This is a genomic window from uncultured Formosa sp. (assembly GCF_947500765.1).
Classification (GTDB): Bacteria; Bacteroidota; Bacteroidia; order Flavobacteriales; family Flavobacteriaceae; genus Formosa.
This window is the reverse complement of the sequence record NZ_CANMTH010000010.1, coordinates 1-115,343: the sequence shown is the minus strand read 5'-3', so window position 1 is coordinate 115,343 and position 115,343 is coordinate 1. Positions and strand designations below refer to the sequence as shown.

General features: G+C 32.5%; 93 protein-coding genes, 3 tRNA genes and 2 pseudogenes (1 of these 98 running past the window's edge). 61 read left to right on the top strand and 37 right to left on the bottom strand.

Annotated features, from left to right (window positions below):
* The 3 genes from Q1B05_RS15705 to Q1B05_RS15695 form a co-directional block, all read left to right on the top strand.
* Positions 1 to 1,109, top strand: the 3' portion of a protein-coding gene (locus tag Q1B05_RS15705) for a heavy metal translocating P-type ATPase (protein WP_299781906.1). Its footprint begins 1,852 nt before the window's first position; only the last 1,109 of its 2,961 coding nucleotides appear in the window; its start codon lies beyond the left edge, outside the window; its stop codon occupies positions 1,107 to 1,109.
* Between the two features lie 168 nt (positions 1,110 to 1,277).
* Positions 1,278 to 3,035 carry an efflux RND transporter periplasmic adaptor subunit gene (locus tag Q1B05_RS15700; protein WP_299781905.1) on the top strand — a complete coding sequence of 586 codons (1,758 nt, stop codon included), beginning with the start codon at positions 1,278 to 1,280 and terminating at the stop codon, positions 3,033 to 3,035.
* 158 nt (positions 3,036 to 3,193) lie between these two features.
* Positions 3,194 to 3,454 carry a heavy-metal-associated domain-containing protein gene (locus Q1B05_RS15695; RefSeq protein WP_299781904.1) on the top strand — a complete coding sequence of 87 codons (261 nt, stop codon included), beginning with the start codon at positions 3,194 to 3,196 and terminating at the stop codon, positions 3,452 to 3,454.
* Between the two features lie 64 nt (positions 3,455 to 3,518).
* Here the strand turns inward: Q1B05_RS15695 and Q1B05_RS15690 are convergent, their stop codons facing one another.
* The 3 genes from Q1B05_RS15690 to Q1B05_RS15680 all read right to left on the bottom strand — a co-directional run bounded on the left by Q1B05_RS15690 (position 3,519) and on the right by Q1B05_RS15680 (position 6,042).
* Complete coding sequence (locus tag Q1B05_RS15690) at positions 3,519 to 3,956, bottom strand: hypothetical protein (protein WP_299781903.1); 438 nt, start codon at positions 3,954 to 3,956, stop codon at positions 3,519 to 3,521.
* Between the two features lie 90 nt (positions 3,957 to 4,046).
* On the bottom strand, positions 4,047 to 4,796 hold the full coding sequence (locus tag Q1B05_RS15685; protein ID WP_299781902.1) for a C40 family peptidase: 750 nt from the start codon (positions 4,794 to 4,796) through the stop codon (positions 4,047 to 4,049).
* Positions 4,797 to 4,863: 67 nt separating this feature from the next.
* Positions 4,864 to 6,042, bottom strand: coding sequence for an acetyl-CoA C-acyltransferase (locus tag Q1B05_RS15680; RefSeq protein ID WP_299781901.1), 1,179 nt, complete (start codon positions 6,040 to 6,042; stop codon positions 4,864 to 4,866).
* Positions 6,043 to 6,168: 126 nt separating this feature from the next.
* Here Q1B05_RS15680 and Q1B05_RS15675 point away from each other — a divergent pair, with 126 nt between their 5' ends.
* The 15 genes from Q1B05_RS15675 (at position 6,169) to Q1B05_RS15605 (ending at position 24,227) form a co-directional block, all read left to right on the top strand.
* Positions 6,169 to 8,220 (top strand): HDIG domain-containing metalloprotein, encoded by a 2,052-nt coding sequence (locus Q1B05_RS15675; RefSeq protein ID WP_299781900.1) that lies wholly within the window; start codon positions 6,169 to 6,171, stop codon positions 8,218 to 8,220.
* 91 nt (positions 8,221 to 8,311) lie between these two features.
* Positions 8,312 to 8,395: transfer RNA gene (locus Q1B05_RS15670), tRNA-Ser, on the top strand.
* A 51-nt stretch (positions 8,396 to 8,446) separates the two neighbouring features.
* Positions 8,447 to 8,521, top strand: a tRNA-Pro gene (locus Q1B05_RS15665).
* A gap of 436 nt (positions 8,522 to 8,957) precedes the next feature.
* Positions 8,958 to 10,841, top strand: a complete 1,884-nt coding sequence (locus Q1B05_RS15660; protein ID WP_299781899.1) for a S8/S53 family peptidase — start codon at positions 8,958 to 8,960, stop codon at positions 10,839 to 10,841.
* A 386-nt stretch (positions 10,842 to 11,227) separates the two neighbouring features.
* On the top strand, positions 11,228 to 12,337 hold the full coding sequence (locus Q1B05_RS15655) for a sensor histidine kinase (RefSeq protein WP_299781898.1): 1,110 nt from the start codon (positions 11,228 to 11,230) through the stop codon (positions 12,335 to 12,337).
* On the top strand, positions 12,334 to 13,053 hold the full coding sequence (locus Q1B05_RS15650) for a LytTR family DNA-binding domain-containing protein (protein WP_299781897.1): 720 nt from the start codon (positions 12,334 to 12,336) through the stop codon (positions 13,051 to 13,053). The genes Q1B05_RS15655 and Q1B05_RS15650 overlap by 4 nt, the downstream gene beginning before the upstream one ends.
* 98 nt (positions 13,054 to 13,151) lie before the next feature.
* Entirely contained in the window at positions 13,152 to 14,339 is a 1,188-nt protein-coding gene (locus Q1B05_RS15645; protein WP_299781896.1) for a DUF1566 domain-containing protein, read from the top strand.
* Between the two features lie 180 nt (positions 14,340 to 14,519).
* Positions 14,520 to 15,758 (top strand): DUF1566 domain-containing protein, encoded by a 1,239-nt coding sequence (locus Q1B05_RS15640; RefSeq protein WP_299781895.1) that lies wholly within the window; start codon positions 14,520 to 14,522, stop codon positions 15,756 to 15,758.
* Between the two features lie 97 nt (positions 15,759 to 15,855).
* Positions 15,856 to 16,884: an arylsulfotransferase family protein gene (locus Q1B05_RS15635; RefSeq protein WP_299781894.1), complete on the top strand. Its 1,029-nt coding sequence runs from the start codon at positions 15,856 to 15,858 to the stop codon at positions 16,882 to 16,884.
* A gap of 1,181 nt (positions 16,885 to 18,065) precedes the next feature.
* Complete coding sequence (locus Q1B05_RS15630) at positions 18,066 to 19,070, top strand: hypothetical protein (protein ID WP_299781893.1); 1,005 nt, start codon at positions 18,066 to 18,068, stop codon at positions 19,068 to 19,070.
* Positions 19,071 to 19,108: 38 nt separating this feature from the next.
* A complete protein-coding gene (locus Q1B05_RS15625) occupies positions 19,109 to 19,711 on the top strand; it encodes a hypothetical protein (protein WP_299781892.1) in 603 nt (200 codons plus the stop codon).
* 10 nt (positions 19,712 to 19,721) lie between these two features.
* A complete protein-coding gene (locus tag Q1B05_RS15620) occupies positions 19,722 to 21,026 on the top strand; it encodes a YHYH protein (RefSeq protein WP_299781891.1) in 1,305 nt (434 codons plus the stop codon).
* Between the two features lie 241 nt (positions 21,027 to 21,267).
* Positions 21,268 to 21,639 (top strand): hypothetical protein, encoded by a 372-nt coding sequence (locus tag Q1B05_RS15615; RefSeq protein ID WP_299781890.1) that lies wholly within the window; start codon positions 21,268 to 21,270, stop codon positions 21,637 to 21,639.
* Between the two features lie 43 nt (positions 21,640 to 21,682).
* The gene (locus tag Q1B05_RS15610; RefSeq protein ID WP_299781889.1) at positions 21,683 to 22,336 is read left to right on the top strand and encodes a hypothetical protein; all 654 of its coding nucleotides are present in this window, start codon (positions 21,683 to 21,685) and stop codon (positions 22,334 to 22,336) included.
* 223 nt (positions 22,337 to 22,559) lie between these two features.
* Positions 22,560 to 24,227: an amidase family protein gene (locus tag Q1B05_RS15605; RefSeq protein ID WP_299781888.1), complete on the top strand. Its 1,668-nt coding sequence runs from the start codon at positions 22,560 to 22,562 to the stop codon at positions 24,225 to 24,227.
* A gap of 105 nt (positions 24,228 to 24,332) precedes the next feature.
* On the opposite strand, the gene Q1B05_RS15600 is transcribed toward Q1B05_RS15605, so the two are convergent.
* The 7 genes from Q1B05_RS15600 to Q1B05_RS15570 form a co-directional block, all read right to left on the bottom strand.
* Entirely contained in the window at positions 24,333 to 25,892 is a 1,560-nt protein-coding gene (locus tag Q1B05_RS15600) for a M28 family peptidase (protein ID WP_299781887.1), read from the bottom strand.
* Between the two features lie 109 nt (positions 25,893 to 26,001).
* Entirely contained in the window at positions 26,002 to 27,057 is a 1,056-nt protein-coding gene (locus tag Q1B05_RS15595) for a M28 family metallopeptidase (protein ID WP_299781886.1), read from the bottom strand.
* Positions 27,058 to 27,091: 34 nt separating this feature from the next.
* Positions 27,092 to 27,466: a hypothetical protein gene (locus Q1B05_RS15590; RefSeq protein WP_299781885.1), complete on the bottom strand. Its 375-nt coding sequence runs from the start codon at positions 27,464 to 27,466 to the stop codon at positions 27,092 to 27,094.
* Between the two features lie 158 nt (positions 27,467 to 27,624).
* Positions 27,625 to 29,040, bottom strand: a complete 1,416-nt coding sequence (locus tag Q1B05_RS15585) for an efflux transporter outer membrane subunit (protein ID WP_299781884.1) — start codon at positions 29,038 to 29,040, stop codon at positions 27,625 to 27,627.
* Positions 29,041 to 29,044: 4 nt separating this feature from the next.
* Positions 29,045 to 32,188 (bottom strand): efflux RND transporter permease subunit, encoded by a 3,144-nt coding sequence (locus tag Q1B05_RS15580; protein WP_299781883.1) that lies wholly within the window; start codon positions 32,186 to 32,188, stop codon positions 29,045 to 29,047.
* Positions 32,189 to 32,201: 13 nt separating this feature from the next.
* Positions 32,202 to 33,329 (bottom strand): efflux RND transporter periplasmic adaptor subunit, encoded by a 1,128-nt coding sequence (locus Q1B05_RS15575; protein WP_299781882.1) that lies wholly within the window; start codon positions 33,327 to 33,329, stop codon positions 32,202 to 32,204.
* Positions 33,330 to 33,362: 33 nt separating this feature from the next.
* Entirely contained in the window at positions 33,363 to 33,851 is a 489-nt protein-coding gene (locus Q1B05_RS15570) for a transcriptional regulator (RefSeq protein WP_299781881.1), read from the bottom strand.
* A 406-nt stretch (positions 33,852 to 34,257) separates the two neighbouring features.
* On the opposite strand from Q1B05_RS15570, the gene Q1B05_RS15565 reads away from it, so the two are divergent.
* The 10 genes from Q1B05_RS15565 (at position 34,258) to Q1B05_RS15520 (ending at position 44,196) form a co-directional block, all read left to right on the top strand.
* A complete protein-coding gene (locus Q1B05_RS15565) occupies positions 34,258 to 35,301 on the top strand; it encodes an aldose epimerase family protein (protein WP_299781880.1) in 1,044 nt (347 codons plus the stop codon).
* Between the two features lie 135 nt (positions 35,302 to 35,436).
* Positions 35,437 to 36,069, top strand: coding sequence for a Crp/Fnr family transcriptional regulator (locus Q1B05_RS15560; RefSeq protein ID WP_299781879.1), 633 nt, complete (start codon positions 35,437 to 35,439; stop codon positions 36,067 to 36,069).
* A gap of 112 nt (positions 36,070 to 36,181) precedes the next feature.
* Positions 36,182 to 36,982, top strand: coding sequence for a sulfite exporter TauE/SafE family protein (locus tag Q1B05_RS15555; RefSeq protein ID WP_299781878.1), 801 nt, complete (start codon positions 36,182 to 36,184; stop codon positions 36,980 to 36,982).
* Positions 36,983 to 37,043: 61 nt separating this feature from the next.
* Entirely contained in the window at positions 37,044 to 38,456 is a 1,413-nt protein-coding gene (locus Q1B05_RS15550) for an MBL fold metallo-hydrolase (RefSeq protein WP_299781877.1), read from the top strand.
* A gap of 87 nt (positions 38,457 to 38,543) precedes the next feature.
* Positions 38,544 to 38,840: a thioredoxin gene (gene trxA, locus Q1B05_RS15545; protein ID WP_299781876.1), complete on the top strand. Its 297-nt coding sequence runs from the start codon at positions 38,544 to 38,546 to the stop codon at positions 38,838 to 38,840.
* Positions 38,841 to 39,347: 507 nt separating this feature from the next.
* Positions 39,348 to 39,638: a riboflavin synthase subunit beta gene (locus Q1B05_RS15540; RefSeq protein WP_299781875.1), complete on the top strand. Its 291-nt coding sequence runs from the start codon at positions 39,348 to 39,350 to the stop codon at positions 39,636 to 39,638.
* The gene (mutL, locus tag Q1B05_RS15535) at positions 39,638 to 41,503 is read left to right on the top strand and encodes a DNA mismatch repair endonuclease MutL (RefSeq protein ID WP_299781874.1); all 1,866 of its coding nucleotides are present in this window, start codon (positions 39,638 to 39,640) and stop codon (positions 41,501 to 41,503) included. Before Q1B05_RS15540 ends, mutL begins: the two co-directional genes overlap by 1 nt.
* A gap of 21 nt (positions 41,504 to 41,524) precedes the next feature.
* Positions 41,525 to 42,283, top strand: a complete 759-nt coding sequence (locus tag Q1B05_RS15530; protein WP_299781917.1) for a rhomboid family intramembrane serine protease — start codon at positions 41,525 to 41,527, stop codon at positions 42,281 to 42,283.
* 3 nt (positions 42,284 to 42,286) lie between these two features.
* A complete protein-coding gene (locus tag Q1B05_RS15525; protein WP_299781873.1) occupies positions 42,287 to 43,165 on the top strand; it encodes a rhomboid family intramembrane serine protease in 879 nt (292 codons plus the stop codon).
* Between the two features lie 2 nt (positions 43,166 to 43,167).
* Positions 43,168 to 44,196, top strand: coding sequence for an endonuclease/exonuclease/phosphatase family protein (locus Q1B05_RS15520; protein ID WP_299781872.1), 1,029 nt, complete (start codon positions 43,168 to 43,170; stop codon positions 44,194 to 44,196).
* On the opposite strand, the gene Q1B05_RS15515 is transcribed toward Q1B05_RS15520, so the two are convergent.
* From Q1B05_RS15515 to Q1B05_RS15480, 8 genes are all read right to left on the bottom strand, one after another.
* Complete coding sequence (locus Q1B05_RS15515; protein ID WP_299781871.1) at positions 44,188 to 44,496, bottom strand: DUF6122 family protein; 309 nt, start codon at positions 44,494 to 44,496, stop codon at positions 44,188 to 44,190. The genes Q1B05_RS15520 and Q1B05_RS15515 overlap by 9 nt on opposite strands.
* On the bottom strand, positions 44,496 to 45,122 hold the full coding sequence (locus Q1B05_RS15510) for a WbqC family protein (RefSeq protein WP_299781870.1): 627 nt from the start codon (positions 45,120 to 45,122) through the stop codon (positions 44,496 to 44,498). Before Q1B05_RS15510 ends, Q1B05_RS15515 begins: the two co-directional genes overlap by 1 nt.
* Before the next feature lie 11 nt (positions 45,123 to 45,133).
* On the bottom strand, positions 45,134 to 46,717 hold the full coding sequence (gene lepB / locus Q1B05_RS15505; RefSeq protein WP_299781869.1) for a signal peptidase I: 1,584 nt from the start codon (positions 46,715 to 46,717) through the stop codon (positions 45,134 to 45,136).
* Positions 46,718 to 46,814: 97 nt separating this feature from the next.
* The gene (gene dapB, locus Q1B05_RS15500) at positions 46,815 to 47,519 is read right to left on the bottom strand and encodes a 4-hydroxy-tetrahydrodipicolinate reductase (RefSeq protein ID WP_299781868.1); all 705 of its coding nucleotides are present in this window, start codon (positions 47,517 to 47,519) and stop codon (positions 46,815 to 46,817) included.
* A 3-nt stretch (positions 47,520 to 47,522) separates the two neighbouring features.
* A complete protein-coding gene (locus Q1B05_RS15495) occupies positions 47,523 to 48,182 on the bottom strand; it encodes a DUF5683 domain-containing protein (protein WP_299781867.1) in 660 nt (219 codons plus the stop codon).
* The gene (locus Q1B05_RS15490; protein WP_299781866.1) at positions 48,172 to 49,086 is read right to left on the bottom strand and encodes a ParB/RepB/Spo0J family partition protein; all 915 of its coding nucleotides are present in this window, start codon (positions 49,084 to 49,086) and stop codon (positions 48,172 to 48,174) included. The genes Q1B05_RS15495 and Q1B05_RS15490 overlap by 11 nt, the downstream gene beginning before the upstream one ends.
* A gap of 9 nt (positions 49,087 to 49,095) precedes the next feature.
* The gene (locus Q1B05_RS15485) at positions 49,096 to 49,860 is read right to left on the bottom strand and encodes an AAA family ATPase (RefSeq protein ID WP_159024114.1); all 765 of its coding nucleotides are present in this window, start codon (positions 49,858 to 49,860) and stop codon (positions 49,096 to 49,098) included.
* 293 nt (positions 49,861 to 50,153) lie between these two features.
* Positions 50,154 to 50,588 (bottom strand): Rrf2 family transcriptional regulator, encoded by a 435-nt coding sequence (locus Q1B05_RS15480; protein ID WP_299781865.1) that lies wholly within the window; start codon positions 50,586 to 50,588, stop codon positions 50,154 to 50,156.
* 348 nt (positions 50,589 to 50,936) lie between these two features.
* Here Q1B05_RS15480 and nirK point away from each other — a divergent pair, with 348 nt between their 5' ends.
* Genes nirK through Q1B05_RS15465 form a run of 3 tightly spaced genes read left to right on the top strand, consistent with a single transcriptional unit; the run spans position 50,937 to position 53,823 of the window.
* The gene (nirK, locus tag Q1B05_RS15475) at positions 50,937 to 52,406 is read left to right on the top strand and encodes a copper-containing nitrite reductase (protein WP_299781864.1); all 1,470 of its coding nucleotides are present in this window, start codon (positions 50,937 to 50,939) and stop codon (positions 52,404 to 52,406) included.
* Positions 52,407 to 52,415: 9 nt separating this feature from the next.
* The gene (locus tag Q1B05_RS15470; protein WP_299781863.1) at positions 52,416 to 53,195 is read left to right on the top strand and encodes a formylglycine-generating enzyme family protein; all 780 of its coding nucleotides are present in this window, start codon (positions 52,416 to 52,418) and stop codon (positions 53,193 to 53,195) included.
* A 16-nt stretch (positions 53,196 to 53,211) separates the two neighbouring features.
* Entirely contained in the window at positions 53,212 to 53,823 is a 612-nt protein-coding gene (locus Q1B05_RS15465; RefSeq protein ID WP_299781862.1) for an SCO family protein, read from the top strand.
* 18 nt (positions 53,824 to 53,841) lie between these two features.
* Here the strand turns inward: Q1B05_RS15465 and Q1B05_RS15460 are convergent, their stop codons facing one another.
* The 12 genes from Q1B05_RS15460 to Q1B05_RS15405 all read right to left on the bottom strand — a co-directional run bounded on the left by Q1B05_RS15460 (position 53,842) and on the right by Q1B05_RS15405 (position 65,160).
* Positions 53,842 to 54,306, bottom strand: coding sequence for a hemerythrin domain-containing protein (locus Q1B05_RS15460; RefSeq protein ID WP_299781861.1), 465 nt, complete (start codon positions 54,304 to 54,306; stop codon positions 53,842 to 53,844).
* Positions 54,275 to 55,498: a hypothetical protein gene (locus Q1B05_RS15455; RefSeq protein WP_299781860.1), complete on the bottom strand. Its 1,224-nt coding sequence runs from the start codon at positions 55,496 to 55,498 to the stop codon at positions 54,275 to 54,277. Before Q1B05_RS15455 ends, Q1B05_RS15460 begins: the two co-directional genes overlap by 32 nt.
* Before the next feature lie 74 nt (positions 55,499 to 55,572).
* A complete protein-coding gene (gene ric / locus Q1B05_RS15450) occupies positions 55,573 to 56,295 on the bottom strand; it encodes an iron-sulfur cluster repair di-iron protein (protein WP_299781859.1) in 723 nt (240 codons plus the stop codon).
* Positions 56,296 to 56,308: 13 nt separating this feature from the next.
* Positions 56,309 to 58,558, bottom strand: coding sequence for a nitric-oxide reductase large subunit (locus tag Q1B05_RS15445; RefSeq protein WP_299781858.1), 2,250 nt, complete (start codon positions 58,556 to 58,558; stop codon positions 56,309 to 56,311).
* Between the two features lie 73 nt (positions 58,559 to 58,631).
* Positions 58,632 to 59,066, bottom strand: a complete 435-nt coding sequence (locus tag Q1B05_RS15440) for an Rrf2 family transcriptional regulator (RefSeq protein WP_299781857.1) — start codon at positions 59,064 to 59,066, stop codon at positions 58,632 to 58,634.
* A 228-nt stretch (positions 59,067 to 59,294) separates the two neighbouring features.
* A complete protein-coding gene (locus tag Q1B05_RS15435) occupies positions 59,295 to 59,720 on the bottom strand; it encodes a hypothetical protein (protein ID WP_299781856.1) in 426 nt (141 codons plus the stop codon).
* A 91-nt stretch (positions 59,721 to 59,811) separates the two neighbouring features.
* Positions 59,812 to 60,282, bottom strand: a complete 471-nt coding sequence (locus tag Q1B05_RS15430; protein ID WP_299781855.1) for a cobalamin-dependent protein — start codon at positions 60,280 to 60,282, stop codon at positions 59,812 to 59,814.
* 7 nt (positions 60,283 to 60,289) lie between these two features.
* Positions 60,290 to 61,699, bottom strand: a complete 1,410-nt coding sequence (locus tag Q1B05_RS15425; RefSeq protein WP_299781854.1) for a methylmalonyl-CoA mutase family protein — start codon at positions 61,697 to 61,699, stop codon at positions 60,290 to 60,292.
* A 17-nt stretch (positions 61,700 to 61,716) separates the two neighbouring features.
* Complete coding sequence (locus Q1B05_RS15420; protein WP_299781853.1) at positions 61,717 to 63,093, bottom strand: methylmalonyl-CoA mutase subunit beta; 1,377 nt, start codon at positions 63,091 to 63,093, stop codon at positions 61,717 to 61,719.
* Positions 63,086 to 63,415, bottom strand: a complete 330-nt coding sequence (locus Q1B05_RS15415) for a septum formation initiator (RefSeq protein WP_299781852.1) — start codon at positions 63,413 to 63,415, stop codon at positions 63,086 to 63,088. The genes Q1B05_RS15420 and Q1B05_RS15415 overlap by 8 nt, the downstream gene beginning before the upstream one ends.
* Positions 63,412 to 64,020 (bottom strand): uridine kinase, encoded by a 609-nt coding sequence (udk, locus tag Q1B05_RS15410; RefSeq protein ID WP_159024103.1) that lies wholly within the window; start codon positions 64,018 to 64,020, stop codon positions 63,412 to 63,414. The genes Q1B05_RS15415 and udk overlap by 4 nt, the downstream gene beginning before the upstream one ends.
* A 33-nt stretch (positions 64,021 to 64,053) precedes the next feature.
* On the bottom strand, positions 64,054 to 65,160 hold the full coding sequence (locus Q1B05_RS15405) for a PQQ-dependent sugar dehydrogenase (protein ID WP_299781851.1): 1,107 nt from the start codon (positions 65,158 to 65,160) through the stop codon (positions 64,054 to 64,056).
* A gap of 89 nt (positions 65,161 to 65,249) precedes the next feature.
* Here Q1B05_RS15405 and Q1B05_RS15400 point away from each other — a divergent pair.
* From Q1B05_RS15400 to Q1B05_RS15355, 10 genes and pseudogenes are all read left to right on the top strand, one after another.
* Positions 65,250 to 65,324 (top strand) — tRNA-Pro (locus Q1B05_RS15400).
* A gap of 218 nt (positions 65,325 to 65,542) precedes the next feature.
* Positions 65,543 to 66,826 (top strand): site-specific integrase, encoded by a 1,284-nt coding sequence (locus Q1B05_RS15395; protein WP_299781850.1) that lies wholly within the window; start codon positions 65,543 to 65,545, stop codon positions 66,824 to 66,826.
* 71 nt (positions 66,827 to 66,897) lie between these two features.
* Positions 66,898 to 67,074: a histone H1 gene (locus Q1B05_RS15390; RefSeq protein WP_299781849.1), complete on the top strand. Its 177-nt coding sequence runs from the start codon at positions 66,898 to 66,900 to the stop codon at positions 67,072 to 67,074.
* Between the two features lie 779 nt (positions 67,075 to 67,853).
* On the top strand, positions 67,854 to 68,777 hold the full coding sequence (locus tag Q1B05_RS15385) for a FecR family protein (protein ID WP_299781848.1): 924 nt from the start codon (positions 67,854 to 67,856) through the stop codon (positions 68,775 to 68,777).
* Positions 68,764 to 69,348 carry a sigma-70 family RNA polymerase sigma factor gene (locus tag Q1B05_RS15380; RefSeq protein WP_299781847.1) on the top strand — a complete coding sequence of 195 codons (585 nt, stop codon included), beginning with the start codon at positions 68,764 to 68,766 and terminating at the stop codon, positions 69,346 to 69,348. Before Q1B05_RS15385 ends, Q1B05_RS15380 begins: the two co-directional genes overlap by 14 nt.
* A gap of 94 nt (positions 69,349 to 69,442) precedes the next feature.
* The gene (locus Q1B05_RS15375; protein ID WP_299781846.1) at positions 69,443 to 72,808 is read left to right on the top strand and encodes a SusC/RagA family TonB-linked outer membrane protein; all 3,366 of its coding nucleotides are present in this window, start codon (positions 69,443 to 69,445) and stop codon (positions 72,806 to 72,808) included.
* A gap of 12 nt (positions 72,809 to 72,820) precedes the next feature.
* Positions 72,821 to 74,488: a RagB/SusD family nutrient uptake outer membrane protein gene (locus Q1B05_RS15370; protein ID WP_299781845.1), complete on the top strand. Its 1,668-nt coding sequence runs from the start codon at positions 72,821 to 72,823 to the stop codon at positions 74,486 to 74,488.
* A gap of 53 nt (positions 74,489 to 74,541) precedes the next feature.
* Positions 74,542 to 75,786 (top strand): YdcF family protein, encoded by a 1,245-nt coding sequence (locus tag Q1B05_RS15365; RefSeq protein ID WP_299781844.1) that lies wholly within the window; start codon positions 74,542 to 74,544, stop codon positions 75,784 to 75,786.
* Positions 75,787 to 75,791: 5 nt separating this feature from the next.
* Entirely contained in the window at positions 75,792 to 77,870 is a 2,079-nt protein-coding gene (locus Q1B05_RS15360) for a glycoside hydrolase domain-containing protein (protein WP_299781843.1), read from the top strand.
* Positions 77,871 to 78,199: 329 nt separating this feature from the next.
* A pseudogene (locus Q1B05_RS15355) lies at positions 78,200 to 78,316 on the top strand (IS110 family transposase); the annotation flags it as partial.
* Between the two features lie 88 nt (positions 78,317 to 78,404).
* Here Q1B05_RS15355 and Q1B05_RS15350 read toward each other — a convergent pair.
* The 5 genes from Q1B05_RS15350 to Q1B05_RS15330 form a co-directional block, all read right to left on the bottom strand.
* A complete protein-coding gene (locus tag Q1B05_RS15350; RefSeq protein ID WP_299781842.1) occupies positions 78,405 to 79,640 on the bottom strand; it encodes a Pycsar system effector family protein in 1,236 nt (411 codons plus the stop codon).
* A 26-nt stretch (positions 79,641 to 79,666) separates the two neighbouring features.
* A complete protein-coding gene (locus tag Q1B05_RS15345) occupies positions 79,667 to 80,941 on the bottom strand; it encodes a TolC family protein (protein WP_299781841.1) in 1,275 nt (424 codons plus the stop codon).
* A gap of 96 nt (positions 80,942 to 81,037) precedes the next feature.
* Positions 81,038 to 84,238, bottom strand: a complete 3,201-nt coding sequence (locus tag Q1B05_RS15340) for an efflux RND transporter permease subunit (protein WP_299781840.1) — start codon at positions 84,236 to 84,238, stop codon at positions 81,038 to 81,040.
* A 14-nt stretch (positions 84,239 to 84,252) separates the two neighbouring features.
* Positions 84,253 to 85,266, bottom strand: coding sequence for an efflux RND transporter periplasmic adaptor subunit (locus Q1B05_RS15335; protein ID WP_299781839.1), 1,014 nt, complete (start codon positions 85,264 to 85,266; stop codon positions 84,253 to 84,255).
* Between the two features lie 156 nt (positions 85,267 to 85,422).
* On the bottom strand, positions 85,423 to 86,331 hold the full coding sequence (locus Q1B05_RS15330; RefSeq protein ID WP_299781838.1) for an AraC family transcriptional regulator: 909 nt from the start codon (positions 86,329 to 86,331) through the stop codon (positions 85,423 to 85,425).
* Positions 86,332 to 86,590: 259 nt separating this feature from the next.
* Here Q1B05_RS15330 and Q1B05_RS15325 point away from each other — a divergent pair.
* The 3 genes and pseudogenes from Q1B05_RS15325 to fsa form a co-directional block, all read left to right on the top strand.
* A pseudogene (locus Q1B05_RS15325) lies at positions 86,591 to 86,738 on the top strand (IS3 family transposase); the annotation flags it as partial.
* A 507-nt stretch (positions 86,739 to 87,245) separates the two neighbouring features.
* On the top strand, positions 87,246 to 89,282 hold the full coding sequence (locus tag Q1B05_RS15320) for a transketolase (protein ID WP_299781837.1): 2,037 nt from the start codon (positions 87,246 to 87,248) through the stop codon (positions 89,280 to 89,282).
* Between the two features lie 10 nt (positions 89,283 to 89,292).
* Positions 89,293 to 89,946: a fructose-6-phosphate aldolase gene (gene fsa, locus Q1B05_RS15315; protein ID WP_299781836.1), complete on the top strand. Its 654-nt coding sequence runs from the start codon at positions 89,293 to 89,295 to the stop codon at positions 89,944 to 89,946.
* 12 nt (positions 89,947 to 89,958) lie between these two features.
* Here the strand turns inward: fsa and Q1B05_RS15310 are convergent, their stop codons facing one another.
* Positions 89,959 to 90,648 (bottom strand): NUDIX domain-containing protein, encoded by a 690-nt coding sequence (locus Q1B05_RS15310; protein WP_299781835.1) that lies wholly within the window; start codon positions 90,646 to 90,648, stop codon positions 89,959 to 89,961.
* Between the two features lie 254 nt (positions 90,649 to 90,902).
* On the opposite strand from Q1B05_RS15310, the gene Q1B05_RS15305 reads away from it, so the two are divergent.
* The 17 genes from Q1B05_RS15305 to Q1B05_RS15225 all read left to right on the top strand — a co-directional run bounded on the left by Q1B05_RS15305 (position 90,903) and on the right by Q1B05_RS15225 (position 114,947).
* Positions 90,903 to 93,953, top strand: coding sequence for a TonB-dependent receptor (locus Q1B05_RS15305; protein WP_299781834.1), 3,051 nt, complete (start codon positions 90,903 to 90,905; stop codon positions 93,951 to 93,953).
* A gap of 21 nt (positions 93,954 to 93,974) precedes the next feature.
* A complete protein-coding gene (locus Q1B05_RS15300; protein WP_299781833.1) occupies positions 93,975 to 95,540 on the top strand; it encodes a RagB/SusD family nutrient uptake outer membrane protein in 1,566 nt (521 codons plus the stop codon).
* A gap of 81 nt (positions 95,541 to 95,621) precedes the next feature.
* The gene (locus tag Q1B05_RS15295) at positions 95,622 to 97,172 is read left to right on the top strand and encodes an alpha-L-arabinofuranosidase C-terminal domain-containing protein (RefSeq protein ID WP_299781832.1); all 1,551 of its coding nucleotides are present in this window, start codon (positions 95,622 to 95,624) and stop codon (positions 97,170 to 97,172) included.
* 11 nt (positions 97,173 to 97,183) lie between these two features.
* The gene (locus Q1B05_RS15290; RefSeq protein WP_299781831.1) at positions 97,184 to 98,785 is read left to right on the top strand and encodes an arabinan endo-1,5-alpha-L-arabinosidase; all 1,602 of its coding nucleotides are present in this window, start codon (positions 97,184 to 97,186) and stop codon (positions 98,783 to 98,785) included.
* 2 nt (positions 98,786 to 98,787) lie between these two features.
* Positions 98,788 to 99,756: a glycoside hydrolase family 43 protein gene (locus Q1B05_RS15285; protein ID WP_299781830.1), complete on the top strand. Its 969-nt coding sequence runs from the start codon at positions 98,788 to 98,790 to the stop codon at positions 99,754 to 99,756.
* Positions 99,757 to 99,761: 5 nt separating this feature from the next.
* Positions 99,762 to 100,745 carry an arabinan endo-1,5-alpha-L-arabinosidase gene (locus Q1B05_RS15280; RefSeq protein ID WP_299781829.1) on the top strand — a complete coding sequence of 328 codons (984 nt, stop codon included), beginning with the start codon at positions 99,762 to 99,764 and terminating at the stop codon, positions 100,743 to 100,745.
* Positions 100,746 to 100,787: 42 nt separating this feature from the next.
* Positions 100,788 to 103,181, top strand: coding sequence for a glycoside hydrolase family 127 protein (locus Q1B05_RS15275; RefSeq protein ID WP_299781828.1), 2,394 nt, complete (start codon positions 100,788 to 100,790; stop codon positions 103,179 to 103,181).
* 70 nt (positions 103,182 to 103,251) lie between these two features.
* Positions 103,252 to 104,595 (top strand): MFS transporter, encoded by a 1,344-nt coding sequence (locus tag Q1B05_RS15270; protein WP_299781827.1) that lies wholly within the window; start codon positions 103,252 to 103,254, stop codon positions 104,593 to 104,595.
* Position 104,596: 1 nt separating this feature from the next.
* On the top strand, positions 104,597 to 105,544 hold the full coding sequence (locus Q1B05_RS15265; RefSeq protein WP_299781826.1) for a family 43 glycosylhydrolase: 948 nt from the start codon (positions 104,597 to 104,599) through the stop codon (positions 105,542 to 105,544).
* Between the two features lie 141 nt (positions 105,545 to 105,685).
* Positions 105,686 to 107,356 carry a ribulokinase gene (locus Q1B05_RS15260; RefSeq protein WP_299781825.1) on the top strand — a complete coding sequence of 557 codons (1,671 nt, stop codon included), beginning with the start codon at positions 105,686 to 105,688 and terminating at the stop codon, positions 107,354 to 107,356.
* 4 nt (positions 107,357 to 107,360) lie between these two features.
* Positions 107,361 to 108,062 carry an L-ribulose-5-phosphate 4-epimerase gene (locus Q1B05_RS15255; RefSeq protein WP_299781824.1) on the top strand — a complete coding sequence of 234 codons (702 nt, stop codon included), beginning with the start codon at positions 107,361 to 107,363 and terminating at the stop codon, positions 108,060 to 108,062.
* Between the two features lie 20 nt (positions 108,063 to 108,082).
* Complete coding sequence (gene araA / locus Q1B05_RS15250; RefSeq protein ID WP_299781823.1) at positions 108,083 to 109,573, top strand: L-arabinose isomerase; 1,491 nt, start codon at positions 108,083 to 108,085, stop codon at positions 109,571 to 109,573.
* Between the two features lie 34 nt (positions 109,574 to 109,607).
* Positions 109,608 to 110,792, top strand: a complete 1,185-nt coding sequence (locus Q1B05_RS15245) for an aldose epimerase family protein (RefSeq protein ID WP_299781822.1) — start codon at positions 109,608 to 109,610, stop codon at positions 110,790 to 110,792.
* 56 nt (positions 110,793 to 110,848) lie between these two features.
* A complete protein-coding gene (locus Q1B05_RS15240; RefSeq protein WP_299781821.1) occupies positions 110,849 to 112,414 on the top strand; it encodes a solute:sodium symporter family transporter in 1,566 nt (521 codons plus the stop codon).
* A 405-nt stretch (positions 112,415 to 112,819) separates the two neighbouring features.
* Positions 112,820 to 113,266: a translesion error-prone DNA polymerase V autoproteolytic subunit gene (gene umuD / locus Q1B05_RS15235; protein WP_299781820.1), complete on the top strand. Its 447-nt coding sequence runs from the start codon at positions 112,820 to 112,822 to the stop codon at positions 113,264 to 113,266.
* Positions 113,266 to 114,525, top strand: a complete 1,260-nt coding sequence (locus Q1B05_RS15230; RefSeq protein WP_299781819.1) for a Y-family DNA polymerase — start codon at positions 113,266 to 113,268, stop codon at positions 114,523 to 114,525. Before umuD ends, Q1B05_RS15230 begins: the two co-directional genes overlap by 1 nt.
* 164 nt (positions 114,526 to 114,689) lie before the next feature.
* Positions 114,690 to 114,947, top strand: coding sequence for a hypothetical protein (locus Q1B05_RS15225; protein ID WP_299781818.1), 258 nt, complete (start codon positions 114,690 to 114,692; stop codon positions 114,945 to 114,947).
* On the opposite strand, the gene Q1B05_RS15220 is transcribed toward Q1B05_RS15225, so the two are convergent.
* Positions 114,944 to 115,141 carry a hypothetical protein gene (locus Q1B05_RS15220; protein ID WP_299781817.1) on the bottom strand — a complete coding sequence of 66 codons (198 nt, stop codon included), beginning with the start codon at positions 115,139 to 115,141 and terminating at the stop codon, positions 114,944 to 114,946. The two genes, Q1B05_RS15225 and Q1B05_RS15220, sit on opposite strands and share 4 nt — an antisense overlap.
* Positions 115,142 to 115,343 lie beyond the last annotated feature (202 nt).

Genomic DNA, 115,343 nt, shown 5'->3' with positions numbered 1-115,343 from the left:
TAAATGCCATTGCGGTTTTAATTATAGCTTGTCCGTGTGCTCTTGGTTTAGCGACACCTATGTCGGTAATGGTTGGCGTTGGTAAAGGCGCTCAAAATGGTGTGCTTATTAAAAATGCTGAAGCTTTAGAACGCATGAATCAAGTTGATGTGTTAATAGTAGATAAAACAGGAACCATAACAGAAGGGAAACCTTCCGTGCAACAGGTTAAAAGTGTGTCTGAAGATTTTAGTGATGCGCAAGTCCTTCAATACATTGCATCTTTAAACACACAAAGTGAGCATCCGTTGGCGGAAGCTACTGTGGCCTATGGTAAAGACAAACAAATTGCGTTTTTAAAACCTTTAAAATTTAATTCAGTTTCAGGCCAAGGCGTAACAGGTGTACTTGAAGATAATACAGTTTTTTTAGGGAATATAGTGATGATGGAAAGTGTACAAGCACCATTATCTCCGGAAGTACAATCAGATATTTCGGTGTTGCAAAATCAAGGACAAACAGTATCGTTTTTAGCTGTAAATGGCGAATTAAAAGGCTATGTAACTATAGCCGATAAAATTAAATTTAGTAGTAAAAAAGCCATTCAAGAATTACAAGCTATAGGCATAGATGTGATGATGCTTTCTGGCGATAATGAAAATACGGCAAGTGCTGTAGCTAAGGAATTGGGGTTAACACATTATAAAGGAGGCATGTTACCACAAGATAAATTAAGTGAAGTTGAAGCCTTACAAAACTCAGGAAAAGTAGTAGCTATGGCAGGCGATGGTATAAACGATGCGCCAGCTTTAGCGAAAAGTGATGTAGGTATAGCTATGGGAACAGGAACCGATGTCGCTATAGAAAGTGCTGAAATTACCTTGGTAAAGGGCGATTTACACGGTATTGTAAAGGCTAAAAAGTTAAGTGATAACGTTATGAAAAATATTAAACAAAATCTGTTTTTCGCACTAATCTATAATTCGGTGGGTATTCCTATTGCTGCAGGTGTGTTGTATCCGGTGTTTGGTATTTTATTGTCACCCATGATTGCTGCTTTGGCTATGAGTTTTAGTTCGGTATCTGTTATTGCTAATGCTTTAAGGTTAAAATCCAGTAAGATTAATTAGTAGTATTTAATGTAAAATATTGAAATTCAATATGTAAGCCATGTGGGTATAGCGTTTTAGGGTTGGTTATTTTGTTTTTAGCTGATTTTAGGACATGAACGTGTAGTTAAATAATAAGAAATTGAGGCGGTGAAAACCATGATAAAACGATTAAACAGAGAGAAGTAAATGAAACGTAATATTATATATGTGGCTTTAGCATTAATTGTAGGCCTTTTTTTAGGGTATGTGCTTTTTGGAACCTCGGAAGTGACTGTGGAAACGCATGATGATCATGAGCACCTTTTTGAAGCTACATCTAATGAAATGTGGACTTGTGCTATGCATCCGCAAATTATGAAAACAGAATCTGGTGATTGTCCTATTTGTGGGATGGATTTAATTCCTGTGCAAACAGATGGTAGTGGATTAACGGCTCAGCAATTTAAATTAACCGAAAATGCAGAGGCTCTAGCGAATATTACAACTTCTGTTGTTGGTGAATCGGAAACAGATCAGCAACATTTAAAATTGTCAGGAACCATACAAGTAAATGCAGATAAACAATTCATTCTACCGGCTCATTATAATGGTCGGATAGAAAAGCTATATGTGACTTCGCTTGGTCAAAAAGTAAATAAAGGACAATTGGTTGCAGTTGTATATTCTCCAGAATTAATAAATGCGCAACAAGAGTTAATTACGGCTTATAAAATAAAAGAGTCGCAACCCGAATTGTATCGTGCTGTGCGTAATAAATTTAAGAATTGGATGATTCATGATGCACAATTGAATGCTATAGAACGTTCTGGAGCTGTAATGACTCCATTTAAAATTTACTCACATGTATCAGGAACAGTTTCCGAAATTTCAGTAAAAGAAGGGGATCATATTATGGACGGGAAAGCCATTTTTAAAGTCTCTAATTTAAGTACTGTTTGGGCAGAATTTGATGCTTACGAGCATCAGATTAATCGTTTAAAGGTTGGGCAGATTATTGATATTTCAGCAAATGCTTATCCTAATAAGACGATTCAGTCTAAAATCACATTTATAGATCCGATACTAAGTGGGACTACACGAACTGTTACTGTTAGAGCAGTGTTACAAAATAAGGACGACCTACTTAAGCCCGGGATGTTTATAGAAGGTTCTGTTTTTAGTGTATCAGAAAATAAAGAAAATACAATGCTAAATATTCCAGAAACAGCTGTAATGTGGACTGGAAAACGATCGGTAGTGTATTTAAAAGTAAACGCAAATGAATCTGTTTTTGAAATGCGTGAAATTGTGTTAGGAGATAAAACGGGCGATACTTATAATGTTGTAAATGGTTTAGCTGCTGGAGATGTTATTGTTACTCATGGTGCTTTTACGGTAGATGCTGCAGCGCAATTACAAGGAAAAGCGTCGATGATGAATCAAAATAAGTTATCTAATAGTGTTACAAATACTGTTGTTTCAGAGCAGATTTTAGAGGAAGGTTTTAAAGCTGTTCCAGAGGCTTTTCAGAATGAAATTGAGACTGTTTTTTATTCATACATCACGTTAAAAAACAGTTTGGTAGCTAGTAATTTAGAATCTGCTAGGGCACAATCGAATTTGCTTTTAAAATCATTACGTGAAGTTGATACAAAATCCATATCTAATGATGTGAAAATGAGTTCTGATTGGACTGTAATTTCAGATAAAATAAAAAAGGATGTTACAGAAATGCAGACCTTAAATACTATAGAATTGTTTAGATCTGTATTCTCTAGAGTGTCTTTAGATTTAAAGCAAGGCATCGAGAAATATGGCATACAACCGAAAGTATATGTTCAATTTTGTCCGATGGCAAATCAAAATCTAGGCGGATATTGGCTTAGTTTGAATGAGATTATCGAGAATCCTTATTTTGGTAATGTTATGTTAAGTTGTGGGGAAAATGACAAATTATTGCATTAAAAGGGTGTCGTATTTTTTATTATTATAACAAGTAGGTTGTTTTGGTGAGAATTCTATATTTTTTTAACAATTAAAAATCCTAGATTATCATCCTATATTTGATTTTTTAATGTTAATTTGCGCTTGTGTTAATAATTTAATTAATCAAAAAACCAAATATGGAAGTCTTATTAGATAATGTAATACCAGAGAACCACCCTCGAACGTTTACAACAAATGCTTCAGAACATAAGGATTTAATTAAAATTAAACAAGCTGTTTTGGCAATAGAAGGTGTAGAGTCTATTGAGTTTATGGATATTGTTTTTCCTAAACAATTTAAGGTTACTACCTCTAAAATGATTGAAGTAAGATTTGTTGAAGAAGCAGTTAATGATGTCGGATTTAATGCACTACCAAGGGAATTTTTATCCTTTTAAAATAGAAAAGCTAGTAGTTGTTTAATTACTAGCTTTTTTTGTACCATAGTATTACGGAATAAAATTATTTTAAACCGTAGAGTGTAACGTCTGCAGTGCCGTTTAAAATACCTTTAGTATCGTACCAAAATTCTATACTTTTTAATTTACGTTTACCACCTACTAAATCTATAATGCGGCTTTCTCCATTTTTAGGAATAGTGAAACGTGTTTCTACTTTTTGAGAGGTGCCAGCTTCATAATTTACAACTAAGCGGTGTATGTTTACAGGAGCATCTTTAACTTTAAATTTAATTTTTCGATAAGAATCAAACGGTCCAGGAATATTTATTTTATCATGATCGGCAGTATGTTTGGCATGTGTAGTTCCTAATTTAACCCAACCAACAGCTGCTGTTTTATATGTAGGTCTTACTTTTATGTTTCGTTGTGCAGAAACATAGTGAATACTAAATAAGCAAATAGCAAATGTTGCCAGTAGGGTTTTAATTGTTATTTTCATAATAGCGTTGTTTAAATAATGGTTAATTGGTTTAAATAAATATACATAGAACATATAAAAGTGTGCTTAATGCAATTTAGATGCGTCTTATTAGATGATTTTTTTAATAACCCGTAATTTATGTGTGTGTACATTTCTATCGACATTATAGATTCCAGAATGATCTAATCTGTCTATTCTCACTTTTCCGTGAGCGTGAATAATATAGTTGTCGTTCATAATAATACCAACATGAACAATTTTTCCTTCATTATTGTCAAAAAAAGCAAGGTCACCAGCTTCACTTTCTTCAATAAAGCTAAGCGCTTCACCTTGAGTAGCCTGTTCTGATGCGTCTCTGAAAATAGAATATCCATTTAACTTATAAACCATTTGTGTTAGTCCAGAGCAATCAATTCCAAAGGGTGTTTTTCCTCCCCACAAATAAGGCGCATTTAAATACATAAAGGCCGTGTTTATAAGGTTTGTTTTTGGAAGAATGTCTGTAGATACGCTACCATCGTGTTTATGGTTTAGAATGTCTAAACAGTTTAATGTCGCGCCTAAAGGAATAGGGTAAAGTTCCTCGTTTGCATCGTTAACAAATTCGACTAAATCTGTAGCTACTTTTGGCTGCTCGGTATTTAATTTGAGATAGATTTCTTCAGTGATTTCAAAATATTGCTTCGTGTCGATCCAGCCTTCGTACTTGTCGAAAGCCAATCGAATTTTACACCAGTTTTTTCGTTGTTCTAAAACTTTAAAATGTTCGCCATAGAGTACCTGTGAAATAAGTTCAGAAGCATCTGATGGTTCGATTCTTAAAGGGACAATGCTTAAATTACAAACGCCGTATTGCATTAATTAACTATTGGATTTGGGTCTAAATATAGAATTTAATGAGTTTTTAAAAAAAAAATATCGTGATTTAAAGTCGTTCTAAAATCATTGCAGAAGCACCACCACCACCATTACAAATAGCAGCAGCACCAATTTTAGCCTTATTTTGTTCTAAAACATTTAATAGTGTGATTACAATTCGTACTCCAGAACAACCTAAAGGATGGCCTAAAGACACAGCACCACCGTTAACATTTACATTCTTGTCTGTTAAACCAAGAATTTTCATATTTGCTAAGCCCACTACAGAAAAGGCCTCGTTAAATTCAAAGAAATCTACATCTTTTAATTTCAGTCCAGCTTTATCTAGTGCTTTAGGTAAAGCTTTAGCAGGTGTTGTTGTAAAGAGTTCAGGGGCTTGAGACGCATCAGCATAACTTTTTATAAGGGCTAAAGGTTTTAGACCTAAAGATTCTGCCTTGTCTTTACTCATTAAAATTACAGCACCTGCACCGTCGTTAATTGTTGAAGCATTTGCAGCTGTTACGGTGCCATTTTTAGAAAAAGCAGGACGTAACGAAGGTATTTTATCAAATTTTACGTTGGTGTATTCTTCATCTTTGTTAAAGATAACGGGTTCGCCACGTCGTTGAGGTATTTCTACAGGAATCACTTCATTATCGAATTTTCCAGTCTCCCAAGCATCAGCAGAACGCGAATAAGATTGTATGGCGTATGCATCTTGTTCTTCTCTAGAAAAGTTATATTCGGTTGCACAGGCATCTGCAAAAACGCCCATGGCTTTGTCGTTGTAAGGATCTGTTAAGCCGTCTTTTTGTAGTCCATCGATTAAATTTATAGAACCAAATTTGGTACCTGTTCTTGCTTCCATATAATGCGGAATAAGACTCATGTTTTCCATACCACCGGCAACTACAATTTCTGCATCACCTAAGGCAATGGCTTGGGCAGCATTCATAATTGCTTTCATACCAGAAGCACACACTTTATTAACCGTTGTACAAGGTACGGAGTTAGAAATTCCAGCATAAATAGCGGCTTGTTTTGCAGGTGCTTGTCCAGAATTTGCTTGAACGACTTGTCCCATAAAAACTTCATCAACAAGATTTGCATCTAAATTAATTTTGTCTAGAGCACCTTTAATCGCAATAGCCCCTAATTTGGGAGCAGGAATTGTTGACAATGCACCTAAAAAACTTCCGATAGGAGTTCTAGCGGCAGAAACTATAACGACTTCTTTACTCATAACAACGTTTTTAGGTTTAATAGTTGCGAAATTAATGAAATTAATAAGATTTAAGAAGTATTCGTCTCTTATAAACCTGTTAAAACGCTTTAATTTTTATTACTTTTGAAGGACTTAATTTCATACATGAAAGACTTTGTAAATACCTTATACAGGAATCATACCTTGTTATATAAAGCATTACTATTTATTTGTACTACTTTTTTAATTGTGTATTTGTTTCCTAAAAGCGGCCGGTTTAAATACGACTTTGAGAAAGGGAAACCGTGGCAGTCAGAAAATTTATATGCCCCTTTTAATTTTGCGATTAAAAAAAGCAATGAAGAAATAACGACAGAAAAGCAAGCGATTACCGCCACAGCGATTCGTTATTTTGATATTGATAGTGGTATAAAAGAGCAAGTATTCAAGGACTTTAAAGTTACATTTAAGGAAACCGTTCCAGATACAATTCCTAAAGCAGACTCTAATACTTTGTTTAATGAGGGCACAAAAATATTAAACGAGTTTTATCATTTTGGAGTGCTCCATGAAGATTATAATTTTAATGCAAAAACGACGGTTATTTTATTAGATAATCGTGTAGAGAAGCTGAATTCTGAATATTCGAATTTAGTGAAGCAAGAAAATATTAAACCTCAGTTAATTAAGACACTGGTAGATCATAAATTACAACGCTATGAGAAATTGTTTCTGTCTGTTTTTTATGATGTAATTCAGCCTAATTTAACGTATAATAAAGAATTTACGGAACGTGCTTTAGAGGAAGAATTAAGTAAAATATCGTACACCCGTGGTAGTATAGAAAAAGAAACGCTTCTTATCTCTAAAGGTGAAGTGGTTGAAGGTGATAAATTTCAGGTTTTAAAATCGTTAGAATCCGAATATGAATCTCAGGTGTGGAGTGCTTCAAATTACAACTGGATTGTCTTTGCTTATACCTTGCTAGTTTCTTTAGCCCTATTAATGTTATTATTGTTTTTAAGAAAGTACAGACGCGATGTTTTTGAAAATAACAACAAGGTAACTTTTATATTTTTCAATGTATTATTTATGGTATTTATAACCTCTTTGGTTGTAAATTATAATGCGCATTATATTTATGTTGTTCCTATTTGTGTGCTTCCTTTGGTTTTAAAAGCCTTTTTCGATGCTAGACTTGGGTTATTTACTCATGTGGTTACCATGCTCTTGTTAGGATCTATAGTGCCGAATAGTTACGAGTATATGTTCCTTCAAATTATAGCAGGAATTGTTACTATTTTAACAGTTTCAGAACTGTATAAACGGGCTAATTTATTTATTTCGGTTGGGCAGATTACGGTTATTTATATTATAGCCTATTTTGCATTTTTTGTGATTCACGAAGGAAGCATTGATAATTTACAATGGGAAACCTTTTTAATGTTTATTTTATGTGGTTTGGCAACGTTGTTTGTACAACCGTTAATTTATGTTTACGAAAAGATGTTTGGGTTAGTCTCAGACGTGTCTCTATTAGAGCTTACAGACACCAATACGAAGCTGTTAAAAGAATTAGCAGAAAAGGCACCCGGAACGTTTCACCACTCTTTAAACGTTGCCAATTTGGCTGAAGCCTGTGCAAATGAAATTGGGGCAAATAGTATGTTGATGCGAGTTGGCGCATTATATCACGATATTGGTAAGATGAAAAATCCAACGTATTTTACTGAAAATCAATCTACAGGTATCAATCCGCATGATGAATTAGCACCTAAAGAAAGTGCAAAAATTATAGTAGATCATGTACTTAATGGTATTGAAATAGGGAAGAAAAATAATTTACCAGATCGCGTGATAGATTTTATAAGAACACATCATGGAACCAGTGTGGTCTATTATTTTTATATGATGGAAAAAAAATCGCATCCAGACGATGTAAATATAGATGATTTTAGATATTTAGGTCCGAAGCCATTTAGTAAAGAAACCGCTATTTTAATGATGTGTGATAGTGTAGAGGCGGCGTCTAAAAGTTTGAAAGAACCAACATCTACAAAAATTGATGCTTTTGTTGAATCGATTATAGATAAGCAAATGGACGAGGGACAATTTTTAAATTCTAACATTACGTTTAAAGATATTCAATCCATAAAAAAGGTGCTAAAACTCAAGTTAGCAAACATTTACCATCTAAGGATAGAATACCCTGAATAATTTTTATAAAAAAAAGACAAAAAAAGGTTGGATATTTAATAACAAAGCTTAAATTTGCAACCGCAAAAATATTGAAACGTTCATTGTTTTAGGAGAGGTGCCAGAGTGGTAATGGAGCAGATTGCTAATCTGTCGACGGGTAACTGTCGCCAGGGTTCGAGTCCCTGTCTCTCCGCAATAAGTCTTTAAATATTAATATCGGGAATTTAAAGATAAACATACACCTCGGGGTGTAGCGTAGCCCGGTTATCGCGCCACGTTTGGGACGTGGAGGCCGCAGGTTCGAATCCTGCCACCCCGACAATAATCAATTTTAAATTGAATCAAAACCTTGTAAATCGTATGATTTACAAGGTTTTATTGTTTTTGGCCATTCATTTAAATGGATAGCATATCCATCTAATCGGTTCACAGTTTTTTAATCTTAAAAATGTGAACCGATTAACTTTAAAATACGTGTGTAGACATAGTTGATTTGACTGTCGTCTTAAAAATAAGGTGTTTTCATGTTTTATGAAAGCACATACTCTCTAATTAAAAAAAATAATCTAATTCACAGATTATTAGTTAGCCCCCATAAAATAAACAAACTAATATTTTTTCTGTTCGATATTTGTTATGTTCATAAAAAAGCGGAGGCGTAGTACATGTGTAACCTCTATTTTTTCTCTACTAGTACTTTAAGAAAGTATTTTCATTATTTACTTTTTATTACTTACCTAAATCTACAACCATTTATGAAAAAATTTAACACATTAGTTATTGCTTTCTTTTTAGTATCTGTAATGTTTTCTCAAAACGAAAAGGATAGGGCATTTATAATTAACCAAACAAATATTGAAAAACTTAATCAAATTTCAGAAGACTATTTAGCGATACAAAATCAGTTTAGGTATAAGAACGTACAAGAAATAATAACCACAAATAGAGGCGAAAAAAACTATTTTTCTCATTTCGACAAATCAGGAACTCCAGTATATTATTCTTTAGAAAATGAAAGTTCTGCAATATCCTCAAAAATCGATTTGATTAGAACAGGAGGTAGTTCGGGGTTAGATTTAAATGGTAGTGGTATTGAGTTTGGTTTATGGGACGGAGGGCCCCCAAGAATTACGCATCAAGAATTCAATAATAATATTACAATAATAGATAATACAACGACATCTTCGCACGCTACTCATATTGCAGGTATATTAATAGCTTCAGGTGTGGTTCCCGAAGCAAAAGGTATGGCCCCTTCAGCAACCATTAAATCATATACCTCATCGAATTGGATTTCAGAAGTGCCAGCTTGGGCAGCCTCAGGAGGTTTAATATCTAGTCATTCATACATTATAGCAAACCCTGGATCTGATTATGAGGAGTATGGTGTTTATAATCAATACTCACAATTGTGGGATAACATTTCTTACAATGCACCTTATTTAGTAATGTGCACAGGGGCTTCAAATAATGGTAATAATAACTATAATCCTGATGGTTCTAGATACGATTTACTTGCCAGTAATAAACTTGGTAAAAACTCAATTGTTGTTGGTGCATGTTCAGATGTTTTAAGTTATACAGGACCAGAATCTGTAAATCAAGCTGTATTTACAAGTTGGGGACCAACCGATGATTGGAGAATTAAACCCGACATTACAGCTGTAGGTACTTCTTCTTATTCTTCAAGAGATGCTAGTGATACAAACTATACTACGGGACAAGGCTGTTCTTTTGCTGCGCCTATAGTTTCTGGTGGTTTGGCATTGTTGCAACAACATTATTACAATACCAATGCTGTATATATGAAAGCTGTAACTGCTAAAGCTTTAATTTTAAGTACTACTGATGAAGCAGGAGATTATGATGGTCCAGATTTTGCTAATGGATGGGGGTTATTTAATGCTTTTAATGCCGCAGAGGTGATTACAAATAACGGAACATCGGCAATAATTTCGGAGTTAACATTAAATCAAAATGGAACATACTCGATAAACATAAGCGTAGATGGTACATCGCCTTTATCTGTGGCTATTTGTTGGAACGATCCGGAAGCAGCGCCTTTAGAAAGCGGACTTTATAATGACCATACGACAATGTTAATAAACGATCTTGACGTAAGAGTTGAATCTGATACAGAGGTTTATTACCCATGGATTATGGAGCCTAATGAGACTTATGATAATTATACAGTTGCAGCTTCTAAAGGAGATAATTTTAGAGATAATATAGAGATAATTAATGTTGAAACTATTAATTCTGGAACATATACTGTAAGCGTAACTCATAAAGGTACATTGCAAGATGGATTACAGGACTTTTCATTAGTTATTAATGGTGTTGTAGTATCAGACAACCTTTCGGTCTTAAATATTGAGGAAATAGAGGAAGAAGAGCATGTTCTGGTTTTTCCAAATCCTGTTAATGATGTCCTGAATATTAAATATAATGCTAACAAATTTCAGGATATAAAGGTTGCTGTTTATAATCTTATAGGCCAAAAACAAATAGTCGCTAAACAATATAATCAAGATAGTGTTGAAATAGATGTTAGTCATTTATCTAAAGGCGTTTATTTTTTAAGAATTCAAGATGATAACAATACTATTATGTCTACTAAAAAGATTGTTGTTAATTAAGATTTAGTCATAAATAAGTAACATATAAATATTTAATATGCTGTTTTTAAAAGTAGATAAGTACTATATATTATATCAATCTTGTATAGATATGTATAAAAAACAGCATATTAAATTTGTGCAATTAGATGAGCAATATCTTACTAAAATTGTTGTAAATTTAAGTGTATTTAAACCTTAAAAAGGATTTATTATAATTTCTTAGCTTAGAAATAAATTAAGCCGTATTGAAATTAATAACTAAATTAATCTCAAAGAGGTTTTGTGTCGGGGTTTTAACTTTTGGTTGATTAAAATTAATATTCTATTGAAATTGTTTGATAACTATTTATAGAAATAGCACTTTTGTTATAGCTAATTAGTTTTAATGTAAACGCAACTAAAAGATGAATAAAACAGTACTAAATAAACAAGTTTTTAGTTTTTTTGATTCTGTTTTTGCTTTTATATTTTGGATACTTCTATTTATTTTACCTCTAATCTATCAATGGATTAATAATGCTTCTATTCAATGGCGTTTAATTTTTAATATATGGATTGATTATTTACCGTTATTAATTATCTTCAGTATAAACAGATTCTTTTTGATTCCTTTTTTTTTATTCAGAAATAAGAAATTTATTTACCTTATATCTGTAATTGTTGTTATTGCATTTACTGTATTGGGGTCTGTCACTATTCGTAAAGAGTTGTTGTCTCAAAATGCAGCTTTAGAGCATAGACAAACATCACTTCAGTTTCCGGACTCAAGTAAAATTATTGCACAGCAAGGTGAATTGTCAAGGCCTTCACCAGTAGCAATTTATCCGCCTTATGTTAATTTAATTTTATTATCTATCTTATTAGTTGGTTTTGATACCGGAATGAAACTTTCTGTAAAATGGGCAGAAACCCAACAGCAAAAAGCAGAAGTTGAAAAAGAAAATATTAAAAATGAGTTGGCTTTTTTACGCAACCAAGTCAGTCCTCATTTTTTAATGAATACCCTTAATAACATTCATGCATTGATAGATTTTGATACTAAAGAAGCCAAACGTTCTATAGCAAAACTATCTACCTTAATGCGTCATTTATTGTATGAATCTAACGACAAGCCAATAGCATTAACAAAAGAAATTAAATTTATTGAAAGTTACGTAGAGCTTATGAAATTGCGGTTTTGCGAAGAAGTAACTATACAATTAAATTTGCCAGAAAATCTGCCTAATATTTCTATCCCAACACTATTATTTACCAATATACTTGAAAATGCTTTTAAGTATGGTGTTAGTTATGAGCATGAATCTTTTATCTATATTAATCTATTTATTCATAAAAATGAACTCGAATTTACGATTAAAAATAGTTTGCATAAAAAATTTAAAACAGAAGAAAGCTCGGGAATAGGAATAGAAAATACCAAGAAGCGTTTAAAATTACTTTACAATAACAACTATACATTTACTTGCGCAGAAAATGGAAATGTATTTAGTTCGACCATAAAAATACCAATATGATAACTTGTATAGCTGTAGATGATGAACCTTTAGCACTCAGACAAATTGTGTCTTATATAGAGCAAACCCCTTTTCTTAAACTTAAAGGCAAGTTTACTAATGCTTTAAGTGTTTCTAGTTTTCTTAAGGAACACGCTGTCGATTTGTTGTTTCTAGATATCCATATGGCAGATTTAAATGGGGTAGAATTAGCTAAAACCTTAGTAAATCCTCCTATAATTATTTTTACAACGGCGTATAGTGAATATGCAATAGAGGGGTATAAAGTAAATGCCATAGATTATTTATTAAAACCTATAGAATATGTAGATTTTTTGAAGGCGTCTAATAAAGCATCAGATTTTATTAGCAAAACACAACAGACGGAAACAGAGATTAAAAAGAAAGATGAATTTTTATTTATAAAATCGGGTCAGCAACATATTCGAATTAATTTTAAGGATATTAAATATATTGAATCACAAAAAGAGTATATCTGTATACATTTAATTACTGGAGGGGAGCCCGTAAAAACATTACTTAGACTTAAAAATATTGAAGATATTTTACCAAAAGCACACTTTATGCGTATTCATCGCTCTTTTATTGTTAACCTGAATCATATTGTAACTGTAGAGCGGAATAGAATTATTTATAGTAGAAAAGAATTTATAGTTGTAAGTGATACATATCAAGAGGAATTCAAGACCTTTTTGAATAATAATTTTTTTAATTAAAATTTCATTGATAGAAAGCCCGTTTCTATTGATTTCGTACTTCTTTTCATAGCTTATTTTAGACCTTAGACTTATGTTTAATTTTTAAGTTTAAAATAATGAAGTATTGTATAAAAAAAGAGATTATTACAGCAATCATCTGTATTGTTGTAACCAGCTCTGTAATTGGACAAGTAAAATATCCTATAGTAGATACAGGTGTTACTGAATTTTATAATAACGAGAGTCAGATTTCAGAACCAACTATAGGAGATGCTTTTTATGGGCAAGATGCTACATATAATGGAAACCAACCGTTGTATACAGATAATGGTGACGGCACAATTACAGACCAAGTCACGGGCTTAATGTGGGAAAAAGATATGGGTGAAAAAATGACCTTTGAAGCTTCCTTTTCTAAAGCTCAACATTCTAATTTAGGAGGGTACACCGATTGGCGCGTGCCTACAATTAAAGAATTATATTCTCTTATATTATTTACAGGTCAGGTTAAAGGTGCAAAATCTGGTAAATTGTTTATAGATACCAAATATTTTAACCAGCCTTTAGGAAATACTAAAATTGGTGAACGTGAAATTGATGCACAAACATGGTCGTCTACAAAATATGTAGGATTAACAATGGGAGGAGATAGTACTGTTTTTGGGGTTAATTTTATTGATGGACGTATAAAAGGTTATCCTACATTTAAAAAAAGTACACATGCAGAAAACACCATGTATTTTCGTATGGTTAGAGGAAATACAGACTACGGAAAAAACAATTTTGTAGATAATGGAGATGGTACAGTAAGCGATTATGCTACGGGATTAATGTGGCAAAAAACAGACGATGGTGTTGGACGTGATTGGGAAGCTGCTTTAGATTACTCAGAACATTTAGAACTTGCAAATCATACAGATTGGCGCTTGCCTAATGCTAAGGAATTACAAAGTATTGTAGATTATTCTAGATCGCCACAAACCACCAATTCTCCAGCAATAAACGCAATATTTTCAACAACAGAAATTAAAGATCCAGAAGGAACTCCTGGGCAATATCCGTTTTTTTGGACCAGTACAACACATTTAGATGGTGTAAACCCTAATTCTGGTGCGGTGTATATTGCGTTTGGAGAAGGGCAAGGTAAAATGCGAAATCAGCTTATGGATGTGCATGGTGCAGGATGCCAAAGAAGTGATCCTAAAAGTGGTAACAAAAATCAATATCCTACCTATTTCGGACCTCAAGGCGATGTCAGATATGTGTACAATTACGTAAGAAGCGTTCGTACAATAAAAATCTAAATTTCACTTATCAGGCTCTATTTTTATAAGGTTTATACCTAAGTATAACTATACTCTTTTTTTCTAAAAATAAACATTTCATTGACTGTAAAGTCAATTCTATTGATATAACTTTTAATACAGATATGTATTAAAGATCTTTAACTAATGTTTAATTCAAATAATATTAAAATATAAATTATGACTACCAAATTTTTAAAAAGATCAATAGGTTTACTCGTTGTTCTATCTGTTTTTTCTTGCGAAGATGACTCTGTGAATAGTACTGATGAAGGACAAGATACTGATAATGGAACTGTAGTAAGCGGATATACCTACGCCATTGTAGATTCTGGCGTTTCAGACTTCTATAGTGATGAAGCTATAATCTCAGAGCCTAGCGAGGGAGATGCTTTTTATGGTCAAGACGCTACCTATAATGGTAATCAACCCTCCTATACAGATAATGGAGACGGAACAGTTACCGATAATATAACAGGATTAATGTGGCAACAAGATATGGGAGAAAAAATGTCTTATGCAGATGCGGTGCAATTGGTAGAAACTTTTAATCTGGGAGAATATACAGATTGGAGAATACCAACAATTAAAGAATTGTATTCGTTAGCCAACTTTACAGGAAGATGTTTTGGAGACGATGCTGTGGATATGTTTATCGATGTAAATTATTTTAACCAACCTATAGGAGATGAGTCTATTGGAGAACGCGAAATTGATGGTCAAACGTGGTCTGTTACAGAATACGTAGGACTTGTAATGAGTGGAGATGAAGCTGTTTTTGGATACAATTTTGTGGATGGCCGATTAAAAGGTTATCCTAAATACAGTCCTGCAGATGGTTCGCCTAACACCATGTATTTTAGAATGGTAAGAGGAAACGAGTCTTATGGTGAAAATAATTTTATAGATAATGGAGATGGTACTATTACAGATAATGCCACCGGATTAATGTGGCAGCAAGCAGATAATGGCGAAAATTACGATTGGGAAGATGCTTTAGCTTATGCAGAATCACTTACTTTAGGAGATCATAGCGATTGGAGAATGCCTAATGCTAAAGAACTACAGAGTATTGTTGATTATACAAGATCTCCACAAACTACAAACTCACCAGCAATAGATCCTTTATTTTCTTGTACCCCAATTTTAGATTATAATGGTAATTCTGGTCAATATGGTTACTATTGGTCAAGTTCGCCTTTACAAGATGGTCCTACACCTTATACAGATGCTGTATATTTTTGTTTTGGAGAGGCTGAAGGTATAATGAATAACCAATTATTAGATGTACATGGTGCAGGAGCACAACGTAACGATCCTAAAGCAGGTAGTACAGATGATTTTCCTGATAGTTTTGGTCCACAAGGCGATATTCGTAAGGTGTATAATTTTGTGAGATGTGTAAGAGATGTTAACTAAAGTGTTTTTAAACATATAAGTAAAAATGTTTAGCCCTGTATTTGATTTCAGAATTAGAATGTAAAATGAGAATAAAATAATTAATAGCATATAAATAATGAAATATAAAAATTTTAATTTATGGTTTGTTTTTGCATTACTATGTGTAATTAGTGCCTGTGAAAAAGACACTGCTGTAGATGATAATATTGAATCAGAACATGAGACCAGTAATGGCTATGTGCTTTATTCTTTTATAGGAGATAATACAACCTATCTTATAGATTCTACTGGAGCAGAGATTAAAACATGGTGGTCTTCCAACTCGTCTTCTGGTGGTTATTATTTATCAGAAAATAATACTTTATTACGATTAGGAAAATCTTCAGAAGCTAATAACGGGACGTTTTCCTCTGGCGGATTGGTGTCTTCAGTTATAGAAGAACTTGACGATGATAGTGGTGTTATTTGGTCTATTAATAAAGATAGTGATGAGTCTACTTTTCATCATGATTTTAAAGAAGTAGATACTAATACAATTATTGCTTTGTCTTGGCAATTAAGAACGTATAACGATTCGGATTATTGGAACGAGGTCGTTATTTTAATCGATAAGACTGATAATTCAGTTATTTGGGAGTGGAGTGCTATGGACGATGGCGGAATTTTTCCAGAAGTTAACGACCAAGAAGATTATTTACATTTTAACTCTGTAGATTATAAAGATGGAAATGTTCTTATAAGTTCAAGAAGTGAAAACACGCTATATTTAATAGATAAAGAGAGTAAACGTATAATAACAGAATTAACTGCAGAAGGAGCTTTATCTGGACAACATGATGCTACTTTTTTAGATAATGGAAATATACTCGTTTTTAATAATAATGCAGAAACAGCTAAATCTGCTGTTTTAGAAATAACACGATCTGATGAACTTGTTTGGCAGTATTCAAATGATTTTTATTCTGATCATATTTCGGGTACTCAAAGGCTTGAATCTGGTCATACTTTAATTTGTTCAGGAGTAGAAGCACACCTTATTGAAGTTACAGATTCTGGAGAAGTTGTGTGGGATTACACAGTAGAAAGCACAAACTCAAATCGCCCTACAGAAGTGTTTAAGGTGCGTAAATATACCGATTTTTAAAGAAAATAGTTGAGGTGGGTGAAGTAAAGTAGAATAGAATTTAGTTCGTTTTTTTAATTTGAAAACGTAATGCTGAGTAAATGCTAAAGTGTAGATTTAAAAACTACAGAAGCGTACTACTTAAACCAATGTATAAAATGACGAAAAATATTTTGCTTTACAATAACAACTTCACCCATTAAAACATCATCTATAATAAGCTGGATTTGTAAGGGTGTTTTAACGTTTTACATAGTGAATTCTTGAGTTTCATAATTCAGAGAAGAACAAACAAGCGTTGGCTTATTATCCATAACATGGTTAGGTATTTCAATAGAAAACTTACCATCAAAATCAGATATTACACTTTCTGTACTCCCTTTTAAAAAGATATTTGTACGGGGTATAGCTGCAAATGGTTGTTGGTTACTATACCAGAAATTGTAATAGCATCTAACGTAGGCAAATGTTGTGTTGATTGTTCACTTAATGTATCTGTATGTGTAATTGTGCTAGGAACAGAAGTGTGTTTTGTGAATAACTTGGGCTAGCTAAAAAGAATATAGACTAGACCCCTAAAGACAATTCGATCCTAGAATACCAATTTGTGTGTGGCGTTGCAAGAAGGGGGAACTTGTTCAGGTTTAAATCTGCCACAAACCGGACTAGTTTGTTTTAAAATATCGTTCAATTGCGCAGGTGTAGCTTGAGTATAATCAATAACCGTTTTCTGACAGCAGAATAAAATACCTCTTTTTCAGTCGGATTCATACTTTACCATGTTTCATAACATGGTTTTGGAACCTGTAATTTATAGTCCACTAGCGTTTATGTATAAGAAAAAAGCACAAACTCTTGATTAAGCACTAAACTACTCATTATTTTTATATGTTGCTATAGCTCATTTTATATTCCGTTATAATTTTTTTAATTTATGGTCTATTCAAAGAAATAGTGTTTTAAATACAAACTATAAATTACGTTTCTAAAATTAGAATGTCGAGATCTTAACGTTTAAAAGGATACATGGGGTGTCAATTCAAATGAAAAAATGTTAAATATATAACAACTATATAATTTGTAAATTGAAATAAAGTTACTTTTATTTTTAAGTCCCCAATCGGTATATAAATTATCAGTTTAAATCCATTTTTAGCTATAAACATATTTTCAGAATTCTATAAAAATAAAATGTACAAATCATGAAAAATATACTCAATTTACTATTGGTTAGTCTACTAATTGTTAGTTGTGCTGAAAACAAATCAAAAACACAAGCAAGTAGTGCTAAACCTGTAAAATATAACGGAACGGCAAGTGTTACACAAGGCATTGCTACCACAATAACTGAAGATATTTATACCTGCGAACGTGGACGTAAGACCGATGTTGGAGAGATTACCTCTACCGATGGTAAAAAATGGACGGTGCCTGCATCTACAAATTATACGAATGATGACTTTCCGTTTTCAGAAGATTTGTTTAATTCTTGTGAAGGGAATACTTATGGAAGTGTAGACGAAGCCTTATCTCATTTTGATGTTTCTAAAACGGTTGAGGTTGATAAAGAAGGTGAAGTTTTTACAGCCTATATATTTGCAGACAATTATTTTGAAATGTATGTAAATGGTGTTCCTGTTGGAAAAGACAAAGTACCTTTTACACCGTTTAATTCTAGTATTGTAAAGTTTAAAGCTGAAAAACCATTTACTATTGCAATGAAATTGGTAGATTGGGAAGAACACCTTGGTATAGGTTCCGAAGCGAATAGAGGTAAGTCCTTTCATTCAGGAGATGGCGGTATGGTTGCTGTTATTAAAGATGCACAAAACAATGTTGTAGCTACCACTAATAAAAATTGGAAGGCACAAACATTTTACACCGCACCAATTAAAGATTTAAGTTGTGTTTCTGAAGATGGAAACTACCGATATTCTGAAAATTGCGATACCGATGGCGGTCAAGATGGAACGTCGTTTTATGCATTACATTGGGAATTGCCAAACGCATGGATGAAGACGGATTTTGATGATGCTAATTGGCCAAATGCAACCACATACACCAACCAAACTATTGGTGTAGATAATAAGCCTTCGTATACCAATTTTACGTCCCTTTTTGACGATGCTGAAAATGATGCCGAGTTTATTTGGTCTACTAATGTGGTTTTAGATAATGAAGTTTTAGTTCGTTATACCGTTAAATAATAATGCAATTATATTATAATAAAATAAACTATTACAACATGAAAACGAGTTCGATACTTGGTATTGGCATTCTACTTTTGTTTTTGGTAACGTCTTGTGCTCATAACAAAGATGCTTCAATTTACATGTACGATGATTTTAAAACCATTCATCCTGATTTTAAATTAACTAGTCAAGCGGTAGCCGATGGAAAATTATTAGATGCTTTTAAATGCGAAGAGAAAGTAAATGATATAGAAAATTCCATACCGTTATCTTGGTCTAACGTTCCTGAAGGCACAAAATCTTTAGCGATAGTCATGTATCACTATCCGCATAAAGAGGATACATCCGAAATAAATTCATATTTGCTCTTATGGGGTATAAAACCATCGGTTTCCGAAATTCCGTATAAAATGGCAAACAATCCCAATTGGTTTATGGGGTCTAATAAAGATGGAACCGCTATTTCCTATACATCCCCTTGTTCTCGCGGACCAGGAAAACATAAGTATACCATTGCGCTGTTTGCATTGTCTGAAACACCAAAATCACTTCCAAAATCTAATGCGCTTGAAGTGGATTTAAATACATTTATGAATGCCATTTCTGAAGATATCGTGATTGACAGAACCACTTTAAGTTTTATAGATTCTAATTAATACAAGACGAATGAAAAATATAGTTATTCTTATAACAATTCTGTTTTTATCCTTTCCAGTTTTTGCTCATGAAGGTGGACATGGTTTACCAACTAAAATATGGCATTTTACAACTAGTGAAAAGAACTTAAAAGGTGAATTTATTGAGAAAATTGGAGACACGGTGTATCTTATGAATGAGAAACACAAAGTCGTATTTTTCGATATTTCAGAATTTACAAGTGAAGAGCAACACTATATTTTAAATAAAGCAAATTGGATTACAGACAAAAACGTTTCAGAAAAATCACTTTCATTATTTTCAATAAACTACGCTACCCTTTTTATTTATTTAGGTATTGCCTTGTTACTCTTTTCATTCTTCAAGTATAGACAAAAGAGTGACTCTAAAATTTTGGCTTTTAGTTTAATCGGGCTTGCTTTTATTGTTATGGGCTGTAAAACCACTAGTTCTTCTAAAGGCATTACAATGGCAAAAAATGACGTGTCTTATTTAGCCTCTGTTTTTGGTGTTTTTAACAAAGTAACGACACGTTTTGATAACACATATTTCTACATAGAATCCGACGGAATACCTGAACACGAAATGATGACAGGTATTACCAATTGGCAACAACAGGTTCCTATTAATCACGATTATAGTGGTACAAACGCTTGGGCTATTCCTCTGCAACCGGTATTGGCAGAAAATCCGCTATCCACCAAAGATAATTTTATGAAGGGAGCCATTGCTATTGCTGCGAATGGCATACCAATTTTTAATCCGTTAAACAATCGTGGTGAAGATGCCAACGCTATAGGTGAATTAGATAAATGGGGCGGACACTGTGGAAGAGCAGACGATTATCATTATCATTTACCTCCAACACATTTACAGTCTAAAGTAGGTCAAGATAAACCGATAGCGTATGCTTTGGATGGTTTTCCTGTTTACGGAGAAACGAATGAAGCGTTAGACGAAAATCTTGGGCGTTTTACTTCAGATAGTACGTACCAATATCACGCAGTTAAAGATTATCCGTATTTAATTGCAGCTATGAAAGGGGAAGTAGAATTAAATCCAAGAACGGAGGCCCCTGAAAACGAGATCATGCCACAAGCAAAAACTAAAGGTGTACGACCAGATTTACAACCTTTACGTGGTGCTAAAATTATTGATTTTAAGAACCTGAAGCCTAACCAATATAGCTTAACCTATGAAGTTGAATCTGCTATGTATACTATAAATTATGGTTGGGATACTAATGGGAATTATAGCTATGAATTTGTAAACCCAGACGGAACAACTACAAGCGCTACATACAAAAGAAAATAGGTACTGTTAACGACGAATCACTTCTGTAAGTATCTTCATAAATTAATCTAAATTCTGCTATTAAAACGATAAAAATCATTGGTTAAACCAAATTCTATATAGATTATAAGCTGCGTCAAAAAAGTTAAATATTATTAAGGGTATTCTATTTTCAATTTGCTAAATTGGGTGTTTAAATAAGCAACGAGATTACCAAACCATTACTTACAATTGAAAAAAATACACATTCCATTTTATAATTATGAATGATACCACTGTAAGTGTAATAATAGTAATTATATTAATTAGCCATATTTTAGCTATTACCATTGGGTATAAAATAAAAAAAACAATAGTATTGATTTCGTGTTTAAACGCGTTTTTTTCGATTGGAATACTTGTTTTTTTAGTTACCGATACTCTTAATGTAAAAGAATATCAATTTCAGTTTAGAGAATTATTCGTACTATGTTTAGAAGTCTGTATTTTAATATTTGCTCTGTACTCCATTCCTGGATTTTATAATAAAACTTATGTAAAAGTCATTAACTATATTGGTTTCGGGATTCATATATTGGTTACTTTAGGAATGTTTATTTTTATGTATGCATTTAAACTAAATCATCTTTTTTAATAATTAAATGTATCTAATAATGAGGACTGTTAACATAAATATATTGATTTTACTGCTTATGTTTTTTCATGTGTCAGGATATGCTCAATCAGAAAATGACATGACAAATAATACTATTATAATACCTCTAAAAATTGGTGAAAATCCGAGTAGTTATTTTAAGACTTTACAAATAGAACCAGATAACCTATTCATTCAGTCAAAACCAACAACTACAGATTCTCCTCATATTCAATTAGCATTAAATATTATTGAAAATAACAAGAAATATACAACCTACCTCTGGGCTTATAATGATTCTTTATATACCCAAAAAACAAATTATCCAAAAGCATACAATAACTATGCTTTTAATTTGAAAATAGATAATGAAAATGTTGATTTGGTGGTAGAACAATTAGATTTTGAAATACCTTTTTTTATAGATATTAAGCAAACTGCAATTTTAGGAAACTTGAATATTGTGTTTGAGGCATGTATGGGAGAATGGTCTGAAGATATTGAAGGAAATCAGGTCGCTGCTTTTAATACATATGCTATTAAGCTGTTAGAAGAAAATGAGCAGAAAATATTGTCTTTTAGTTCTTTAGATGAATCTGATACTAATACACAAATTTTAGAATGGAAGAATTATACAATTTTGGTATTGGAAGATTCTGAAAAAGCATTGAAATTAAAGGTTTCAAAAAAAAATTAAATATTATACATTAAGTACAATCTCATATAATACGGAGTAATAATACTTAATTTAAACAATGCATATTTATGAGCTACTTTTAAGATAGATAACACTAAAATACTTTCGGATTTTCTATATATAATTAAATTGCTAAATTTAGTGCAAAACTTCGCAACTAATGATATAAAATACGTTAGGTGTAATTTTTCCCTCACATTAAATAAAGATAATATTGATGAATATGAAGAACATTTTAATCGTTTCCATTCTACTTTTAATACTAAGCTGTAAAGAGAAAAGTAAAAACGTTGATAACCAAGTGATTTGGAAGCCTTATAATGATTCTTTAGAGGTTGTTGCAAATGCAGATCACGAAATATCGCGTATGCAATTCAAGCTAGTTCAGTCTAAAGTACTAGATAAAAATGATGTTTTTTTACCACTTTATAATGAAGTATCTGAAATAACTGAACTTGATTACAATAAGTGGAAGTCTTATGTTTTAGAACAAGATATACCTAGAATTCAAGCCCATATAGCAGCTGGTGACTTAAGTTATGAAAACTTAGTTTTATTTTATTTATACCGTATTTATAAATATGAATTGAATAATGAGACTACACTAAATACTATACTTGCTTTAAATAAAGATGTTATTGAACAAGCAAAATTATGTGACGAGGTTTTGGCAAAATTTCCTGAAGCTAAGAGGCATGAGATTTATGGAATGCCAATTCTTTTAAAAGATAATATTGGTACACAAGGAATGCATACAACAGCAGGGGCAATTGCTTTTATGGATAATAATACGGATGATGCTTTTATAGTAAAACAATTAAAAGCACATGGCGCATTGATATTGGGTAAAGTTAATTTAAGCGAGTGGGCTTATTTTTTATGTACAGGCTGTCCAGTTGGTTACAGTGCTGTTGGTGGGCAAACTTTAAATCCTTATGGACGTAAAATTTTTGAAACTGGAGGTTCTAGTGCAGGTAGTGGAACCGCGGTTGCAGCTAATTATGCGGTTGCAGCCGTGGGAACTGAAACTTCGGGTTCTATATTATCTCCTTCAAGTCAAAATTCTATAGTCGGTTTAAAACCTACAATTGGTTTACTAAGTAGAACAGGAATAGTACCTATATCAAGCACACTAGATACGCCTGGTCCTATGGCAAAAAATGTTACGGATACTGCAATTTTATTGTCGGCAATGACAGGCAAAGATCCAGCTGATGTAAAATCTGTTTCAATTGATAAAAATTATATTGATATGGGAGTAAATGCTCTATCAGGAAAAAGATTTGGAGCTTTTAAAAATTTAATAGATTCTGATAGTATTTATGCATCAACAATAAAGACTTTAAAGAATCTTGGTGCAGAAATTGTAGAGTTTATACCTGAAAGCGTAAACTTACTAGGATTTAGAAGTATTTTAAGTATTGATATGAAAAATGATTTACCATTTTATATTCAAGAACATGTATTGAATAAAGATGTTTTGGAAGTTTCTAATATTCCAGATCTTATTAATTACAATAAACAGGATAGTTTAATTAGAATTCCGTATGGTCAAGCACTATTTGAAGGAATTGTTGCTGATACTGTTTCATCAGAACAATTGAAGGTGATTATATTAGAATTAGAAAATAAAAGTAGAACACATTTAAATACTATTTTAAATTTAAATCATTTAGACGCCATTTTAAGTGTTAATAATTATTATGCGGGTCTTGCGGCAGTAGCAAAATACCCAGCATTAACAGTTCCGATGGGGTACAAAAGAACAGGCGAACCAGAAAATTTAACGTTTATAGCGAAGCCTTTTGAAGAAGATAAGCTGTTACAACTTGGTATAGCATTTGAAAAAGCAACCAAAGCACGTAAGCAACCAATTGATTATATAGATTAGTTTTTTTGAAGCATTATAGTTAGGCTTAGTTATAATCTCCTTATTTAAATAGAATGAGCCCGATGTAATGTCGGGCTCATTTTTATTAGCATTTAAAGCTCATTTTTATTTCAATGCTTTGTCAACTATAATTTTATTATCACGATTGGCTAATTCCCAAGCTGTGTAAAATACTAATCGTGTTCTGTTTTCTAATAAATCGTACTGAATTTTATCAGGTGTATCTGTTGGTTTGTGATAATCGTCGTGAGTTCCGTTAAAATAGAAAATAACAGGGATGTTGTTCTTTGCAAAGTTATAATGGTCTGAACGGTAGTAAAATCTATTCGGATCGTTATTATCATTAAACGTATAGTCAAGTTCTATATTACAACAAGACGCGTTTACAGTTTCAGAAATAGTGTGTAATTCGGTACTTAGTTTATCGCTTCCAATTAAATATAAATAATTTCTATTGGTACTTTCTCGCTTTGGATCTGTTCTACCAATCATATCAATATTTAAATCAACCATAGTTTCGTTTAGAGGAATAATAGGGTCGTAATCTGCATAATAACTAGAACCCAATAACCCTTTTTCTTCACCAGTAACGTGTAAAAATAAAATAGAACGTTTAGGGCCTTTTCCATTATTTTTAGCTGTTTTAAAAGCTTCAGCAATTTCTAAAAGAGCTACGGTTCCAGAGCCATCATCGTCTGCTCCATTGTAAACAATTCCATCTTTAATGCCTTCGTGATCTAAGTGTGCAGAAACAACAATGACTTCATTTGGTTTTTCTGTTCCTTTAATAAATGCAGCAACATTTTCGGAATTAAAATTGTCACTTACTTTCTTAAAATCTAAATTAAAAGCTGTTTTTATTGTCTTTGGATTGCTTTCTGTAGAAATACTAGGAAAAATAGATTCAGCTAGGTTGGTATTAATTATAAAATAAAATAAAGATTCTTCATTTGCTTGTAAACTCATTCTGCCTCTAGATTTACCATAGCGGTTTGCTGCCATTTGGTATGAGTCTGGTGCATAGAATAAAATAGCTTTAGCGCCTTTTTCTTTAGCAAGATCTCTCTTTAATGCAAATTCTTGTCTGAAATTAGACCATTTACTAGCTTCTTTTGTTGCTGAAGCTAAATACGTACCATCTGCTGTTTTAGGTTCTCCTGCTTTAAATAAAACAACTTTACCTGCAATGTCTATATCTTTATAATCAGAATACAAATCGGTTTCAATACCATATCCTACATAAGTAATTTCGGTAGTATTTATTTGACCAGTTTTACTAGGAAGGATAGAAACGAAATCTGAAATTAAATTAAAATTAGTATTATTTATACTTAGGCTCACTTCAGGAGTGTTTAGAATTTCTAAAGGAACTTCTTGAAAATACTCTCCATCTTTTTTTGCAGCAGGGATACTTAAATCTACATAACGTTGTTTTAAAAATTCGATAGCTTTTTTCTGACCTGGCTGACCTGTTTCTCGACCTTCAAATTCGTCTGAAGCATAAATCATTAAATCTGTTCTCAATTCGTCTGCAGTTATACTTTTTGCATAAAAATTGACATCTTTTGGCGTTTCTGTTTCCTGTTGTACTGTAGTTGTTTTTGTAGAACTTCCGCAGCTTAATACTAGTGCCGTGACACTAGCAAGCATGAAGGTTTTTTTCATAAATAAAATTGGTTTAGTTTTTTAAGATACTATATTACAAAAACCGATTTTAAATATTTTATAAATTAATTTACTTTAACATAATTAAGTCCGTAAAAGGTATGTTTTTTTAATGGTTAGTTTTAATATCTTCATTTAAAGCTGGTCGATTGGGTTGATTTGCCAATTGCCAGGCTGTTGCAAAAACAAACTGAGCACGTTTTTGAAGCATTGAAAAATTAATCTTATCTACAGTATCTGTTGCTTTGTGGTAATCTGCATGTGTTCCGTTAAAATAGAAAATAACAGGTATATTGTGTTTCGCAAAGTTGTAATGATCGGATCTGTAATAAAACTGATTTTTATCGTTTAAAGCGTTAAATGTGTAGTCTAATTCTAAATTAAAATAGGTACTGTTTATTTTTTCTGAAGCATTATGAAGATCATTACTTAAACGGTCGGAACCTATTAAATATACATAATTAGGATTATCTATGTGCTTATCATCTACACGACCAATCATATCAATATTTAAATCTGCTATGGTATTTTTTAAAGGAAAAATAGGGTGTTCAGAATAGTATTTAGAACCATATAAACCGATTTCTTCAGCTGTGACATGCAAGAATAAAATACTGCGTTTTGGCTGATAGCCGTTTAAAGCTGCTTGTTTAAATGCTTGTGCAATTTCTAAAACGGCAACTGTTCCAGATCCATCGTCGTCGGCACCATTATAAATTTCACCTTTAATAATACCAACATGGTCCAGATGGGCAGAAATAACTAAAACTTCATCTGGTTTTTCAGAACCTTCAATAAATGCTAATACATTTTTAGAAGCATCTATACCGTCTGGTAAATAGGATGCAGGGATGTGTTGAAAATAAACAGAATCGTTAATGGGAGACTGAATGCCTTCGTTAATGTAATAGTGTTTTAAATAGTTTACAGCTTTTTTTTGTCCGTTAGTTCCGGTAGCTCGACCTTCAAACTCATTCGAAGCATAAATTTCTAAATGGTTTTTTAATTCTTCTGCAGTAATTGTATTTATATATTTTCTGACAATGCTACTATCTTGAACTATAAGAGAATCTATAGCGTTTTTACTTATAGCGTTATCTTTAGCCTCTGCACATGACATTAATACCAGAAAAGAGGGGAGAAGTGAAAGAAGTTTTAAATGCATAATATTGTTTATAATGAGGTGTTTATACAATAGATTATTTTTGTTTAGAATTTGAATTGATACTATCTTGAGGGCCATCTTCTTCTTCTTCGAAGTCATTTTCAAGATCGTTCTCATCATCACTAATATCTTGTTCAATTTTTTGTTCTGTAGGAACTTTTTCTTCTGCAGGAGGAGGTGTAATAAATAATTTTGAAACAGAAAATATAAGAGCTATACTACTAAGTAAAATAGCCAGTTGTGCCGTTGCCTTTGGTTGTATTTTGTGTTTAGATAAATAAAGGCCATAAATGGCCAAAACAAGTGCTATTATTGCAGGGATAGAAGCAAATATAGATTTAGGAAGCGTTGCCCATACTGTTGCAACTATAGATAAGATTAATGCTGAGACAACACTTATTTTTCTCATGGTTTAATATTTAATCTGAAACGATTCTGATTTTTTAATCGAAAATACGATGTTTTTTTAAGTCTATACTAAAGATATAATGTTAAAAATAAGAAAAGCCCTTTTACAAATGAAAAGGGCTTTAATATAAAGGTAATTTGTTGTAATTAAATTGCAATTTATTTCCATCCACCACCAAGGGCTTCGTATAAATCTACAACATTTAATAATTGCTGAAGTTTACTTTCTACAACATTAAGTTCTGCATTTAAAGCCGCAGTTCTTGCTGTTAATAAATCTAAATAGGTGCTAAAACCATAGTTTAAAAGTTCTTCAGAATTAATCTCTGCTTTTCTTAAAGCAACAACTTCATTTTCTCTAAAAACTATTTTACGTTTTTCTGCATCATAATTATATAATGTAGTAGACACTTCGTTACCTGCGGTAAGTAATGTTTTTTCGAAATTTAAAAGCGCTTGTTCTTGTTGTGCAATTGCGACTTCATGTTGTGTTCTAATGCTTCGTTTGTTAAATAACGGTTGCGTTAAACCTCCAACAATACTTGAAAAAATAGAATTAGCGCTAATCCAATCTTTAATATCTAAACTTTGGAATCCTCCTGAAGCCGTTAATGTTAAAGATGGGTAAAACTGACTTTTAGCAACGTTTGTTAATTCAAAAGCATTGATTAGAGCATATTCTGCTGCCATAACATCTGGTCTATTACGTAATAGAACTGCTGGTACACCAACTTTCATATCTGTGTCTAATTTCTGAATATCTAAATCGCTTCTTTCAATTGTATTTGGACTTCTTCCTAATAATAAACTAAGTGTATTTTCTGTTGTAAAAATAGCGCTTTCAATATCTATTTTTAAAGCACTTGCACTATTAAATTGAGCAATACTTTGGTCTACAGCAACTTGATTAACTTGTCCAGCATCTTTTAAGGCTTGTATTGTTTCTACACTTTTTTCACGAGTTACAATAGATTCGTTGGTTATTTTAAGCTGAGCATCTAAAGCTAATAATTGATAATATGTTGTTGCGATTTGTGCAACTAATATTGTTTTTACTGCTTTATGAGCTGCTACAGATTGCAAATAACTAGCGTCTGAAGCGCGTTTAGAACTTCTTATTTTTCCCCAAATATCTGCTTCCCAAGATAAGCTAGCAGTTAAATCGTATGAATCTATAGAGCCATTGAAAATAGATCCAAACTGGCTGTTTTCAGAATATTTATCTCGTGAAGCTGTTCCGCTTAAATCTAATGAAGGAAAATATCCAGACTTACCTTGTTTAGCATAAGATTCTGCAGCAATCATTTGTTGAATAGCTATTCTTATATCTATGTTGTTTTGCAGACCTTCTTCAATGTATTGATTTAAAAAAGGGTCTGTAAACAAATCTTTCCAAGATACATCAGCCATAGACGTGCTGTCTGTTGGCAGATTATCTGTTCTGTATAAATCTGGTGTTTCATTAAATTCTGGTCGTTCATAGTCTTTAGCAACAAAACAACTTTGTAATGTTACCACAGCAAAAAGCAATACCGAAATTTTACTAAATGCGTTATGTTTTATTATTGATATCATACGATTATTGTTCAATGTTTTGTTCGATTACTACGGGTTTACTAGATACTTTTTCTTGTAACCATTGGAATAAAATAAATAATATAGGTATTATAAATACTCCTAAGAATGTACCAATAAGCATACCTCCGGCAGCACCTGTACCAATTGATTTATTTCCTTCTGCACCTACACCTTTAGCCAATACTAAGGGCATTAACCCTAAAATAAAAGCAAAAGAAGTCATTAAAATTGGACGTAAACGTGCTTTTGCACCATGAATGGCTGCACTTACAATCTCTTCGCCATTCCTTCTTCTTTGCAATGCAAACTCTACAATAAGAATGGCGTTTTTGGCAAGTAAACCAATAAGCATGATGAGGGCAATTTGGAAATAAATGTTATTTTCTAACCCAAATGATTTTGTACTTATGTAGGCTCCAAATACTCCAAAAGGAATAGATAGTACAACCGCAAATGGTAATAAGTAACTTTCGTATTGTGCACTTAATAAGAAGTAAACAAAAAGGATACTTAGTATAAAAATAAATGTAGTTTGGTTTCCCGCATTTACTTCTTCACGTGTTAAACCAGAATATGCAACAGTATAATTACTAGGTAATTTAGCGGCTTCTTCTTCTATAATTTTAATGGCGTCACCAGTACTAAATCCGTCGTTAGTTGCTCCTGTAATTGTTGTTGAATTAAACAAGTTAAATCTAGTAACCGATTGTGGACCATATACACGTTTTAAATTTACAAACTGTGTTATTGGAGCCATTTCGCCAGATTCCGTTCTCACATACATACTGTTTAAATCACTTTCGTCTGCTCTGTCTTCTGGTAATGCTTGAATATATACTCTAAATTGTTTACCAAAACGAGAGAAGTCTGAGGCATAAACCCCTCCAATATATCCTTGTAAGGTTGAGAATATACTATTAATAGGAACTCCTTTTTCTTTAGCCAAAGGTACATTAACCTCCATTTCGTATTGAGGATATTTCGTATTGAAAGCAGATTGCGCATATTTAATTTCAGGGTGTTTCATTAAAGATGCAGAGAATTCTTGATTCATTTTATCTAAGTCTGTAAACTCACCACCAAACTTATCTAATAAGTTTACTTCGAAACCAGCAGAGTTACCAAAACCACGAATACTAGGCGGTGCAAAGAAAATAATATTGGCTTCAGGAATAGAAGCAGCAATACCAAATAATTTTCCTGTAATAGCATTAGAAGATAATGTTTCACCTTCTCGTTCACTCCAGTCATTTAATTTAATAATACCAAAACCAAAGTTTGTCCCAGCACCACTAATTATACTTCTACCTTTAATAAAGTTTACCCCATTAATACCTTCAAGGTCCTTAATTTTTCCGTATAACTCTTTTGTTACAGCATTTGTTCTATCAAGAGAAGAACCTGCTGGTAATTCAATATTCGCAAAAATAATTCCTCTATCTTCATTAGGTACAAAACCTGTTGGCGTTGTTTTTGCAGCCCAGAATATACCTGTAACAGCTATAACTAGAAGTAAAACAGGTATCCATTTTTTTCTATATAGAAAGTGAAGTGAGCTACCATACTTTTCTATAGTTGCATTAAATCCTCTGTTAAAAAGGGTGTAAAAACGTTGCAATGGATTTTTCCCATTTAGTTCGTGATCATCTTTATGTGTTTTTAATAATAAAGCACATAAAGCAGGACTTAACGTTAATGCGTTTACTGCTGAAATTAAAATAGCAATAATTAAAGTGACACCAAATTGTTCGTAGAATACACCTGTCGGACCTGTTACAAAAGTAACGGGAATAAATACAGCAGCCATTACTAAGGTGATCGAGATAATTGCTCCAGAAATTTCATTCATGGCAACTAGTGTCGCTGTTTTAGGATTTTTTTCTCCTTCATCCATCTTGGCATGTACGGCTTCTACAACTACAATGGCATCATCTACCACAATACCAATGGCGAGGACGAGTGCGAATAACGTTAAAAGGTTTATAGAGTATCCGAAAACATTTAAGAAAAAGAATGTACCAATAATAGAAACTGGTACTGCAATAGCGGGAATTAAAGTCGATCGGAAATCTTGTAAGAAGATAAAAACAACTATAAATACCAGTATAAAAGCTTCGATTAAAGTGTGTATAACTTTTTCTATTGATGCATTTAAGAATAAACTCGTATCATAAGGCACAAAAACTTTAATACCTGTAGGTAAATCATTTTCTATAGATGAGATAGTCGATTTTATGTTTTCAATAATCTCTTGTGCATTAGATCCTTTAGTTTGATAAACGCCCATAAAGACTGCAGGATTACCTAAACTCATGGCATTAGAAGAGTAAGATTGTGCATCTAATTCTATGGTTGCAACATCGTCTAATTTTAAAAATTCGCCGTTACCTAATGCTTTAATTACAATATCACCGTATTGCTTTTCTTCTTTAAAACGACCACTATAGGTTAATGTATAAGAGAACGCTTCACCATTGTTTTCTCCTAAAGACCCTGCGGCAGCTTCTAAGTTTTGTTCGGCTAAAACAGCAGAAATATCTGAAGGAATTAAATTATAAGCAGCTAATTTTTCAGGTTTTAACCAAACACGCATTGCATAATCTTGTTGAGAAAATACACTAACATCTCCAACACCTTTAATACGTTGCATGGCTGGAATAACGTTAATTTTTAGGTAGTTCTGAATAAATGTTGCATCGTAATCTTCATTTTCAGAATAAAAAGAGACAAACATTAAAGCACTTGTTTCCTGCTTTTGAGTTGTAACACCGGTTGCTATAACTTCGGCAGGTAATAATGGATTTGCTCTAGCGACACGGTTCTGAACGTTTACGGCAGCAATATCGGCGTCCATTTCTTGATCAAAATATACTGTGATTTCTGCAGTACCGTTGTTAGATGCTGTAGAGGTAATGTACGTCATACCTTCAACACCATTTATTTGTTCTTCTATAGGAATAATAACACTCTCTAATACCGTTTCGGCATTTGCTCCTGTATAAGATGCTGTAACCTTAATGGTAGGCGGTGCAATATCTGGATATTCTTCTACCGGTAAACTGGTTATACTGATTACCCCTAGGATAACTATGATAATAGAAATTACCGTTGAAAGAACGGGTCTTTCAATAAATGTTTTTAACATATTTTATGAATTTCTAGTTTTTAAATAAAGTTTCTATAGGCTTAATTACTTCGCTAAAAGGAACTTCTTGTGGCGTAATTACCATATCGTTTCTTACTTTACCTATACCTGAAGTAATAATTTTATCGTTTGCGTTTAAACCAGATTCTATAACGTATAAACCATCTATAGATGCTTTAATTTCAATAATGGTATTAACGACTTTATTACCTTCACCTAATTTGTAAAGCATGATTTTACCTTGTTGTTCATAGGTTGCTTGTTGTGGTACTACTATGGCATCTTTAAATACTGTAGGAATTTGTATTTTACCACTACTACCATTTGTAATTAACTGATTTGGGTTGTCGAAAATGGCTCTAAGACTTACCGTTCCTGTATTTTGATTGATTTGTCCAGTACTAGTCTGAATTTTACCTTTTTCAGAATACATGCTACCATTTGCTAAGATTAAATTAACATCCGGATAGTTGGCTAACTTTTCTTCTAGATTTTTACCTTTTGTGTTTTGTAAAAAATCTAAGTATTGTGTTTCATTCAAACTAAAAAACGCATACACTTTACTAATATCGCTTACCGTTGTTAAAGGTGTAGGATCGCTAGGGCTAATTAAAGAACCTTCTCTAAAATTAATAGCTCCTACATAACCATTTACAGGGCTTTTTATAGTTGCGTATCCAATGTTTGCATTAATACTACTGTAACTAGCTTCTGCTTGTGCTAAATTTGCTTTTGCTGTTTCTAGTTGTACGTTACTAATAATTCCTTTTTCTACTAAAGGAATAAGTTTTTCAACTTCAACTTTAGCGACATTAACACGTGCTTTTGCAGCTCCAGCGTCTTGGCTTAAAGATTGAGTTTCTAATTTAAATAAAGGTTGACCTTTCCTAACTGGTTCACCTTCGTCTATTAATACTTTTTGAATATAGCCACTTACTTTTGCGCTTACTTGACTACTAACAATACCTTTTATACTGGTAGGGTAAGTTTTAAAAGCAGTAACTGTCTTGTTTTGTAATGTTGTAACAGGGAATGGAGGAGCTTGTTGTTGCTGTGGTTGTTCTGTTTTTTTATCTCCACAACTTATAAAGGTTACCGCTAATAATGAAAGCGATAGCATAATGTAATGACTTTTTTTCATATTATTCTTGAATTATTAATGCTACTATTTTTATTATTTATGAACTATTTTTTCTTTTAATTTTATAATTGACTTCGTGGCTTCTTCTAAAAAAGTGATATAGTTATTATGAAAGTCTAGACTGAATAGTTGTGTTTCATCAACATTAAATTCATTCATTTTTTCTTTATACGACTTCATTTCTAGATGTAACTCTTTCTCTGAAGTCCAAGAATCAATCATATCATCCATATGTGTTAAAATATGGCATTTACTAATAATAAAGTATTTTTTTCTGTCACCTTGTTTTGTAAAGTATTCTAATTGTTTTAAATCTAATAAATGATTTAAATGTGTGGAAATGGTACTCTTACTGGCACATAAATTGGTCACTAAATCATCGAAAGTTACTCCTGATCTACCTGTTAAAACTACAAAAGAAATTATACGAGCGGCAACAGGAGCTAATTGATTGTTCTTTTCTATAACAACCCCAAGCTTTTCGACAAGTTTATGTTTTTCTTCTAGCAGTGGTTTCTCCATAATTAATAAAATTTGAGCAAATATAAGGTTGGTTCGGTTTTTTCCGAACTAAAAACAAGTTAATTAATTGTTAAAAGAATAACCTTGTGTCGTGTTGTGTTCTTTGTATAGTGTAATGTGTCGTTTTCGAGCTGTATAAGTGTTTATAATGTGAGTTTTTAAACGTTCTATTCTTTTTTTTAGGTAAATTATTATAAATAGTTGTGTTCCCTAAGTCTATTTTAGATGTAAAACCTTACTGATATTTAGGAATAAAAAAAAGAATTGATTTTTTAAAAACGATATTAATAATCTGTAAAATCAGGAGGTGTTATTTTCATTTTTTTTACTTTTAGTCTTGCTAATTTTTCTCTTTAAATAAAACGGTTCGCAAACAAAAAAAATAATTTAGAAATACTAAGAAATTATGGAAAAAGCATCGGTAACTACATCTGTATATGGGAGTACTCCAAACGGAAAACAAGTAGATTTATATAAACTTAAAAATGTAAATGGTATGGAAGTCGATATTATTACGTTTGGAGGAATTATAACGTCTTTAAAAGTACCGAATAAAGCCCATAAATTCGAAAATGTTGTTTTAGGTTATAACGAATTAGAACCTTATTTAACAAATCCAACGTATTTTGGAGCAATAATAGGGCGTTACGGAAACCGTATTGCTAAAGGTAAGTTTTCGTTGAACGGAACAAATTATTCTTTAGCAATTAATAATGGAGAAAATACTTTACATGGAGGAAATAAAGGGTTCGATAAAGTTATTTGGACAGCAGAGCCTATAGAAACAAAAGAGACCGTTGCTTTAAGATTAACGTATTTAAGCAAAGATATGGAAGAGGGGTTCCCTGGTAATTTAGATGTTACTGTAATTTATACTTTAACATCAGATGATACTTTAAAAGTAGATTATATGGCCACTACAGATAAAACGACTGTTATAAATTTAACGCAGCACTCATATTTTAATCTGTCCGGAGATTTTACTAAAAGTATTGTAGATGAAACCGTAATGATAAATGCAGCTGCTTATATTCCTACAGATAAAGATGCAATTCCAACAGGAGAAATAGCTTCTGTTACGGGAACACCTTTCGATTTTACAACTTCTAAAAGCGTAGGGAAGGACATTGATGCAGATCATGTTCAAATTAAAAATGGTTCAGGGTTTGACCATAGTTGGGTTTTAAATAACCCAGAGCAAGGGTTGCGTTTGGCAGCAACAGTTCACGATAACACTAGTGGTAGATATTTAGAAGTAAGTACAGACGAACCTGGAGTACAGTTTTATACTGCAAATTTTTTAGAAGCCCCCTTTGTGCCTCGTGGTGCATTGTGTTTAGAAACGCAACATTACCCAGATTCACCAAATAGAGATACATTTCCTTCAACAATATTAAATCCAGGTGAAGTTTATAAATCGCGAACAACTTTTAAGTTTTCAATTAAATAAAATTAAATTGTAATGCAATTTTGTAATTGAAGCGATCCCTAAATTCAGTTTAATTTTTTTATTCTTGTAAATCTAGATAATTATAAAATTAGAATCGTTAGGTTATTCTTATCTTTAAAATCTTATTTATAAGTTATGATTGAAGAATTAAAAATGCATTATGGGTATTTGTTTGAAGATGAGTTGCTTCAAGAAATAAATCAATGCGGACTTTTTAAAGCCGTCCCAGAAGGTTTTACGCTTATGGATATTGGTCAGCCTATTTCACATATGCCACTTTTAATTAGCGGTGCTCTAAAAATTTTAAGAGAAGATGAAAATGGAGACGAATTGTTACTCTATTTTATAGAGCAAGGAGATACATGTACCATGAGTATTTCTTGCTGTATGGGAAATTCTAAAAGTGAAATTAGAGCTATGGCAGAAACTGAGGCGACTTTAATTATGGTTCCTGTTGAAAAGATGGGAGAATGGATGGGGAAATATAGAAGCTGGCAAAATTTTATACTTCAAAGTTATCATGAACGGACCATAGAGTTGTTAGAATCTATAGATACCATTGCGTTTTTAAAAATGGACGAACGTTTATTAAAATATTTAAAAGATAAAGCTATGGTTAATCATAACGAAATGATTGCTGTAACGCATCAAGATATTGCTCAAGATTTACATACATCTAGAGTTGTAATTTCTAGATTACTTAAAAAACTAGAAAATGATGGACGCCTAAAATTGTACCGTAATCAAATTCATTTATTAGATTTATAGATTTTTTTCGCTTAATATATACCAATTACTTAATTTATTGTTTAATATCCTATTGTAACTTAGGTTACTTGCAAAACGTCTACTTAACAGTACATTTGTTTAAATTTTACACATGGATATTACACAACTCATAGGATTTATAGGCGCACTTGTTGTTGGTTTAGTTTTAGGACTAACCGGTGGTGGAGGTTCTATTTTAACGGTGCCTATTCTGGTGTATTTACTTATGCTTAATCCTGTAACAGCAACAGCATATTCTTTATTTATTGTTGGGGTTTCTTCTAGTTTTGGTGCTTTTAGAAATTATCAGAAAGGCTTAGTAGATTTAAAAATAGCTGCTGTATTTGCCGTTCCTGCTTTTACAATGGTGTATCTCACACGTAAATTTATAATTCCAGCTATTCCAGATAATATTTACGAAATAGGAAGTTTTGTCATTACCAAAGACCTTTTTATTATGGTTATGTTTGCTCTAATGATGGTGATTGCTTCGGTAACCATGTTACAACCTAAAAAAAATGAACACAAAGAGCATGCACATAGAAAATTAAGTAATCTTTTAATTTTTAATCAAGCCATTGTTATTGGTTTTTTTACAGGAATTGTTGGTGCAGGTGGCGGATTTATAATTATTCCAGCTTTAATAATCTTAGGGAATTTATCCATGAAAAAAGCTGTGGGTACATCCTTATTTATCATCGCAATAAATTCTTTGATAGGGTTTATGGGAGATGTTGGTAATATTGAAATTGATTGGGTGTTTTTACTAAGTTTTACATTAATAGCCATTGTTGGTATATTTTTAGGAGGGTATTTGTCTAATTATATTTCAGGAAAAAAACTTAAAAAAGGCTTTGGTTGGTTTATATTAGTCATGGGGGTATATATTATAATTAAAGAACTTGTAATGTAATCTATCTAATAGTCAGTTAAGTCGTTTAAATACTAGTAATTTAATAAAGAATAAAAAAACTATGAAAGTAAATCAAATATATACAGGTTGTTTAGCGCAAGGTGCTTATTATATAGAAAGTAATGGTGAAGTTGCTATTATAGATCCGTTGCGTGAGGTCGCTCCTTATGTCAGTCGGGCAGAAAAAGATGGTGCGAAAATTAAATATATTTTCGAAACTCATTTTCATGCAGATTTTGTAAGTGGTCATGTTACTTTATCAGAATTAACGGGTGCTCCTATAATATTCGGACCTACAGCAAATCCGTCGTTCGACGCAATTATAGCCAAAGATGGTCAGGAATTTAAATTGGGAAATGTTGTTATAAAAGTATTGCATACGCCTGGTCACACTATGGAAAGTGCAACGTTTCTCTTAAAAGATGAAACAGGAAAAGATCATGCTATTTTTAGTGGTGATACATTGTTCTTGGGAGATGTTGGTCGTCCAGATTTAGCACAAAAAGGAGAGGTTACTCAAGACGATTTAGCTGGTTTTTTATATGATAGTTTAAGAACTAAAATCATGCCTTTATCTAACGATGTGATAGTCTATCCAGGACACGGTGCAGGATCTGCGTGTGGAAAGAATATGATGAAAGAGACCATAGATACTTTAGGAAATCAGAAAAAAATGAATTATGCCTTACGTGCAGACATGACAAAATCTGAATTTATTAAAGAAGTTACAGATGGGCTGGCACCACCACCACAATATTTTCCGTTAAATGTAAAAATGAATAAAGAAGGTTACGATAATATAGATACTGTAATTGAAAAAGGAACAAAAGCCCTGAAACCAGATGCCTTTGAAACGGTAGCAAATACTATTGAAGCCTTAGTTTTAGATGTGCGTCATCAAGACAATTTTGTTAAAGGACATATTCCGCGCTCTATTTTTATAGGATTGCAAGGCGGGTTTGCACCATGGGTTGGAGCGCTAATTAAAGATGTAAAACAACCTATTTTATTAGTTACAGATCCAGGAATGGAAGAGGAAACTGTTATTCGTTTATCGCGTGTAGGTTTCGATAATACATTAGGTTATTTAGAAGGTGGTTTTGAGGCATGGAAAACTGCCGGTAAGGAATACGATACTATTTCGTCTATTACTGCAGAGACGTTTAAAACACGATTAGAAGCAGAAAAATTGAATGTTTTTGATGTCAGAAAAGATTCAGAATATGCTTCAGAACATATTGATAATGCTAAAAATGCATCATTAGAATTTATAAACGAATACTTGTCAGATTTTCCTAACGATACACCTTTTTATGTGCATTGTGCAGGAGGATATAGATCCATAATTGCGGCTTCGATATTAAAAAGCAGAGGCTATCATAATTTAATAGATATAGCAGGAGGGATGAAAGCCATTAAAGAAGTAGGTATACCGTTAACAGACTTTGTATGTCCTACAACTTTAAAAAAGTAAGGTAATTTAATACATGTTAATTGTTTACGGAAAAACGTATTAAAAGGTTGTGTTTTTAGCAGTGTATAATTTTTAAAACATATAGTTATGAGTCGATTTTCAGAACTTATTAAACAGGATAAACCTGTTTTGGTCGATTTTTTTGCAGAATGGTGCGGACCATGTAAAGCAATGGCACCAATTTTAAAAGATGTAAAAGAGAGCTTGGGAGAGTCGGTTTCAATTATAAAAATTGATGTCGATAAAAATCAAGAATTAGCTTCTAAATTAAATGTAAGAGGCGTACCAACTTTAGTTTTATATAAGTCAGGAAAACAAATATGGAGACAATCTGGAGTTGTTCAAAAATCAGATTTAATTCAAATTATAAAACAAGGTAGTTAATTTAAATGGTTAGCAATCTAGAATTGATTAATAGTAGTGTTAAAAGCGTTCTTAATGGGACGCTTTTTGATGTCTTATATCTTGTGAAATGAGGTAATTAAATTAAAGATTAAAGTTAAATATTTTATAAAATTGATATTTAAAACGATAAAGGTTGTCTGTGAAATGATAAATTAGTAGTGTTTTGATTGCTTTTGTTAACATTTTTTTAGAAACCTGATTCGCCTTTCTTCCCAATTTTAAGTACATTTGAGGCTTAACAAAGACTAGTTTTTAAATAGTGAATTTATTTAATCAACGAAAAAATAAATCGTTTAATTATAAGGCTAAGTTTCAAGAAGAGCATGTTAAACCTTCGAACGAAATGACTTCTAAATGGAACGAGCTTAAGCAAACGAGAAAACATCAAGGAAAAAAAGGTGTCCGTTTATCTGGATGGTTAATTATCTTGATTTTGGTGATCATTTTATGGTATGTGTTAAATAATTATGAATTGTAGAAAGCAGCATGGGGATTTTTAAAACGAGAAAAAATAAAAAATTTACGTACACACCTCAACATTTTAAAAATGATGGAGAAGGGAGTCCGTTTGAAATGAAACATAAATTCGACGATTTTAGAAAAACCGTTGGACCTACTGGAGGTATAAAATCTAAATTTCAAAATGCATTTGAAGAATTAAAAGAATCTCCAGATCGCTCGGCAAATCGCCGGGTTATCATTATTGTTGCTATACTTATACTTATTTTTCTATTTATTATAGAATTCGATTTATCCATATTCCTTCCTAATTCATAATGGCAGATATTATTCAACTTTTACCAGACCATGTTGCAAATCAAATAGCAGCAGGTGAGGTAGTGCAGCGACCAGCTTCTGTAGTTAAAGAACTTTTAGAAAATGCTATAGATGCCAAAGCCGAGACTATAAAATTATTGGTTAAAGATGCTGGTAAAACTTTGGTTCAGGTTATAGACGATGGGGTAGGAATGAGTATTACAGATGCGCGCTTAAGTTTTGAACGTCATGCAACATCAAAAATTCGTTCTGCCGAAGATCTATTTCAACTAAATACCAAAGGATTTCGTGGTGAAGCTTTAGCAAGTATTGCGGCTATTGCTCATGTAGAATTAAAAACAAAACAAGCCCAAGATGAGGTTGGTACAACCATAACTATTGAAGGGAGTGAAATTGTAGATCAAGATGTGGTTGTTACACCAACAGGAACATCTATAGCAGTAAAACATTTGTTTTTTAATATTCCTGCACGGCGTAATTTTTTAAAATCAAATACAGTTGAAACCCGACATATTATAGATGAATTTCAGCGTGTTGCTTTAGCACATCCAAGTATTAGTTTTGTAATGTATCACAATGGATCTGAAGTTTTTAATTTGCCACAAAGTAATTATAGACAACGTATTGTTAATATATTTGGACCTAAAACCAATGAAAAATTAGTGCCAGTGAATGAAGATACAGATGTTTTAAAAATTTCTGGTTTTGTTGGTAAACCTGAGTATGCTAAAAAATCTAGAGGAGAACAATTCTTTTTTGTGAATCATAGATTTATAAAAAGTGCCTATTTAAATCATGCAATAACAGCCGCTTTTGAAGGCTTGATTAAAGAAGGTACACACGCGAGTTATTTCTTGAATTTAGAAGTAAATCCGCAAACTATAGACATTAATATACATCCTACAAAAACAGAAATCAAATTCGACGATGAGCATACGTTATATGCTATTTTAAGAGCTTCTGTAAAACATAGTTTAGGGCAATTTAATATTGCTCCAGTTTTAGATTTTGAACATGATGCGAATTTAGACACGCCTTACGATTACTCAAATAAATCGGCAAGTACTCCAACAATAGAAGTCGATCGTACTTTTAATCCGTTTAATTCTGAAAGATCAACACCTTCAAGACCCTCTACACCTTCATCTTATTCTGGACGTAAAGACACGCCAACAGCAAGTTGGGAGAGTTTGTATGTAGGTATGGAATCTAAAGGCACAAAATCTAAAAACGATTTTAGTGAAATTCAATTCGAGAGTGTAGAGAGTACGGCATCTTTGTTTGAAGATTCTCAAATAGCTTCTAAGCAAGCGACATATCAGCTTCAAAATAAATATGTATTAAGTACCATTAAATCAGGAATGTTGGTTATCGATCAAAATAGAGCACACCAACGTATACTTTACGAAGATTTTTTAAAATACATAACAGGGAAAGATACGGTAAGTCAGCAATTATTATTTCCATTACAAATTCAACTATCAAAACAAGAACACGATATTGTTTTAAATTTAAAAAGTGATTTAGAATATGCTGGTTTTGTGTTTCAGAATATTGAAGCACATATGGTTGAAATAATTGGTTTGCCAATTAATGTTCCAGAAAGCGAAGTAAGTATTATATTAGAGCAATTAATTAGTGATGTGGAGCATGAAGTTCCTGATGCAAATTTTAGTGCAGCAGATTTATTAGCAAAATCATTATCGAAAAGTTTGGCAATAAAATCAGGGCAATCGCTTACACAAACAGAACAAGATCATTTAGTAAATAGTTTGTTTGCATGTAAAGATCCTAATGTTTCACCAAATAATAAACCTACATTTATCACCATGACAGTTGATGAATTAGATAAAAAATTTATGTAATTTCATAGAAATAAAGATATGATGAATAGAATTTCCGATACCGTTAAACATCTTATAATCATTAATGTTATTATGTTTATTGGAACCATGGTTGTTGGTGGTGGTAACTTATTTTATGATTGGTTTGCATTGCATTTTCCTAAAAATGCAGCCTTTCAACCATGGCAAATATTTACTCATATGTTTATGCATGGTGGTTTTATGCATATTGCATTTAATATGTTGGCACTTTGGATGTTTGGAACGCCTGTAGAACAACAATTTGGAGGTAAAAAGTTTTTGTTTTTTTACTTGTCTTCGGGGTTGGGGGCAGCACTTTTAATGTTGGGGTACTATTATTACCAATATTCAACAGGGATGTCTGCTTTAGAAGGCGCAGGTTTTAGCACCTCTGAAACTTTAGAAACCTTACGATCTGGATATGCCTTGTACGATACACGTTGGTCTCAAACTTTAAGTCCGGATCAATTAGGGAAATTTGTAAGTGTATTTAATGGTACTATGGTAGGGGCTTCCGGAGCTATAATGGGAGTTTTAGTTGCTTTTGGAATGTTATTTCCTGAGTCTAAATTGATGATGATTTTCTTACCAATTCCTATAAAAGCAAAGTATTTTATTCCCGGAATTATTGCTTTAGATTTAATTTCAGCAATTACCGGTCAATCTTTCTTTAGCCCAAGTAATACGGCTTATATGGCACATATTGGAGGTGCTCTAACAGGCTTTTTAATAATGTGGTATTGGAAAAAAACACAGTTTAATAAAAACCGATGGGATTAATATATGAACTCGCTTAATCAAGATATTAAACAAAAATTAACGCATTTAAATGTGTTAGAAAAGATAATAGCTGTAAATGTTATTGTCTTTTTTGTTGGGTTTGTTTTACAAGCGCTAACCTCTACCTTACCTTACGATTCAAGTTTAAAATGGTTCGAACTATCAAGTAATTTATCAGAATTATTAGTCACTCCTTGGTCGTTTATTACCTATGCATTTGTGCATTACGATTTTATACATTTGTTATTCAATATGTTGTGGTTGTATTTTATTGGACAATGGTTCTTAAATATGTTCAGTAAAAAATTAGCTATAAATATTTATTTTTTAGGTGCTATTTCTGGTGCTATAATTTTCTTATTAGGATATAATTTATTGCCTAATGTGTTTAGTTCTGGCGGACGATTGGTAGGAGCTTCTGCGGCGGTTCGTGCATTATTAATTTTTATGTGTGCCTACATGCCACAAATGGATTTAAAGTTCTTTATGTTTAATATTAAGTTATGGATGGTTGGAGCTGCCATTTTAACTTTAGATGTTTTAGGTTTAGCAGGTACTAATGCTGGCGGAAATCTTGCGCATTTAGGAGGTGCAGCTTTAGGATTCTTTTATGCCATGCAATACAAACAAGGCCGTGACATAGGTAAGGGGTTTGAAGGTGTTGCAGATACTGTTGTAGGTTGGTTTTCTAAATCTGGAAAATCGCCTCTTAAAACGGTTCATAAACGCACCAATAAAAAAATGGCAGGTTTCAAAAAAGATGAGTTTGATGCCTTTAATAAGCAAAAACGTATAGATATTATTCTTGATAAAATTAGTAAAAGTGGCTACGATAGCTTAACAAAGGAGGAGAAGGAATTTTTATTTAAAGCTGGAAAATAAGTATGAGTAAATTAAACGTTATTGATAAATTTATATTTTTCATCAATTTGGTTTTGGCTACGCTACTTTTGTTGTCTTACATTTTACCATTTTTTTCTCCTAAACATTTTACTTTTTTATCGGTTTTAAGTCTTACCGTACCCGTTTTAATTCTAGTTAATGTGCTATTCTCATTATATTGGTTATTGAAACTGAAACGGCAAATGGTATTATCTTTTCTTGTTTTAGTGATCGGGTATTTTTATATGGGAACATTGTATAAAATATCTAGAACTACAGAAGATAAAAGTCCAGACAATATTTCAATTATGAGTTACAATGTAAGGTTGTTTAATATTTATAATTGGATTCTTAATGAAGATATAGGGGCAGAGATTTCTAAATTTGTGAAAGATGAATACCCAGATGTTTTGAGTTTACAAGAATATCATCCCAATAACAAAAGTGTAGATTTTTCATTTTATAGGTATAAATACATACAATTAGCTGGCGAAAAAAAACAGTTTGGTCAAGCTATTTATTCTCAATACCCTATTGTTAATAAAGGATCTGTAACGTTCCCTAATACGCCCAATAATGCCATATTTGTAGATATTGTTAAGGGAGAAGATACCATTCGTATTTATAATATTCATTTGCAGTCCCTTCGTATAAATACAGAAGTTGAGGAATTGAAAAAACAAGATTCCGAGCGTTTACTTAAAAGTATTGGTCGTTCTTTTGCCATGCAACAAGATCAAACAGAGCAATTCTTAGCCCATAAAAAAACGTGTAAGTATAAAATGATTATTACTGGCGATTTAAATAATACTGCTTATTCTTATGTGTATAGAATGATTAGAGGTGATTTAAACGATACTTTTAAAGAAGCTGGTAATGGGTTTGGGAAGACCTTTAATTTTAAATTTTTTCCTGTTCGAATTGATTTTATTTTTACAGAAGACGCCTTTACCATCAAGGATTTTAAAACCTTTAATGATGATGTTTATTCAGACCATTATCCGATTATGACTAATGTGTCTTTACATTAAGCTACAATCTACCGTGTCTGCTATAATATGAATTACTAAACCTAAGGCTAAAAGGCGTGTTTTCTTTGGAAATAAAAGTAGAATATATAGTACAATGGCCCAATAGGAGTGAAGCGGATGAAAATTTATACTACATCGTCCAGGGCTAAATATTGGGGTGGCCAATAGATGATCTAGATCTATAAACATCCCGCATATCATGATTAAGTAAGCATATTTCCACTGTGGTTTATAATACCAAAGCGCAACCATTAATGGTCCTAAAAAATGAATGCCGTAATGTATAAAGGGCTGAAGCATTACAGCGAAAAATCTTGACTTTCTAAGTAATCCAAAGCATTTGGACCTTCGTTAAATAATAAATCTAAAACACTTAAATTATTAATAAACCCATGTTTATTGTCAAAGACTTGTGTGTATTTGTTATTTTGAAAATTAACAGCAGATTTCGGATTAACTAAGTTTCGTAAATCTAAAGTATTATCAACTTCATGTTTAAATTCTTCAGTTTTACGAATTGATTTTTCCAATTGTAAGCATTCAGAAATCGTCTCGAAACATTTCAAATTAAAATCTAAAATATACTCTGCTTCTGTTTCAAAAAGCGGACGTAAATCATCTTCATAATATTCAAAAAATGGCGATGTTTTGTATGCAGAAAGTAAGGACTTCCAATGTACACTTTGCCAATTTTCTGTATTTGAAATCTTTACATCGCGATATTTCTGACGATTTTTTTGTGTATAAATTACTGGAATATTAAGTAGTAATTTTCCGTTAGCAGCATAAATATAGGTTCGTGTTCTGTAGGTTTGTTTTGCAAAATTATCATCCATTTCAAATGTTACCACATTAGACTTTGCAATGGCTGCCATATGTGCAATGTTTGGAAAATAAGTAGGATGTAAAAGGGTATTTAAACTCATAGAAGTATGCTTTATGCATTTGCTTTTTTGCGTTTTCTATAGGTGTTAAAACCAAATAATCCTGCAATAATAATAAGCGATGGAATTAAGTAAGATACTGGTTTTCCGCTTCCACCAACAGTTGTAAAGAAACGGTCCCAACGTGGTTTCCCGTATTGATCCCAACTCATCCAAATAAATACAGGTTTACCCACTACGTGATCGAAAGGTACAAATCCCCAAGCTCTAGCATCTTGAGAGTTGTGTCTGTTATCTCCCATCATCCAATAGTAATCTTGTTTAAATGTATAACTATCTGTAGCCGTACCATTCACATATATTTGATTCCCTTTTACTTGTAACTTATTACCTTCGTATTCGGTAATAACGCGTTTGTAAAGTGGTAAAACATCTACATTTAAAGCAATAGTTTTACCTGCTTGAGGAATATATAATGGTCCGAAGAAATCGTTATTCCAGTTGTAATTTGGATTTTGAGGGAAGATTCTAGAATCTCTAACGCCTTTTTCTTCTTTAATAGGCGTAATACTTTCTACGTTTGGATGATTTTTAAATTGTGCTACAGCTTCGTCTGTAATAGACATAAACATATAGGTGTTTTTGTCGTTTATAATCCCAAAACGGTCTGTAATACCATAGCGATCTGCTAGTTCTTTAGCATTGAATTGGTGTGTTTTAGGTTGAACTAAATAACTAAATTGTAGTCTAGCACGTTCTGGTAATTGGTTTTGTTTACCGTTAATATATACATATCCGTTTCTTACTTCTAGAGAATCTCCAGGAAGACCCACGCAACGTTTAACGTAATTTGATTTTTTATCTACAGGTTTCCAGTGATTACGATCTGGTGTACTAAAAAAGTCTGTAACAGTATCTACAGGCCAGTTAAAAACGACAATATCATTACGTTTAATTTTTTGAAACCCTGGTAATCTTAAATAAGGTAAAAGCGTTTTGTTTTTTAAGGATTGCTCTTTCGTTTCTAAGTTATCGTCTGCGATATATGATTTTAATTTCGTTTTTGGTATAGAATCGTGAACCATTGGCAATGCTAAAGTTGTTTGTGGCAAACGTGGCCCATAGTTTAACTTACTTACAAACAGAAAATCGCCAACTAGTAAGGTTTTTTCTAAAGAAGACGTTGGAATAGTAAATGGTTGAATAATATAGGTGTGTACTATAGTTGCAGCAACAACAGCAAATAAAATAGAACTAATCCAATCTCCTGCACTTGTTGTAGGTTCTAAACTTCTGTCTTTTTTATATTCTAAATCTGTAGCGACATAGTTTAAGTAATAGTTGTAAAAGCCAAGAGAAAGAATAGCAAGAATGGTATCTGTTGTTGAATTTTTACCAAAACTTCTAGCTGTTTCTACCCAAATTACAGGAAACATAATTAAATTAACAATAGGTAAGAAGATAAGGATGGTCCACCACCATGGTCTATTTATTATTTTCATTAAAATTACAGCATTATAAACAGGAATAAATGCTTCCCAAGCTTGTCTACCTGCTTTTACGTAAAGTTTCCAAGTACCTAATCCGTGAACGAATTGGATTATTAGAATAAAAATGAACCATTGAGTTAAAGTCATAATCTACTTGTATTGCTAATTGTCTTAAAGACAAAAATTAATCTGAATATTTGTATTAGTATTGATAATGGGGGTAATGTAACAGATTTTTATAGTATTAACCAATATTTAACACATCTTTCATGCTAAACACTCCTGTTTTTCCCATTAACCACTCGGCAGCAATTACGGCGCCTAAAGCAAACCCTTCTCTGTTATGTGCTTTGTGTTCTATGGTAATAGAATCTACACTACTTTCGTAAGTTACAATGTGAGTTCCTGGAACTTCAGGAATACGTTTAGCTACAATAGGAATTGTATGTGTATCTGGAGTATTTAAAGCCCAGTTTTCGTAGGTTTTGTTTTCAGCTATAATATCGTTAGCTAAAGAAATAGCCGTTCCACTAGGTTCATCTAATTTTTGTGTATGATGAACTTCTTCCATACTAATATTATACTGGTCTAAATTACTCATCATTTTAGCCAGTGTTTTATTTAATTCAAAAAAGATATTTACACCTAAACTAAAGTTAGAGGCATAAATAAAACCACTTTTTTTCTCTTTACATAAAGTGGTCATTTTATCGTAATCTTCTAACCAACCTGTAGTTCCAGAAATAACAGGAACACCATTATTAAAACAGTTAGAAATATTTCCTACAGCAGCACTAGGCATACTAAAGTCTATTGCAATATCTGCTTGTTTGATATCGTAATTTGGATTTTCAATACTTGCTTTAATTACTATGTCATGGCCACGTTTAAGAGCTATTTGTTCAATAGTTTTACCCATTTTACCGTACCCAAGTAATGCAATTTTCATGTTTTAAAATTTAAAGTTAAAGGAGAATCCTAGATTTGTGGCGCGTTCTACCTCGTTATATTTAAAATGGGGAGAGAGCGATAAATTATCGTCAATATTAAATTGTAATAGATGCGCATCTACGTTAGCATCAACAATGTTTAAGACGTATAAACCTAGGGTAATTAATAAAGATAATTCTTTGTTTTCTCGCAATTGTTCTTGCGCATTAATTAAACCATCATCAGATATTCTACCATAATATTCATCATCTGTAAAACCAGCTAATCTACGTTTGTAAGCATCGCGATAGCTGTTATAAGCATTGTTGTTATCTATATAAAAATAAATACCTGTACCAATGGCAGCGTATACAATTGGAATTTTCCAGTATTTTCTATTGTAAGCTTGTCCTAAACCAGGAAGAATAGCAGAGTAAAATGCTGCACGTGCAGGTGCTAAGGGATCTGTAAGCCTAGATTCTTTTTCAGGTTTTATTGCTAATGTATCTGTTGTTGTAACTACTGTTTCTTCAGATGTGGTTATAATCTTAGTGTTGTCCACAACCAATGTGTCTACAATTTTTTTAGTGTTTGTAGACTGTTCTTTACTGGCTTCTTGCGCAAGGCTATTTAAGCAGAAAAAAAAAGAGAGTAGGGTGGTTATAAAAAATTTACTTTGCACTCTGTACAAGTTTTTTTATACGATTAAAGTCTTCTTCAGAATGAAAAGGAATTGTAATTTTTCCTTTTCCATTTTTAGCTATTTTTATATCGATTTTATGTCCGAAATAATCAGAAAAATCTTCGATACTTTTAGTCACAAATTTTGGTGTTTCTGGTTCTTTTTTATCTGCAGGTTTTGCAGCATCTAAAGATTTATTTTCATTATAATTTTTAACTAAACTTTCAGTATCTCTAACCGATAATTTTTGTTTTAAGATACGTGTGTAAATTTCTATTTGAACACTTTGGTCTTCAATATTAATAATTGCACGACCGTGTCCCATAGAAATAAATCCGTCGCGCATTCCTGTTTGAATGATTGGATCTAATTTTAAAAGGCGTAAATAATTTGCAATTGTAGAACGTTTTTTTCCAACACGTTCACTCATTTGTTCTTGTGTTAGATTAATTTCATCAATTAAACGTTGGTACGATAAAGCAATTTCTATAGGGTCTAAATCTTGACGTTGAATATTTTCAACTAAAGCCATTTCTAAAGACTCCTGGTCGTTTGCAATACGAATGTAAGCAGGAATGGTTTTTAATCCTAAATATTCTGAAGCGCGCATACGGCGTTCTCCTGAAACTAATTGATAGGTATTAAAGTCTAATTTTCTAACTGTAATGGGCTGAATAACCCCAAGTTCTTTTATAGATGAAGATAGTTCACGCAGTGATTCTTCGTTAAAATTAGTACGTGGCTGAAATGGATTCATTTCAATAGTACTTAATTCTAACTCTACAATATTTCCTATAACCTTATCAGCATTTTTGTCTTGAACCGAGTTAATATCGTTAGTCGGGTCTTTTAATAATGCAGATAATCCTCTTCCTAATGCTTGTTTTCTTACTGCCTTCGCCATATTCTTTATCTAGGAGTTTTTGTTTATTATTTCTTTAGCCAAACTTAAATAGTTAATGGCACCTTTACTACTTGCATCAAAATTAATAATGCTTTCACCAAAACTTGGTGCTTCACTTAAACGTACATTTCGTTGTATAATAGTTTTAAAAACCATATCATTAAAATGTTTTTGTACTTCTTCTACCACTTGGTTAGAAAGTCTTAAACGTGAATCGTACATGGTTAACAATAAACCTTCAATATCTAATTCAGGGTTATGTATTTTTTGAACACTTTTAACAGTATTTAATAATTTACCTAAACCTTCAAGAGCAAAATATTCGCATTGAATTGGGATAATTACAGCATCTGAAGCTGTTAACGCATTAAGGGTTAATAAGCCTAAAGATGGGGCACAATCAATTATAATATAATCGTAATCGTCTTTAACTTCTGCTAAAGCACGTTTTAGCATATATTCTCTATCGTCCTTATCTACAAGTTCAATTTCAATAGCAACTAAGTCTATATGCGATGCAATGATGTCTAAATTCGGAGTTTCGGTTTGTAGTATAGCTTCCTTTGCTGTATTGGTATGTTCCAATAATTGGTAAGTTCCAATTTCAACAGTCTCAACATCTATACCTAATCCCGAAGTGGCATTGGCTTGAGGATCGGCATCAATCAGCAATACTTTCTTTTCAAGCACCCCTAAAGAGGCTGCTAAATTAATAGAAGTCGTTGTTTTTCCTACGCCTCCTTTTTGATTTGCAATTGCAATGATCTTACCCATTAATAATTTGATTTTATTAGGTGTAAAAATACAACTATTTATGAGTTTTAAAAATGTAACTTGTTAACAAATGTTAAGTGTATTTTCTTTTTCTGAGCCTGTTGTTAGACTACTGTAAGCACGAATGAAAGAATTTATAATAAGAATTATGAATTTAATCTAGATTTATTACATCATTATTAATCCAAGAAGGAAGCTAAAATATGAGTGTTAAAGGTTAGGTTATAAGAAATATTGACCGTTATATAAATTCAAAATGTATTATTCTTTATTTGTGTATTAATATTTGATATTTAGCGTTTTAATAACGCTTTTCCTAATTCTATATCTGTAGCTAATTCTTCAAGATTTGTAGATTCTAACATGTGTTTCAAATCGGCTCGAATCGATTTAAATTTTTGATGCATAGGGCATGGACTATCGTCATTACAAACATGTAATCCGATACCGCAACTTTCGTAAATCTGATCACCATCAATAGCTACAACAATATCCGAAAGTTTTATTTTTTTTATATTTACTATATCAATTTCAAACCCACCATGTGCTCCTTTTATAGAGTTCACAACATGATTTCTTGCTAAAGCTTGTAAAATTTTAGCAGTAAATGCTTCTGGAGAATTAATCTCTTTTGCAATTTCTTTAGGACTCACACGTCTATTTTCTAAAGAATTAACTGCAATAAATATTGTGGCTCTAATACCGTATTCACATGCTTTTGAAAACATATTTTTTAGTGTTTTTTAGTATATAAAAACAGAAAAATTAAGACACGAATATCTTTAATTAATTCAAATTTTATGTTTTTTAATGTTTTTAACTACTTGTTTAATAGTTAATTATTTGTTTATTTTTTAAAGGTAGGTATTAGGTTCGAGTTTATAAATGACTTAAATCAGTTTTAGATTTTATTCCTTATATATTTAAAAAATTAGTGAATAATTAATTATTCTTATGGCTGCTTTTAATAACCTGATAATTATCATGTTTAAAAAAAAGTAATATCTATATATTTGATATATAAATCGGATAAAATTGTCCGCTTTATAATAACCACAAATAAATAACTTAATTGTATGAAAACTAAACAATACTTTTTAACATCATGCTTTAATTGGAGGCAAGCCTTTATAGCATTCGCTTTTATAACTTTAACAACTTGTTCTAACAAAGACAAAAAAGAGCAGATAGAAGCCGTAGATATTCCTGTTAGTCATGAAATGCTTGCAGAATTAACCGCACCACCACATGTACCAACCCCAGTGGGTAGACGAAAAGCTAAAAAACTTATAGTCGATATGGAAATTCTGGAGGAAGAAGGTGAAATGACTAATGGAGTAAGTTATGTGTATTGGACTTTTGGAGGTTCGGTTCCAGGAAGTTTTATAAGAACACGTGTCGGAGATGAAGTAGAGTTTCATTTAAAGAATCATCCAGATAATAAATTACCACATAACATCGATTTGCATGCTGTAAATGGTCCTGGAGGAGGTGCCGAATCTTCTTTTGTAGCCCCTGGTCATGAAAAAGTGTTTTCTTTTAAAGTCTTAAATCCCGGATTATTTGTGTATCACTGTGCGACTGCTCCTGTAGGAATGCATATTGCAAATGGAATGTACGGACTAATTTTAGTAGAACCGGAAGGCGGACTTCCTTTAGTAGATAAAGAATATTACCTCATGCAAGGCGATTTTTATACTAAAGGTGCCCATGGAGAGCGTGGTTTGCAGGCTTTTGATATGCAAAAAGCGATAGATGAAAAAGCAGATTATGTCGTGTTTAATGGTAAAGTTGGTGCACTTACAGGCGATAATGCTATTACTGCTAATGTTGGAGAAACTGTACGATTATTTGTAGGGAATGGCGGACCAAACTTAGTTTCATCTTTTCATGTAATTGGAGAGATATTTGATAAAGTTCATGTAGAAGGAGGCGATCTTATAAATACAAATGTACAAACCACCTTAATACCTGCCGGAGGTGCTGCAATTGTTGAATTTAAAGTGGAAGTACCTGGAACATTTATTATGGTAGATCACTCTATCTTTAGAGCATTTAATAAAGGAGCCTTAGGCATGCTTAAAGTTGAAGGTGAAGAAGATAAAAAAATATATTCTGGAGAGCTAAGAGACGATATTTATTTACCAGAAGGTGGTGGAATTCAAACCATGCCAGAAGGCGATAATGTTGTTGAAGAAGCCCCATTACAATCCTTAGAAGAGCAATTAGAACGCGGTAAGCAAGCGTATATGCAAACCTGTTTTGCGTGTCACCAAAGTGAAGGTCAAGGTATACCAAGTGCATTCCCTCCTTTAGCAAATTCAGATTTTTTAAATGCCGATGTAAATAGAGCTATAGGTGTTGTGCTTAATGGATTAACAGGAGAGATAACAGTGAATGGCGAAACGTATAATAGTGTAATGACAAGACAAAGTTTATCGCCTAGCGAAATTGCTAACGTTTTAACTTACGTTTATAACAGTTGGGGAAATTCTAAAAAAGTAGTCACCACAGAAATGGTTGAAAAAGTTAGAAACCAGAAATAACTAAAAACAATGTTTAAAAAAACATATATATTATTTGGTATAGCGATTCTATTGCAAACTATAGTGTTTGGACAAACAAGCAAAGATATGTTACACATTCAAGGCGGAAGTTATATTCCGCTTTATGGTAGAGACTCTGTTTTAGTTACAGTGAATGATTTTTTTATGGACAAACTACCCGTTACAAATGAACAATACGTAGATTTTGTAAAGCAGTATCCTAAATGGCAAAAGTCAAACGTAAAACGATTATTTGCAGATGAAATGTATTTAAGAAATTGGAAAAACGATACAATTCTAAACAGTACAGAACATCTTAAAAGTCCGATAACGTATGTGTCTTGGTTTGCTGCAAGTAAGTATTGTGAGTGTCAGGGTAAACGATTACCAACGGTAGATGAATGGGAATATGTTGCTATGGCAGATGAAGAACTTGCAGATGCACGGGTAAAGAAAACATATAACGAGAAAATTCTTTCCTGGTACGAAGCACCGCGAACAAATACGTATGAAGTAGGACGGAACCCGGAAAATTTTTGGGGAATAAAAGATTTACACGGTTTGGTTTGGGAATGGACTTCAGATTTTAATTCCATATTAATTACAGGAGAATCTCGAAAAGATGTCGATAAAGATACCAATCTATTCTGCGGAAGTGCTGCTGTAGGAGCTACCGATTTAATGAATTATGCTGCCTTTATGCGCTATGCATTTCGTGGAAGTATTACAGCACGTTATAATATTAAGAACTTAGGCTTTCGATGTGTGCAAGATATGCCATTTGAATAATTAAAAAAGAAAAGAAATGAAAACATATATTTTAGGATTTTGTATGCTATGTTTAGGGGTAATGTCTTGTAAACAAGAAACAAAACAAGTTGCTGAAGCGACTGAAACATTAAAACAATCTGAAGAGATTTCAGATATGTCAATTTATAATTTACCTTCAACATGGACCAATCAAAATGGTAAGGATATTCAACTTAAAGATTTAAAGGGAAATGTATTAGTTATGGTCATGATTTACACAACTTGTAAAGCAGCTTGCCCTAGATTGGTTGCAGACATGCGTAATATTGAAAAACGATTACCAGAATCGACTAAAGGTAAAGTGAACATGATTTTTGTAAGTATAGATCCTGAAACAGATACGCCAGAACGTTTAAAAGCGTTTGCTAAAGAAAACTTTATGGACAAAGAGCCTTGGACTTTTTTAAGATCTTCAGAACAAAATACCAGAGAATTCGCTGCAGTTTTAGCTGTGAAATATAAAGAGATTTCTCCAATGGATTTTTCTCACTCCAACATTATTAGTGTGTTTAACGATGCAGGAGAATTGGTTTTCCAACAAGAAGGTTTAGGGGTAAACTCCGATGCTACTATTGAAAATATTGAAAAAGCTGTAAACGAAATGTAGTGGTATTTATAACGTGAATTATTTCCAGAATTCATCTGTAAGATTGTATTCAAAATCTGTTTCGTAATGAATCTCTTCTATGTATTTCATCTGCGTTTCGGTCGCAATTTTTTGAATTTCTGGAAATAAAATACGTTCTTCAAAACGAATATGTTGCTCTAAAGTATCGGCGATATCTGTTAAATTATCTTCCAAATTAGAGTGATCAGCAAATAATGCTCCTAAACGTTTATGTTCTTCAATCGCTTGTTGGCGCAACGTATGATCTTCATTTAAAATCGAAAAAATATAGACTTCTTCCATATTAAAATGAGGTGCTAAATGCGCTTTGTCAAACCAATTGGCGTAGGTTTTTATACGTTCAAGTTCTATTCCTTTTTTTAATCCTGTTCTTATTTTCCAAGATAATAGTAAGCCTTGATGATGCTCTCTACTTAAGGGCTGTAAAGCTTTATGTCGTTTTAATGGTTTTTTGTTTGTCATTATAGTTTGTATTTGTATGTAATATACTCATAATAATAAGGAGTATCCCTAATACTAAAAACGTACTGAGTATAAATAATAAAAGGTAATATTTTGGCATTACGCCAATCTCAAAGGTGAATAATATTCCTTGTAAGAATAAGATGCCTTCTGTAACTAAAAAGCCGAAGATAAAACTGTAAATACCCCAAGTAAAATATTTGTTCTGGTACGTTATTTTGGTCTGAATTAAAAAGACAAATAGAAATCCAGAAACTACGCCAAGCATTGTTAAATGAATAAACCCAATAACAAAATTATGCTGTTGTTTAGCCATTAATGCCACAGCTGGTATAAAAGAACTACTTTGTAGCGCTATTTTGAAAACAAAAGAACTTAATGAAAATGCATATAAGTATTTTAAAAGTTTAGAATTTTGATAGGTGAGTGTTGAAAATTTGGGTTTTACTAATTTAAAAAAATAATATAAAGCACCCAATTGGCATAATACACCTATACCATTTATAATATTTAAGATAGGGTGTGGGGCATACCAACTTACGGGTAATGCGAGAGTGCAAATCGTTGAGATAACTAGTAGTATATAAAAACGTTTAGAGTTCTGATTGTCTTTAATTTGAAATTGGTTAAATAATAAAGCGAGTAATCCAATTAAAAACCAACCATTAAATTGAAAGTGTAAAAAGAATTGAATGGCAATTTGATAAAAGGCTGAAGCTTGTCCTAAAATTCCAACTGCAGGACCTAAACACCAAACTCCAATTGTAGAAACTAACATAAAAACTAAGGCTGTTTTTAATACTATTCTTGTTAAATTATTTTCAACTTTAGCGTATTTAAAAATTAAATAGACAAAATAATAACTACAAAAAATGTGTAAAGTAGAAAACGTTATAGATACAGCTGCATAACCTTGAAACGGGAAACTAAGCAGCATACCTAACACTGCAAATTCTGTTATCCAAAATAGCTTGGTAAAAATAGCTTTCGGGTTTGGTACAAAATGATATGTTATAAGTGTAAAAAGCATTAAATACACCCAGCCTAACATAGCGGTATGTGAATGTGCATGTGTTAAAAAACGATAATTAAGATCAAGCGGATAAATATAAATAAAACGCATGGCAAGTCCCATTGCTGCTGCAATTAGAAAATTTAATAGGCAAACAAGAAAAAGGGGCTTAAGTGTCATGAACGGTATAAACTAAAAAATTCCGGGGTATATATTAATTATACACCCGGAATTTAAGACATTAATTACTTTTATTAACTAAACTGGCTTTCTAAAACTTCTGCCTCAGGAAATAAAATGTTATTTTCTAAGTGAATGTGAAGATGTAAATCTTGTTCAAATTCTTCTAGCATTGCAAAGGTTACCTTGTAAGTATTACAAGCATCTGCAGGTGGGGTGTAATTATTTGATATGTCTGCAATTTGTCTGAAACGTACACCTTCATTATCGTGTTCCTGCATCATCATTGCAATTGGATTTTTTACAGTACCAAAGCCTGGGGCTTCTAAAGGTGTATTGGTTGCCTTTGCCTTTAATAATTTTTTTATAAAAGGGAATAAAACGAGTTCTTCTTTCTTTAAATGTTGAGCCAATTCGCCAGCAGATGCCGTAAATAATTCATTAATTTCAAATAATTCAGGGTGTCTTTCACCATGAACTTTACATAGTTTATCTAAAAATTGTTTGATTATAGGAGATTTTTCTTCTACATATCTATGATGTTTTTTTTCAATATAATCAATTAATAAATCTAAAGGCCAAGATTTATAATCTATAGATTGATCGGTTTTAGAGTTTAATACATGTTCTAAACTATCAACCAATTCACTTGTTATAATTCCGTTTTTTTCACAAACGTCTTGTAAAGAACGATTTCCTCTACAGCAAAAGTCAATACCATATTTAGTAAATACAGCTGCAGTTCTAAAGTCTTCTGCAACAAATGCACCTACGTGTTTTTGTGTTATAGCTTCCATAGTGTTATATGTTTTAATTGTTGTTTTTTTGTGTTTTATTTTTTAATGTTAAGTCGAATACAAACCAACAGATTGTTACAATTCCGACAGCGAAAATAACATCGCCAATAGTGCGTAACCATTTTAGTGTTATCATGTTTGGGTTTTGCATTAATTCTGAAGAACGAGCGTACCACATGCCGTGTTCTATACTTTCAATAGCCTGCCAAATTCCCATAGGAAGTAGGCTTATTAATGCCATTCCTAATAAACCAAAGTTTAACGACCAGAAAGATATTTTTAATAGTTTATTGTTCCATTGTACATTACGGTATAAGCTTCTTAGTACAAATAACATTAATCCAATTCCTAACATTCCGTATACTCCAAATAAAGCAGTGTGTGCGTGTAAAGGTGTGGTGTTTAAACCTTGTACATAATATAAAGCAATTGGTGGATTTATAATAAATCCGAAGATTCCTGCACCTAAGAAATTCCAGAATGCTACGGCTATCATAAAGTAAATAGGCCACTTGTAATCTGCAATCCATTTGGTTGCTTTCGATAATTTATAGTTGTGATAAGCTTCATACCCAATCAAAGTTAAAGGCACAACTTCTAGAGCACTAAATGTAGCGCCTAAGGCCATAATTGCTTTTGGTGTTCCAGAGAAATATAAGTGATGGAAGGTTCCTAAAATACCTCCAGACATAAATATAATGGTAGCTAAAAGTACATTTAAAGTGGCTGTTTTGGTTTTTAATAAGCCTAATCTAACAAAAAGGAATGCGATAACAACTGTAGCAAAAACTTCGAAGAAACCTTCTACCCATAAGTGAACAACCCACCATCTCCAATATTCTGCAATGGCCAAATTGGTATGTTGTCCCCACATTAATCCAGAAGCATAAAATAATGCGATCGCTGTACATGATATTAAGAACATAATAATTAAGTTCTTTTCTTCGGTTTTACGTTTTAATACCGGTAATAAAGGTCTTACCATTAAAGCTAACCAAAGTACAAGACCAACAAATAAGAATATTTGCCAGAAACGTCCTAAGTCTACATATTCGTAACCTTGATGTCCAAACCAGAAATTATTAACTAGGTTTAGTTTTTGCATTACTCCAAACCATTGTCCAATCATAGATCCTAATACAATAATTAAAAGTGCAATGAATAAGAAGTTGACTCCAAATTTTTGAAATTTTGGATCTTTACCAGATACTGCTGGAGCGATATATAGTCCTGTAGCTAACCACGCTGTAGCAATCCAAAATATAGCCAGTTGTGTATGCCAAGTTCTAGTTACTGAGTACGGTAAAATCTGATCTAAAGCAAAGCCATAAAATCCATCACCTTCTACACCATAATGTGCTGTTACTATACCTAATAACATTTGTAATACCATAAGTAAAGTGACTACCCAAAAGTATTTTTTTATTAAATACATACTTGGCGTCATGCCTTGCTTTAAGAGCGGATCTTCTGCAGGTAGTGGAGTTTCTTCGTCTTCTCCAGATTTAACATGGTAAAATACAAGCACACCAATACATAAAATAAGTAAAATAATACTTACTCCAGACCACACCATTAAATCCATAGTAGGACCGTTTCCAACCAATTCGTCTGCAGGCCAGTTATGTGTATAACTTACTTTACTATTTGGTCTTTCGGTTACAGTTGCCCAAGTTGCCCAGAAAAAAAATGCATTCATTTTATGCATTTTAGCTTTATCTTTTATAGTGTTTTTTGGGATAGCATAATCTGCTCTAAGTTTATCAAAAGACGGATCGTTAGTAAATAGTCCATGATAGTATTCACTTAAATGATTAATGGCTTTTACACGGTTTTCGCTAATAGTAATGGTGTTAGTTTCTTTATTGTAAGTGTTTTTTCTAACATCATTTTGAAGACGTACTTTTAGGCTAGCCTGTTGTTCATCTGTGAGCTTATCATAGGGTGTATTAAAATCGTTCTGAGCATATAAATCTAAGATATATACAGCTTCTCTGTGAAGCCAATCTGCTGTCCAATCGGGTGCAACATATGCACCGTGACCCCAAACAGAACCGAGTTCTTGGCCACCAATACTTTGCCAAATATTTTGTCCGTCTTGAATATCGTTTTCTGTAAAAATGGTTTCACCGTTGGTGGACACAATTGCTTTAGGTACTGGTGGCGATTGTTGATAAATTTCGAAGCCGTAATAGCCTAAAACACTAAATGAAATCACTACAACTGCAGCAAATATGATCCATAGTTTTTTTTCTTTGTTCATGATTAAAAAATAGTTAGTTCATTAATTTGATTTTAATTCGGACAAAATTGTCCTCTTTGTTGGTAAATTTTTTTTAATTTTTTAAAAAGGATTCTCCTAATTTTATGTCTAATGCTAAAGATTCTAAATCTGTAGATTCTAACAAATTTTTCAATTCGGCTCTCACCAATTTAAATTTTTCATGCATAGGGCAAGGCTTGTCTGCATTACATTGTTGTAATCCTAAGCCACAACCTTTATAAATATTGTCTCCATCAATAGCATTAACAATATCTGCTAACATAATGGTTTTAATATCTTTTTTATCTATTTCAAAACCACCGTGTGCGCCTTTAATAGAATTAATAATATTGTTTCTTACTAAGGCTTGTAAAATTTTTGCAGTAAAAGCTTCTGGAGAATTAATCTCTTTAGATATTTCTTTTGGTCCCACACGTCTGTGTTCTAAAGAATTTAAGGCTATAAAAATAGAAGCTTTGATGCCGTATTCACAAGCTTTTGAAAACATATATTATATTTTTAGGCAAATATAGATACAAATTTCAATTCAGACAAATTTATCCGAATTAAAATATGGTTATATATTGTAGATTAATATGTGGGTTATCTGCTTATAAAAAAACAGATAATGTGTTTAAATATAAATAAATATGAAGGATATAAGGTGAAACATTACAACTTATTTTTAAGAGTAATGTAGGTATATTAAAAATTGACTTACTGTGATCTTAAGTTTTTATTGAAGTTTATGGTTAATATATTTTAAAGCAGTTGTAGCCCATAATGCCCAAAAAATTAATACAGGTTGAAAAAACAATCGGATTAATCTTTTTGTATCTGTATTTAAACCAAATGCATCGGTAGCATTTATATATTGCGCAATATTTCCTGGAAAAATTAAAATATAAAATATGGCTAAAGCGATACCTATATTAATTTTTTGTTGTTTCCAAAATATCATAGAAAGCCCAAAGCAAAGTTCAACGATACCAGATAAAACTACAACCAGATCTTTTCCCAAGGGGATCCAATTAGGAACTTGTGCTTGAAATTCTTCTCGCTGAAATGTAAGATGACCTATAGCTGCTAAAATCATTAATGAACCTAAAATGATTCTAAAAATATGTTGTGTTTTGGATGATTTAAAGGTTTTTTTGTTCATGTTTCAATCTTTTGAATAAAAAGTAAGGTTTATAAAAGATTAAGGTTGATCCTAATGAAAATTTAATTGATGGATATAGTGTCTGATGAAGTTAACTTACTTCATTTAAAATGTTTAAAATTTTAATCGCTGCAATATCTGTTGTGGTGTTTGGTTTCAATATAATATGAACACCAAGATTATACAATATTTTATGATCTGTTTCAGATAAATGATTTCCGTCTATAACAATCAGAATATCGTCGCGATCATATGTTTTAAGTGCTTCAATAACTTCTGCAACCATTGGTATAGCGTTAGGACTTAAAGCATTTAAATGAATGGCATGAACATCGTTTTCTATGGCTTGTTTAGCGATATCTTTGGCGTTTTGAAATAAAGGGCTTAAGTCGACATCAAAACCTATATCAGCATAAGCTGATGCGATACGTTTTTCATTAGATGTCTCGTTTAAGGTGTCTACTTTTGAAAGTAATAAACGTGGACGTCGTCCTTCCTGAGAAGCGAATTTATCGGCGTGTGTTTTGGCAGTTAAAAAAGAAGGTGTCTTAGTATGTTGCATAGCAAAATTAGTTTATTGCCTTGTAGATTTCTGAGTATGTAGCTTGATTTTTAAAGGCATTAATAGCTAAAGTTAATACATTTTCGTCAAGAGAATGTCGTGCATCTGTAAGTTTTAAGAGTGCATGCTTAACGGCTGATTCATCCCGGTTAATTGTACTAATATTTGAATTTTGTACTGATGTTTCAGTCTTAGAAAAATCTAATTCATACTGCGATAATTCAGTGATAAGGCGCTCTGGAAGTTTACCAGACGTTTTGTAATCTTTAAAAATAGACCATGCCTGTTGTGCAATGTCGTGAGTTCGTTTTTCTACATAAAAACTACCTCCCCAAGGATCGATGGTTTTTGTAATTTGTGTTTCTTCTCTTAAATACCATTGCGTATGATTATTTAATTGTTTTAACTCTGGAGTAGAATTTTTATTAGAATAAGTATCTAGGCTTTGGCTACCTCCAAAAATTGCTGAAGCGGCTGCTATTGTCGATTTTGTTACAGAATGACTAATGTCGTGATCTGATGATTGGTTCGTATATGTGTGACTATGGATGTGTAAGGCTAGCGATCTGTCGTTTTTAGGATGATACGATTTTACAATTTTAGCCCATAATAATCTAACTGCACGCAGTTTTGCTATTTCTGAAAAATGATGCAGTCCAATTGAAAACGTAAAAGATATACGAGGCGCAATATCGTCTATTTTTAATCCAGAATCCATGGCTTTTTGGATTTGATTATTTCCGCTAATTAGCATTAAAGCCAATTCAATTTCAGGTGTAATAACCTGAGATTGTAATGAGACAGCAGATATAGAAATACGATTAAAATACGGTAAATATGTGTTTGAAAAAATTAAAGCATCTAAACGAGAATTTTTAGTTGTTTTCAGAGTCTTTAAGTCTGAGAAGACATCAATAATAAATCCTCCTTTTAATTTTTTAGATTCTAAGCCATGAGACTCTGCAGTTGTGGTATAGCACGCTAAAAGGGGTAATAAATATTCGTTTGTATTAAAAAACACACTAATATCTTGTAGCGGAATATCTTTAAATATGGCTTTAAAATCTTCTAAAGTTTCTGGTATAAATTTGTTTTTAGTAGAGCAATTTATTAAAAATTCACGCTGTCCAACTTCAAATTGATATTTTAAAAAACTATTAAATGTTTCAATAGAGTTTAATGGTGAATATTGACACATATCCCAAGGTGATGTAACATACATGGTCGATGAGATTCCGCGTAAATATGGCGGTATCCCAGCAGCAAAATCTAAATGATGTACATCTTCAAGATCTGTTTCTGTATAGGTTGATTCTACAGTAATATCTCCAGAAGCACATCCAACTTTATTTTGATTGTCTAGTGCTGGTGCTTCTGTAAATTTTAAAGTAATATGTTGTAGATTTTTTCTACTCATCTTCTATTTTTAATATACTAATGTTCAGATTTCAACCTGTTTTGTTCTCTGTTTTCTGCTAAACGTCTTGAAATAATAGGTTCTAATAATGTTTTCCTTGGATTTTGTTTTACAAACGGATACAATTCCAATTTGTCTTTAATTAAGATTTCTGTATCACAATGTAAATTTGCTCCAATTACAGTTAATACTCCTCTATCAAATAATTCTTGTTCTTTTTGTGCGCTTTCTTTTATTTTTTTCTGAATTAAACCCGCTTTTAATAATTTTAAAAATCCGCCTTGTGCTTCAATATCTTTAAAAATGATAAGTGCTTTTTCTGCTAACTGTTGCGTTATATATTCTATATAGTACGATCCGTCTGTAGGGTTTGTAGCGGTTTCAAAAACATGTTCTTTTTTTAAAATCTGTAACTGATTTCTAGACATATGCTCTGCCGAAATATGATTTTTACGAAAAACAGCATCGTGAGCGACATTACAAATACTGTCTGCACCACCCAAAATAGCACTCATATATTCGGTAGTTGTCCGTAACATATTTGTTTTATTATTGTAAATAGATTTGTTCCGTTTTGTTGGAATTGCAATAATATGGCATTGGGTATTAATATTATATTCGGTCGCTAAAGTATGCCATAACATACGTAAAGCACGGAGTTTAGCGATTTCGAAAAAGTAATTAGAACCTAACGCAACTTTAAAGGTGATTTTTGTATGAAATTGATTAAAAAACCGATTTAAATATTCGTTAGCATGTGCTAAAGCATAAGCCAGTTGTTGTGTTATGGTTGCTCCTGCATTCTGATATCCAACAAGGTTAACACTTATACTACTTTTTAAATGAATACAATTTTTTAAAACAGTTTCTACAGTTTTATGATCTGCTTGAAGTGTCGAGTACCAATTTCCATCTTCTGTTAGGTGACCAATAATATCAAAATTAATATAAAAGGACGCTTCATTTTTTAAAGCAATAGCATTAAGTTTTTCTATAAAATTTGAATTACAGAATTGCAAATCAAAGTGTATGGAAACGTTTAATAGATCTATGTTTTGAAGTAATTTATTTAAATCGCAGTGTGCTGTTGCAATAATAAAGAGTAAAGACTCTGCGCCATTTTGCAATGCGTTTTGTGCTAAAGTATTTGACTTATCTTCAGAATTAACATAAATTGTTTGAGTAATTTTAAACGGATTTGTTCCAGATTTAAAGTTTAATCCCCCCTTTTTTAAGTCCTCTTTATTATAAAAAGGTTTAACATTAATATCCTCAAGAGTTTGCCAAATAAGGGTGTTATTGTAGTCGGCGCCATTTAAATCGTATTGAATTTTTTGTTTCCACGCTTTTGCCGATACAGAATTAAATGCTTCAAACAAATTGGTGTTATTCATTGATTTCCGTTTTTAAACTATCTTCATATTCAATAATATAAATATCTTCTTGTTCACGTTTTAAATAATAGGTTTCTCTCGCAAATTTCTCGATACCTTCTTCAGTATTTAATTTTTTATAAGCTTTACGATCTTTAGTAATTTCATTAATATAATATTCTTTTTTGTTATTAAGGTCGTCTATGTCGTTGTTTAATTCATTATGAATTAAAAAGGAATTACTATCAAAGAAAAGCATCCATACGGCAAAGCCAATCCCTGGAATGACAAAAGGATTTTTAAAAGGTTTTATATATTTATTATTGAAAAAATTCAATTTCATATTAACTTTTCATTTATAATAGTACGCACGATATCTATTGCTACAGTATTGAATTTATTGTTTGGTATTATAATGTCTGCATACTCTTTCATAGGTTCTATAAATTGTTGATGCATGGGTTTTAAAGTGGTTTGATAACGGTTTAAAACTTCGTCTAAATCACGTCCACGTTCAGCAATATCTCGTTTTAATCTTCGAATTAATCGTTCGTCACTATCTGCATGAACAAATATTTTTATATCGAATAACTCACGAATATCAGGATGTGTAAAGATTAAAATTCCTTCAACAATCATCACCTTTCTGGGATGTGTTAAAATTGTATCACCAGTTCTATTATGTTTTACAAAAGAATACACAGGTTGTTCTATAGGTTGTCCTGATTTAAGTTGTTTTAAATGGCTTACAAGTAAATCGAAATCTATAGATTTTGGGTGGTCAAAATTAATGAGTTTACGTTCGTCGTAAGATAGGTGAGAGGTGTCGTTATAATAGGAATCTTGCGATATGATACCAACTTCTGCTTCTGGAAGTTCATTTAAAATTTGATTAACTACAGTTGTTTTTCCACAACCTGTACCGCCTGTAAGACCTATTATTAGCATTGATTATATTTTTATGAATGGACAAATTTAAGGCTAATTCTTCGGAATAATTTTAACTATTCCAACATTTTCAATTCCAACATAAATAAATCCGTCAGGCCCTTGAACTATAGATCTTACACGCCCTATGTTTTCTAGTAAACGTTCTTCTTTAATTACAGTGTTATTTTTTATGATACAGCGATCTAAAAACTGAAATTTTAAAGAGCCTACTAATATATTATCTTGCCAGTTAGAATATTTGTCTGAGGTTACATAGCACATACCTGAAGGTGCTATAGATGGTGTCCAGTGGTGTATAGGCGATTCCATACCTTCCATTTCAGTATGGTCTGTAATAGATGTTCCCCAGTAATTTATACCATAAGTAACAAGTGGCCATCCATAATTTTTTCCAGCAGATATAATATTTATCTCATCGCCACCTTTTGGTCCATGTTCATGAATCCAAATTTTGTTTGTTTTAGGATTTAAAATCATGCCTTGCGGATTTCTATGTCCGTAAGAGTAAATAGCCTTTTTAGCATTAGGAGTATTTACAAAAGGATTATCTGTTGGGATGGAACCATCGTCATGTAATCTATAAATTTTCCCGCCATCTCGAGTAATGTCTTGCGGATTTTTATCTCGTTGTCCGCGTTCACCAATACTAAAATATAAATAGTTGTTTGCATCAAAAAGAATGCGAGAACCAAAATGATCGCCACTACTATAATTTGGAGTCGCTTTATACAAGAGTTCTTTATTGGTTAAGGTGTTATTTTTTATTTTAGCACGCATTAAGGCCGTATTTGCACCGGAACCCTCGCCTTCGGAAGACGCGTAAGTAAAATAAATCCATCTGTTGTCTTCGTAATTAGGATGCAAAGCAATGTCTAATAATCCACCTTGACCTAATCTTGTAATATCAGGTAGACCTGAGATACTTGTTTTTTTACCGTTTTTAAAATGGATGAGTTCTCCAGATTTCTCTGTAATTAACATAGAATGATCGGGAAGAAATACAAAACTCCAAGGAATATCAATGTCTGATACTACTTTTTTGTAAGAATAGTCTGAATTTTTAGATTTTTTTTCTTGTGCACAAGCAAAAAAATGAAGAAATAAAACAATTGATAATAAGTGTCTTACGTTGGTCATAATAATTATTTTAAAATAAAAGTTACAATTTAATAAAAAAAGCACTTGTTTTTTAATAAAAGGTGTATATTTGCACCCTCAATAACCATCGGGGTGTAGCGTAGCCCGGTTATCGCGCCACGTTTGGGACGTGGAGGCCGCAGGTTCGAATCCTGCCACCCCGACTATTTTGACATATTGTAAACTAAATAAATATTAAACTAATGATTTTTAGAGGTTTAATATTTATTGGTTTCAATTGTTTTCAATTGAAACCACCTATTAATATGTCCTATAGCATGTCCTATTTTTATAGGATAACCTTTCGTAAATTATAGATCCTAAGGGACTTATCAGAGATTTGACTTTCACTTTAAATATTGTTTAACTAAAGTGAAATGTTATGAAAACCACAAAAACATTCAGCGTAAACTTCTGGCTGAAAAAAAGATCCATTAAATGTAATGGTCAAATTCCTATTTATGCCCGTATTTTAGTAAATGGTGTTGGAGCTGATATTAGTATCCAGCGTTCTACCTTAGCCTCTAATTGGTGTCATAAATCTTTTAGGGTAAAATCTAGGTTAAAAGAATCTAAGAATATTAATCTTTACCTCGATGAAGTGTATTCAGATTTATTAGAATGTCACAGACAACTTTCTTCTGAAGGCATACCTGTAACGGCAAAAAAGATAAAATTACGTTATTTAGGCAAAGACAAAACATTAGAAACACTTGAAGATGTTTTAAATTATCATAAAACTGTAGAATCTAAAAAACTGCAACAAGGCACTTTAAAAAACTATGCGGCTACGGAAAAGTATTTGAAACGTTTTTTACAACAAAAGCATAGTGTTTCAGATATTCATTTACATTTCATTGATTACTCTTTTATCATAGAGTTTGAGGATTTTCTTCGAACTTGCAAACCTCTTCGTGCATCTCAATCCTTGAGTAATAATGGGATTATGAAGCATATGGAACGTTTCCAGAAACTCATCAATATTGCGATGAAGTTTGGATGTTATAGAAACAATCCATTTAATTTATACGGCCTGAAATACGAAGATTATGACAGTGAATTTCTTGAAGTCAAAGAAATAATAAAATTGAAAAGCGTTGTTTTGTCTTCTCCAAGTTTGAAACAGACAAGAGATTTTTTTGTGTTCGCTTGTTACACAGGTTTGTCTTATATAGAAGTTCAAAAGCTAAATCGTAGTGATATTGTAGAGGGGATTGATGGAGCATTATGGATAAATGTTAAACGTCAAAAAACAAAAACACCTGTTAGAGTGCCATTGTTATCTCAAGCATTGGAAATATTAGAACGCTATAAATCCTATCCCTGTGAGAGTAATAATTATTGTTTACTTCCTATTTTATCCAACCAAAAGGTTAATGCACATCTTAAGGATATTGCAAAATCGGCAGGAATACATAAATATTTAACCTTTCATGTAGCGAGGCATACATTTGCCACAACCATAACATTATTAAATGATGTGCCTTTGGAAACAGTTTCGAAATTATTGGGACATACTAAATTGTCGACTACGCAAAAATATGCTAGAGTTGTTGAAAAGAAAATAAGTAAGGATATTGGGCGCTTAAAGAATGTTTTGAATCGGCAAGAAGAATGTATATTAAAACAACCTATAGTTAAGTCTGTTCAACTACGGATTGTTTAATTTTATATTAAACGACTCATTCAAGTAAATATAAAATATTAATTTAGCGATATATATTAAACCTCAAATTTATGAAAGAATTATTAGAACAAATCAACGCTCAATATGAAGCGTTTCACAGTGATGCTGGTGCATTGTTAGAAAGTGGAAACAAGGCAGCAGGAACACGTGCTCGTAAAGCTACACTTGAAATGACCAAACTAATGAAAGATTTTAGAAAGCTGTCTATAGAAGCTTCAAAAAAATAATTTTGTTATCTTATTAAAAAACAGAATCCCTTCAAATTTTGAGGGGATTTTTTTATGAAAAAAGTTAAGATAGATTTTATAGCTTTGATATTAGCTTGTTGACCATATTTATTTCATGTCAATACAAAATATGTTGATGAAAATATCATTAATTTCTGGTTTTAAGAATACTATTGAAATTCTCCCATCAAAAGATTACGGTATGAAAACAATTCTATATTGCCTAATCAAATTTATTTTGCTCTCCTTAAGAATATAGCTTTTACTTACGTCTGAGGACTTATTAAATAACGTTAAATTAAACTTCAAAAACTATGTAATAACAAGATTTACAACAGGTTGATGTCTTTTTTCGATCAAAAATGAAATCCTTAAAACAGTGAAGATTTTATATTGCACAAGTCTGGTTTAAAAATTTATAACATACTAAGTAGAAATTTTCCTTATATATTGGTTTTACAGGTGTGTATTTGAATAGTATGCGCTTTTCACAGGCTGATATAAAATTATTTATAAAACAAAAGGTTAATCTTTTTATTTAGGAATAGAAATCAAAATAAGGCGTTCTTGTCTTCCTTTCTAAATTATTTAGGTATTTATTCTACGCTAATATTCAATATGCTATCTCAATTAACAATTAGTTAAACTTTAGTTTGCAATCACTTTATATTATTTGTTGGGGGTATTTTATAATTTTCGACTCCTATAAGTAAAAGGGTAAACTTTGTATGAAAATTAATAGAAGGGAAAAGAAATGTATTAGGTATTTAACTAATGAAATGTCTCAGGCAGATCGAGCTGTTTTTGAAATAGAACTTGCCTTAGATCATGATTTAAAAAACCTTTATGAAAATTATAGTCTAATTTGGAAACATTATCCAATACCTGAGCAAATTGATGATCCTAATTATGAAGCAAAACAAAGTTTGTCAAAGGATTCTAGTTTCATTAAAGATTCTAAACAAAGGTGGTCCAAAAAATATATCGCTATAAGTGCTTTTGCTTTAGCTATACTAACTATATCCGTTTTTATATATCATTCGCAAGACATTAATTATACTAACCAAATTGTAACTGAAAAAGGAGAAAGGCGATCACTTTATCTACCAGATAGCACCTTAGTTGTTCTAAATTCTTTAAGTGAGATACATTTTCCTAACGCATTCAATAAAACAAGAGACGTTTTTGTGAGCGGAGAAGTGTTTTTTGATGTCACGCATAATGAAGAAAAACCTTTTACAGTGCATACAACCGATTTGGATGTACAAGTGTTAGGAACCGCTTTTAATGTGAATACCTCTTCATCAAATAAAATCATATCCTTAGAACGTGGTAAAGTGAATGTGTTATTTAAAGAGTCAAATAATCAATTAACTCTTTCTCCTAACGAACAACTTATTTATAATAATGCCACAAACGATATTACAAAGAAAAATTTTAATGCCATAGAGGTTTTAGGCTGGAAGGATGAGATGCTTATTTTAGATAAAACACCATTTATAGAAGCCATAAAAAAACTTAATCAGTTTTATGGAGTAACCTTTAGATTAAAAGATAAAACTCTTGAAAGTAAAAAAATAACGGGCGCATTCAAAGGATTAGATATAAAGGGAGTTATATCCTCATTAGAATTTATTGCAAATATTACTATAGTTCCAATTCATAAAAATGAATACTTAATAATCGGAAATGATGCAAATTAAAGGAGTGAATATAAGTAATGCTGTAACTGAAGATCTTCTTCTTTTTAAGCAAATTCAATTAGGCAACCCTAAAGCAGTAGATGTTTTGTTTAAGAAATATTACCACAGCTTATGTCGGTTCGGAATCCTTTATGAGTCTAATATTCACATTATAGAAGAAAAAGCTTCAGATGTTTTTATGATCTTATGGAAGGAGAAGCATAAACTACATACTATTAAAAATCCAAAATCATATATATACGTAATCCTAAAAAACAACCTAAGAAAGCCATGTAAAAACCACAAATTAAGACCAATACTTCATGAAGATCAATTTGAGAATCAAAATTTGTATCCAAGTATTGAAGATGAAATTATAGCTAATGAGCAGTTAGAAATCAATAAACACATCATTAGAACTATTTTAAATGAAATTCCTAAACGCACACGTCAGATCTTTGAAATGAGTAGAATAGACGGATTTAAGTATAAAGAAATTTCAGAACTCTTAGATATAGCTCCTAAAACTGTAGAAAATCATATCGGGTTAGCTCTTAAATATATAAGTAAGGGGTTGATTACTTACAAGTAATATTAAATTAAATCATATCATTTTAAAAAAAATCCTATGTCATAGGACAGGGGATTCCTATTCAAAATTTAAAACATAATTAAAGCATAATTTTATGAAATTTAAAAGCCTAATTATAGTTCTTGTCCTATCCATGGCAAGCAGTTTACACGCATTTTCAAGTGCTTATTTAATACCGCCTAATACAGATAGTATTAATTTGAATTTAAAGAATACCTCTTTAAGTCAAGTATTTAATCTTATAGAAAAACAGACACATATACCATTTATTTATGTGTCAAATCAGTCCTATTTATCGACTAAGATTGATTTAAATGTACATAATGAAACTCTAGAGATTGTTCTAAATACCTTGAAAGAAAAGTCTTCTTTAGATTTTAAAATTACCGATAGCGGTATTTTGGTTAAGAAGCAGATGGTTATTTCTAACCAACAAGAATCTCAAATTAAAGGTACTGTAAAAGACAACAATGGGTTACCTATTTTAGGAGCCAATGTTTTTGTGAAAGGTACAAATATAGGAACATCTACAGATTATGATGGTCATTTTAAATTAACAATTCCGGCGAATATAGAGACTATTACTATAACTTATTTAGGGTATCAGAAACAGGATGTTAATATAATTGGACAAAACATAGTTTCTATTGTCTTATTGGAAGATGCGAATGAATTAGATGAAATATTAGTGGTGGGGTATGGCACAGAAAAACGTGAAAATATTACAGCTGCTATTTCTTCGGTAGATCCGGATGACATTAAAACGTTGCCTAAAGCTAATGTAGAGGAAATGTTACAAGGTAGAATGCCAGGTGTCCAGGTTATGAGTGATAATAGTCCAGGAGGAGGAACATCCATTCGTGTAAGAGGATTTAGTACGATTAATAATAATGATCCTCTAGTTGTTATTGATGGTGTCCCAACTTCTAACGGATTAAATAGTATTAATCCTCAAGATATAGAAAGCATACAGGTCCTTAAGGATGCTGCTTCATCTTCTATCTATGGTTCACGTGCTGCTAATGGTGTTATTGTAATTACGACTAAAAAAGGAGCCGGTAAAGATTCTTTTGAGGTTAATATAGATGGTTATGCAGGAATACAAACTGCTATTAACTTACCAAAAATGTTAAATGCGCAACAATATGGCGATTTATTATGGCAAGCATATAAGAACGATGGACAAACACCATCGCATGATATTTATGGAGATAATCCGGATCAAGCCGTAATACCAATATGGTTAAATAGTGAGGAAACACTACCAAGTAGCGATGTAAATTGGATTCAAGAAATTATGCAACCTGCTTTTGTTCAAAATTATAATCTTTCCATCCAGAAAGGTTCAGAAAAAGGACAACATGCCTTTTCTTTAGGGTATTACGATCAAGAAGGCGTTGTGAAATATACCGGTTTTACTAGATATTCGGCACGTTTTAATTCAAATTATAATATTACAGATTGGTTAGCTATAGGAGAAAATTTTACAGGATCTTATACGGAAGATGTGTCTGCAACTACGAATAGTGCTTTAGGAAGTATAATTTACAATGCGTTTCAATTTCCTTCAATAATTCCTGTAAGAGATAATAATGGAGATTTTGGAGGTAACCCCATTAACGATATAGGAAATCCGCTTGCCAGTCTTTACCGATCAAAAGATAATAAAGATAAAAATGTACGTGCCTTTGGTAATGTTTATGCCGAACTCAATTTTGGAGATTTTACATTTAAATCGTCCTTTGGATTAGATTATAATAATTATAATTATAGAGGTTTTTCTCCCGTATATGATGAAATTCTTTCTCAAAATACCATAAACAGCTTAAGTACTTCTAATAGTTTTAACCATCAGTTTACTTATACCAATACCATCAATTATTCTAAATCTATAGGCGGTCATAATATAGATGTATTACTAGGGCAGGAAGCTATAGAATATTATGCAGAATCTTTTTCAGCTTCTAGACAAGATTATTTATATGAAGATCCTAATTTTTGGTATTTAAGTTATGGAACGGATAATCAATTAAACTCGGGATCAGCGAGTGAATGGACATTAAACTCGTACTTCGGAAGGTTTAGATATAATTTTAATGAAAAGTATCTAGTTACTGCAACAGTTAGAAGAGACGGGACTTCACGCTTAGCCAATAATAATTGGGGGACATTTCCAGCCTTTTCAGCAGGATGGCGCTTAGATAAAGAAGACTTCTTTGACTTTGGAACAGTGTTTACAAGTATGTTGCTTAGAGCAAGTTGGGGACAAACTGGTAATCAGGAGGTTCCTTCTTATTCTACAGTAGATAGTTACACTAATAATAGCAGTAATAGTGATTATGCTATAGATGGCGGACAAAACTCGGTGTCGACAGGGCTTACTCAAACTAGAATTTCTAATTCAGATCTTAATTGGGAGACCACAACACAAACCTCTATAGGTGTTGATTTAGGCTTTTTTAATAATAAATTAAACATCACCGCAGAAGTGTATAAGAAGGTTACTGATGATATTCTGGTTTATAATTCTGTACCATTAACATATGGAGGCACAAATGATGGACAGTGGATTAATGATGGTGTTATGGAGAATAAAGGATATGAACTTAATCTAAGATATAGCGATAAAAGCCATGATTTTGGTTATGATTTAGGTCTTAATATATCCGGTTATAAAAATGAATTGACAGAACTTCATAATGTTGCTTACTTAGGGATTCCTAGTTCATCACTACATAGCGTGAATTTTGATCAAGAGGTTTCTAGAAGCGCCGTGGGGCAACCTATCGCATCTTTTTATGGCTACCGTTCTGAAGGATTGTTTAGAAGTCAAGAAGATGTTGATAGTTATGGTTTACAACCCGATGCGCAACCTGGAGATTTAAAATTTGCAGATGTGAACGGTGATGGTGAAATAAATGATGGAGATAGAACCTTTATAGGTTCTCCGCATCCCGATGTTGTTATAGGATTTAATATAAATGTTAATTACAAGAATTTTGACTTAGGTATGTTTTTTAACGCCAGTATTGGTAACGATATTTATAACCTAACAAAATACAAGACATACTTCTTTAACCAATCTGCATATAATAAAGACTCGGCTTTATTAGGCGCGTGGAGTACAGAGAATCCAAATTCAGATATTCCAAGATTAAGTTTGGACGATCCAAATAATAACATCAGACCTTCATCGTATTATGTTGAGGATGGCTCTTATTTAAAATTAAATAATTTACAAATTGGTTATACGCTTCCAGCAAATATTTTAAACAATTTAGGGCTTAGAATATATGTTCAAGCGAGTAATGTATTTACAATAACAGATTATAGTGGGATGACTCCAGAAATTGGACTTCAGAATTATTCAAGCAGCAGTAGAAACTTAGACATTGGTGTAGATCGTGGTATTTACCCTCCTTCAAGAACATTCATTTTAGGATTTAACCTTAACTTTTAAAACTAATTTACAATGAAATTTAAAACATATATAGCAAAGTTTATGATTGTTCCAACAGTCATATTAAGTATTACGTCGTGTGCTAACGATTATTTAGATGAAGTTACCTATGGAGAAGTTTCTCCTTCAGAAATGACTAGTCCAGCGAACGTAGAATTGGCAATAATTTCAGCCTATAGCGTCTTAAATGGGCAGTTTGACGGAGCAAGTAATGCTTATAATTCACCTGCTTCTAATTGGAGTTTTGGAGATGTTGTTTCAGACGATGCCTATAAAGGGGGGGGTGGTACTGGTGATCAAAATAATATTCACCAAATGGAGATCTTTAATACACTACCTACTACAATTGATGTTGAACGTAAATGGATGGCATTGTATGAAGGTGTTAAAAGAGCTAATGAAGCGATGCGCTTACTTGAAGCATCTGAAGATTTTGATGATGATTTAAGAATTCAGAGAAAAGCCGAGTTACAATTTTTGCGTGGACATTATTATTTTGAATTGAAAAAGATTTATAATCATATTCCTTATATAGATGAAACGGCAGAAACTGTAAATGACTATGCTAAATCTAATACTGAATTTACTTCAGAAGAATTATGGGACAAAATAGAAGCCGATTTTCAAGCCGCTTATAACGTCTTGCCAACCACACAAGACGAAGTAGGGAGACCTACAAAAATTGCGGCACAAGCCTATTTAGCTAAAACGTATTTGTTTCAAGAAAAATGGCAATTGGCTTTTGATGCGACTACAGAAGTTATAAATAGTAACTACGGGTTGATGGATGATTTTCAAGAATTATTCTTGCCAGAAAATGATAATAATAAAGAAGTTATTTTTGCCGTTCAACACTCTGTAAACGATGGCCAGGCTAGTAATTATAATGGAAGTATAGGCGACCGGTTATTAGCTCCAGGAGGACCCTTTTATTCTCAATATGGATTTCAAAGACCATCTCAAAATTTAGTAAATGCTTTTAAGGTTACTTCAGAAGGTATTCCTGCACATAGTAATGAAAACCTAACCGATACTGATTTTGTAGACCCTAGATTAGATATTACTATAGGTAGACCTGGGATTCCTTATAAAGATCTTGATATTTTGTACGATAGCAGTTGGGCAAGAGACTTAGCAACTTATGGCGAATTTAGTCCTAAGAAAAGAATTGTTTCAGCCAATTCTGAATATTTTGTAACTGTTTGGCCATACGTAAGTGCTTTAGATTATTATATCATTAGATATGGAGAAGTTGTGTTATGGAGAGCAGAAGCCGCTGTAGAAATTGGTCAATTAGAAGAAGCAAGGTCATTAGTAAACCAACTTAGAGATAGAGCTAAAAACTCCATGTATGTACAGACCTTAGATGGAAGTCAAGGTGCCGCAAATTACAAGATAGCGTTGTATGCTAATGTATGGAGTAGTCAAGATTATGCTAGAGAGGCTGTGCGTTTAGAATCACGTTTGGAATTGGCTTTAGAAGGGCATCGATTTTTTAACTTAGTACGCTGGGGGAATGCAGATAATGTTATCTCGGACTATCTTGAGGTTGAGAAAACCAGAAGAACCCACTTGTCTAATGCTACATTTCAAGCCGGAAAAAATGAATATTGGCCTATACCTCAAGCTTATATAGATGGTGTAGCGGACGGCATGGTTACTCAAAATGACGGTTATTAATACACATTAAACGCAGCAGGAGATATTATTCTCCTGCTTTTAATTTTATACACATGAAAAAATATGTAATTATAATATGCTTGTTACTCACTGTAATAGGTTATAGCCAAGTTGCTCAAAATACTAACCCTAATGTTTATCAAAAGCTAGCTAAGAAAAATTATTATTTGTTAGATGCCATAGATCGCAATTTAGCAGTAAAAAAGCTTTTTGAGGATGATACCGTTTTGAAAGATATTTCTAAAGTTAAGCATAAGGCTATAGTATCTTCACTTTTAAGTAATTCTAAAACGATAAATACGAAAGATCTGGTAGATCCGTATATTTTTTCTGATTCTGAAATTTTAAAAATAAGTGAAAGATTAGAAGCATTATACGATAAATCTGAAGTGTTAAGAGAATTCGTAAAGACAGAACTTAAGCCTTCTGGAGCATATAACTTATATGAAGGTAAAGGCGATCAAAAATTATTGTCTCAAGCTTGGGCATTATGTGCTCGTGGTGTTAATCACGTTTTAAAAGTTTATGGTCAAGGTGAATCCCCTCAATATGCTGAAATTGATTCTATATCTTACAATGTAAACAGTTCATATTATAAGCAAACCCTGTTTGTATGGAGTGATCATTTGGCAGCTAATAATTTACAGGCTTTTTATTCTCAATCTACACAATTTGTTTTGTCCCTTTTATACTTTAATCACAGGGATGAAGCCGTAAGGTATGAGCCTTTAGGAGCACTAGAAAATAAAAACGTAAAAGCGCACATATCGAGTATTGATTTTGATCAATACAAATATGCTTCTGTACTCGTTCTAGGAAATGGTCCTGAAAATTACAGAGATCGATTATCTGCTTTAGGAAAATTTAATATTAAGTTGGGAGCAGAAGCTTTTTTGTCAGGAGACGTTCCGCTTATTATAGTGTCAGGAGGTCATGCCCATCCGTATAGAGCTGCATATGCAGAAGCCATAGAAATGAAAAAGGAGTTGATTACACAATACAACATTCCTGAAAATCGCATTATTATTGAGCCTTACGCGAGACATACGACAACCAATTTAAGAAATGCCAGTAGGCTTTTGATTGCGTATAACGTGCCTATAGATCGGCTTTCATTAGTGGTCACTAATAATTTTCACAGTGAATACACAGGAAGTGAAATGTTTGTTAATCGTTGTTTTACAGAGTTAGGATATCAGCCAGCAACTATTAAAAAACGTTTGAATAAAACGACTCTTGAATATTTACCCCAAAAGGAGTCCCTACAACAAAATCCTTTAGAACCTCTAGATCCCTAATATATATGTTTAGATATCTTTTTATTATTATACTACTTGTTCTAATAACAAGTCGCTTAAAAGCTCAAGAACGTACTAGTTTGACTGGTAGACCGGTAGATGCGGTTAATGTTTTTTTAGGTACCTCTGGAGATCATGGTCAATTATCTCCTGCGGCATCATCTCCTTTTAATATGATGAGTATTGGTCCACAAACCAAACCACATATACATACCGGTTATGACTATTATGCAAAAGTGTTTGAAGGGTTTACCCATACACGCATTGAAGGAGTAGGATGCACTGGAAGCGGAGGTAATATTTTAGTGAAACCCATTTTAGGAGAAGATCTCACAACAGAGCTTTACAAAAAACAGGATCATGCTTATCCTGGATTTTATAGTGTATCTTTTGAGAATGGTATTAAGGCAGAAATGGCAGTAGATACTAATTTTGGCATTCATAAATACGCATTTCCAAATGAAGAAAGTAGTTTGTTCATTGATTTATCGTATGCTTTTGCAGATCGATTTGTAGCTGAAAAACATACCATACATGCCAATGTTATCACAGGATATATTGATACAAAAACAACCTGTGATGTTGGGGTGTATCGTATTTATTATGCCCTTGAAATACATAATGTTTCTGAGCTAAAACCTAGCGGAGATCATGGGCTTATAGCTGTCCGTGAAAATAAGCAAAAACCTATGGAAGTCCGTGTAGGATTTTCTTCAGTAGATGAAGATTATGCTTTAAAAAAAATAAAAAATTCATCTGTACGTTTAGAAGCTTTAAAAGAACATACGACTACGAATTGGAATCAGTTGCTGAGTCGTGTAGAGGTCAATGGGGAGAAAGATCGTGAAGACCTTTTCTATTCTTTATTGTATAGAGGACTTCAATCTCCATATCTTATTTCCGAAACAGATGGTGCTTATCGTGCCATAGATGGATCTAGACAAACATCAGATTTTCCTGTTTATAATGGTTGGGCTATTTGGGATAACTATAGAGAGCAGTTGCCTATGTTATCACTACTGTATCAAGATACATTTGCATCAATAGCAAAGTCTATTGCTAATTTATACTCTTACGGCAAGCAAAGTTGGGCTACAATGCACGAGCCTTCACCTACAGTTAGGACAGAACACGCCATTGTTGTGTTGCTAGATGCTTATAACAAAGGATATGCTGTTAATTTTGAAGCAATAAAAGAAGCATTAATTACTGAAGTTGAACAACTGGATTATAGTGCACCAGATAAAGCCTTAGAATCCTCTTACGATACTTGGGCAATGTCGGAAATCTTAAAAATTACTGGAGATACTTCACTAAGTAAGAACTATGCACTTAAAGCTTTAAAGTATAAATCCTATTGGAATACAGATTTTGCAGATCTATCAAAAGGCGATGTAGATAAAATGCAAGAGCGCGGTCTGTATCAAGGTACGATTTGGCAATACAGATGGTTTGTACCATTTGATGTTGACGGATTAAAAACTTTAATAGGAGGAGAAGATCTGTTTGTAAAACAATTAAATCAATTTTTTGCAGATTATAATTACAATCATGCCAATCAGCCCGATTTACAAGTTCCAGGACTTTATAATGCTACCAAACAACCTTGGAAATCTCAAAAGCTTTTTAGAAATATTATGTTAGATACCGTGGTGCAAACTTATTTTAATAATAATAGTAAAGGTGTAGATCCCTATATCGGTAAAATATATAATAATAGACCAAAAGCCTATTTACGTACTATGGATGACGATGCAGGAACCATGTCGTCTTGGTTTGTGATGAGAAGTATTGGACTTTCTCCTGCAAATATTGGAGATCCGATTTATTATTTAACAGCTCCAATATTTAAATCTGTAAAAATAAATATGGGAGATAGTAAAATTTTAAATATAGAAGTAAAGCATTATAATAAAGATCATTTTTACATTCAAACCGTTTATTTTAATGGAAAGAAATTAGAAAGAAATTGGTTAACTCAAAAGGAACTTACTCAAGGTGGTCAACTCTTAATAGAAACAGGTCCTGAACCCAATAAAAGTTTTGGAATTCATAATCAATGGATCTCCAATTTAAAAGAATGATTTCGTTGTAAATACTATTTTTAAAGTCCTTAATCCTTTAGAGTTGGAGGCTTTACTTTTTTAAGAGCATTAAATACAAGACATATATCTGTTTGCTATCGTTTTTTATGTGTGTACTGTACAGGAGGTAAATTCTTATGTACGAATACATCTTAATGCTGATCATTTCTTTGGAGAGATTTCCGATTTAAAAAAGGGCATTACACGTCTCCTAGTATTTGTATTAATATCAGGGGCTGTGGTGGGTATTTTTGCTTATTTGATAGGGATAGTTGTCTAATGGATTAATAACTATTCAATGAAACAGTTCACAATTTACCTTATTAACTTCTATTCCAAGAAAAGGCCAGAAGATGGCGTTGTTTTTAGTGTTAATGACGGATGGATTTACCAAATTCGAGTCATCATCACAATTGTGTAGTTATGTAAAAATTACACCCACTTGAGAGTCAGTGGACTGTGTCTGAAATTCTATTTTTATTATTACTTTTCATAAATAAATTTTAAAATAACTAAATGTTTAACGATATAATACTATAACCAGTAGATAACAAAATGAGACGCTATTGCTATTACTAAACCAATTAGAAATGAATACAACGATATTCTAATTAGTTTGTTTTTAACATGTAATATTTGTCCTTGATAATAGAAATCTCTAATCATTGAAGAGTACAGATAATCTTTATCTTGTAAAAGCTGTAAGAAAGCCCATTCAAAATCACGATAATGCATGTTATGGAAGTTTCCAAAATAAAGTAAATTTCCTTTTTTACTTCTTATATCTTCTTCGGTAAAGTTTCCCTGTGTTCTATTTGGTGTTATAGAAATAATAGCAAAAACTATAGATATTAAAGTAGTAACCGCAAAAATGATGGATGGAATATTTACAACGACTTCATTAGATGATTTACCTATGATGCCTCCTAATATAAGAGATAATATAATTGAGTTTATCGTTATCATTATACGCGCTTTTCCGTCTACCATTTTATTTAATGTGTAATGGTTTTTAGATGTATTTCTAAAAAGTGTTTGAATACCTCTATCGTCTCTATTCTTATTTTTACCGATATCTTTTTTTAATTTTTTTATCTCTTTATCGCTAATTTTTAATTCTTTTTGTAAAATTAAATTGGTTTGATTTTTTAGGTTTTTTCGTTCTTTCTGTAAAGATTTATATAATTTATCGATAGATGGTTTAATATAGGTTTGTCCATAATTTGTTTCAATTTTATGAGCATCTAAAATGCCTATTAACGCATCATACCAATTGTTCTTAGATAGCTTAATATCTTTTAAAATCATTTGCTCATACATCAGTTTTAGTCTTTCTCTACCTTGCTTACCAACAAAATCCATAATATTTGCATCTGAAATAATTTTTGCCTCTATTGATTTTTTTTCGCTAACAGGAAGTGCTTCAATGATAATTGTTTGTACGTTATCTATGAGTTCTTTTTCTAAATCAAATTTAAGCTTTAACTCTTCTAGAATTTGATTTATAAATGTGGTACTTTCTCTAAAATTTAAGTTATGTGTATTAGTAGTAGCTTGTTGTATATTTAAAACATAATTGGCCAGGTACAAGTAATGTTTTTTTGCAATTTCAATATTTTCCTCATCAATTATAATGTTGATGTTTTTTTCAATTCTATAGACTTTACTTATTGAGGTGTATAGGTTTTTATCAGACTCTTTGTCAATTATTTCAAACGTAAAGTCTCTAATTAATACTAATTGCTGTAAAATTTCACCCTCTGTTTTCATGACCAAATTATGTAATAGTGTTAGTTTTATTGCCCAATAGCTTTTTTGTAATTAGCCTCATTAATTCTAAAACTTGCTTTAGCATCTATAACTTCTGAATAGGCTTGTTGCCAAAGCACTTGCGCTTCTAACACATCTTTTCCTGTTACTGTTCCGGCATCAAATCTATCTTGATTTAATCTTAAATTTTCATCGGCTTGTTGTAAAGATTTTTCTGTGATATCTACTTTCTGTATAGACTGTTGAAGTATTAAATAGGCGTTTTTAATTTGAAGTGACAGCAATTCTTCTTTATCTTCCAATTCTAATTTTTGTGCTTCGACCTTAAATTTTTGTTCCTTGACTTTCTGCTTTCTGCCTCCCCAGTCAAATACGGGAATATTAACATTTAATAAACCGTAATACGACGTCAAATCATTACTTCCATTTGTAACATTTATTTGCTTTCCGTTAGCATAGAATCCGCTTACATTAAGTGCGATGGTAGGTTTTCTGTCAGCTTCTAAAATTTTAGATTGTAATTCTTCAATTTCAACAGCACTTTTAATCATTTTAATTTCTGGTCTGTTAGCAATTGCTATTGATTCTGAAACCTCTTCTATTAAAACCACATCATTACGCATAGTGTCTTGTACTAAAAAATCGATATTAGACATACCTGTTAATTGTGCCATCTTAAGTTTTAGTAGTTTAAGTCCATCTTTTGCTTTTGTTAAATCTAATTCAGCCTGATTTAATTGTACTTGCACACGTAACACATCATTTTTATATATAATACCAGCATTGTATGAGTTGATTAAATCTTTCAATAATTCTGTTAACAACGCTTTATATTTTTGCGCTAACTTGACTTTACTTTTAACATTTATTATTTGCCAATATGTAGTTTCAACCTCTAAAAATACTTCCCTACCTGTTAATTCTTTTTGTGATGTATACAAATCGACAGCTGTCGCGCTCATTTTTTTAGCAGTGTTTATTTTGCTACCAGCATAAATTACTTGAGTTATTCCTAAAGAAGCTGTTCCTAAATATTCTGGTAATAACACATCTAAAGGGTCTCCAACATGTACTCCAACACCGTTTGCATTTATAAAGGGCTTATCTGATGCATAAACCGATGACTGCGCTGCTTCGGCTGCTTCAATGGTTTTAGCTGCTTTTTTAATTTTTTTATTATTAGATAATGCCATTGCTTTAGCATCTTCTAAACTCAACAAGCGGTCTTGAGCTAAAGCCTGATAGCATGTGTTTAACCCCAGAAAAAAAACTACCAATAGGGTAAATTTATATGTATTCATAATGTATTTTAAGTTTATCTATAAGAACTATAGATACTACGGTCTTAATCAATAATTGATAAATAGCTATTAAACAGTAGCTCTATAGTCTTATCTCTAGTTCTTGATTCGTTTTTTTAATTTATACGTCATCACTTCTAATTTGCGAAGTGTTTTACTTTTCTTTTTGGGTTTATATAAAATAGTTTCATATTCTTCAGTACCCGGACGAGAATGTACTTCGTCTGCTTGCGGCTTAACAAACCTGTAGTAAAGTATAGGCACTATAAATAAGGTTAGCACCATTGAAACTATTAGTCCTACGGCTAACACACTTCCTAAAGGTGCCCACAGTGGTGATTTACCAATAATCATAGGAACCACACCAATAGCTGCTGCTGCAGAGGTTAAAAAGATGGGACGCATACGTCTTTTTCCTGATGCTTTAGCCGCTGCTTTTACGGTATAACCGTGTTCTAAGACCAGCTCGTCTGCATAATCCACCAAAATAATTCCGTTTCTTACCACTATACCAATAAGACTAATTATTCCCATAAAAGCCGTAAAACCAATTGGATTTCCCGTAAGTAATAAGCCCAAAAATGCGCCTAGTAAACTCAACGGAAATGTTGCTAAAACAATTAAGACTTTTGTAAAATCCTTGAATTGAAATAAAAGCACTAAAAAGATTAATATTAAACTTATCCCTAAAGACGCAATCATGTGTGGTGCTGTTTCATTAGTACTTTCGTATTCACCTCCATAGGTAATTGATATGTCGTCTGGTAAGTGTAAAGTATCAATTTTAGGCATGATATTATTTTGGATAGAGGCGGCTTTTATTCCTAACTGTGTTTCAGCTTTAACCGTTAATGTTCTTAAACCATTTCTATGAGTAATGGTTCCTGTATGCCACTCAGGAGTAATGTCTGCGACCTCTCTTAATTGAACTTTTGTACCAAATACTGTAGGTATATTTAAAGCACCTAAATCATTAAAATTCTCACGATTTTCAGCATCAAAACGCAATAAAATATCTATCGCTTTATCCCCTTCGTATAACGTAGATACCGGATACCCTTTTAAGCCTGCTCCCAAAGTTTGTGAAACTATTGCATTGGTTACGCCTAAACGGTTGGCCTTATCGTCGTTTAAATTTACTTTTACGCCATAATAATCGTCTTGATACGATGTTCTTATCCAGTTTGTACCTTGAGCATCTTCTAAAATTACTTTTACTTGTTCTGCTACTTGTTTTTGTGTATTTAAATCTTTACCCACAATTCTTACTTCAATAGGTGCTGGCGTTTCTTTCATTGAAAGTTGTCTTATGCGGATATAACCATCTGGAATGAAACCTTCAAATTTTTTAATGTACTCATCTGCTAATTCTTGTGTAGCTTCTTTACCTGTTGTAGTTATAAAGATTTGGGCAAAGTTTTTTCGAGGAAATTCTGGTGCATACGTAGAATGAAACCTAGGAGAACTGGTGCCAACAAAACTTGCCACGCCTAAAACCCTTTCTTCTTTTTTTATTTCGTTTTCAATACGTTTTACAACGTCTTCAGTTTGTTTTAAATTTCCTCCGTTAGGCAGCCACACTTCTATGTTAAACTGATTTCGTTCTGCAGTTGGGAATAATTCCTGCTCTAAGCCCATTGCTATTAAAATGGCAATTAAAACAGATAAAAATCCACAAAACAAGGTTGCTTTTGGCCATTTAAAACTATAATCTAAAGCATTATTAAACACATGCTGCAATCTATCTAACATACTTTTTTTATCCCCATCACTTACCTTGTGCTTTAATCCTTTTTTAATAAAGACATAGCACATATATGGTGTTAACAACAATGCAACTAACAATGATGCAAATAAAGCTACTGCTACAGCAATTGGTAAAGCCTGGATAAACTCTTTAGCTAATCCATTTAAGAAAAAAGCCAACGGTATAAAGGCAAAAATAATTGCCATTGTTGCTGTGAAAATTGGCACCATTAATTGGGTACCACTTTGCCAAGCAGCTGTCCATCGGTCTTCACCTTCATCTAATTTTTCTATATAATTATCTACAACTACAATAGCATTATCTACTACCATACCCAATACTATAATTAATGCGGCTAAGGTGACTTGATGAATTTCTACACCAATAACGTTTAAAATACCGAATGTAATGACGATAGCAATTGGACATGCCACTGCCGAAACTATTGCCACACGAAAGGGTAATAACAGAATTACTACAATAATTACTGCCACAATTGCGATAACAAATTCTAACATAAAATGGCTAATACTTGCTTTTACAACTGCAGGTTGGTCTACAATAGTGGTAATTTGAACATCTTGTGGTAATCGTTTTTTTACTTCATTAATTTTATCTGTTATTTTCTCTCCAAATTGAACGATATTATTACCGGGCTGCATCTCTACAGTTAACATCATTACTTTTTCATCATTTACCTTAATGTAGCTTGAAACTTCTTCGTAACGACGTTCAATAGTTGCCACATCTTTTAAGCGAACAACTTTGCCATCTGGACTACTGTATACAATTTGATTGCCTAAATCTGCTTCATTTTTATATTGATTTTTGGCAAACACAGAGACTTCCGAATTCTCTAATGTAATTCCTCCAGAATAGCCGGTATTATTTTGCATTTGAATAATTTGAGCTATAGTTGAAAAATCGAAACCATACTGTTTCATTTTTTCATCTTTAACCGTTACATAAATTTGCTGTTTTTGTCCACCGTAACGTTTAATTTTTGATGTTTCGAAAATGGTCTTTAAGCCATCTTCTAACTCATCTAAATAAGTTTCAATCTCTGCATAACTTCGTCCTGGTGCAGAAACAGTAATCATTTGCGCCACCACATCTCCAAAGTCACTGTTAACTATTGGACCAATTATACCTTGTGGTAACGTATAATTTTGTTTGAATGTCGTATTTAAACCATGTTGTAAAGTTGCCCAAAAACCATCTGTATCTACTACATTTTCATTTAACTCTACAGTAACCACCACTTGTCCTTCTTTGGTATCTGAGATTGTTTTCTCCTTTCTAACTTCCTCAAAACCGAATAAAAACTGTTCAATTTGATTGGTTAATTGTTGTTCTACTTGTAACTCGTCTGCGCCAGGAAATGCTGCTATTACCAATCCCTTGCGAACGGTAATTTGTGGGTCTTCACTTCGGGCCATGGTAGCCAAAGCATATACACCTAAAATCATTAACAATATGGTAAGCACAATGGTTACCTGACGGTATTTCATTGCTGCCTCTATAAAGTTTATTTTTACTTTTTTCATCATCTTATTCAGTTCTTTTATAGAGACACTGTTTGTCCATCTTTTAAATTTTTATTTCCTGCAATTACAACTGAATCTCCAATTGCTAAACCTTCTGTAACGATGACTTCATTACCTTTAAAGTTTCCAAGAGATACTCTTTTTTTAATGGCTTTATTATTTTTGACCACAAACACATAGAGTATATTGTTAGCATCTCTTACCACACTTTCTGAAGGAATTGAAATAACCTTTACGGTATTACCCGTATTGATTTTTATAGTACTAATCATGCCTGGTAATAACTTATCTTCATTATTATCAATCCTTACTTTTACATTAAACGTTCTGGTTAATGCATCTGCACTTGGATTTACAATAGCGACTTTGCCATTAAAAATTTCATTTAATGAGGATATTTCAACCTTAGCATCTGTACCAATTTTAAGTTTAGCTATTTCCGATTCCGTAATAGAAGCCTTGGCGTAAACCTTATTTGTTTTCATAACAGTAAAAGCCGGAACTCCTGGTGCTGCCGTAGCTCCTATTTCTGTCATTTTAGAAGTAATCATTCCAGAAAAAGGTGCATAAAGATTCGTGTCTGCTAAATTTTTTTCTGCTAAATTTTTATTTGCGTTAGCTTGAGCTACAGCCACTTTAACGGCAATAAAATCGCGTTCTGGCAAACTTCCTTTTTCATATAAATTGTGTAATCTATTAAAGTTATCATTAGCTTGTTCTAAGCCAGCATTCGCTATATCAAATGCATTTTTATATGTAGTTTGGTCTATTGCTGCTAGTAACTGCCCTTGTTTTACTTTTAGCCCCTCTTGCACATAGACTTTTGAAATCCGGCCTGGAACAGAGAAACCTAAAGACACGGTATTGTCTGCCTCAATGGTTCCGCTATAATTTAAAACTTCAGTTTCAGAACTTGTTTGTATTTTTTTTACAGTAACCTTAGGAATAATAGTTTGTTTTACCGTTTCCTTTTTATCTGAACAACCTACTAATAATAAAATTAAAGTTGTTAAAGTGATAATTTGCTTCATATTTGTTGCTATAATTTTAGGATTATAGGCAACAAAAATCTTATTATTAATAGAACTACAACAGGTTTACAAAAGGAAAATATTGGTCTAAATTGGTTGTTTTTATATTTAAAAAATAAAAAAAGAGAATATTAAGCTAGTTTTTTGGTCTAATAACTAACTTTTAAAATTAATTTCTCTAAACTTTGAAGGTGAATACCCTGTGTGTTTTTTAAAGTATTTACCAAAGAAAGATTGGTCACTAAATTGAAGCTCGTTTGCAATTTCTGAAATGGATAAGGTTTGATTTTTTAAAAGTAATTTAGCCTCCATTATTACGGCTTCTTCAATTAATTCACTTGCTGTTTTTTTTGAAACATGTTTTAAAACTTTAGATAAATAACCTGGAGTTAAACATAAAATAGCTGCATAAAATTGCACCGTACGCTCTTGTTTAAAATTTTCATTTAGCAATTTTAAAAACCGAAGTGCTAATTTTTCTTGTCGAGATAAATTTTCCTCTATATTGGGATACTGTCTCTTTAATAAAGATGCATAATGGTACATCAATAAGTTAAAACTATGAATTATTTTTTCTTTATTATAGGGATTGTTTTTTGCGAGGCGATTATTTTGTTCTAAAATTTTTGCCACTGAAATAAGCACTTTAAAATCTTCTTTAGATAATTTTAATTTAGGTATACTATTCGCCGTAAAAAAGTCTAACGTATCAATATCACTTTTATTAATAGAGTTTCTTAATATAAAATCTACATTAAAGCTAATAGTTACAATTTCAAGATTTTTGCTCATTTCTTGAACATGGGTAACCATTTGTTGGTTAATTGCAATAATTTCAAATGCATTAATTGTATAATTAAGTAAATTTAATTGTAACCTTAATTCTCCTTTAATGATTAAAATAAAGGTGAAGGCATTGGCTCTAAAAGGATATCCTATTGGAATTTCTTTAAACCTACTTTTCGAATAATGTATATGTAAACCATTTTCTTCTTGTGGTATATCTCCTATAATCTCCACAACTTCTTCTATTGTAAGGTTTTTTATTGAAGATTGTGTATACATTTTTAAGATGATTTTGTACTCAAATATACTGTATTATTTTATTTTGATTTAGAATGATTTTTTGGTTATTTCTATTAATCAATTTTACCTTTAATGCATTAATGTTATTACTTCCTTTTCCTTCATTAACCCTAACATAAAGTTGAGTAGTTGTTATTTGGAATTACTTCATTAGACTAGACTTAAAGTTGAGAGAATTTGTTTTCTAGTTATTAATTTAGCAATTAAGAGAAGTAAACAGAAACATTACAAATTAGAGATGAATCAAAAAGCTGCAGAATTAAGTTATGCCAATACAATGTAAAGCAAGTCTGTGAAGACTTGGACATATTTTATCTGTGTTTTATTGTTGACGTAAAGAGTTAAAAGATTACGGTAAATACAGTTTTCATGGTCGCGGTATGTCCTAAATGACTGATGAAGATAAAAATGATAGTCTTTCTGAAAAATCTAGAGCCGTTATTGAAGTTTTTAATTCAGTATCGATTTTGTTAAATGAAACCCCAAATTTATGATTAGGTTATAATGTTTTTAATTCAGTATTACATAGAACTTTAAAAAGATATTGTCTCAACAGGAACGTTTGGATAAAAAACTTTTTGAGACTATACTAAAAATGGCTTAATAAATTAGAATAGGGTTTATCTAGTACTTTTAAACTGGAGTATTTCTTATGGTGAATCAGTTTCACCACAACTTGTATTCTTTCTAATTATTACTTAAAATGCTTCATTTTTGAAATAGGGAAGGAGATTTCTTAATTAATTCATCTGGCTTAAATTATTCAAGATGATGGAATTCAGAATAAAAAAGTTTTTTTTTAAGTTATATATTTTTTGCGTATTATTGCAAGTGTACAAATAACACTTGTTATTTGTAAGAACTATAATTTATAAATATAAACTTCTGAAAGGATGAATAAAAAAATTGATCAGGAAGCAGCAGATAATATTAGAGCATTAGCTGTCACTATGGTAGAAAAAGCAAATTCAGGCCACCCAGGTGGACCTATGGGCGGTGCAGATTTTATGCATATTTTATACTCGGAATTTTTTAATTATGATCCTTCAGATATGGAATGGTCCTTTAGAGATCGTTTTTTTATGGATGCAGGCCATTTATCAACTTTAATGTACGCTCAGTATTACCTTTTAGGAAACTATACAAAAGATAATCTTGCTAATTTCAGACAATGGGAATCAATTACTCCTGGTCATCCAGAAGTAGATGTGAAAAGAGGAATAGAAAATACGTCTGGACCATTAGGTCAAGGTCATACAATGGGGATTGGAGCAGCTATTGCTGCTAAGTTTTTACAAGCTCGTTTTGGTAATTGGATGAATCATAAAATATATGGTTTCATTTCTGATGGTGGTATTCAAGAGGAAATCTCTCAAGGAGCAGGACGAATTGCAGGCCATTTAGGCTTAAGTAATTTCATTATGTTTTTCGATTCTAATGATATTCAGTTGTCAACTTCTACAGACGAAGTTACAAGTGAAGATACTGCCATGAAGTACAAAGCATGGGGGTGGAAGGTCTTTACTATTGATGCACATAACCATGACGAGATTAGAAAAGTATTAACCGAGGCCAATAACGAAACAGAAAAACCAACCTTAATTATTGGTAAAACCATTATGGGGAAAGGTTGTGTAGCTGTCGATGGCAGTATATTTGAAGGGCATTGTGAACTTCACGGTCAGCCTATTGGTCATACAGGGGCAGATTACAAAAAGACCTTATTAAATTTAGGTGCAAATCCCGAATCTCCTTTTGATATTTTTGACGATGTTAGCACATTTTATAAAGATATAATAGCAGCCAAAACAGCACAAGCGTCAGATAAGAAATCTGAAATTAATCTTTGGAGAAAAAACAATTCATCATTAGCTGAAAAATTAGATTTCTTTCTTTCAGGATCATTACCAGAATTAGATTTTGAATCTATCACGCATAAAGCAGGATTAGCCTCAAGAGCTGCGTCCTCAGGTGTTCTTGGTTATTTAGCGGAACACGTAGAAAATATAATTGTGTCTTCTGCAGATTTATCAAATAGTGATAAAACAGATGGATTTTTAAAGAAAACACAAGCCATTAAAAAAGGTGATTTCACAGGTTCATTTTTACAAGCTGGTGTTGCCGAATTAACTATGGCATGTATTGCCAATGGTATTGCGTTACATGGTGGTATTATCCCTGTTGTGGCTACATTCTTCGTGTTTTCAGATTATATGAAACCAGCCATTCGTTTAAGTTGTATTCAAGAACTAGGTGTGAAATATGTATGGACGCATGATGCCTTTAGAGTTGGAGAAGATGGACCAACACACCAACCTGTGGAGCAAGAAGCACAACTTAGATTGTTAGAAAAACTTAAAAACCATAGAGGAAACCCAAGTTTTTTGGCCTTACGCCCCGCAGATTCAGCAGAAACTAATGTTGCTTGGAAAATGGCCTTAGAAAACAAAAACACACCAACAGGTTTGATATTATCTAGACAAGGAATTAAAGATTTACCAGCTCGAGAGAAGTCAAGATATAATGATGCATTTGAAGCCGAAAAAGGAGGTTATTTAATTAAAGAGGTTGATGATCCTGATGTGGTTTTAATAGCTAATGGTTCAGAGGTAGCTACTTTAATTGAAGCTACAGAAATTTTAGAATCTGAAAATGGATTGAAAGTAAATATTGCTTCAATAATTTCAGAAGGGCTTTTCAAATTGCAATCAAAAACTTATCAAAATAGCGTCATTCCTAAAAATAAACCATTATTTGGTTTAACAGCAGGATTGCCAGTAAATTTGGAAGGATTGGTTGGAGACAACGGAAAAGTGTTCGGGTTAGAGCATTTTGGGTACTCAGCACCATCCACCGTATTAGATGATAAATTTGGTTTTACGGGTGAAAAAGTGAGCAAACAAATACTAGAATATTTAAAAACAGTATAATACGAAACATATGAAATTTTTTATAGACACAGCAAACCTTGATGATATTGCAGAAGCCCAAGAATTAGGGGTTTTAGATGGTGTTACTACAAATCCATCATTAATGGCAAAAGAAGGGATTACAGGAGCAGATAACATTATAGCACATTACAAAAAGATTTGTGAAATTGTTGAAGGTGATGTAAGTGCAGAAGTAATTTCAACAGATTTTTTAGGTATGGTTAAAGAGGGAGAAGCCTTAGCAAAACTTCATCCTCAAATTGTGGTGAAATTACCAATTATTGCGGACGGTATTAAAGCTTGTAAATATTTTTCAGATAAAGGTATCAGAACAAACGTAACTTTAGTGTTTTCTGTAGGACAGGCCTTATTAGCTGCAAAGGCAGGGGCTACTTATGTGTCTCCTTTTATCGGAAGATTAGATGATATCTCTACAAATGGATTACAACTTATAGCAGAAATTAGACAAATTTACGATAACTACGGTTTCGAAACTCAAATTTTAGCAGCATCTGTACGTCATACTATGCACGTAATTGATTGCGCAAAATTAGGGTCAGATGTTATGACAGGACCTTTATCATCAATCAAAGGTTTATTAAGTCATCCTTTAACAGACAGTGGTTTAGTTAAATTTTTAGAAGATTATAAAAAGGGAAATTAAATTAGGTAGTATTTATAATTTAAGATAAAAATTATTTACTTTTTTCTTGTCATATTTTTCTCGATCAAATTTATAGAGATATGATCCCTTCGTAGAAGAGGTCATATCTTTTTCATCTAATTTTATTAATATATCCATAGAATTTATTTTATTAATAAAATTGCGTTTATCTAATTTTTTGTCTAAAATGGCTTCATATAATTTTTGAAGTTGTCGCATAGTAAACATTTCTGGTAAAAGTTCGAAACCTATTGGATTAATGGATGTTCTCCTTCGTAATCTTTTTATTGCTTTGTCAAGCATTATGTTATGATCAAAAATTAAATGAGGTACATTGGACATGCTAAACCATCTTGCATTATAATTTTCAATAAGTTCTTCATTGTATTTTTCAATATTTATTATAGTATAATATGATGTCGAAATAGTTCTTTCTACAGGATCACGATCAACTTCACTAAATGAATATAATTGTTCCATATAAATCTCGTTCATTCCTGTCAAGGTATTAAGAATACGACTTGCGGCTTCATCCAATACTTCATTTTTTTTCAAAAATCCACCCATCAATGACCATTTGCCTTTTTCTGGTTCAAAATTTCTTTGAATTAAAAGGACCTTTAAATCGTCATTATCAAATCCAAAAATTATACAATCTACGGCCAACAAAACTTTGTCTTCTTTACTATAATCGTTTAGCATTAAATATTCTTTTTATGTATTTAAAACTACAAATATATTGAATACAAGCTGTAATTCATAATTCAATAACATTATTAAGTGTAAAAATAACAATTGTTAATATTGTATAAAAAAGAGTTTTATTGTTGTTTTTTCTTAAAAAAAGCATAAAATAATTTGGATAAACGAAAAAACTTCATTTTCTTTGGAAGTGTAATATTAACACTTGTTAATATTGCAAAGCAAACTAAAAACTAACTTTAAATTATTCTAATATGATACAAACCAAATTTTTTATTGGTAATCATTCAAACTTAAGACTTTCGAAGTTCTATTGCGTGATGACTATTATGTTGTTTTCGGCAACAATGTATGCCCAACAGAAAACCATAACTGGAACTGTAACTTCTGCAACAGAAGGAATGGTACTACCCGGTGTTAATGTTATATTAAAAGGAGGTGCTGATGGAACAGTAGTAGATTTTGATGGAAACTATTCGTTGAAAGCAACTACTGGAGATGTACTAGTATTTATATTTTTAGGCTACAAACAACAGGAAATTGTAGTGGGAGATCAATCAGTTATTAATGTGAAAATGGTCGATGATATTGCGGCGTTAGACGAAGTAGTTGTGGTTGGATATGGAGCAAAAAAGAAGTCTGATTTAACGGGGTCTGTGAGCGTAATTGATGTAGGGGATGCTAAAAAAACAATTTCTTATGATGTTGCCAAAATGCTTCAAGGTCAAGCACCTGGTGTAACAGTACAATCTTCGGGAGAACCAGGAGGATTTGTCAATATAAAAATACGAGGAATAACTTCTTTTAGAAATAATAATCCCTTATTTGTAATAGATGGTGTGATTGTTGACAATCCTTATGATTTTGCAACAGGAGATATCGAGTCTATTCAGGTGTTAAAAGATGCGTCTTCTGCTGCTATTTATGGAGCTCGTGGCGCAAACGGTGTAGTAATTATTACAACAAAAAAAGGAAGACAAGGAAAATTAGATGTTAGTTATAAAACAACTACTGGTTTCCAAAATATTCCTCAAAATAGGAGATATAATTTAGCAAATAGAGAGGAATATCAAGAACTTGTTAGAACGGCCGAAATAAACGCAAATAACCAAGGTTTAGGCGTGCCAACTTCTCCAGCTAATTACCCTGGAAATGCTTCTTATATTGATAATGTTGATACTGATTGGCAAGATGAAGCTTTTACAACTGGAATTTTAGAAAACCATACATTAAACCTAAGTGGTGGAACGGAGGCAATAAATTATAATGTGAATCTAGATTACTTTAAAAATTCTGGGTATTTAAAAACTCCACAGGCCTATGAACGTTATACTGCTACTATGAGTTTAAACGGCAAACAAGGGAATTTTAAATATGGATCTAAATTCTCTTATTCCTTATCTGATAAGGAAAGTTTTAACGAATATAATGCAGGTACGAGTTCTATAATTAATTTATTACAAGCTATTCCAACTATGTCGGTTTATGATTCGAATAGATTAGGAGGTTATGGCGGTACAGACGGTATTACACAACGTGCCATTTCTTTAAACGTAATTGGATTTAATAATTTAATTACTAATGAGAATAAAAGAAATCGTTTTGTAGGAAATGCTTGGGGAGAATACGAAATCTTTAAAGGTTTAAAGTATAAGTTAAGTGTTAGTGCTGATAGAACAAATTGGGATACTAGATATTACAATCCTGAAAGTGATTTAGGCTGGTATTATATTACCACAGCTGAGGAGGCACGTTTAAATGTAACAAGTGGACATACTAACAGAACGATTCTAAATAATTTACTGACTTATGATTTTGATTTGAATGAAAAACATAAGTTTAATTTATTAGGAGGTATGATTCAAGAACGAAACAATTATTATGAACTTAGAGCAAGTGGTACGGGTTATGCTTCGGGAACTATAGCACATTTAGAATATGCAGATAATAGAGATGCTTCTGAATATGAATCTGAAGAAACTTATAAATCATATATTGGAAGATTTGATTATACCTATGATGATAGATATTTAATTACAGCGAATTTTAGACAGGATAAGTCTTCTAAATTTGCACAAAAAAATAATTCAGGTAATTACTTTTCGGTATCAGGGGCATGGAAAATTCATAATGATATTAACTTGCCAGATTGGTGGAATACTTTTAAAATAAGAGGAGGTTATGGACAGTTAGGTAATAATACTATCGGTTTATATGAATTTGCATTAAATCTAAACCCTTTTGCAAGTTATGATTTTGGAAATGAAATTGCATCAGGTACAACCGTTGTAAAGGTTGTGGATTCCGATATTAAATGGGAAGATACAGAGTCAAGCAACATAGCTGCAGAATTTGGAATGTTTAATAACAGATTACAGTTTACTGCTGAATATTTCATGAAGCAATCTACAGATTTATTAGCAGATATTCCTATTCCTTATTCTTCTGGGGCTTATCCTATTTTGTTAACTACTAATGCCGGTACTATTAAAAATACAGGTGTAGAATTTACTTTGAGTTATGGAGATAGTAAAAAGGATTTTAGTTATAATATTTCAGCCAATTTAGGAACTTTAAAGAATGAGGTTTTGAAGATAGGTGTTGACGATACCCCAATTTCATCAGGAGTTAGTAGAACTGAAGTTGGTCGGTCAGCAGGAGAACTTTATGTTTACGAAACAGATGGCATCTTTCAGTCACAAGAAGAAATAAATAGTCATGCTTTCCAATCAGGAGCAGCACCAGGAGATATTAGATTTAAGGATATTGATGGTGATGGTCTAATTACAGATTCAGATAGAACATACCAAGGTTCGTCAATTCCTAAACTTAATTATGGTTTAAATTTAAGTGCCAGTTATAAGAATTTTGACATTTCTTGTTTCTTTCAAGGAGCAGCAGGAAACAAGATCTATAATGGTACCTACCAAAATCTAATGCTTGGAGATTTAGTTAATAGTTCCACAGATATGTTAAATTATTGGTCAACAACTAATACCAATACAAATGTACCAAGACCTGTTATTGGTGATCCAAATGGTAATAATAGAGTTTCAGATAGATTCATTGAAGATGGAGATTATATTAGATTGCAAAGTCTTGAATTAGGATATAATATTCCGTTAGCCCCGCAGGTGTTTAAAAGAGCCCGAGTTTATGTTTCAGGGCAGAATTTATTTATAATAACTGATTATAGCGGTTATGATCCAGATTTTATTAGTGATGGATTATTTAATAGAGCTTTTGAATTTGGATCTTTTCCAAACCCAAGAACTCTTGCACTAGGTGTACAGTTAGACTTTTAATATTATATAAAATTAAACAAGATGAAAACTAAAAATATATTTTATTCACTAGCTGTAGCTTCTATATTAATAGCTACTAGTTGTGTTAGTGATTCTGATTTGAATCAAACAGATCCAAACTTTGAAACAGCCGATAATTTTTGGCAAAATGATAAGGATGCTGTAGAAGGTGTAAATGCCGTTTATGGAAGTTTATTAACCGATGGGTCTTATATGAGAAGTACTCCACTTTTATTAGATTTAAAGGGTGACGGAACCAAAAGTAATAGTCCGTGGGGTGCTATGGCAAACGTAGGTCGTTTTAATTCTAGTGTTGCAGATGCTTCAATTTATGGATGGGCTTTTGAAACGTTTTATCAAGGTGTTTATAGAGCAAATCAGGTTATAGAAAATGTTCCAGGAATAGAGATGGAGGATGGGGAGCTTAAAAACAGAGTGTTAGGACAAGCATATTTTCTACGAGGGCTTTACTTTTTTCACTTAGTAAATCTGTTTAAAAATGTGCCATTACCTTTGCTGAGTACAGAAATTTATCATGAACAAAGAACTCAAGAAGAAGGATGGGAACAAGTTATAACAGATTTTCAGGTAGCAGAACAACTTTTACCTAATAATTACGATTATGTTTCAGGTTTAGATTCAGGTGAAGTAGGGAGAGCAACTAAAGGTGCTGCCATGGCCTATCTAGGAAAAGCATATCTATTTATTGGTGATTTTTCGGCAGCTAAAACAGCCTTCGAGTACGTTATAAATTCAGGAGAGTATGAATTAGTCGCGAACTATCAAGATAATTTTACTTTATATAATGAGAATAATCAAGAATCTATATTCGAGATCCAATTTAGTAGAGAAGCAGGTGGAGTAGATCTAGGCTGGGGAGGAGCTCCTGCGTCAGGTTGGGGTAAAACTTCTGCACGAGCAATTACCTATGGTCCACCAACATTTGGGTTTACAGATGCCCAGCCAACACGAATTTTATTTGACGATTATCATATTGAAGCAACTATAGACGGACAAGTCGATCCTAGGTTAGATGCTACTATTTTTTATAATAAACCAGGTGGTATGATGTTATATGGAGTTGATTTTGCAACACATTATGGAGCCAATGAGTCTTATTTAAATGATCTATTTGTTGCAAAATATCAAAATTCAGATGGGAGTAGAGCTGATGAATATGATTGGAGATCAGGAATTAACGAACGTATTATGCGTTACGCAGATGTTTTATTAATGTATGCAGAATGTTTAAATGAATTAGGTCAAACAGATGTAGCATATGGATATATTCAACAAGTTAGAGATCGTGCTAATCTACCTGATTTATATATCACAAAACCAGCAATGAGTCAACAACAAATGAGGGATCAGATTGCGCATGAACGCTTTTTAGAATTTCCGTTAGAAGGACATAGATTTGATGATATACGTCGTTGGGGATGGCTACAAGATTCTTCAAAACTAGAGTGGTTAAAATCTAGAGATCCAGAATTTGGAAGTTATGTAACAGGAAGAGAATATTTTCCTATTCCTCAAGCAGAAATGGATAACAATCCTCTTGTCACTGAACAAAACCTAGGATATTAAATTATATAGTACGCATTGAATTAGTTTTGGTTTTATCAAGTAGACCGTTCATTATGTGCGGTCTGCTTTAAAATGAATTACATGAAAAAAAAACAATTAATTATCACAGTTTTTAGTTTGGTCTTAAGTCTAGCCCAACCTATAGTTGCACAAGATGTAGAGTTTACTTTAAAAGAGCAGCCTAATGCTCCTGAAATAAGTAAACACATTTATGGGCATTTTGCAGAACATTTGGGACGATGTATATACGATGGTATTTTTGTTGGAGAAAACAATGAAAGTATACCAAATACCAACGGAGTAAGAAATGACATTATTGAAGCGCTTAAGGCCTTGAAAATACCAAATCTAAGATGGCCAGGGGGATGTTTTGCAGATACATATCACTGGAAAGATGGTATTGGATCTAAAGAGGATAGACCAACTATAGTGAATCAATGGTGGGGAGGTTCAACCGAGGACAATAGTTTTGGGACACATGATTTCTTAAATCTTTGTGAGATATTAGATACAGAGCCCTACTTAGCAGCAAATGTAGGTAGTGGTACTGTTAAAGAGTTTACAGACTGGATTCAGTATGTTGGACATGACGGTGTAAGCCCTATGGCTGATTTAAGAAAAGAAAATGGTCGAGAAAAATCATGGGATGTAAAATATTGGGGAGTTGGTAACGAAATGTGGGGCTGCGGAGGAAATATGACGCCTGAATATTACGCTAATTTATACAGACAGTACGCAACATTTATGACAAGCTGGACAAATGATTCTAAATTGTTTAGAATAGCATCAGGAGCTAACGTAGCTGATTATCATTGGACAGAAGTTTTAATGCGTGATATTCCTAAAAATTTAATAGAAGGTGTAGCTCTTCATTCATATTCTTTTGTGAAGTGGGAAAATAAAAGTTCGGATACAAAATTTAATGAAGTTGAATATTTTGGAACTATGGAAACTGCTTTAAAAATGGAAGAGCTAGTTCAAAAACATACAGATATCATGGATAAATACGATCCAGAACATAAAGTAGCATTAATTGTCGATGAATGGGGGGGATGGTATGAAAGTGAAGAACCAGAAAAAGGTGTATTGTATCAACAGAACACAATGAGAGATGCTATGATAGCAGGTGCAACTTTGAATATTTTTAACAATCATGCTAAGCGTGTTAAAATGGCAAACCTTGCTCAAACTGTAAATGTTTTACAAGCAGTAATTCTTACAGAGGGAGAAAAAATGATCTTAACTCCAACATATCATGTTATGAAAATGTACACGGTTCATCATGATGCTACATTAATACCTACAAATTTTAAATCACCAAAATATACTGTGGAAGGTAAATCGTTAGATGCTATTTCTATTTCAGCATCGAAGGATAAAAAAGGAAATATAAATGTGTCTTTGGTAAATATAGATGCACATAAATCATATACAATAAAAATTAATGTAAAAGATTTAAACGTTAAGAATGTTATTGGAAATATTTTAAAGGCAAAAGCTTTACAAGATCATAATTCATTTGATAACCCTAATAAAATTATTCCTAAAGAATTTAAAGATTTTAAATTAAAAAAAGGTGAATTAGAGATTGAATTACCTCCATTTTCTGTAGTTGTTTTGGATGTTTATTAAATCGTTAATATATGATTAAAATAAAAAATATAATAATATTACTAATTCTTGGAATAGTTGTTTTAGGATGTTCCAAAGATGATGGTATTACAAAAGAACCAGATGGTGGAGGTGGTACAGATGGAGGTGATGAGGTTCTAGGAAACACGTTTGAAGGTCCAACTTATTCCGATAATTATACTCCAATCGCTTCATGGGAAAATAGAAGTCTATGGAATTTAGCTAACGTTCATGATCCAACGATTGTAAAAGAGGGAGATTATTATTATATGTATCAAACTGATGCTTCATACGGCAATGCACAAGAGGGGCATGGACATTTTCCATACCGTAGATCGAAAGATTTAGTGTATTGGGAATACCTAGGATCTGTATTTACAGAAACACCTTCATGGATTAAAGATTCATTAAATAGTAAACGAGCTAAAATAGATTTACCTGTAATTGATAATCCATCTTATGGCCATTGGGCTCCCTATATTCATGAATATAATGGAATATATAGATTATATTATTCTGTTGTAGTTACAAATCCAATCGCTGGAAATGACCTGAATACCTCATGGACAGAGCGTGCTTTTATTGGTCTAGCAGAAACTACAAATTTAGCAAGTAACCAATGGGAAGATAAAGGAATGGTAATTTGTTCTGAGCCAGATGGGCTGGAGACGTATACTAGAACCAGTAGTAACGATTGGAGTGCTTATTTTCAGTTCAATGCTATAGATCCTACTTTAGTATCAAATAAAGGAGAAGAATGGTTGGTTTATGGTTCATGGCATACAGGTATTGCCTCTGTACAATTAGATCCGTCAACAGGAAAGCCCTTTGGGTTAACTAAACTCGAAGATTATGGAAAGAGAATAGCTGGTCGTGGTAATATTAGTACTAATAGATGGCAGGCACTAGAAGGTCCTGAAATTATATATAATATAGAGACAGGTTTTTATTACTTATTTTTAGCTTATGATGAACTATCAGTGGCATACAATACTCGTGTAGCTAGATCTACCAATATAAATGGACCTTATTTAGGTATTGATGGACGAAACGTATCTGAAGGTGCCGAATGTTGGCCTATGCTAACACATCCTTATCAATTTAAGAATCATACAGGTTGGGTTGGTATATCACATTGTGCTGTTTTTCAAGATCCAGAAAATGAAAAGTGGTATTTCTCAACGCAAGGTCGTTTGCCAGAAAATGTACACGGGATTAATGTGTCTAATGCTGTGATGATGGGACAGGTTAGAGAAATTAAATGGACATCAGATGGATGGCCTGTTGTAGCACCGGAGCGTTTTGCTGAGGTACCTGAAACAGAAATTACTGTAGATGATATTGTAGGTACTTGGGAGCAAATCATTATGAGCTATGAATATAGAGTGATGCAAACTTCTAAAACTTTAATTTTTAGTAAAAATGGGACTTTGAGTGGTGAAATATCAGGTACTTGGGAGTTAAATAAAGAAACAAATACCATTTATGTAAATGGATATGAATGTAAATTATTTGATGCTTGGGATTGGGAAGCTTCTCCAAGAAAAGTAACTATTTCTTATTCTGGATTAGATGATTCAGGACGACCTATTTGGGCAAAAAAAAATAATTAATTATGATGTATAGAAAAGTTATGGTTTCAATAGCAATATTCGCAGTTAGTTGCTGTTTTTTAGATTTATATGCGCAACATAAATCAATAGAAAATAATCCCATAGTTAAAGATAAATTTACAGCAGATCCTGCGGCTATAGTTCATGATGATACGGTTTACTTATATACTGGTCATGACGAAGCGCCTGATGATCTAAATTTCTATAAGATAGATGAGTGGTTAGTGTATTCTTCTATTAATATGGTTGATTGGAAAGTTCATCCTGTGCCTTTAAAACCTACTGATTTTAAATGGGCTAAGGGTGAGGCTTGGGCTGCTCAAGTCATAGAAAAAAAGAATAAATTTTATTGGTACGTAACAGTAGAACATGACGATACACATCCTGGAAAATCTATTGGGGTGGCTGTATCAGACTCTCCAATAGGTCCCTTCAAAGATGCATTAGGAAAAGCCCTGGTAACTAACGATATGACTAAACATACAGATATTCGTTGGGATGACATCGATCCGACAGTGTTTATTAATGATGATGGTCAAGCTTATTTATACTGGGGAAATACTGTATGTTATTATGCAAAATTAAAAGCAAATATGATTGAATTGGATGGTCCTATCTATACTGTTGAACTTCCAAATTTTACTGAAGCACCTTATATCCATAAGAAAGGAGATTGGTATTATTTGTCATATGCCTACGAATTTCCAGAAAAAATAGCCTATGCTATGAGCAAGTCTATTACAGGTCCATGGGAATTTAAAGGAATTTTAAATGAATTGGCAGGAAACTCTAATACGAATCATCAATCTATAATTGAATTTAAAGGGAAAGATTATTTCATTTATCATACGGGAGGTATTCAGCCAAATGGTGGAAGTTTTAGACGTTCTGTTTGTATCGATAGACTGTATTATAATAAGGATGGTACGATGAAACGTGTTATTATGACTTCAGAGGGTATCCAAAAATAAAAATTATGAGAATACTAAAACATCATTTTGCGCTATTTACTTTTTTTATCTTTTCAGTGATTTATGCTCAGGAAAGACCTATTACTCACGATCCAGTTGTAGCGAAACAGGGAGATACATATTACTTGTTTTGTACAGGACCAGGAATTACTAGTTTTACTTCTAAAGATTTAAAAACTTGGAAACAAGCAGCTCCAATTTTTGACGAATCACCAGAATGGGTTAAAGATGTAGTACCTAGATTTAACGGTCATATTTGGGCGCCAGATATTAGCCTTCATAACGGGACATATTATTTGTATTACTCAGTTTCAGCTTTCGGTAAAAATACATCTGCAATTGGATTGGTGACTAATTCAACTTTAAATTCAGAAGACAAAAATTATAAATGGAAAGATCAGGGTATAGTTATTCAATCCGTGCCAAATAGAGATATGTGGAATGCCATTGATCCTAATTTAATTTTAGATGAAAAAGGAACGCCGTGGTTAGCATTTGGTTCGTTCTGGAATGGACTTAAAATGGTAAAGTTGGCTGATAATTTTAAAGAAGTAGCCCAATCCGAAGAATGGCATACTATAGCTAGAAGAGATAGAGACAAGAATTTGGTAGACTCTGATGCAGGAAATGCAGCTCTCGAAGGACCGTTTATATTTAAAAAAGGAAATTATTATTATCAGTTTTTGTCTTTTGATTACTGCTGTAGGAACGAAAAAAGTACCTATAAACTGGTGGTTGGTCGTTCAAAAACAGTTACAGGACCTTATTTAGATAAAAATGAAATTGACCTTAATCAAGGCGGAGGATCTTTAGTAATTAAAGGGAATAAAAATTGGTTTGGAGTAGGACACAATAGTGTGTTTACGTTTGAAGGAAAGGATTACACATTTATGCATGGTTATGATGCTAATGATTATGGCTTACCAAAATTGATTGTAAAAGAGATTACTTGGCTAGACGAATGGCCAACAGTAAAACCAATGGATTAAGGCTTAATTTAAAAAATCAAATTTTTAGTTAATTAAATTAAAATGCAACATACTTCTATAAAATCTTTGTTTTTTGGTCTAGTATTGTTTTATTCATTACATATAACTGCGCAAAAATCAATAGAATCGTTTCCTTTAGACCAGGTGGCTGTTACTTCTGGAGTTTTTAAGGATGCAGCTTTAACTGATTTTCATTATATACAACAATTAAATCCAGATCGATTACTTTCTCCGTTTTTAAGAGAAGCTGGTTTAACTCCTAAAGCAGAATCCTACACCAATTGGGAAAATACAGGTTTAGACGGACATACCTTAGGGCATTACTTGTCAGCTTTATCAATGTTTTATGCTTCTACAAAAAACGAAAAAGCGAATGAGTTGATCGTTTATGTGTTGGCTGAATTACAAAACGTACAGCAGACAAATGGTAACGGTTATATTGGAGGTGTTCCAGGAAGCAAAGAATTATGGCCTGCTATAGAGGCTGGCCAGATTAAAGCAGGAAGTTTTAGTTTAAATGAAAAATGGGTACCTCTTTATAATATTCATAAAACATTTGCTGGATTAAAAGATGCTTGGGTTTATGCTGAAAAACCTGAAGCTAAAACCATGTTAATAGCATTTACTGATTGGTTTATAGACGTTACAAAAAAACTTTCGGAAACACAAGTACAAGACATGCTACGTTCTGAACATGGAGGTTTAAATGAAGTGTTTGCCGATGTGTATCAGATTACAGGTGAAAAAAAATATTTAAAATTAGCTAAACGTTTTTCAGAACATGGACTATTAAATCCTTTTGCGGATAATCAAGATATTTTAACGGGCATGCATGCCAATACGCAAATTCCAAAATTTATTGGTTTCGAACGAATTTCACAATTGGATGACGAAAATAGATATCACCAATCTGCCTTAAATTTCTTTAATGATGTTGTTAACCTACGTACATTAAGTATTGGAGGAAATAGTGTGCGTGAACATTTTAACCCCATTAATGATTTTAGTGAAGTATTAAGTGGTGAACAAGGTCTGGAAACCTGTAATACCTACAATATGCTTAAGTTAAGTAAGATGCTTTTCGAAGATACAATAAATGAACATTATATTGATTTTTACGAACGTGGACTATATAATCATATTTTATCATCACAAAACCCGAAAGGAGGCTTTGTCTATTTCACACCAATGCGTCCAGGTCACTATCGTGTATACTCACAGCCAGAAACTAGTTTTTGGTGTTGCGTAGGGTCAGGAATGGAAAATCATACTAAGTATAATGAATTAATTTACGCAAAAGATAATGATGCTTTGTATGTAAATTTATTTATTCCTTCTCAAGTGTTTTGGAATGAAAAGAAAGCAACGATTACGCAAAATACAAATTTTCCAGAAGTAGCTTCTACCGAATTAGTATGGTCGAGTCCTACGAATACATCAGCCACATTAATGGTGCGTTATCCTAAGTGGGTAAGGGAGGGGGCTCTAATATTATATCTAAATGGAAAACTTCAAAAGATAAATGCAGTACCAGGGTCTTATATTCCAATTAAAAGAATTTGGAAAAATGGAGATACTATTAAAATGGAAATTCCTATGCATTTAAGTGTAGAAAACATTCCAGATCACTCAGGTTATGTGTCTGTTAAATATGGTCCAATTGTTTTAGCTGCTGTTACGGGAGACGCTAATCAAGATGGTTTATTTGCAGATGATAGTAGAGGAGGTCATATAGCTTCGGGACCATTCTTACCTTTAACCAAGGCGCCTATGTTTGTGTCTGAAAGTGGTGAAAATATTTTAACTAAAATAAAATCAGTTTCAGGAAAACCACTAGAGTTTTCAATAGAGAATTTAATACATCCTTCAGATTATAAGCATTTAATATTACAACCTTTTTATAAAATTCATGAAAAGAGATATGCCATTTACTTCAAAAGTTTAACCCCCAAAGGGCTTAAACAAATACAACAAAAATTAGCAAAAAAGCAACAGAATGAAGATTATTTAAGAACTATAACTTTAGATTATATAGCTCCGGGCGAACAACAACCAGAGTCTGATCACGGTATACAGTTTGAACAATCTAAAACAGGTGTAAACCAAAACAGACATTGGCGTGATGCCACAGGTTGGTTTAGTTATAATATGAAAAACAAAGACAAGGCTGCAAAAGCATTACGTATAACCTATTTTGGAAGTGATTCAGGTCGGAATTTTAAAATTTTAATTAATGGAAAACAAATTGCGAACCCTAAATTAAAGGGTAATAAAGGTAGTGTGTTTTTCGAAGTCGACTATGAAATTCCTAAGTATCTAGCCTCATCAAATAATATTTTAGATATTCGATTTGAAGCAGAATCGGACTCAGCCACAGCAGGAATTTATGGTGTACGTTTAATTAGTCAAGCAAAAAATGAAAGTAAAATTAATTAGAAATATACGTGATAATCACTAATAAGTGTCGGGTTTACAAATGGCAATGAATTAGTATTTAAAAAAATATATGAAATCAGAAATACAAAAATTAAGCATCCTTGAAAAAATAGGATATGGCTCTGGTGATGCAGCAGTAAACGTTGTAATCTCTTCAATGTTTCTAATTATTACATTCTTCTATACCGATGTATTTGGCTTAGAACCTAAAGACATGGCTATTCTATTTCTTTTGGTAAGGCTGATCGATGCTGTTACAGATCCTTTAATGGGATTAATAACTGATAAATTTAAGACTAAATGGGGGAGATATAGACCTTATTTTCTCTATTTATCTATACCTTTTGGTATCTCAGTCTTTTTAACATTTACAACTCCAGATTTTGATTATACCGGTAAGCTTATTTATGCTTATATCACTTATATATTTGTTACTATTATGTTTACATCGGTTACTATTCCATACATATCCTTGATTGGAGTATTGACAAATGATCCTCAAGAACGTTTGTCTGCAAACGGATATCGTCTATTTTTTGCAAAAGTTGCAGCTTTTTTAGTCTCTATTGTTGTACCGATTTTAGCTGAAAAACTTGGTAAAAATGATATAGCAAGAGGTTATCAATTAGCCATGGGAATTATGGCAATGATGGGGACACTTTTACTACTGTTTTGTTTCTTTACAACTAAAGAACGTGTGGAGCATACTATTGATAAAAAACCATTATTAGAACAATTTAAATTGCTTATTAATAATGGGCAATGGACCCTATTATTTGGTGCTTGTTTTACAGGAACTGTAGGTTATGTTATTAGAGGTTCAGTTGCAATCTTCTATGCTAAGTATTTTCTTGGTGGAGATGTAAGTGTACAATCTACTTTTATGGCAACAGGGGTAACCGCTGCAATCCTAGCCATGCCCGCGTCTACTTATATTACAAAACAATACTGTAAAGTAAAACTTTTTAAATACACTCAACTTGCTGTTGGAGCCATTAGTTTAGTGATGTTTTTTGTGGTTAAACCAGGAGATATAGTATTGGCCTATGTATTATATTTTATACTATCCTTTGTAGTCGATTTACATGCACCTGTATTTTGGTCAGCGATTGCAGAAGCGGTTGATTATGGTCATGCAGAAACTGGAAAACGAGTTTCAGGCTTGTCTTTCGGAGGAATTTCTTTCGCACAAAAAGCAGGAATGGGGGTCGCAGGAGCTGCTGTAGGTTACTTATTAGATTTTTTCAATTATGTGCCAAAAAGTGATTCACAAACAGAATATACCCTTCTAGGTATTGCACTTATGTTAACGATTATACCTGGTTTTTTTCACGTTATTATGGGAGGTATGATGTTTAGGTATAAGATTACTGACAAATATTATGAAACGATTAAAACTAAATTAAACATATAAAATGGATACAATTAGAACGAACGAACCCATAGTTGAACAACGTGCTGATCCGTTTATCTATAAACATACAGATGGTTATTACTATTTTACAGGTTCAGTACCTTCTTATGATAGTATCGAGCTTAGAAGAGCCAAAACTCTAAATGAATTACAAGATGCCGAAACGTTTCATGTTTGGAAAAAACATGAAACTGGACCGATGAGTCAACATGTTTGGGCACCAGAAATACATTATCTGGACGGTAGATGGTATATCTATTTTGCAGCTAGTGAGGTAAATGATATTTGGAAATTAAGGCCATATGTAATTGAGTGTAGAGGCCAAAATCCATTAATGGATGAATGGATCGAACTTGGGCAAATGCAAGCAGCTGATGGTGATAATAAGTCATTTAATGATTTTTCGTTGGATGGAACTGTTTTTGAAAATGAGGGTAAACGCTATTTCTGTTGGGCAGAAAAGACAGGCGGACAATTCGCAGCATCAAATTTATATTTAGCAGAAATGGAATCGCCTATCAAATTAAAAACAAATCAGTTTATGCTTACTACTCCTGATTACGACTGGGAACGGGTAGATTTTTGGGTGAATGAAGGACCTGCTGTTATTAAAAATGAAGGTAAAATATATATAACATTTTCTGCAAGTGCTACTGGTTCATGCTATTGTATGGGCTTAATGGAAGCAAATGAAAATACCGATTTAATGGATAGGAATTCTTGGACAAAATCAAGAAATCCAGTTCTTCAGTCAGATTATAATAAAAATATATATGGAGCGGGACATAATAGTTTTACTGTATCTGAAGATGGAGTCCCTATTTGTGTGTATCATGCTAGAGATTATGAAAACATAGAAGGAGACCCCTTATTTGATCCAAATAGACATGCTAGAATTATGGACGTAAAATTTGATGAATCAGGTAAACCAATTTTTGAATTTTATTGATATTGTAATTAAGAGGTATTAGAAGAACTGAGATTTTTTTACAGTCTGGATTAATATTTTTTGCAATAAAAAACAAGTGTAAAAAAAACACTTGTTTAAAATTATCGTTTATATTTGTAATGCAGGAAACTAACAAAAGATATGAAAACATACGTAATAGGGTTAGATTATGGATCTGATTCAGTAAGAGCCGTTTTAATTGATACTCAAAATGGAGCCGAATTGGCATCAGAAGTATACTGGTATCCGAGATGGAAAGAACAGAAATATTGTAATTCGAGTATAAATCTATTTAGACAACATCCTTTAGATCATATTGAAGGATTAGAACATACAATTACCTCTGTAGTGTCTCAAAGTGGTATAAGACCAGAAACCGTTGCTGGAATATGTATTGACACAACGGGATCTTCTCCATTGCCTTTAAATAAGGAAGGTGTACCATTAGCGTTGCTTGATGGTTTTACAGAAAATCCGAATGCTATGATGGTACTTTGGAAAGATCATACTTCCGTAAAAGAAGCTAATGAGATTAATAAATTGTCTAGATCTTGGGGTGGTGACGACTTTACTAAATATGAAGGCGGAATTTATTCATCTGAATGGTTTTGGGCCAAAATTTTACATATTGTCAGAGAAGATAAGGCTGTTAAGGAAGCCGCTTATACATGGATGGAACATTGCGATTTTATCACCTATTTACTTGCCAATAATAAAGATTTAATCACGTTTAAAAGAAGTCGATGTGCTGCTGGTCATAAAGCTATGTGGAATGAAAGCTGGGGAGGTTTACCTGCTAGTGAGTTCCTTTCTAAATTGGATCCTTATTTAGGAGAGTTAAGAGGTAATCTTTACGATGATACATTTACTTCCAATGAAATAGCAGGAAATTTAAACGAAGAATGGGCTAAGAAATTGGGCTTGTCTACAACATGTGTTATAGCTGTAGGAACCTTTGATGCACATTCGGGAGCAGTTGGAGCTAAGGTTGATAACAATACGTTAGTACGTGTAATGGGAACATCAACGTGTGATATAATGGTATCGTCTTATGAAACTCTTGGTGATATTTGTGTAAAGGGGATTTGCGGTCAAGTTGATGGCTCGGTGATTCCTGGAATGATTGGTTTAGAGGCAGGTCAATCTGCATTTGGAGATGTATTAGCCTGGTTTAAGGATATTCTGAATTGGCCAATTGATAATTTGGTAATGACTTCAGGGGTATTATCGATAGATTTGAAGCAGAAACTTCAATATGAAATAGATGCTAAATTTATAAGAACTTTAGCTGAACAAGCTGAAAATATTCCACATTCAGTTGCTATACCTATGGCTTTAGATTGGGTAAATGGTCGACGTACACCTGATGCCAATCAAGAGCTGAAATCTGCATTTACAGGAGTTTCTCTAGGAACTAAAGCACCACACATTTTTAAAGCTTTGGTAAATGCCATTTGTTTTGGTTCTAAAATGATTGTAGATCGATTTGAAAGTGAAGGAGTAATAATAGAATCTGTAATAGGAATTGGAGGTGTAGCTCGGAAGTCACCATTCATAATGCAAACTTTAGCAAACGTATTAAATAAGCCAATTAAAGTTGCCGAGTCAGATCAAGCACCAGCTTTAGGAGCCGCCATTTATGCAGCGGTTGCAGCAGGCATTTATAAAGATGTTATTGAAGCGAGTAAAGTTATGGGTAGTGATTTTGAAGCAGAATATTATCCTAAGGCAAATGAGGTTGAAACCTATGCAGCCTTAATGGATGATTATAAAAAATTAGCTGATTTTGTTGAAAACAAGATAAAAAATTAAAATTATGAGTTCTAAATATAAAACACTTAAAGAAGAATGTTACGAAGCCAATATGCAATTAAACGTACTGAATTTAGTCGTATACACGTTTGGAAATGTAAGTGCTGTAGATCGAAAAAATGATGTTTTTGCTATTAAACCAAGTGGTGTTTCCTATAGCGATTTGAAAGTTGAAGATATTGTGATTTTAGATTTTGATAATAATATTATTGAAGGCGGGTTGAGACCTTCCTCTGATACAAAAACCCACGCATATTTATATAAAAACTGGGATGATATTGGAGGAATTGCACATACGCATGCGACGTATTCCGTGGCTTGGGCACAATCTCAATTAGATATTCCAATTTTGGGAACCACTCACGCCGATCATTTAACTGCCGATATTCCTTGTGCACCACCAATGAAAGACGAACTTATTCAAGGGAATTACGAACACAACACTGGCATTCAAATTATAGAATGTTTTAAAGATAAACAACTGTCTCATAAGGAGGTCGAAATGATACTTATTGGAAGTCATGGTCCTTTTGCTTGGGGAAAAGATGCAGCAAAGGCTGTTTATAATAGTAAAGTACTTGAGGTAGTTGCAGAAATGGCTTATTTGACAAGACAAATAAATTCTAACGCTCCAAGATTAAAAAATTCATTAATAAAAAAACATTATGAGCGTAAGCACGGTGCAAAATCGTATTACGGTCAATAATAACTAACAAAGTATTTAATATGATAGATATTTCAAAAAAAGAAGTTTGGTTTATAACAGGAAGTCAGGATTTATATGGACCAGAAACTTTAAATCAAGTTGCTGAAAATTCAACTATAATAGCAGAGAAATTAAATGATTCTAAATTAATTCCGGTTAATATAATTTTTAAGCCTACAGTAAAATCTTCAGAAGAAATTTACGAAACCTTAACCGCCGCAAACCAAGAAAAGAATTGTATTGGAATTATTACTTGGATGCATACTTTTTCTCCAGCAAAAATGTGGATTAGAGGATTAACGGTACTTCAAAAACCGATGTTGCATTTGCATACACAGTTTAATCGAGACATTCCTTGGGGAACAATCGATATGGATTTCATGAATCTTAATCAATCGGCACATGGAGACCGTGAATTTGGATTTATGGTAAGTCGTTTACGTAAAAATAGAAAGGTGGTTGTTGGACATTGGTCGGCAGATTCTGTTCAAAAGAAAATAGGGGATTGGACACGTGTTGCAGCTGGTTGGGACGATTGGCAAGGAGCCAAATTTGCACGTTTTGGTGATAATATGCGTTTTGTAGCTGTAACCGATGGCGATAAAGTAGAGGCAGAAACCATATTTGGTTTTTCTGTAAACACCTATGCTGTTGGTGATTTGGTGGCAGTTATAAACAGTATTTCAGGTGATGCTATTAATTCGCTAATTAAAGAATATGAAGCATCTTATCATATGGCAGATTCATTGCTTGAAGGCGGAAAAGATAGACAATCCTTGATAGAATCAGCTCGTATAGAATTAGGTTTAGAGAAGTTTTTAGTAGATGGAAATTTTAAAGGCTTTAGCGATACATTTGAAGATTTACACGGTATAAAACAATTACCAGGAATAGCAGTACAACGGTTAATGCAAAAAGGTTACGGATTTGCAGGTGAAGGTGACTGGAAAACGGCAGCATTAACTCGCGCTATGAAAGTTATGGGCTCTGGCTTAGAAGGAGGAAATGCTTTTATGGAAGATTACACTTATCATTTAGATCCTATAGAACCAAGAATTTTAGGCTCTCATATGTTAGAAGTGGATCCTGTTTTAGCATCAAATAAACCAACTTGTGAAATTCATCCTTTAAGTATTGGAGGAAAAGCAGATCCTGTGCGTTTAATTTTTAACGGAAGGGCAGGTACATCTCTTGTTGCTAGTTTAATGGATTTTGGAAATCGTTTTAGATTATTAATCAATAAAACTATTGGGGAAAAAATTGTAGAAGATTTACCTAATTTACCAGTGGCAAGAGTGATTTGGAAACCTTTGCCAGATTTTGAAACGGCTTGTTCCGCATGGATTTTAGGAGGTGGTGCACATCATACATGTTATAGTGAAAATATTTCTGTTGAGCAAATGGAAGATTTTGCTGAAATGGCAAATATTGAAGCCTTAGTGATTGATGAAGATACAACCATAAGAAATTTTAAAATGGCTATTAGAACCAACGAAGCATTTTATAAATAATTGATTGCGATACATAAACTAAAAGACTTATATAATGAAAATTGTAAAATCTAGTTTCTATTGCTCCTTATTTTTACTAATGCTTATTACAACTGTTAGCTGTAAGGAAACTAAAAAAGAGCATGAAATTGATAAAAAGGAAGATGCCGTGAAAGAAAAATTGACTATTGAAAAATCTAAATTTGGTATCATGCCTGATAGCACAACTATAGATAAATTTACACTTAAGAATGCGAATGGAGTCGAATTGAATGTGATTACGTACGGCGGTAGAATAACATCTTTAAAAGTTCCAAATAAGGATGGGAAGTTTGAAAATGTCATTATAGGATTTGATAATTTAGAGGATTATTTAAAAGATAATCCTTTTTTTGGTGCATTAATCGGTCGTTTCGGAAATCGTATTGCTAAAGGAAAATTTACTTTAGACGGAACGGAATATAACCTTGCAATCAACGATGGACCTAATCACTTACATGGTGGAGTTGATGGATTTGATCGTGTAGTTTGGACTGCCGAACCTTTTGAAGGTGAGGATAATTCATCATTAAAATTAACCTATTTGAGTAAAGATGGAGAAGAAGGTTATCCAGGGAACTTAAAAGTGACTGTAATTTATACCCTTACTAATGATAATGCTTTAGACGTTTCTTATGAAGCAACTACAGATAAAGCAACTGTTGTTAATTTAACTCAACATGCATATTTTAATTTAACTGGAGATTTTACTAAAGATATTCTAGATCATGAAGTGATGATCAACGCTGATGCTTTTTTACCTGTGGATGCGACTTTAATTCCAACTGGAGACATTAAAAATGTGGAAGGGACACCATTCGATTTTAGAAAACCAAATACTATTGGAAAAGACATTAATTTAGAAAATGAACAATTAAGTTTAGGAAAAGGTTACGACCATTGTTGGGTTTTAAATGGTGAAAAAGATACCATGAGAAAGGTAGCATCTGCTTATGATAAATCTAGTGGCCGATTCATGGAAATTTATACAGAAGAACCAGGGATCCAATTTTATACAGGAAATTTTTTAGATAGTACGTTACCCATGCCAAAAGGAGGCACTTATGGACACAGAACAGGTTTTTGTTTAGAAACTCAGCAGTACCCTGATGCGCCTAACCAAAAGGATTTTCCTTCAGTGGTTTTAAATCCGGGAGAAATGTATGCAACAAAAACGTTATTTAAGTTTTCTGTTAAATAAAAATGCCATGGACTGTGTTTACAAAACTATTTAAAATTAACTAAACTCGTTACCTTATGGAAATTATTTCTTTTGTCGTCTTTACTTTATTAGTGGCCTTATTAGCTTGGTGGTATTCAAGAAAGACAGACGAAACGTCTTCAGATGGCTATTTTTTAGGAGGAAGAAGCTTAACAGGACCTGTTATTGCGGGGTCTTTGTTACTTACAAACCTTTCCACCGAACAAATTGTAGGTATGAATGGCGTGTCTTTTAGAGATGGTATACCAATTATGGCATACGAGGTTGTTGCGGCTATAGCCATGGTTTTTACAGCGTTTGTTTTACTGCCAAAATATTTAAAAAGTGGTATAGCAACAATTCCACAATTTTTAGAAAATAGGTATGGTAAATCCACTAAAACAATTGTCTCATTACTTTTTCTTTTAGGATATGCCATTTCGATGTTGCCAACAGTACTTTATTCAGGAGCATTAGCAATAAACTCAATGTTTGATATTCCTGAAAAATTAGGAATGAGTCCTGAACCTGCATTATGGGTAACTGTATGGGCTATAGGGATTGTCGGGAGTATATATGCTATTTTTGGGGGATTAAAAGCAGTAGTTATTTCAGATTCGATAAATGCCATTGGACTAATTATAGGAGGGTCTTTAATTCCAATTTTTGGTTTAATGAAAATTGGTGATGGAAATATTTTTACGGGATTAAAAACACTTACAACAGTCCTTCCTGAAAAGTTTGATATTATAGGGGGACCTGATTCGGATGTCCCATTTTGGACTCTTTTTACAGGGATGATTATTGTTAATTTTTATTATTGGGGGACTAATCAGGCCATTATTCAAAGGGCTCTTGGAGCTAAAAATTTAAAAGAAGGTCAAAAGGGACTACTATTAGCTGCGTTTATTAAAATATTAGGACCATTTATCGTAGTGTTACCTGGTATAATCGCATTTTATATTTTTAATGGAAATATTGAAAATCCCGATGAGGCCTACCCAATGGTTGTGAAAGCTGTATTGCCTGTAGCATTTATTGGTTTTTTTGCCGCAGTATTATTTGGAGCTATTTTAAGCTCGTTTAACAGTGCTTTAAATAGTTCTGTCACTTTGTTCGGGTTAGACTTTTATAAAGAATATATTAATAAAGAAGCATCAGGTACACAAGTTGTAAAGGCAGGTAAAACATTTGGTATAGTACTAGCTTTGTTTTCTATGGGTATAGCACCTTTGTTATATGGTGTACAAGGTGGGATTTTTACGTATTTACAGGAATTAAATGGTACGCATAGTGTGCCTATCTTAGCCATTATAATTATTGGAATATTTTCTAAACGTGTTTCAGGAAAAGCAGCTAACATTGCTATTCTATTTAGCGTAGTTACGTATTTAATGACATTATATATTATTAAACCAGACATCAGTTTCTTACATTTAATGGGAATATTGTTTGTATTAACAATTATCATTATGTTCGTTGTTAGTCATTTTATACCAAGAGAAACAGATTTTGAACAGGAGTATACAAAACAAGTAGATATTACACCTTGGAGGTATTTAAAACCAGTAGGGTATCTGGTTGTTGGTATCGTTGTTGGAATATATATATGGCTGTCCTGAAGAGAAAAGAAATAAAAATATGAGGGAGAAGAGATATGGTTTTTTTACCCTTATTCTAGATTAAAACTTGATAATAAAACCGTTACGTGCTAAGGTAGTTTTAGTTAAATATGAAGTCGGTTTTATAGGGGACAAAACATTTTTCATCATTAAAAATCCATCTGATCTCGTAATGAATGATAAATTAATAGTATGTCTTTGGTTATATTTTTATTGTATTAAACTAGGTGTCCAAAACAGTAAATTAAGTTGAGATAAAATAGATAATGCATCAAGCTTTCGAAGTCAAGAAATTGATTTTGTAAGCTTTTTTACGTATGATTAAATGTTATTTTAATAAACTACCTACCTTTAAACTTATCAACACTGCTACATTTTTACATATCTATTGTTTAATTTTGTAGCATGCAAATTAGAAAGTTATATCAAATAAAACCACTTACGTTTTTTATACCCGAATACAATTCGGCTATAGAACTCCCATTTGTTAATGGTATTAGTGCAGGATTCCCATCGCCTGCAGACGACTTTCTAGATATTAATATCGACCTCAACAAGCATCTTATTAAAAATCCGAGTACGACGTTTTACGGTAGAGTCAACGGACATTCAATGAAAAACGTAGGCATCCATGATGGCGATTTATTAATTGTCGACAAAAGCCTGGAGCCTAAAGACAATAAGATAGCAGTCTGTTTTATCGATGGTGAATTCACTGTAAAACGCATTAAAATAGAAAAGGATTGTATTTGGCTGATTGCCGAAAATGAAGACTATAAACCCATTTGTGTTACATCCGATAACGATTTTATCATTTGGGGTATCGTCATTAACGTTATAAAATACTTCTAATGTTTGCCCTGGTCGATTGTAATAATTTCTACGCCTCTTGCGAACGCGTATTCAACCCAGCTCTAAATGGTAAGCCTATAGCGGTACTATCAAATAACGATGGCTGTGTCATTGCACGGTCTAACGAAGCTAAAGCTTTGGGTATTCCTATGGGGGCACCGGCATTCGAATACAAACACCTATTTATAAAACACAATATTCACGTTTTTTCATCCAACTATGCCTTGTATGGAGATATGAGCAGTCGTGTAATGAGCTTGCTTGCCAACTTCTCTCCAGATATCGAAATCTACAGTATAGACGAAGCCTTTCTAAAGTTTAACGGATTCCAATATTTCAATATTCAGGAAATAGGGGATACCATGAGAAAACAAGTAACCAGAGGTACCGGTATTCCAATAAGCATTGGTTTTGCATCCACAAAAGCATTAACCAAAGTGGCTAATAAGATAGCTAAGAAGTTTACAGAACGTACCCAAGGTGTCTATGTTATAGATACAGAAGAAAAGCGCGTAAAAGCACTTAAATGGACCGCTATAGAAGATGTTTGGGGTGTAGGTAGAAAACATGCCAAACGCTTAAGAGCATTAAACATACATAACGCTTATCAATTTACGCTGCAGTCAGACGACTGGGTGCGTAAACATATGTCAGTTATCGGATTAAGGTTAAAACACGACTTAGAAGGAAAACCAACCCTAGATTTAGAAACCCCAAACACAAAAAAATCAATTGCCACCACACGGTCATTCGAAGGCATGATTACAGATTATGCAGATCTCCAAGAACGTGTGGCAACATTCGCCATTTCTTGTGCCGAAAAATTACGTCACCAAAACTCCCATACTAATGCGGTCATGGTCTTTTTACAGACTAACGGGTTTCGTAAAGACCTACCACAATACTACCGTAATGTGGTTGTTAAAACCGAAACACCAACAAATTCAAGTTTCGATCTCATAAAAGCAGCTCATAAAGCATTAGAGTGTATTTATAAAAAAGATTTCCATTACAAAAAAGCCGGCGTAATTGTAATGAACCTCACTCCAGAAGACCAAAAACAATTTAGTCTATTCTCTAACGAGAATCCAAAGCACCAACCCCTAATGGCAATTGTCGATAGGCTAAATACGTCCTATGGTAACAATAAAGTAAAGTTCGGGGCTCAATCCCTCGGCCGACAATGGAAAATGAAACAAGAACGTTTGTCGCCAAGGTATTCTACACATATAAACGATATTATTCGGGTAAAGATTTAGTCTATTTAATTTAAAATACCACCCATTTACGGGTAACCGTATTCTTAACCTACAGGAAAGTAATACATTTAGTGCTTAAACTAACAATATCCCTTTACTTATTCTTGATATAGGAGTATTTAGTATTGATAAAAGGAGTTGTAATTAATTAAAAAACCGAAATTATGAATAAAATTAAAAACATTATATTGAATAATTTTATTACTGAATACGATTCTAGTAAATATGAATTTACAAATGAAATGAACCAATTAGTAAACTCAATAACTATTCTCGGAGGATTTCCTACGATTATAGATAAAATAAACTCTGAAAACGGAACTGTTTATATAAAGTGTAATTCTGACTTTTCTTCTGGTAGTGCTGAATTAATTAATGTTAGTTCTGAATTAAAAGCGGAGTATGAAAAAATAAGACCTTAATTATGTCTTGCTATTCTGTTCATTTTTGAATCCTTAAAACCTATGAAAGACGAGATTTCTTTTATAAGAATTCTAGATTCTAAAGTTTGTGAAGGAATATGTGTATCAATTAATTTAACTAAATCTTGAAATTTTTTACCATTAGCAAGTTCTGCGTTGGACTGAATAACAGTTTGTTTTTTTTGAGAAATCATAAATAACTAATTACAACACCGTATAAAATTAATTGCTAGTTGTTTCCTCTTTGGAAACTTATTGCGTGTCTCTTTTGTATTGCTTATATTTAAAGTTAATATTTAGTTCACGCAACTAATCTTATACGTATTCCAAGATAAAATCCTAATAAAGATTTAGTTTTTTTTATGCAGCATGCTGTTGAAGAACCACATAAGGTGT

Excerpts from the sequence above, each read along its gene's own strand:
- araA (WP_299781823.1), top strand. The coding sequence starts at position 108,083 with ATGATAGATATTTCAAAAAAAGAAGTTTGGTTTATAACAGGAAGTCAG.
- Q1B05_RS15305 (WP_299781834.1), top strand. The coding sequence starts at position 90,903 with ATGATACAAACCAAATTTTTTATTGGTAATCATTCAAACTTAAGACTT.
- Q1B05_RS15560 (WP_299781879.1), top strand. The coding sequence starts at position 35,437 with ATGATTGAAGAATTAAAAATGCATTATGGGTATTTGTTTGAAGATGAG.
- Q1B05_RS15270 (WP_299781827.1), top strand. The coding sequence starts at position 103,252 with ATGAAATCAGAAATACAAAAATTAAGCATCCTTGAAAAAATAGGATAT.
- Q1B05_RS15220 (WP_299781817.1), bottom strand. The coding sequence starts at position 115,141 with ATGATTTCTCAAAAAAAACAAACTGTTATTCAGTCCAACGCAGAACTT.
- Q1B05_RS15350 (WP_299781842.1), bottom strand. The coding sequence starts at position 79,640 with ATGAAAACAGAGGGTGAAATTTTACAGCAATTAGTATTAATTAGAGAC.
- Q1B05_RS15595 (WP_299781886.1), bottom strand. The coding sequence starts at position 27,057 with ATGCATTTAAAACTTCTTTCACTTCTCCCCTCTTTTCTGGTATTAATG.
- Q1B05_RS15590 (WP_299781885.1), bottom strand. The coding sequence starts at position 27,466 with ATGAGAAAAATAAGTGTTGTCTCAGCATTAATCTTATCTATAGTTGCA.
- lepB (WP_299781869.1), bottom strand. The coding sequence starts at position 46,717 with ATGACTTTAACTCAATGGTTCATTTTTATTCTAATAATCCAATTCGTT.
- Q1B05_RS15375 (WP_299781846.1), top strand. The coding sequence starts at position 69,443 with ATGAAATTTAAAAGCCTAATTATAGTTCTTGTCCTATCCATGGCAAGC.
- Q1B05_RS15580 (WP_299781883.1), bottom strand. The coding sequence starts at position 32,188 with ATGTTAAAAACATTTATTGAAAGACCCGTTCTTTCAACGGTAATTTCT.
- dapB (WP_299781868.1), bottom strand. The coding sequence starts at position 47,519 with ATGAAAATTGCATTACTTGGGTACGGTAAAATGGGTAAAACTATTGAA.
- Q1B05_RS15685 (WP_299781902.1), bottom strand. The coding sequence starts at position 4,796 with ATGCAATACGGCGTTTGTAATTTAAGCATTGTCCCTTTAAGAATCGAA.
- Q1B05_RS15290 (WP_299781831.1), top strand. The coding sequence starts at position 97,184 with ATGATTAAAATAAAAAATATAATAATATTACTAATTCTTGGAATAGTT.
- Q1B05_RS15645 (WP_299781896.1), top strand. The coding sequence starts at position 13,152 with ATGAAGTATTGTATAAAAAAAGAGATTATTACAGCAATCATCTGTATT.
- Q1B05_RS15515 (WP_299781871.1), bottom strand. The coding sequence starts at position 44,496 with ATGCTTCAGCCCTTTATACATTACGGCATTCATTTTTTAGGACCATTA.
- Q1B05_RS15260 (WP_299781825.1), top strand. The coding sequence starts at position 105,686 with ATGAAAACATACGTAATAGGGTTAGATTATGGATCTGATTCAGTAAGA.
- Q1B05_RS15520 (WP_299781872.1), top strand. The coding sequence starts at position 43,168 with ATGAGTAAATTAAACGTTATTGATAAATTTATATTTTTCATCAATTTG.
- Q1B05_RS15230 (WP_299781819.1), top strand. The coding sequence starts at position 113,266 with ATGTTTGCCCTGGTCGATTGTAATAATTTCTACGCCTCTTGCGAACGC.
- Q1B05_RS15455 (WP_299781860.1), bottom strand. The coding sequence starts at position 55,498 with ATGACACTTAAGCCCCTTTTTCTTGTTTGCCTATTAAATTTTCTAATT.
- Q1B05_RS15275 (WP_299781828.1), top strand. The coding sequence starts at position 100,788 with ATGCAACATACTTCTATAAAATCTTTGTTTTTTGGTCTAGTATTGTTT.
- Q1B05_RS15285 (WP_299781830.1), top strand. The coding sequence starts at position 98,788 with ATGATGTATAGAAAAGTTATGGTTTCAATAGCAATATTCGCAGTTAGT.
- Q1B05_RS15245 (WP_299781822.1), top strand. The coding sequence starts at position 109,608 with ATGAAAATTGTAAAATCTAGTTTCTATTGCTCCTTATTTTTACTAATG.
- Q1B05_RS15640 (WP_299781895.1), top strand. The coding sequence starts at position 14,520 with ATGACTACCAAATTTTTAAAAAGATCAATAGGTTTACTCGTTGTTCTA.
- Q1B05_RS15330 (WP_299781838.1), bottom strand. The coding sequence starts at position 86,331 with ATGTATACACAATCTTCAATAAAAAACCTTACAATAGAAGAAGTTGTG.
- Q1B05_RS15690 (WP_299781903.1), bottom strand. The coding sequence starts at position 3,956 with ATGAAAATAACAATTAAAACCCTACTGGCAACATTTGCTATTTGCTTA.
- Q1B05_RS15465 (WP_299781862.1), top strand. The coding sequence starts at position 53,212 with ATGAAAACATATATTTTAGGATTTTGTATGCTATGTTTAGGGGTAATG.
- Q1B05_RS15435 (WP_299781856.1), bottom strand. The coding sequence starts at position 59,720 with ATGAACAAAAAAACCTTTAAATCATCCAAAACACAACATATTTTTAGA.
- Q1B05_RS15240 (WP_299781821.1), top strand. The coding sequence starts at position 110,849 with ATGGAAATTATTTCTTTTGTCGTCTTTACTTTATTAGTGGCCTTATTA.
- Q1B05_RS15695 (WP_299781904.1), top strand. The coding sequence starts at position 3,194 with ATGGAAGTCTTATTAGATAATGTAATACCAGAGAACCACCCTCGAACG.
- Q1B05_RS15405 (WP_299781851.1), bottom strand. The coding sequence starts at position 65,160 with ATGACCAACGTAAGACACTTATTATCAATTGTTTTATTTCTTCATTTT.
- umuD (WP_299781820.1), top strand. The coding sequence starts at position 112,820 with ATGCAAATTAGAAAGTTATATCAAATAAAACCACTTACGTTTTTTATA.
- Q1B05_RS15555 (WP_299781878.1), top strand. The coding sequence starts at position 36,182 with ATGGATATTACACAACTCATAGGATTTATAGGCGCACTTGTTGTTGGT.
- Q1B05_RS15620 (WP_299781891.1), top strand. The coding sequence starts at position 19,722 with ATGAAAAATATAGTTATTCTTATAACAATTCTGTTTTTATCCTTTCCA.
- Q1B05_RS15490 (WP_299781866.1), bottom strand. The coding sequence starts at position 49,086 with ATGGCGAAGGCAGTAAGAAAACAAGCATTAGGAAGAGGATTATCTGCA.
- Q1B05_RS15525 (WP_299781873.1), top strand. The coding sequence starts at position 42,287 with ATGAACTCGCTTAATCAAGATATTAAACAAAAATTAACGCATTTAAAT.
- Q1B05_RS15300 (WP_299781833.1), top strand. The coding sequence starts at position 93,975 with ATGAAAACTAAAAATATATTTTATTCACTAGCTGTAGCTTCTATATTA.
- trxA (WP_299781876.1), top strand. The coding sequence starts at position 38,544 with ATGAGTCGATTTTCAGAACTTATTAAACAGGATAAACCTGTTTTGGTC.
- Q1B05_RS15615 (WP_299781890.1), top strand. The coding sequence starts at position 21,268 with ATGAATGATACCACTGTAAGTGTAATAATAGTAATTATATTAATTAGC.
- Q1B05_RS15575 (WP_299781882.1), bottom strand. The coding sequence starts at position 33,329 with ATGAAAAAAAGTCATTACATTATGCTATCGCTTTCATTATTAGCGGTA.
- mutL (WP_299781874.1), top strand. The coding sequence starts at position 39,638 with ATGGCAGATATTATTCAACTTTTACCAGACCATGTTGCAAATCAAATA.
- Q1B05_RS15630 (WP_299781893.1), top strand. The coding sequence starts at position 18,066 with ATGAAAAATATACTCAATTTACTATTGGTTAGTCTACTAATTGTTAGT.
- Q1B05_RS15380 (WP_299781847.1), top strand. The coding sequence starts at position 68,764 with ATGATGCAAATTAAAGGAGTGAATATAAGTAATGCTGTAACTGAAGAT.
- Q1B05_RS15390 (WP_299781849.1), top strand. The coding sequence starts at position 66,898 with ATGAAAGAATTATTAGAACAAATCAACGCTCAATATGAAGCGTTTCAC.
- Q1B05_RS15265 (WP_299781826.1), top strand. The coding sequence starts at position 104,597 with ATGGATACAATTAGAACGAACGAACCCATAGTTGAACAACGTGCTGAT.
- Q1B05_RS15255 (WP_299781824.1), top strand. The coding sequence starts at position 107,361 with ATGAGTTCTAAATATAAAACACTTAAAGAAGAATGTTACGAAGCCAAT.
- Q1B05_RS15540 (WP_299781875.1), top strand. The coding sequence starts at position 39,348 with ATGGGGATTTTTAAAACGAGAAAAAATAAAAAATTTACGTACACACCT.
- Q1B05_RS15340 (WP_299781840.1), bottom strand. The coding sequence starts at position 84,238 with ATGATGAAAAAAGTAAAAATAAACTTTATAGAGGCAGCAATGAAATAC.
- Q1B05_RS15280 (WP_299781829.1), top strand. The coding sequence starts at position 99,762 with ATGAGAATACTAAAACATCATTTTGCGCTATTTACTTTTTTTATCTTT.
- Q1B05_RS15485 (WP_159024114.1), bottom strand. The coding sequence starts at position 49,860 with ATGGGTAAGATCATTGCAATTGCAAATCAAAAAGGAGGCGTAGGAAAA.
- Q1B05_RS15655 (WP_299781898.1), top strand. The coding sequence starts at position 11,228 with ATGAATAAAACAGTACTAAATAAACAAGTTTTTAGTTTTTTTGATTCT.
- Q1B05_RS15565 (WP_299781880.1), top strand. The coding sequence starts at position 34,258 with ATGGAAAAAGCATCGGTAACTACATCTGTATATGGGAGTACTCCAAAC.
- Q1B05_RS15700 (WP_299781905.1), top strand. The coding sequence starts at position 1,278 with ATGAAACGTAATATTATATATGTGGCTTTAGCATTAATTGTAGGCCTT.
- nirK (WP_299781864.1), top strand. The coding sequence starts at position 50,937 with ATGAAAACTAAACAATACTTTTTAACATCATGCTTTAATTGGAGGCAA.
- Q1B05_RS15470 (WP_299781863.1), top strand. The coding sequence starts at position 52,416 with ATGTTTAAAAAAACATATATATTATTTGGTATAGCGATTCTATTGCAA.
- udk (WP_159024103.1), bottom strand. The coding sequence starts at position 64,020 with ATGCTAATAATAGGTCTTACAGGCGGTACAGGTTGTGGAAAAACAACT.
- Q1B05_RS15510 (WP_299781870.1), bottom strand. The coding sequence starts at position 45,122 with ATGAGTTTAAATACCCTTTTACATCCTACTTATTTTCCAAACATTGCA.
- Q1B05_RS15600 (WP_299781887.1), bottom strand. The coding sequence starts at position 25,892 with ATGAAAAAAACCTTCATGCTTGCTAGTGTCACGGCACTAGTATTAAGC.
- Q1B05_RS15605 (WP_299781888.1), top strand. The coding sequence starts at position 22,560 with ATGAAGAACATTTTAATCGTTTCCATTCTACTTTTAATACTAAGCTGT.
- Q1B05_RS15345 (WP_299781841.1), bottom strand. The coding sequence starts at position 80,941 with ATGAATACATATAAATTTACCCTATTGGTAGTTTTTTTTCTGGGGTTA.
- Q1B05_RS15430 (WP_299781855.1), bottom strand. The coding sequence starts at position 60,282 with ATGCAACATACTAAGACACCTTCTTTTTTAACTGCCAAAACACACGCC.
- Q1B05_RS15625 (WP_299781892.1), top strand. The coding sequence starts at position 19,109 with ATGAAAACGAGTTCGATACTTGGTATTGGCATTCTACTTTTGTTTTTG.
- ric (WP_299781859.1), bottom strand. The coding sequence starts at position 56,295 with ATGGAAGCTATAACACAAAAACACGTAGGTGCATTTGTTGCAGAAGAC.
- Q1B05_RS15415 (WP_299781852.1), bottom strand. The coding sequence starts at position 63,415 with ATGAAATTGAATTTTTTCAATAATAAATATATAAAACCTTTTAAAAAT.
- Q1B05_RS15335 (WP_299781839.1), bottom strand. The coding sequence starts at position 85,266 with ATGAAGCAAATTATCACTTTAACAACTTTAATTTTATTATTAGTAGGT.
- Q1B05_RS15310 (WP_299781835.1), bottom strand. The coding sequence starts at position 90,648 with ATGCTAAACGATTATAGTAAAGAAGACAAAGTTTTGTTGGCCGTAGAT.
- Q1B05_RS15320 (WP_299781837.1), top strand. The coding sequence starts at position 87,246 with ATGAATAAAAAAATTGATCAGGAAGCAGCAGATAATATTAGAGCATTA.
- fsa (WP_299781836.1), top strand. The coding sequence starts at position 89,293 with ATGAAATTTTTTATAGACACAGCAAACCTTGATGATATTGCAGAAGCC.
- Q1B05_RS15420 (WP_299781853.1), bottom strand. The coding sequence starts at position 63,093 with ATGAATAACACCAATTTGTTTGAAGCATTTAATTCTGTATCGGCAAAA.
- Q1B05_RS15360 (WP_299781843.1), top strand. The coding sequence starts at position 75,792 with ATGTTTAGATATCTTTTTATTATTATACTACTTGTTCTAATAACAAGT.
- Q1B05_RS15460 (WP_299781861.1), bottom strand. The coding sequence starts at position 54,306 with ATGACAAACAAAAAACCATTAAAACGACATAAAGCTTTACAGCCCTTA.
- Q1B05_RS15445 (WP_299781858.1), bottom strand. The coding sequence starts at position 58,558 with ATGAACAAAGAAAAAAAACTATGGATCATATTTGCTGCAGTTGTAGTG.
- Q1B05_RS15570 (WP_299781881.1), bottom strand. The coding sequence starts at position 33,851 with ATGGAGAAACCACTGCTAGAAGAAAAACATAAACTTGTCGAAAAGCTT.
- Q1B05_RS15395 (WP_299781850.1), top strand. The coding sequence starts at position 65,543 with ATGAAAACCACAAAAACATTCAGCGTAAACTTCTGGCTGAAAAAAAGA.
- Q1B05_RS15425 (WP_299781854.1), bottom strand. The coding sequence starts at position 61,699 with ATGAGTAGAAAAAATCTACAACATATTACTTTAAAATTTACAGAAGCA.
- Q1B05_RS15660 (WP_299781899.1), top strand. The coding sequence starts at position 8,958 with ATGAAAAAATTTAACACATTAGTTATTGCTTTCTTTTTAGTATCTGTA.
- Q1B05_RS15370 (WP_299781845.1), top strand. The coding sequence starts at position 72,821 with ATGAAATTTAAAACATATATAGCAAAGTTTATGATTGTTCCAACAGTC.
- Q1B05_RS15680 (WP_299781901.1), bottom strand. The coding sequence starts at position 6,042 with ATGAGTAAAGAAGTCGTTATAGTTTCTGCCGCTAGAACTCCTATCGGA.
- Q1B05_RS15650 (WP_299781897.1), top strand. The coding sequence starts at position 12,334 with ATGATAACTTGTATAGCTGTAGATGATGAACCTTTAGCACTCAGACAA.
- Q1B05_RS15635 (WP_299781894.1), top strand. The coding sequence starts at position 15,856 with ATGAAATATAAAAATTTTAATTTATGGTTTGTTTTTGCATTACTATGT.
- Q1B05_RS15440 (WP_299781857.1), bottom strand. The coding sequence starts at position 59,066 with ATGTTTTCAAAAGCTTGTGAATACGGCATCAAAGCTTCTATTTTTATA.
- Q1B05_RS15480 (WP_299781865.1), bottom strand. The coding sequence starts at position 50,588 with ATGTTTTCAAAAGCATGTGAATACGGTATTAGAGCCACAATATTTATT.
- Q1B05_RS15585 (WP_299781884.1), bottom strand. The coding sequence starts at position 29,040 with ATGATATCAATAATAAAACATAACGCATTTAGTAAAATTTCGGTATTG.
- Q1B05_RS15365 (WP_299781844.1), top strand. The coding sequence starts at position 74,542 with ATGAAAAAATATGTAATTATAATATGCTTGTTACTCACTGTAATAGGT.
- Q1B05_RS15550 (WP_299781877.1), top strand. The coding sequence starts at position 37,044 with ATGAAAGTAAATCAAATATATACAGGTTGTTTAGCGCAAGGTGCTTAT.
- Q1B05_RS15675 (WP_299781900.1), top strand. The coding sequence starts at position 6,169 with ATGAAAGACTTTGTAAATACCTTATACAGGAATCATACCTTGTTATAT.
- Q1B05_RS15530 (WP_299781917.1), top strand. The coding sequence starts at position 41,525 with ATGAATAGAATTTCCGATACCGTTAAACATCTTATAATCATTAATGTT.
- Q1B05_RS15385 (WP_299781848.1), top strand. The coding sequence starts at position 67,854 with ATGTCTCAGGCAGATCGAGCTGTTTTTGAAATAGAACTTGCCTTAGAT.
- Q1B05_RS15295 (WP_299781832.1), top strand. The coding sequence starts at position 95,622 with ATGAAAAAAAAACAATTAATTATCACAGTTTTTAGTTTGGTCTTAAGT.
- Q1B05_RS15225 (WP_299781818.1), top strand. The coding sequence starts at position 114,690 with ATGAATAAAATTAAAAACATTATATTGAATAATTTTATTACTGAATAC.